The 115,343-nt window shown below is 57.0% G+C and carries 101 protein-coding genes and 6 tRNA genes (1 of these 107 running past the window's edge); 30 read left to right on the forward strand and 77 right to left on the reverse strand.

Features of this window, described 5'->3' with window-relative positions:
* Nucleotide 1 precedes the first annotated feature (1 nt).
* Nucleotides 2-74: transfer RNA gene (locus J4G14_00060), tRNA-Val, on the reverse strand.
* Nucleotides 75-141: 67 nt separating this feature from the next.
* Nucleotides 142-216: transfer RNA gene (locus J4G14_00065), tRNA-Met, on the reverse strand.
* Nucleotides 217-411: 195 nt separating this feature from the next.
* Here J4G14_00065 and J4G14_00070 point away from each other — a divergent pair.
* Entirely contained in the window at nucleotides 412-1,257 is an 846-nt protein-coding gene (locus tag J4G14_00070; GenBank protein MCE2456197.1) for an LLM class F420-dependent oxidoreductase, read from the forward strand.
* Here J4G14_00070 and J4G14_00075 read toward each other — a convergent pair.
* Nucleotides 1,254-2,291 (reverse strand): LLM class flavin-dependent oxidoreductase, encoded by a 1,038-nt coding sequence (locus J4G14_00075; GenBank protein ID MCE2456198.1) that lies wholly within the window; start codon nucleotides 2,289-2,291, stop codon nucleotides 1,254-1,256. The two genes, J4G14_00070 and J4G14_00075, sit on opposite strands and share 4 nt — an antisense overlap.
* Nucleotides 2,292-2,419: 128 nt before the next feature.
* Here J4G14_00075 and J4G14_00080 point away from each other — a divergent pair, with 128 nt between their 5' ends.
* From J4G14_00080 to J4G14_00090, 3 genes are all read left to right on the forward strand, one after another.
* A complete protein-coding gene (locus J4G14_00080) occupies nucleotides 2,420-3,802 on the forward strand; it encodes an aspartate aminotransferase family protein (protein MCE2456199.1) in 1,383 nt (460 codons plus the stop codon).
* Complete coding sequence (locus J4G14_00085; GenBank protein ID MCE2456200.1) at nucleotides 3,795-5,174, forward strand: aspartate aminotransferase family protein; 1,380 nt, start codon at nucleotides 3,795-3,797, stop codon at nucleotides 5,172-5,174. The genes J4G14_00080 and J4G14_00085 overlap by 8 nt, the downstream gene beginning before the upstream one ends.
* A gap of 216 nt (nucleotides 5,175-5,390) precedes the next feature.
* Entirely contained in the window at nucleotides 5,391-6,686 is a 1,296-nt protein-coding gene (locus tag J4G14_00090) for an adenylosuccinate synthase (GenBank protein ID MCE2456201.1), read from the forward strand.
* Between the two features lie 83 nt (nucleotides 6,687-6,769).
* Here the strand turns inward: J4G14_00090 and dapA are convergent, their stop codons facing one another.
* The 15 genes from dapA to J4G14_00165 form a co-directional block, all read right to left on the reverse strand.
* A complete protein-coding gene (dapA, locus tag J4G14_00095) occupies nucleotides 6,770-7,669 on the reverse strand; it encodes a 4-hydroxy-tetrahydrodipicolinate synthase (protein MCE2456202.1) in 900 nt (299 codons plus the stop codon).
* A 30-nt stretch (nucleotides 7,670-7,699) separates the two neighbouring features.
* Nucleotides 7,700-8,719, reverse strand: a complete 1,020-nt coding sequence (locus J4G14_00100; protein MCE2456203.1) for an aspartate-semialdehyde dehydrogenase — start codon at nucleotides 8,717-8,719, stop codon at nucleotides 7,700-7,702.
* A gap of 132 nt (nucleotides 8,720-8,851) precedes the next feature.
* Nucleotides 8,852-9,646, reverse strand: a complete 795-nt coding sequence (locus J4G14_00105) for a 4-hydroxy-tetrahydrodipicolinate reductase (protein MCE2456204.1) — start codon at nucleotides 9,644-9,646, stop codon at nucleotides 8,852-8,854.
* 76 nt (nucleotides 9,647-9,722) lie between these two features.
* Nucleotides 9,723-12,152: a polyribonucleotide nucleotidyltransferase gene (locus J4G14_00110; GenBank protein ID MCE2456205.1), complete on the reverse strand. Its 2,430-nt coding sequence runs from the start codon at nucleotides 12,150-12,152 to the stop codon at nucleotides 9,723-9,725.
* Nucleotides 12,153-12,227: 75 nt separating this feature from the next.
* Nucleotides 12,228-12,491, reverse strand: a complete 264-nt coding sequence (gene rpsO / locus J4G14_00115; protein MCE2456206.1) for a 30S ribosomal protein S15 — start codon at nucleotides 12,489-12,491, stop codon at nucleotides 12,228-12,230.
* Nucleotides 12,492-12,590: 99 nt separating this feature from the next.
* Complete coding sequence (locus J4G14_00120) at nucleotides 12,591-13,514, reverse strand: alpha/beta hydrolase (GenBank protein ID MCE2456207.1); 924 nt, start codon at nucleotides 13,512-13,514, stop codon at nucleotides 12,591-12,593.
* A 40-nt stretch (nucleotides 13,515-13,554) separates the two neighbouring features.
* Complete coding sequence (locus J4G14_00125) at nucleotides 13,555-14,970, reverse strand: amidase (GenBank protein ID MCE2456208.1); 1,416 nt, start codon at nucleotides 14,968-14,970, stop codon at nucleotides 13,555-13,557.
* A complete protein-coding gene (locus tag J4G14_00130) occupies nucleotides 14,967-15,170 on the reverse strand; it encodes a hypothetical protein (GenBank protein MCE2456209.1) in 204 nt (67 codons plus the stop codon). Before J4G14_00130 ends, J4G14_00125 begins: the two co-directional genes overlap by 4 nt.
* 84 nt (nucleotides 15,171-15,254) lie before the next feature.
* The gene (locus tag J4G14_00135; GenBank protein MCE2456210.1) at nucleotides 15,255-16,610 is read right to left on the reverse strand and encodes an MFS transporter; all 1,356 of its coding nucleotides are present in this window, start codon (nucleotides 16,608-16,610) and stop codon (nucleotides 15,255-15,257) included.
* A gap of 32 nt (nucleotides 16,611-16,642) precedes the next feature.
* On the reverse strand, nucleotides 16,643-16,864 hold the full coding sequence (locus J4G14_00140; protein ID MCE2456211.1) for a hypothetical protein: 222 nt from the start codon (nucleotides 16,862-16,864) through the stop codon (nucleotides 16,643-16,645).
* Between the two features lie 50 nt (nucleotides 16,865-16,914).
* On the reverse strand, nucleotides 16,915-18,759 hold the full coding sequence (gene glmS / locus J4G14_00145; protein MCE2456212.1) for a glutamine--fructose-6-phosphate transaminase (isomerizing): 1,845 nt from the start codon (nucleotides 18,757-18,759) through the stop codon (nucleotides 16,915-16,917).
* A 55-nt stretch (nucleotides 18,760-18,814) separates the two neighbouring features.
* Nucleotides 18,815-19,399 (reverse strand): 1-acyl-sn-glycerol-3-phosphate acyltransferase, encoded by a 585-nt coding sequence (locus J4G14_00150; GenBank protein MCE2456213.1) that lies wholly within the window; start codon nucleotides 19,397-19,399, stop codon nucleotides 18,815-18,817.
* Between the two features lie 95 nt (nucleotides 19,400-19,494).
* Entirely contained in the window at nucleotides 19,495-20,160 is a 666-nt protein-coding gene (locus J4G14_00155; GenBank protein MCE2456214.1) for a (d)CMP kinase, read from the reverse strand.
* Between the two features lie 85 nt (nucleotides 20,161-20,245).
* Nucleotides 20,246-21,601 carry a CoA transferase gene (locus J4G14_00160; protein MCE2456215.1) on the reverse strand — a complete coding sequence of 452 codons (1,356 nt, stop codon included), beginning with the start codon at nucleotides 21,599-21,601 and terminating at the stop codon, nucleotides 20,246-20,248.
* A 2-nt stretch (nucleotides 21,602-21,603) separates the two neighbouring features.
* Complete coding sequence (locus J4G14_00165) at nucleotides 21,604-22,803, reverse strand: CoA transferase (GenBank protein ID MCE2456216.1); 1,200 nt, start codon at nucleotides 22,801-22,803, stop codon at nucleotides 21,604-21,606.
* A 173-nt stretch (nucleotides 22,804-22,976) separates the two neighbouring features.
* Between J4G14_00165 and J4G14_00170 the strand changes: the two genes are divergently transcribed.
* The gene (locus tag J4G14_00170; protein ID MCE2456217.1) at nucleotides 22,977-23,951 is read left to right on the forward strand and encodes a 2-hydroxyacid dehydrogenase; all 975 of its coding nucleotides are present in this window, start codon (nucleotides 22,977-22,979) and stop codon (nucleotides 23,949-23,951) included.
* A gap of 56 nt (nucleotides 23,952-24,007) precedes the next feature.
* Here the strand turns inward: J4G14_00170 and J4G14_00175 are convergent, their stop codons facing one another.
* The 6 genes from J4G14_00175 to J4G14_00200 all read right to left on the reverse strand — a co-directional run bounded on the left by J4G14_00175 (nucleotide 24,008) and on the right by J4G14_00200 (nucleotide 29,460).
* Nucleotides 24,008-24,694, reverse strand: a complete 687-nt coding sequence (locus J4G14_00175; protein ID MCE2456218.1) for a histidinol phosphate phosphatase domain-containing protein — start codon at nucleotides 24,692-24,694, stop codon at nucleotides 24,008-24,010.
* A gap of 20 nt (nucleotides 24,695-24,714) precedes the next feature.
* Nucleotides 24,715-25,281, reverse strand: coding sequence for a thiamine pyrophosphate-binding protein (locus tag J4G14_00180; GenBank protein MCE2456219.1), 567 nt, complete (start codon nucleotides 25,279-25,281; stop codon nucleotides 24,715-24,717).
* Nucleotides 25,282-25,356: 75 nt separating this feature from the next.
* The gene (locus J4G14_00185) at nucleotides 25,357-25,923 is read right to left on the reverse strand and encodes a UbiX family flavin prenyltransferase (protein MCE2456220.1); all 567 of its coding nucleotides are present in this window, start codon (nucleotides 25,921-25,923) and stop codon (nucleotides 25,357-25,359) included.
* A gap of 53 nt (nucleotides 25,924-25,976) precedes the next feature.
* Nucleotides 25,977-26,813 (reverse strand): putative 4-hydroxybenzoate polyprenyltransferase, encoded by an 837-nt coding sequence (ubiA, locus tag J4G14_00190; protein MCE2456221.1) that lies wholly within the window; start codon nucleotides 26,811-26,813, stop codon nucleotides 25,977-25,979.
* Between the two features lie 41 nt (nucleotides 26,814-26,854).
* On the reverse strand, nucleotides 26,855-28,309 hold the full coding sequence (locus tag J4G14_00195) for a menaquinone biosynthesis decarboxylase (protein MCE2456222.1): 1,455 nt from the start codon (nucleotides 28,307-28,309) through the stop codon (nucleotides 26,855-26,857).
* A complete protein-coding gene (locus tag J4G14_00200) occupies nucleotides 28,309-29,460 on the reverse strand; it encodes a hypothetical protein (GenBank protein ID MCE2456223.1) in 1,152 nt (383 codons plus the stop codon). Before J4G14_00200 ends, J4G14_00195 begins: the two co-directional genes overlap by 1 nt.
* Nucleotides 29,461-29,624: 164 nt before the next feature.
* Here J4G14_00200 and J4G14_00205 point away from each other — a divergent pair, with 164 nt between their 5' ends.
* Nucleotides 29,625-30,857, forward strand: coding sequence for an NAD(P)/FAD-dependent oxidoreductase (locus J4G14_00205; GenBank protein MCE2456224.1), 1,233 nt, complete (start codon nucleotides 29,625-29,627; stop codon nucleotides 30,855-30,857).
* Between the two features lie 7 nt (nucleotides 30,858-30,864).
* Here J4G14_00205 and J4G14_00210 read toward each other — a convergent pair whose 3' ends face one another.
* Nucleotides 30,865-31,773 (reverse strand): hypothetical protein, encoded by a 909-nt coding sequence (locus J4G14_00210; GenBank protein MCE2456225.1) that lies wholly within the window; start codon nucleotides 31,771-31,773, stop codon nucleotides 30,865-30,867.
* A 177-nt stretch (nucleotides 31,774-31,950) separates the two neighbouring features.
* On the opposite strand from J4G14_00210, the gene J4G14_00215 reads away from it, so the two are divergent.
* A complete protein-coding gene (locus tag J4G14_00215) occupies nucleotides 31,951-32,277 on the forward strand; it encodes a zinc ribbon domain-containing protein (protein ID MCE2456226.1) in 327 nt (108 codons plus the stop codon).
* 3 nt (nucleotides 32,278-32,280) lie between these two features.
* Nucleotides 32,281-32,745, forward strand: coding sequence for a D-tyrosyl-tRNA(Tyr) deacylase (dtd, locus tag J4G14_00220; protein MCE2456227.1), 465 nt, complete (start codon nucleotides 32,281-32,283; stop codon nucleotides 32,743-32,745).
* A 13-nt stretch (nucleotides 32,746-32,758) separates the two neighbouring features.
* Here dtd and J4G14_00225 read toward each other — a convergent pair whose 3' ends face one another.
* Nucleotides 32,759-33,643 carry a CoA ester lyase gene (locus tag J4G14_00225; GenBank protein MCE2456228.1) on the reverse strand — a complete coding sequence of 295 codons (885 nt, stop codon included), beginning with the start codon at nucleotides 33,641-33,643 and terminating at the stop codon, nucleotides 32,759-32,761.
* A gap of 135 nt (nucleotides 33,644-33,778) precedes the next feature.
* Complete coding sequence (locus J4G14_00230) at nucleotides 33,779-34,720, reverse strand: alpha/beta hydrolase (protein MCE2456229.1); 942 nt, start codon at nucleotides 34,718-34,720, stop codon at nucleotides 33,779-33,781.
* Between the two features lie 155 nt (nucleotides 34,721-34,875).
* On the opposite strand from J4G14_00230, the gene secA reads away from it, so the two are divergent.
* The 3 genes from secA (at nucleotide 34,876) to J4G14_00245 (ending at nucleotide 40,022) form a co-directional block, all read left to right on the forward strand.
* A complete protein-coding gene (gene secA / locus J4G14_00235) occupies nucleotides 34,876-37,497 on the forward strand; it encodes a preprotein translocase subunit SecA (protein ID MCE2456230.1) in 2,622 nt (873 codons plus the stop codon).
* A 76-nt stretch (nucleotides 37,498-37,573) separates the two neighbouring features.
* A complete protein-coding gene (polX, locus tag J4G14_00240; protein MCE2456231.1) occupies nucleotides 37,574-39,340 on the forward strand; it encodes a DNA polymerase/3'-5' exonuclease PolX in 1,767 nt (588 codons plus the stop codon).
* 31 nt (nucleotides 39,341-39,371) lie between these two features.
* Nucleotides 39,372-40,022 (forward strand): hypothetical protein, encoded by a 651-nt coding sequence (locus J4G14_00245; GenBank protein ID MCE2456232.1) that lies wholly within the window; start codon nucleotides 39,372-39,374, stop codon nucleotides 40,020-40,022.
* A gap of 96 nt (nucleotides 40,023-40,118) precedes the next feature.
* Here the strand turns inward: J4G14_00245 and cofE are convergent, their stop codons facing one another.
* On the reverse strand, nucleotides 40,119-40,889 hold the full coding sequence (gene cofE, locus J4G14_00250) for a coenzyme F420-0:L-glutamate ligase (protein MCE2456233.1): 771 nt from the start codon (nucleotides 40,887-40,889) through the stop codon (nucleotides 40,119-40,121).
* 102 nt (nucleotides 40,890-40,991) lie between these two features.
* On the reverse strand, nucleotides 40,992-42,239 hold the full coding sequence (gene amrB, locus J4G14_00255; GenBank protein MCE2456234.1) for an AmmeMemoRadiSam system protein B: 1,248 nt from the start codon (nucleotides 42,237-42,239) through the stop codon (nucleotides 40,992-40,994).
* Nucleotides 42,240-42,561: 322 nt separating this feature from the next.
* On the opposite strand from amrB, the gene J4G14_00260 reads away from it, so the two are divergent.
* Both J4G14_00260 and J4G14_00265 read left to right on the forward strand, forming a co-directional pair.
* Complete coding sequence (locus J4G14_00260) at nucleotides 42,562-43,527, forward strand: ribose-phosphate pyrophosphokinase (GenBank protein ID MCE2456235.1); 966 nt, start codon at nucleotides 42,562-42,564, stop codon at nucleotides 43,525-43,527.
* A gap of 30 nt (nucleotides 43,528-43,557) precedes the next feature.
* Nucleotides 43,558-44,517, forward strand: coding sequence for an NYN domain-containing protein (locus tag J4G14_00265; GenBank protein ID MCE2456236.1), 960 nt, complete (start codon nucleotides 43,558-43,560; stop codon nucleotides 44,515-44,517).
* 52 nt (nucleotides 44,518-44,569) lie between these two features.
* On the opposite strand, the gene J4G14_00270 is transcribed toward J4G14_00265, so the two are convergent.
* The gene (locus J4G14_00270; protein MCE2456237.1) at nucleotides 44,570-45,907 is read right to left on the reverse strand and encodes an MFS transporter; all 1,338 of its coding nucleotides are present in this window, start codon (nucleotides 45,905-45,907) and stop codon (nucleotides 44,570-44,572) included.
* Between the two features lie 70 nt (nucleotides 45,908-45,977).
* On the opposite strand from J4G14_00270, the gene J4G14_00275 reads away from it, so the two are divergent.
* A complete protein-coding gene (locus tag J4G14_00275) occupies nucleotides 45,978-46,814 on the forward strand; it encodes a hypothetical protein (GenBank protein ID MCE2456238.1) in 837 nt (278 codons plus the stop codon).
* A gap of 1 nt (nucleotide 46,815) precedes the next feature.
* On the opposite strand, the gene J4G14_00280 is transcribed toward J4G14_00275, so the two are convergent.
* The 4 genes from J4G14_00280 to thiE form a co-directional block, all read right to left on the reverse strand.
* Nucleotides 46,816-46,901 (reverse strand) — tRNA-Leu (locus J4G14_00280).
* A gap of 153 nt (nucleotides 46,902-47,054) precedes the next feature.
* On the reverse strand, nucleotides 47,055-49,097 hold the full coding sequence (locus tag J4G14_00285) for a sodium-translocating pyrophosphatase (GenBank protein MCE2456239.1): 2,043 nt from the start codon (nucleotides 49,095-49,097) through the stop codon (nucleotides 47,055-47,057).
* A gap of 100 nt (nucleotides 49,098-49,197) precedes the next feature.
* Nucleotides 49,198-49,830: a haloacid dehalogenase gene (locus J4G14_00290; protein ID MCE2456240.1), complete on the reverse strand. Its 633-nt coding sequence runs from the start codon at nucleotides 49,828-49,830 to the stop codon at nucleotides 49,198-49,200.
* Between the two features lie 61 nt (nucleotides 49,831-49,891).
* Nucleotides 49,892-50,875 carry a thiamine phosphate synthase gene (thiE, locus tag J4G14_00295; GenBank protein MCE2456241.1) on the reverse strand — a complete coding sequence of 328 codons (984 nt, stop codon included), beginning with the start codon at nucleotides 50,873-50,875 and terminating at the stop codon, nucleotides 49,892-49,894.
* Nucleotides 50,876-51,001: 126 nt separating this feature from the next.
* Between thiE and J4G14_00300 the strand changes: the two genes are divergently transcribed.
* Nucleotides 51,002-52,066 (forward strand): 3-isopropylmalate dehydrogenase, encoded by a 1,065-nt coding sequence (locus J4G14_00300; GenBank protein MCE2456242.1) that lies wholly within the window; start codon nucleotides 51,002-51,004, stop codon nucleotides 52,064-52,066.
* A 25-nt stretch (nucleotides 52,067-52,091) separates the two neighbouring features.
* Nucleotides 52,092-53,498 carry an amidohydrolase family protein gene (locus J4G14_00305; GenBank protein ID MCE2456243.1) on the forward strand — a complete coding sequence of 469 codons (1,407 nt, stop codon included), beginning with the start codon at nucleotides 52,092-52,094 and terminating at the stop codon, nucleotides 53,496-53,498.
* 20 nt (nucleotides 53,499-53,518) lie between these two features.
* Here the strand turns inward: J4G14_00305 and J4G14_00310 are convergent, their stop codons facing one another.
* The 11 genes from J4G14_00310 to J4G14_00360 form a co-directional block, all read right to left on the reverse strand.
* Nucleotides 53,519-55,225 (reverse strand): dihydroxy-acid dehydratase, encoded by a 1,707-nt coding sequence (locus J4G14_00310; protein ID MCE2456244.1) that lies wholly within the window; start codon nucleotides 55,223-55,225, stop codon nucleotides 53,519-53,521.
* Nucleotides 55,226-55,232: 7 nt separating this feature from the next.
* Nucleotides 55,233-55,877: a hypothetical protein gene (locus J4G14_00315; GenBank protein ID MCE2456245.1), complete on the reverse strand. Its 645-nt coding sequence runs from the start codon at nucleotides 55,875-55,877 to the stop codon at nucleotides 55,233-55,235.
* Complete coding sequence (gene fdhF / locus J4G14_00320) at nucleotides 55,874-58,624, reverse strand: formate dehydrogenase subunit alpha (GenBank protein ID MCE2456246.1); 2,751 nt, start codon at nucleotides 58,622-58,624, stop codon at nucleotides 55,874-55,876. Before fdhF ends, J4G14_00315 begins: the two co-directional genes overlap by 4 nt.
* Nucleotides 58,621-60,186 carry an SLBB domain-containing protein gene (locus J4G14_00325; protein ID MCE2456247.1) on the reverse strand — a complete coding sequence of 522 codons (1,566 nt, stop codon included), beginning with the start codon at nucleotides 60,184-60,186 and terminating at the stop codon, nucleotides 58,621-58,623. Before J4G14_00325 ends, fdhF begins: the two co-directional genes overlap by 4 nt.
* A gap of 19 nt (nucleotides 60,187-60,205) precedes the next feature.
* Nucleotides 60,206-60,673, reverse strand: coding sequence for an NAD(P)H-dependent oxidoreductase subunit E (locus J4G14_00330; protein ID MCE2456248.1), 468 nt, complete (start codon nucleotides 60,671-60,673; stop codon nucleotides 60,206-60,208).
* Nucleotides 60,674-60,758: 85 nt separating this feature from the next.
* Nucleotides 60,759-62,615 carry an aldehyde ferredoxin oxidoreductase family protein gene (locus J4G14_00335; GenBank protein ID MCE2456249.1) on the reverse strand — a complete coding sequence of 619 codons (1,857 nt, stop codon included), beginning with the start codon at nucleotides 62,613-62,615 and terminating at the stop codon, nucleotides 60,759-60,761.
* Between the two features lie 3 nt (nucleotides 62,616-62,618).
* On the reverse strand, nucleotides 62,619-62,921 hold the full coding sequence (locus tag J4G14_00340; GenBank protein ID MCE2456250.1) for a MoaD/ThiS family protein: 303 nt from the start codon (nucleotides 62,919-62,921) through the stop codon (nucleotides 62,619-62,621).
* Nucleotides 62,918-63,535, reverse strand: a complete 618-nt coding sequence (locus J4G14_00345) for a molybdenum cofactor guanylyltransferase (protein MCE2456251.1) — start codon at nucleotides 63,533-63,535, stop codon at nucleotides 62,918-62,920. The genes J4G14_00340 and J4G14_00345 overlap by 4 nt, the downstream gene beginning before the upstream one ends.
* A 37-nt stretch (nucleotides 63,536-63,572) precedes the next feature.
* Complete coding sequence (locus J4G14_00350) at nucleotides 63,573-65,531, reverse strand: molybdopterin biosynthesis protein (protein ID MCE2456252.1); 1,959 nt, start codon at nucleotides 65,529-65,531, stop codon at nucleotides 63,573-63,575.
* Nucleotides 65,528-66,766, reverse strand: coding sequence for a molybdopterin molybdenumtransferase MoeA (locus tag J4G14_00355; protein ID MCE2456253.1), 1,239 nt, complete (start codon nucleotides 66,764-66,766; stop codon nucleotides 65,528-65,530). The genes J4G14_00350 and J4G14_00355 overlap by 4 nt, the downstream gene beginning before the upstream one ends.
* A 137-nt stretch (nucleotides 66,767-66,903) precedes the next feature.
* On the reverse strand, nucleotides 66,904-68,529 hold the full coding sequence (locus J4G14_00360) for a formate--tetrahydrofolate ligase (protein MCE2456254.1): 1,626 nt from the start codon (nucleotides 68,527-68,529) through the stop codon (nucleotides 66,904-66,906).
* Between the two features lie 149 nt (nucleotides 68,530-68,678).
* Here J4G14_00360 and J4G14_00365 point away from each other — a divergent pair, with 149 nt between their 5' ends.
* Both J4G14_00365 and J4G14_00370 read left to right on the forward strand, forming a co-directional pair.
* A complete protein-coding gene (locus J4G14_00365) occupies nucleotides 68,679-69,701 on the forward strand; it encodes a zinc-binding dehydrogenase (protein ID MCE2456255.1) in 1,023 nt (340 codons plus the stop codon).
* 63 nt (nucleotides 69,702-69,764) lie between these two features.
* Nucleotides 69,765-70,559: a hypothetical protein gene (locus J4G14_00370; GenBank protein ID MCE2456256.1), complete on the forward strand. Its 795-nt coding sequence runs from the start codon at nucleotides 69,765-69,767 to the stop codon at nucleotides 70,557-70,559.
* 75 nt (nucleotides 70,560-70,634) lie between these two features.
* On the opposite strand, the gene J4G14_00375 is transcribed toward J4G14_00370, so the two are convergent.
* Nucleotides 70,635-71,798, reverse strand: a complete 1,164-nt coding sequence (locus J4G14_00375; protein MCE2456257.1) for an MFS transporter — start codon at nucleotides 71,796-71,798, stop codon at nucleotides 70,635-70,637.
* A 483-nt stretch (nucleotides 71,799-72,281) separates the two neighbouring features.
* Between J4G14_00375 and aroC the strand changes: the two genes are divergently transcribed.
* Nucleotides 72,282-73,364 carry a chorismate synthase gene (aroC, locus tag J4G14_00380; protein ID MCE2456258.1) on the forward strand — a complete coding sequence of 361 codons (1,083 nt, stop codon included), beginning with the start codon at nucleotides 72,282-72,284 and terminating at the stop codon, nucleotides 73,362-73,364.
* Here aroC and J4G14_00385 read toward each other — a convergent pair.
* The 9 genes from J4G14_00385 to J4G14_00425 form a co-directional block, all read right to left on the reverse strand.
* Entirely contained in the window at nucleotides 73,361-74,152 is a 792-nt protein-coding gene (locus J4G14_00385) for an SDR family oxidoreductase (protein ID MCE2456259.1), read from the reverse strand. The genes aroC and J4G14_00385 overlap by 4 nt on opposite strands.
* Nucleotides 74,153-74,181: 29 nt before the next feature.
* Complete coding sequence (locus J4G14_00390) at nucleotides 74,182-75,552, reverse strand: (Fe-S)-binding protein (protein MCE2456260.1); 1,371 nt, start codon at nucleotides 75,550-75,552, stop codon at nucleotides 74,182-74,184.
* Complete coding sequence (locus J4G14_00395; protein MCE2456261.1) at nucleotides 75,552-76,865, reverse strand: FAD-binding oxidoreductase; 1,314 nt, start codon at nucleotides 76,863-76,865, stop codon at nucleotides 75,552-75,554. Before J4G14_00395 ends, J4G14_00390 begins: the two co-directional genes overlap by 1 nt.
* A complete protein-coding gene (locus J4G14_00400; GenBank protein MCE2456262.1) occupies nucleotides 76,862-78,298 on the reverse strand; it encodes an FAD-binding protein in 1,437 nt (478 codons plus the stop codon). Before J4G14_00400 ends, J4G14_00395 begins: the two co-directional genes overlap by 4 nt.
* 83 nt (nucleotides 78,299-78,381) lie before the next feature.
* Nucleotides 78,382-80,427: a thioredoxin domain-containing protein gene (locus J4G14_00405; protein ID MCE2456263.1), complete on the reverse strand. Its 2,046-nt coding sequence runs from the start codon at nucleotides 80,425-80,427 to the stop codon at nucleotides 78,382-78,384.
* Nucleotides 80,428-80,436: 9 nt separating this feature from the next.
* The gene (locus J4G14_00410) at nucleotides 80,437-81,921 is read right to left on the reverse strand and encodes a redoxin domain-containing protein (GenBank protein MCE2456264.1); all 1,485 of its coding nucleotides are present in this window, start codon (nucleotides 81,919-81,921) and stop codon (nucleotides 80,437-80,439) included.
* A 49-nt stretch (nucleotides 81,922-81,970) separates the two neighbouring features.
* A complete protein-coding gene (gene tenA, locus J4G14_00415) occupies nucleotides 81,971-82,645 on the reverse strand; it encodes a thiaminase II (GenBank protein MCE2456265.1) in 675 nt (224 codons plus the stop codon).
* 190 nt (nucleotides 82,646-82,835) lie between these two features.
* Nucleotides 82,836-82,909: transfer RNA gene (locus J4G14_00420), tRNA-Arg, on the reverse strand.
* A gap of 167 nt (nucleotides 82,910-83,076) precedes the next feature.
* Entirely contained in the window at nucleotides 83,077-83,559 is a 483-nt protein-coding gene (locus J4G14_00425; GenBank protein ID MCE2456266.1) for a hypothetical protein, read from the reverse strand.
* Between the two features lie 327 nt (nucleotides 83,560-83,886).
* Here J4G14_00425 and J4G14_00430 point away from each other — a divergent pair, with 327 nt between their 5' ends.
* On the forward strand, nucleotides 83,887-84,117 hold the full coding sequence (locus J4G14_00430) for a hypothetical protein (protein MCE2456267.1): 231 nt from the start codon (nucleotides 83,887-83,889) through the stop codon (nucleotides 84,115-84,117).
* 123 nt (nucleotides 84,118-84,240) lie between these two features.
* On the opposite strand, the gene smpB is transcribed toward J4G14_00430, so the two are convergent.
* Complete coding sequence (gene smpB / locus J4G14_00435; GenBank protein MCE2456268.1) at nucleotides 84,241-84,729, reverse strand: SsrA-binding protein SmpB; 489 nt, start codon at nucleotides 84,727-84,729, stop codon at nucleotides 84,241-84,243.
* A gap of 3 nt (nucleotides 84,730-84,732) precedes the next feature.
* On the reverse strand, nucleotides 84,733-85,989 hold the full coding sequence (locus J4G14_00440) for a S41 family peptidase (GenBank protein ID MCE2456269.1): 1,257 nt from the start codon (nucleotides 85,987-85,989) through the stop codon (nucleotides 84,733-84,735).
* A 556-nt stretch (nucleotides 85,990-86,545) separates the two neighbouring features.
* Between J4G14_00440 and J4G14_00445 the strand changes: the two genes are divergently transcribed.
* Nucleotides 86,546-87,571, forward strand: coding sequence for a hypothetical protein (locus tag J4G14_00445; GenBank protein ID MCE2456270.1), 1,026 nt, complete (start codon nucleotides 86,546-86,548; stop codon nucleotides 87,569-87,571).
* A gap of 134 nt (nucleotides 87,572-87,705) precedes the next feature.
* On the opposite strand, the gene hflX is transcribed toward J4G14_00445, so the two are convergent.
* The 9 genes from hflX to J4G14_00490 form a co-directional block, all read right to left on the reverse strand.
* A complete protein-coding gene (hflX, locus tag J4G14_00450; GenBank protein MCE2456271.1) occupies nucleotides 87,706-88,878 on the reverse strand; it encodes a GTPase HflX in 1,173 nt (390 codons plus the stop codon).
* A gap of 26 nt (nucleotides 88,879-88,904) precedes the next feature.
* Nucleotides 88,905-90,074 (reverse strand): LL-diaminopimelate aminotransferase, encoded by a 1,170-nt coding sequence (locus tag J4G14_00455; GenBank protein MCE2456272.1) that lies wholly within the window; start codon nucleotides 90,072-90,074, stop codon nucleotides 88,905-88,907.
* 424 nt (nucleotides 90,075-90,498) lie between these two features.
* Nucleotides 90,499-91,356, reverse strand: coding sequence for a diaminopimelate epimerase (locus J4G14_00460; protein MCE2456273.1), 858 nt, complete (start codon nucleotides 91,354-91,356; stop codon nucleotides 90,499-90,501).
* A gap of 36 nt (nucleotides 91,357-91,392) precedes the next feature.
* On the reverse strand, nucleotides 91,393-92,403 hold the full coding sequence (gene miaA, locus J4G14_00465; protein ID MCE2456274.1) for a tRNA (adenosine(37)-N6)-dimethylallyltransferase MiaA: 1,011 nt from the start codon (nucleotides 92,401-92,403) through the stop codon (nucleotides 91,393-91,395).
* Between the two features lie 93 nt (nucleotides 92,404-92,496).
* A complete protein-coding gene (gene tpiA / locus J4G14_00470; protein MCE2456275.1) occupies nucleotides 92,497-93,258 on the reverse strand; it encodes a triose-phosphate isomerase in 762 nt (253 codons plus the stop codon).
* A 116-nt stretch (nucleotides 93,259-93,374) separates the two neighbouring features.
* Nucleotides 93,375-94,580 (reverse strand): 2,3-bisphosphoglycerate-independent phosphoglycerate mutase, encoded by a 1,206-nt coding sequence (locus tag J4G14_00475; GenBank protein MCE2456276.1) that lies wholly within the window; start codon nucleotides 94,578-94,580, stop codon nucleotides 93,375-93,377.
* Between the two features lie 47 nt (nucleotides 94,581-94,627).
* A complete protein-coding gene (locus J4G14_00480; GenBank protein MCE2456277.1) occupies nucleotides 94,628-95,827 on the reverse strand; it encodes a phosphoglycerate kinase in 1,200 nt (399 codons plus the stop codon).
* A gap of 2 nt (nucleotides 95,828-95,829) precedes the next feature.
* Nucleotides 95,830-96,843, reverse strand: a complete 1,014-nt coding sequence (locus J4G14_00485) for a polyprenyl synthetase family protein (protein MCE2456278.1) — start codon at nucleotides 96,841-96,843, stop codon at nucleotides 95,830-95,832.
* A 95-nt stretch (nucleotides 96,844-96,938) separates the two neighbouring features.
* Nucleotides 96,939-97,544, reverse strand: a complete 606-nt coding sequence (locus J4G14_00490) for a threonylcarbamoyl-AMP synthase (GenBank protein MCE2456279.1) — start codon at nucleotides 97,542-97,544, stop codon at nucleotides 96,939-96,941.
* A gap of 188 nt (nucleotides 97,545-97,732) precedes the next feature.
* On the opposite strand from J4G14_00490, the gene guaA reads away from it, so the two are divergent.
* Genes guaA through purS form a run of 7 tightly spaced genes read left to right on the forward strand, consistent with a single transcriptional unit; the run spans nucleotide 97,733 to nucleotide 104,243 of the window.
* Nucleotides 97,733-99,337 (forward strand): glutamine-hydrolyzing GMP synthase, encoded by a 1,605-nt coding sequence (gene guaA, locus J4G14_00495; protein ID MCE2456280.1) that lies wholly within the window; start codon nucleotides 97,733-97,735, stop codon nucleotides 99,335-99,337.
* A 22-nt stretch (nucleotides 99,338-99,359) separates the two neighbouring features.
* Complete coding sequence (gene purD, locus J4G14_00500; protein ID MCE2456281.1) at nucleotides 99,360-100,616, forward strand: phosphoribosylamine--glycine ligase; 1,257 nt, start codon at nucleotides 99,360-99,362, stop codon at nucleotides 100,614-100,616.
* Nucleotides 100,617-100,625: 9 nt separating this feature from the next.
* On the forward strand, nucleotides 100,626-101,084 hold the full coding sequence (gene purE / locus J4G14_00505) for a 5-(carboxyamino)imidazole ribonucleotide mutase (protein MCE2456282.1): 459 nt from the start codon (nucleotides 100,626-100,628) through the stop codon (nucleotides 101,082-101,084).
* Between the two features lie 18 nt (nucleotides 101,085-101,102).
* On the forward strand, nucleotides 101,103-102,395 hold the full coding sequence (locus J4G14_00510; protein ID MCE2456283.1) for an adenylosuccinate lyase: 1,293 nt from the start codon (nucleotides 101,103-101,105) through the stop codon (nucleotides 102,393-102,395).
* 32 nt (nucleotides 102,396-102,427) lie between these two features.
* Nucleotides 102,428-103,303 (forward strand): phosphoribosylaminoimidazolesuccinocarboxamide synthase, encoded by an 876-nt coding sequence (locus J4G14_00515; GenBank protein ID MCE2456284.1) that lies wholly within the window; start codon nucleotides 102,428-102,430, stop codon nucleotides 103,301-103,303.
* 30 nt (nucleotides 103,304-103,333) lie between these two features.
* Entirely contained in the window at nucleotides 103,334-103,984 is a 651-nt protein-coding gene (locus J4G14_00520) for a DUF3105 domain-containing protein (protein ID MCE2456285.1), read from the forward strand.
* A gap of 4 nt (nucleotides 103,985-103,988) precedes the next feature.
* Complete coding sequence (gene purS / locus J4G14_00525) at nucleotides 103,989-104,243, forward strand: phosphoribosylformylglycinamidine synthase subunit PurS (protein ID MCE2456286.1); 255 nt, start codon at nucleotides 103,989-103,991, stop codon at nucleotides 104,241-104,243.
* A gap of 26 nt (nucleotides 104,244-104,269) precedes the next feature.
* Here purS and J4G14_00530 read toward each other — a convergent pair whose 3' ends face one another.
* From J4G14_00530 to J4G14_00555, 6 genes are read right to left on the reverse strand one after another with little or no spacing between them, the layout of a single operon-like run.
* Nucleotides 104,270-104,875 carry an imidazoleglycerol-phosphate dehydratase gene (locus J4G14_00530; protein ID MCE2456287.1) on the reverse strand — a complete coding sequence of 202 codons (606 nt, stop codon included), beginning with the start codon at nucleotides 104,873-104,875 and terminating at the stop codon, nucleotides 104,270-104,272.
* On the reverse strand, nucleotides 104,872-105,966 hold the full coding sequence (gene hisC, locus J4G14_00535) for a histidinol-phosphate transaminase (protein MCE2456288.1): 1,095 nt from the start codon (nucleotides 105,964-105,966) through the stop codon (nucleotides 104,872-104,874). Before hisC ends, J4G14_00530 begins: the two co-directional genes overlap by 4 nt.
* Before the next feature lie 30 nt (nucleotides 105,967-105,996).
* Entirely contained in the window at nucleotides 105,997-107,319 is a 1,323-nt protein-coding gene (gene hisD, locus J4G14_00540; protein MCE2456289.1) for a histidinol dehydrogenase, read from the reverse strand.
* Entirely contained in the window at nucleotides 107,316-108,062 is a 747-nt protein-coding gene (locus J4G14_00545) for a zinc dependent phospholipase C family protein (GenBank protein ID MCE2456290.1), read from the reverse strand. Before J4G14_00545 ends, hisD begins: the two co-directional genes overlap by 4 nt.
* Before the next feature lies 1 nt (nucleotide 108,063).
* Nucleotides 108,064-109,020, reverse strand: coding sequence for an ATP phosphoribosyltransferase (hisG, locus tag J4G14_00550; GenBank protein ID MCE2456291.1), 957 nt, complete (start codon nucleotides 109,018-109,020; stop codon nucleotides 108,064-108,066).
* A 41-nt stretch (nucleotides 109,021-109,061) separates the two neighbouring features.
* On the reverse strand, nucleotides 109,062-110,261 hold the full coding sequence (locus J4G14_00555) for an ATP phosphoribosyltransferase regulatory subunit (GenBank protein ID MCE2456292.1): 1,200 nt from the start codon (nucleotides 110,259-110,261) through the stop codon (nucleotides 109,062-109,064).
* Between the two features lie 253 nt (nucleotides 110,262-110,514).
* On the opposite strand from J4G14_00555, the gene J4G14_00560 reads away from it, so the two are divergent.
* The gene (locus tag J4G14_00560; GenBank protein MCE2456293.1) at nucleotides 110,515-111,384 is read left to right on the forward strand and encodes a DegV family protein; all 870 of its coding nucleotides are present in this window, start codon (nucleotides 110,515-110,517) and stop codon (nucleotides 111,382-111,384) included.
* Nucleotides 111,385-111,478: 94 nt separating this feature from the next.
* Here the strand turns inward: J4G14_00560 and J4G14_00565 are convergent.
* From J4G14_00565 to J4G14_00585, 5 genes are all read right to left on the reverse strand, one after another.
* Nucleotides 111,479-111,554 (reverse strand) — tRNA-Arg (locus J4G14_00565).
* Between the two features lie 34 nt (nucleotides 111,555-111,588).
* The gene (locus tag J4G14_00570) at nucleotides 111,589-112,719 is read right to left on the reverse strand and encodes an MBL fold metallo-hydrolase (protein MCE2456294.1); all 1,131 of its coding nucleotides are present in this window, start codon (nucleotides 112,717-112,719) and stop codon (nucleotides 111,589-111,591) included.
* A gap of 55 nt (nucleotides 112,720-112,774) precedes the next feature.
* Nucleotides 112,775-112,849, reverse strand: a tRNA-His gene (locus tag J4G14_00575).
* Nucleotides 112,850-112,893: 44 nt separating this feature from the next.
* Nucleotides 112,894-113,223 carry a winged helix-turn-helix transcriptional regulator gene (locus tag J4G14_00580; protein MCE2456295.1) on the reverse strand — a complete coding sequence of 110 codons (330 nt, stop codon included), beginning with the start codon at nucleotides 113,221-113,223 and terminating at the stop codon, nucleotides 112,894-112,896.
* A 61-nt stretch (nucleotides 113,224-113,284) separates the two neighbouring features.
* A complete protein-coding gene (locus J4G14_00585) occupies nucleotides 113,285-114,799 on the reverse strand; it encodes a leucyl aminopeptidase (GenBank protein MCE2456296.1) in 1,515 nt (504 codons plus the stop codon).
* Nucleotides 114,800-114,939: 140 nt separating this feature from the next.
* On the opposite strand from J4G14_00585, the gene J4G14_00590 reads away from it, so the two are divergent.
* A protein-coding gene (locus J4G14_00590) for an aspartate aminotransferase family protein (protein ID MCE2456297.1) crosses the window boundary here: on the forward strand, nucleotides 114,940-115,343 show its 5' end (the start). 877 nt of this gene lie beyond the right edge of the window; only the first 404 of its 1,281 coding nucleotides appear in the window; it begins with the start codon at nucleotides 114,940-114,942; its stop codon lies beyond the right edge, outside the window.

Consider the following 115,343-nt stretch of genomic DNA (forward strand, 5'->3'; position numbering starts at 1 on the left):
GTGGGCGATCGAGGATTTGAACCTCGGACCTCTCGCGTGTGAGGCGAGCGCTCTAACCACTGAGCTAATCGCCCAGATCAGCTCGGCGTTCAACTGTTAATGACCTGTCTTCCGCTGAAGGCGTCCTCGCCATCAACCGAGTGGTGGCAACGACAGGGTTCGAACCTGTGACCTAGCGCTTATGAAGCGCCCGCTCTACCACTGAGCTACGTTGCCACTCGGGTCACACCCTAGGGCAAGATGATAGAGTATCGCTGAAGAGAGTGTCAAACTAAATGGCACGTTTAGAATGCAGGGTTTATGCCTGAAAGTGACGGTCGGATTTGGCCGTTCTGGATGACTCAATCGGCGGCAGACTGAAAGCCACTCTGGCAATATAATGGGCCTCATCAAACTACGGGAGAAATCATCATGAACATCGGCATTTCAACATTCCCGACGGACTACTCGGTAGACATAGCGATCCTCGCCCGCAGGGCGGAGGAGATGGGCTTTGAGTCGTTGTGGGTGCCGGAACATCCCATCATTCCGGTGACAACTTCCAGCCCGTGGCCTGGCTCACCTGATGGCGTGATACCAAGGGTTTACGCAGACATCGTAGACCCGTTCGTCGCGCTTGCCAGGGCGTCGGCCGTGACGACCAACCTCAAGCTGGGCACTGGAATATGCCTTGTCCCGGAGCGCAACCCGCTTCTGCTGGCGAAGGAGGTCGCGACTCTGGACATGTACTCAGGAGGGCGCTTTCTGTTCGGCATAGGCGCCGGCTGGCTGAAGGAAGAGACGGAGATCATGGGAGGCGACTTTCCGCATAGGTGGACTCAAACACGCGAGGCCGTTCTGGCCATGAAGTCGCTGTGGATCGAGGTCGAGAGTGAGTACCACGGTGATTACTACGACTTCCCGCCCGTCTACTCCTTCCCGCGATCTGTGCAGCGTCCCCATCCACCCGTATTGCTCGGTGGCATGGCCAGAAACGTATTCAGAAGGATTGTGCAGTGGGGAGACGGCTGGATGCCCAACAGGGTCACTCCGGACGACATTAGCGAGGGAAGACAGACGCTGAACGAACTCGCTGCGGAGGCAGGTCGTGACCCTGGATCAATCTCAGTGTCCGTGTTCGGGCAGGCTGCTGATAAATCACTTCTTGGCGAGCTATTCGATGCGGGCGCTGATCGAGTCATGATCCGCGTCGAAACAGCCGATGAGGAGGCGACTAATGCTCAGCTCGATCAGATCGCTGAGGCCGTACTCTCCTAGTCAGCGAACCTGGGCATCACGTGCTGCCCGAACAGCTTGATGGACTTCTGTACCGCCTGTGTGTCCATCTCGCCCACGTTTAGCTTCAGCATCAGGTTGCGGACTCCCAGATCGCGTAATGAAGCAATCTGGTCTGCGACCTGGCCTGGAGTGCCTACGATGCATGCCTTCTCGAAGTCTTCCCCGGCTGGAAGCGGCTTGGTGGGGTCAAGCGGCGGAAAACCCTCCGGGTTGTAGATCTCCCGCGCCTCCCGGAAGTGCTTACGCTCTCTTCGGAAGCCTGGTTCGAAGAGCTCACGGGCCTCTTCGTAGGTCTCGGCAATAAATGCGTTCTTGGAGAACCAGCACTGATCGAGGGCAGACTCAACGTCCGTCTCGTCGAAGCCAGCTTCAGCCATCTCGCGCCCGAAAAGGTCTATTCGGGACCTGATCTCGTCGTCCTCCTGGACGCCGATGAGAACGGGTCGGCCAATTCGCGCCATTTCCCGAGTAGAGCGTTCGCTGATGCACGCTCGGACCAAAGGAGGATGCGGCTGTTGGAAGGGCTTAGGCCTGAGCATAGGGAACGACACGTCCCAATATCGACCCTTGTGACGAATATCCTCGCCAGTCCACGCCTCGACCATGAGCTCTTCAGCCTCTGTCAGCCTTTCTACTCCCTCCTCCATGGATATGCCAAAGCCGAGGTACTCGTAGGTGTTGAACGCAGATCCTCTACCTATACCCACGATGAGCCTGCCGTGGCTGAGGTTGTCCAGCAGGGCAGTTTGCGCGGCAAGACGAACAGGATGGTGGAATGCCATTTCCACGACCGCGAAGCCTATCTTGATGTTGCTGGTCCTGGAGGCGACAGCGGCCCCAAAGACCAAAGGGTCCACATAGGCACAGGCGCCGTCGAAGTGATGCTCAGTAAGCCAGGCTGCCTCGAATCCGAGAGAGTCCTGGAGCTCGATCTCGTCGAGAGTACTGTCAATTATCGAACTATCACTTTCGGGATCGTGACTTACCGGGAATATGAACGAACCGAACCGCATTGGCAACTCCAGGGAACTTTCTTCTGTTTTGGTCAGTATATATCAGCATGCAACCGTGAGTTGCCGTCAGGTATAACCCCATATACACTGGGCCCACTCGGTTCGGCCAATATCAGGGGAGTCTGAACATGACCCAGCAGCTAGACATCGATGAACTGAGAAACAAGTCCACCCGACACCTTTGGATGCACAACCGGGACTGGATAACTATGGCTGAAGAGGGCGAGCCGATGATCGCCGTCGAGGGAGAGGGAGTGCGGATCATCGATGCTGAGGGTCGGAGCTACATTGACGTCAATGGAGGATACAACTCCGTCAACGTTGGGTACGGGCGCCAGGAAATCGCCGACGCCGCCTACGAGCAGATGACGCAACTGTCCTATTTCCCATACGGCACTACGACCGAGCCGACCGCCCTACTAGCCCGGAAGCTTGCCCAGATGACACCCGGTAGTCTCAGCAGGGTCTTTCCAGTGTCTGGAGGTTCAGAGGCCAATGAGACGGCACTCAAGATCGCTCTGGCCTACCACCGGAGAAGGGGAGACTCGAGAAGATACAAGGTCATCAGCCGGATAGGCTCCTACCATGGGACCACAGCGGGTGTACTGTGGCTTGGTGGCACCCAGGAGACGCAGCGCGATGACTTCGAACCAGCGCGACCTGGAATGGTGTACGCGCCGCCACCCTCGGCCTATCACTCGCCCGTTTCGGGCGAGACGGACTCTGAGTGCGCTGTCCGGTGCGCTCAGGCGATCGAGGACCTGATCAAGTTCGAGGGGCCGGAGACCGTAGCAGCGGTGATTGCGGAGCCGGTGGCCATACCGCTCGGAGCAGTTGTGCCGGGTGACGAATACTGGCCAATGCTGAGAGAGATCTGCGACCGTTACGGAGTCCTGCTGATTGCTGACGAGGTCATCAACGGCTTTGGTCGAACTGGCAGAATGTTCGCGGTGGAACATTGGGGTGTCGTCCCGGACATCATGAGCGTCGCCAAAGGGGTCATCAGCTCCTACCTGCCGATGGCTGCGACAATCGCTACTGAAGAAGTCGCCGGCGTATTCGCTGGCGAGGAAGACTACCTGCGGCACGTGCTCACGGCCAGCGGGCATCCGGTATCCGCCGCGGCGTCCTTGAAGAACATAGAGATCATCGAAAGCGAAGGGATGGTCGAGAACTCGGCAGCCGTCGGAGCCTACTGCAAGGAGCAGCTTGAAGCCATGATGGGGGACCATCCGTCGATTGGCGACGTCAGAGGTCTGGGGCTGCTCATGGCGATAGAACTGGTAAAGGATAGGGAAACTAAGGCACCGTTCGATCCGTCCGACCGGGTAGCTGACCGACTCAATGAAAGCTTCAAGAAGAATGGACTCATTCTGAGGGTCGGCGGGCCTATCATTCACGTTGGACCCCCACTCTGCATTACGAAGGAAGAAGTGGATGAGATAGTCCACGCCATAGACCTCAGCCTTTGGGAGCTTGAGGGTGACCTTGGGATGGCTCAGTATGCCTGATAACACGACAACCACAATAAGCAGAGGGCCGGAAGCAAGACAGGCAGCGCTAGACCATCTCTGGATGCACAACCGGAGTTGGGCGACCGACGCAGAGTCGGGACGCCCGCCAATTATCACCAGCGGAAACGGCGTACACGTGACGGATGCCGAGGGCCGCGAGTGGATGGACGTCAATGGCGGGTACATGTGCGTAAACATCGGCTACGGGCGACACGAACTGGCCGACGCCATGCGTGAACAGATGTCCAAGCTGGTGTACTTCCCACAGGGATCAACAACGGAACCGCTGATCGAGCTAGCGTCCAAGTTGTCTGACATAACCCCTGGAAACCTGGACCGTTCATGGCCGGTCACAGGCGGATCAGAAGCGAACGAGACCGCCATCAAGATCGCAAGGGCGTATCATAGACGACGAGGAGAGGCAGGCAGGTACAAGATCATAAGCCGGGTCGGTTCCTATCACGGAGCCCTTGGCGCGACGATGTGGCTCGGTGGAGACGGCGGCAGGGAGGACTACGAGCCCGCATTCCCAGGCATGCTCTACGCTCCCCAGCCAGACTCGTACAACTCGCCGATTCCCGGAGAGACTGACTCCGAGGCCGCAGTGAGGTGCGCGCAGGCCATTGAGGACCTGATCAAGTTCCATGGGCCCTCGAGTGTCGCTGCCGTGATAGCTGAGCCAGTGTCTTCGTCGATGGGTGCCGCGGTACCTGGAGACGAGTACTGGCCACTGCTGAGGCAGATTTGTGATCGTTACGGGGTCATACTCATTGCGGACGAAGTTATTACCGGTTTCGGGCGCACGGGGACCATGTTCGCGATGGAGCACTGGAATGTCACTCCAGACATCATGACCATGGCCAAGGGGATAACGTCCAGCTATGTGCCACTCGCGAACGCGATCGTCACTGACGAAGTTGCCGACGTATTCGCAGGCTCCGACAACATCTTCAAGCAGGCGCTGACCTTTGGCGGCCACCCTGTCACTGCGGCAGTGGCCCTTAAGAACATAGAGATCATGGAGACAGAGGGCCTCGTAGACAACTCTGCCGAGATTGGGGCCCACATTTTAGGCCGTCTGGACGACTTGGCGGCCGAGCACCCAATGATTGGGAACGTAAGAGGGCGCGGGTTGCTGATAGGCGTGGAACTCGTCGCAGACCGCGACACGAAGACCAGGTTCCCCAAGGACGTACAGCTGGGGAATCGTCTCTCAGATGCGTTTGAGGCGGAGAGTCTGATCCTCAGATGCGGAGACGATAGGATCGGCATTGGCCCGTCGCTCTGTATCACTGAAACTGAAGCCGACGAGCTCGTCAATAGGCTAGACAGGGCAATCACCAAGGTTGAACGGGGTCTACCTAGCTAGCACTGGGATAGAGTGGATCGACTATTTGAGGGCGACCTGGTCTCGGGTCGTCCTCAAATATCTTCAATTGGCCTCTTTCGTTTGATATACTGAAGGTTGCGCGCGTCACAAGATAGCGCCATGTAGTGAATCCCCCTCACCGCTTTTTTCGTACTTGGGGATGCGACGCGCCTGAAAACCGAAGATCCAACGTGAGTGAAATAAAGAGGTTATGGGATGCCTGCGTATGCAGTTCTAGGCGCCCAGTGGGGCGATGAGGGAAAGGGCAAGATAGTCGACGTCCTTGCGCGGGACGCCCAGATCGTTGCCCGCTTCGCCGGCGGAAACAATGCCGGTCACACGGTCGTAAACGACCAAGGGAAGTTCAGCTTCCACCTCATCCCATGCGGAGTCTTCTGGCCGGATGCCCTGAACGTAATTGGGAACGGTGTCGTAGTAGACCCGGACGTGCTTCTCGAAGAGATCGATGACCTGAAGTCGAGGGGAATCGACATCAGTCACCGAATCGTCGTGAGCGAGCGAGCTCACCTCATAATGCCGTACCACGTAATTCTGGACGAGCTTGCCGAGATAGCAAGGGGAAGTTCCCGGATAGGAACAACTGGCAAGGGTATTGGCCCCGCGTACGCCGACAAGGCAGCTCGCACAGGTGTGCGTGCAGCGGACCTTCTCGATATTGAGGCGCTTATCCCCAGGCTCGAAGGCATTCTTAACTACACCAACGCGGTCATTACCAAGGTGTACGGTGGGGACGCCCTATCGTTCGAGGAAGTCTACGACAAGTGTCGTGACTGGAGTGTGAGACTTGCCCAGTACATCGGACCTGCTGAAAAGATAATCAACCAGGCGCTGGCGGCGGGTGAGAATGTACTCCTGGAAGGTGCGCAGGGAGTCCTTCTGGACCTCGACCACGGTACATACCCGTTTGTCACTTCCTCGAATCCTACAATCGGTGGAGCATCTGTCGGCCTCGGCGTGAGTCCTACACACATCGAAGGCATTACCGGCGTCTTCAAGGCATACACTACACGTGTCGGCACCGGACCCTTGCCTACGGAGCTAAATGACAATACCGGTGAGACTATCAGAGAACTGGCGCAGGAGTTCGGAACTACTACAGGCAGGCCCAGGAGGGTAGGCTGGTTCGACGCAGTCGCAGCCAAGTACAGCTCCCTGATCAACGGGTACACGTCTGCGGTACTTACTCGCCTGGATGTTCTCGATGGATTCGAGGCGGTCAGGATATGCACCCAGTACGTCAACGAAGATGGCGAGGTGACAGACGACTTCCCAGGGGGAGTCGCAGCACTCGAAAAGGCCCGTCCAATTTTTGAAGAGATGCCAGGCTGGGACCGTCCTACAGCGAGCGTGCGTCGATACGAGGACCTTCCCAAGGAGGCCCGGGACTACGTCGAGCGCATCCAGGAGTTAATTGGCTGCCCGATCGACGTAATCTCTACAGGGCCACATCGTGATGAGACTGTGATGGTCAGGCAGATGATGCACGTCTAGGCAGACGGGACAGTACAACAAGCAAAAGAGGGCGGGACCAGATCGGTCCCGCCCTCTTGGTTTCTGACGCGCGGTAGTTTCAGTTAGGAACCGTTCACCGGCAGGTCGATATCGTACTGGTCCATCAGCGGGTCGAACTTGCTGGTGAAGGCGTCATCTGCCTCCCACAGGGGCAGTCTGGGCTGGCCAATATCAAAGCCCGCTCGGTTGACCGCGTACTTTATCGGGATAGGGTTGGTGACCCAGAAGATCGCCTTGAACAGAGGCAGGAGCCGCCTGTGCTCCGCGGCGGCAGCTTCAATGTCGCCTTCCAGAATCCGTCCCATCATCTCCTTGATCTGGAGACCGACAATGTGGGCAGCCACGCTTACTATCCCGTAGCCGCCTGTACACATAATTGAGAATGTCTCATCGTCGTTACCGGACCAGACACGGAATCCGTCAGGTGCACCGTCTATGATCTGGGTAATCTGGACCGGGTCGCTTGAGGCCTCTTTCACGCCGACGATGTTCTCAATCTCGGCAAGTCTCAGCGTGGTGGCATGGTCCATGTTCAAGGAAGTTCGTGATGGTACGTTATACAGGATACCGGGTAGGGAAGTGGCTTCGGCGATAGCCTTGAAGTGCTGGTACAGGCCCTCCATGGTGGGCTTGTTGTAGGCTGGAACTGTCAGGAGAAGACCGTCAGCTCCAACCTTCTCGGCCTCGACGGACAGCTCAACTGACTTGCGGTGGTTGTTGTCCGTGGTACCCGCAATTACTGCGGCCTCGTCTCCGACCTCTTCCTTCACCTCGGCGAAGAGGCGAATTTTTTCGTCGTCGCTCATTGACGGCGATTCGCCGGTAGTGCCACCGATCACCAAGCCATCTGACCCAGAGTCCAGAAGTGCGCGGGCCAACTTGCGGGCCTTTGCATAGTCAATCTCTCCCTCTTCGTCGAAGGGAGTAACCATTGCTGTCAGCAGTCGTCCGATCTCAGCCATTTCCTACCTCCAGGACCTGCAAGTCCCACGTTACCTCAGCAGTAGGTCCCGAGCCATCATCTCCTCGGCAATTTGGATAGAGTTGAGGGCCGCGCCCTTTCTGAGGTTGTCGCACGATAGCCACATAGCTATGCCGTTGTCGAGGGCAAGGTCGGAGCGTATGCGTCCGACGAAGACATCGTCCTCGCCCTCAGCTTCGATGGGCATAGGATACACGTTCGCCTGAGGATCGTCCACCAATCGCAAACCGGGCGCACTCTGTAGGATCTCGCGCACCTCCCCAGGACTGATTGGGTCTTCGAATTCGATATTGACGGCCTCACTATGGCTGACCACAACGGGTACGCGCACACACGTTGCCGAGACCTTGATCTCAGGGGCATGCAGAATCTTGCGAGTCTCGTTCTGCATCTTCATTTCTTCGTTCGTGTAGCCGTTGTCCCAGAATGGCTCCACATGGGGCAGCACGTTGAACGCTATCGGATGGGGGTACACTTCCGCTGTTACTTCGTCACCGCCGACAGCTGCCCTAGACTGCACTCTGAGCTCCTCTGCAGCAGCAGCTCCGGTCCCGGTTACGGACTGGTAGGTCGACGCGACGACGCGCTTGACGGCGTTGTTCTCGTGGAGCGGCTTGAGTGCCATTACCAACGGTGTGGTCGTGCAATTAGGAATTGCAACGATGCCGCGATGAGAGTCCAGATCGCTCCCATTTACTTCCGGCACAACCAGCGGCACTTCAGGATCCATCCTGAATGCCGAGCTATCGTCGATGGCGACAGCACCGTTCTCTGCAGCCAGTGGAGCCAACTCCCTGCTCACTGCAGTGGATGCAGCAACGAATGCGAAATCGACCTCGCTCAGCAACTCGGGGGTCGCAAGCTCGACCTCGATCTCCTCGCCTCGCACCTTGAGCCTCTTGCCGACCGACCTCTCAGAAGCGCAGAGACGAATCGTCCCAGCTGGAAAGTTGCGCTCCTCGATGATCCTTAGAAAGACCTCACCGACAGCCCCGGTAGCGCCAACAATGGCAATGTTGCACTCGTTCAATTCTCACACCTCATGGGAACGTTTCTCGAAAATGGTAGCAATTCTACGAGGGGAAACGACAGGCTCTGCCACCTGCCATTGAGGCCATCACTCGTTCCTGTCATTCAGGTGTCCTGCAGGTTCCAGAAGAACCTAGGCGAGTCCCATAAGGTTTTCGAGACCTACTGTTAAGCCCTTGCGGTTGACCACTGCACGTATCGCCATAGTGACACCGGGCATGAAACTCTCCCGGCTGATGGAATCGTGCCTGATAGTGAGCGTCTGACCGAGTCCGCCAAACACAAGCTCGTGGTGGGCGACGCGACCCGGCATTCGGGCGCTGTGCACACTAATGCCTTCGAAGTCGCCTCCTCGGGGTCCTTCGATCAGCTCCTTTTCGGCGCGGACGTTAGTGAAGCCTCCGGACTTACCTTCAACAGCGGCTCGAGCAATTGCGAGGGCAGTGCCTGAAGGTGCGTCGATCTTGGCTTCGTGGTGTGTTTCAGTCAGATCGGCGTAGTCGAAGAATCGTCCAGCCTCTTTGGCGAGGTGAATCATGAGGACGGCGCCCATCGCGAAGTTTGGCGCAATGATGATACCGACACCGTGTTCGTTGGCGAGGCCATCGGCTTCCTGGTAGTTGTCCTCGCTCAGACCGGTGCTACCAACTACGACGTTCACACTGTGAGCAGTGGCAGCCCTCATTGCAGACATCGCCCCATCAGCAGTAGAGAAGTCGACTACAACATCGGCACCTGAAACTACTTGGGCGAGATCGTTCGAAATCGGAACCTGAGCGGACCCGTCGGGGAGAGAAATACTTCCAGGGTCTGCTACCTGGTCCGCTGCGCCAATCGGGGTCATGTCCTCTGCATTTGCGACCGCGTTTAGTACTTCCTGTCCCATCTTGCCGAGTGCGCCATGTACGACGACGTTTATGGTTGACATTCGACTCCTCCCTTGCATCCAGATACAGAAAGGACGGCCCACAGCGGGGCCGTCCATATTGACTCAGTAACTTAGGCTAGAAGCGGTCCCTGCGTGGCCTGCCTTCCCCTCTGTTACGATCACTATCGCGATCTCGGTCACGATCTCGGCCACCACCATATCCGCCACGGGACTGCGACCGGTAGCCTGACCTTCTTCCGTCATCGCGGTCTCTGTCGCGGTCACGGTCTCTGCCGCCGCCGCGAGGTCTGCCTCCATCGAAGTCTCTGTCCCTGTTTCGGGGACCTCGACCGGGGCCATTTCTCCTTGGGCCTCTATCACCTCTGTCGCCTCTATCACCACCGAATCCGCCGCCGCCGCGTCTCTGTCCGCCTCCACGTCCAGCCCGCTGTCTCTTCAGCGCGGCCTCAACTGGGTCCTCACCATCCTCGTCGGCATCGCTCAACAGAGCGCGTCGTGAGAGTCTGACTCGTCCAGTCTGATCTACATCAGTTACCAGCACGGTAACCTCGTCGCCCACTGTCACTTCGTCCTCGACCGTGGGAACCCGGTAGTTGGCGAGCTCGCTGATATGGACCATCCCGTCCTTGCCAGGCAGCAACTCTATGAATGCGCCGAAGTCCGTAGTCCGGACCACCTTGCCGGTGTATATCTCACCGATCTCGATTTCCTTGGTCAGGTCGCGGATCATCTGCTTCGCGCGTTCAGCAGCGTTTCCATCACTGGAGCCAATGATGATTGTTCCGTCGTCCTGGATGTCAACAGATGCTCCAGTTTCGTCCACGATTCCTCGAATGATCTTGCCGCCGGGTCCGATAACAGCGCCGATCTTGTCAACCGCTATCTGGATCGACTCCATCCTTGGCGCGTATTCGCTCATTTCGCTGCGGTACTCGGGAAGCGTGCTTTCGATCTGGTCTAGGATCTCGCCTCGGGCCTCCTTTGCCTGGTGGAGGGCGTCGTAGATCACATCGTAACTGATGCTCTTGACCTTCATGTCAAGCTGGATGGCCGTGATCCCGTTCTCGGTGCCAGCGACCTTGAAGTCCATGTCGCCCATGTGGTCTTCTTTGCCCTGGATGTCGGTGAGCGTGACGTACTGTCCGCCCTCTCCGGTTACCAGGCCAATGGAGATGCCGGCCACAGGAGTTTTGATGGGTACACCAGCGTCCATCAGGGCGAGTGTGCATGCACAAACAGTTGCCATAGAGGTGGAACCGTTGGAGCTAAGGCATTCGCCAACTAACCTGATGGTGTAGGGGAACTCCTCTTCGGACGGAAGTACAGCGGACATTGCCCGCTCAGCGAGAGCGCCGTGTCCGATCTCACGCCGACCTGTGGAGCGCATCGGCCTCGCCTCACCCGTCGAGAACGGCGGGAAGTTGTAGTGAAGCATAAATCGCTTCTCGTCTTCGGGACTCATGTTGTCAATCTTCTGAGCGTCTCCAACCGAGCCCAGTGTGCATACCCCGAGTACCTGGGTTTCACCCCTCGTGAATAGGCCGGTACCGTGAGTCCTTGGGAACAGACCGACTTCGCTCGACAGCGGCCGAATCTCTTTCAGGCCGCGACCGTCCGGACGTTCGCCAGTTTCCAGTACCCGGCGCTTGAAAGCAGCCTCGAAGGCCTCGTCAAAGGCGGTGGCGACCATCGACTGGTCATGCTCCTCGCCGTGCTTTTCAAAGACTGCAGCCTTGATCTCTGCCACTCGCGAGTCAGTTTCCTCACCGTCCAGTTTCAACGCTTCGGCCAGGTCGTTAGCAATCTCGTCGCCTACGGCCTGCGTAAGGTCATGGTCATACGAGCGGGGCACGTATTCCAGAGGGGGCTTCCCATAGGCCTTTGCGAGTTCTTCCTGAAGCTCAATTATCTCCAGGTTGACTTCCTGGGCGCGCTCGATGGCCTCGAGAACTAAATCCTCCGTGACCTCGTTGGCGCCGGCCTCCATCATAATTACGCCTGAGCGGGAACCAGCGACCATAAGGTCGAGTTGGCTCTCCTCAATCTGCTCGTATGACGGGTTGACGACGAATTCTCCATCGATATAGCCCATTCGAGTTGCTGAAATAGGCCCCTCAAATGGAATGTCCGAAATGGTGAGTGCCGTCGACGCGCCGATTATGGCGATCATGTCGTAGGGATTTGTTGTATCCGACGACAGCGGAGTAGCGATTATCTGGACCTCGTTGCGAAAGTCCTTGGGGAACAGTGGTCGGATTGGGCGATCAGTAAGTCTAGCGATCAGGATCGAATGGGTGGAGGGCCTCCCCTCGCGCTTGAAGAAGCTTCCAGGAATCTTCCCACGAGCGTAGAGTCGCTCTTCGACATCTACGGTCAACGGGAAGAAGTCTATGCCTTCTCTCGGATTTGCGGTCGTTGCTGTAACCAACAGCACATTGTCGTGGTACTTGACGAGTACTGAGCCGTTGGCTTTCTGGGCCAGCTTCCCGCACTCAAATGATAGAACTCCATCACCTAGTTTGAGATCAAAAAGGGTCGTCGTCATTTGGCGTAGCGCCTCCTAAAAGGGAAAAGCCCAAGGAAGAAGAAAAGCACCCTTCGCAGGGTGCTGTGAGGGGTATTAGCCTCTGAGGCCAAGCCTCGAAATAAGCGATCTATAGCGCGAAACGTCCTCGCGATTGAGGTATCGGAGTAGTCTACGCCGCCGGCCCACCATCTTGAGGAGCCCACGCCTGGTGGACTCGTCGTGTTTGTTCTCTCTCAGGTGTTCAGTAAGTCTGTTTATGCGGGCCGTTAACACCGCCACCTGTATATCGGTAGAGCCGGTGTCATCGTCGTTCGTTCTGTATTCAGCGACTATTGCCTGCTTTTCAGCCGCGTCCAATCCCGTCTCCTGGGTCCCTGTTTCTCTATTTCTTCTCTCTCTTCTTCGCGAGAGATTCTAGCACGCGGCGAAACTTGGCAGCAAATGTTCTACTGTCCGCTATCCATCGATCTCGCTGATGAACTCGGTAACGGCCCTTTCAAACCCTGAAGGGTTGTCGCCCATTACCAGGTGTCCTGCGTTCTCGACCGTTGCCATTCTGCCGTTGGGTATTCGCTTGTGCATTCCGTCGGCGGTGTCCAGCGCGATGATATCGCTCTGAGAGCCCCGCACAACAAGGGTAGGGCAGGCAAGACTCTCCATATAGCCCCAGAGCCGCTCCGTCATCTGCGGGTCGTGCTGGAAACGTCGACCGCCCGGCTGCCTGAATCGCTTGTCGTACTTCCAGGTCCACTTGCCGTTCGGGAGCTCCTTCAGGTTGTGGCGTATTGAGCCTCTAACCTGGACGGGGTCTCGGAGCGGATTGTAATTCAGCACTCGCTGGACGAAGTCTTCGATGGAGTCGAGCTCGTCATCCTGCTGCACAAAGTTACGAATCTTCTGGGAACCAGTCTGCATGTTTTGCGGGCCAGCGTCCACTACTACCAGAGCTCTAACCTCTCCTGGATGCGTCGCGGCGTAGGTGAACGAGTTTCGGCCACCCATAGATAGTCCCATTAGAACAAAGTCGCGCAGTCCAATTGCCGAAACAACGCCCGCTATGTCTGCCTGTTGTATCTCCGGGGAGTAGTCGCCAGACTCTGACCAGTCGCTGTCGCCGTGTCCGCGTTGGTCAAGCGCTACAACATGGTATCGATCGCAGAAGGCGAGCGCGACGAAGTCCCAGGAGTGGCAGGTCTGGGCAAAGCCGTGAAGCAAAAGCATGTCGGGCGCATCTGGATTACCCCAATCGAGATAGTGGAATCTCATACCGTTGGCTTCGACATATCGATCTTCTGGGACTGCCTCTCTCTCGAATGTCACACCCTGGGCGCGGGCTGCGTCGTGTAGCGACAGACCCTGACTTTGTGGAGTCGTTGTCACGTCCGTTTCCTCCGTCTTTTCGATTGTGTCAGTCTTGTGCTTATTGGATTGGTGGCCGTCGAGTGTGCCATTCTGTAGCCGATTCATAGGTGTGGGCCGCTCGAAGTACTACCGAGTCCTCCCACATTCTGCCGGCGAGCTGCATCCCGATGGGAATACCATCAGACGTGAATCCGCATGGCACCGAGACCGTCGGCTGTCCTGTCAAGTTGAATGCCCGGGTCAGCCTGGACATCAGAGACAGCGCGTTCTCCTGCCTTCCATTTACCTCGACGAATTCCTGATCGATGCCTGGCGCTCCGATAGCCGCTGTCGGAGCCATCAGCAGGTCGTAGGTTTCCATTGCGTCGGCGAGCTGTTCATTGTACGCAGCCCGTGCACGCTGGGCCTTGATGTAGTCGACTGCGGGAGTCATTGCACCGAGATAGAGACGTGCGCGCACGTCAGCACCAATGTCATCGGGGCAATCTCGAATGTGCGGGAACAGGGTCTCAGCCGCCTCCGTAACGAGTATCGCGCTAGAGATACCAAGACAGTGATTCAGCGCAGGGATCGAACAGCTCTCGACGACTGCACCCAACTCCGCCAGCACGCCTGCAGCCTGGCAAATTGCAGCAGACACTTCACTGTCAATAACGTCGTAGAAGAAGTCCTCAGGAATGCCTATCTTAAGGCCCGATATGCCATCACTTATCCCGTGCGTGAAGTCCATCGTCTTCGTTTGGGCAGAGGAGGGGTCCCGAGAATCATGGCCAGCGAGCGCGTTCATGACTATGGCCGCGTCATGGGCAGACCTGGTCATCGGTCCAACGGTGTCTAGGCTCCATGACAAAGGGTGAACGCCGTGCCTGGAGATACGACCGAACGTGGGCTTCATACCAACGATGCCACAGAGACCGGCAGGAATTCTTATGGAACCTCCGGTGTCGCTGCCCAGCGCAGCCATGCACTGTCCGGAAGAGACTGCTGAACCTGATCCACCACTTGAACCTCCCGTGATCCTCGTCACGTCCCATGGGTTGTGGGCAGGGCCGTCATGAGGGTTCACGCTCGTAGCACCCAGAGCAAATTCGTGCATCTGTAATTTGCCGAGGAGCACGGCGCCAGCCTCGTCAAACTTCTCAACAACCGCAGCGTCATACTCGGGCACGAAGTCCCTGAGAATCTTGGAGCCGATGGTCGTACGGATGTATCGGGTGTAGTAGAGGTCTTTCAGCCCAATTGGGATTCCGTGGAGTGGCCCACGGTATGTGCCGGAAGCAATCTCAATCTCGGCGGATTTCGCCTGTTCGAGGGCACGCTCAGCAAGGAGCGTGATGAAGGAGTTCAGTTGGGAATCCGTAGCCCCGATGCGGTCCAGGTGTGCCTGGGTAAGTTCGACCGGTGAGAGGCTGCCCGATTCTATGAGGCGAGCTGTCTCGCTAATCGTCCGATAGCACAGTTCGTCTCCGCTCATGTGATGTCCTTGGCAGCCTTAAAGGTGACTGCAGGCTCGTGGCCACCGGGGCAGATTTCGTCTGACCTGTCCAGGTCTTCAAGTCCTGACTTCAGACGCTCCAGAAGCGCGCTAGTGTCAACGACAGACAGGTCCAGCCCCAGCACACTGGCTTGCATCTCAAGGAAGTGGTCGGGCAATGTTCTGGAAGATGTCGACATGATTCTGGGTCTCCGGCCCGGTAGACGTAATTGCTCAGCCGAGGCCGCAATACTTACTACACTGAACGACTGTGTGTGTCAACTTCAGGATGCTGAACGAACTCGTTGGGGGTCAGATCCGTTCGACTGGATCTCCTGCTCGCTCTGCATGAGGATCGAACCTATGTTACGCACCTGGCGATTGATTAAAGCTGGACCGAGCGCGAACGCCGCGACCAGCCCTCCTCCGATCGCAATTGCGACAGGAACGCCGACGAAAGAGGCCAAGGCTCCAGCCTGCATTCCTCCGAGCGGCATGATGCTCCACGTCATCCCGTAGAAGCCCATCACACGACCGCGCATCCTGTCAGGTACCAGGAGTTGCAGAGAGCTCATGATCGAGATCATGTAAGTCGAACTCGAAGTGCCCATGATGAACATAAGGACCATCGCCAGAGGCAGAGAACCTACGAACCTTGATGTTAAAGCAAAAGCAATTATCGAGATCCCGAAGGCGAGTCCGCCACCGATTATCAGCAGCCCTTTCCTCTGGAAGTTAGCCGATGAGCTAAGAAGCAGGGTTACACCGAGGGCGCCCACACCGCCCACTGTCATGAGGAGACCCTGCCCATCGGCGCCAACTTTCAAGACGTCGACCGCAAACGCCGGCATCATGGTGATATATGCCATTCCGAAGAAGCTGTTAAAGAAAGTCATCGCAATCAGGAATGAGAAAATCGAACTTCCCGATATAAACCTGAGGCCTTCCCACAGTGCACCAAAAGCGCTTCCCGTGGACCCGATGTCGATCCTCGGTATTCGTAGTGTCAGAATGACGATTGCCATAATGACAAATCCCGCGCCAGCAACAAAGATCGCAGTCGCGGTTCCGATCAGGCCGATGATGATTCCTGCGATCATAGGGGCGACGATGCGCGTTCCCTGCCAGATCGCTGAGTTCAGGGCGACCGCACTCATAATGACGCGTCGATCAATCAGGTGGGGATAGAGTGCCTGACGCGCGGGCTGATCGAAGGCGTTGACCGCGCCGGCTGCGAATGCAAGAGCGATGATATGCCAGACTCTGACCACCTCGAACAGGGTCAGAAATGCAAGTGTGAATATGAGAGTGGCAGTGAGGATCTGCGTGTAGAAGATGAGCTTGCGCTTGTCCAGCCTGTCAGCAAACACGCCCCCGAACAGGTTCAGGGCGATCGAAGGCACCGCGCTGGCTACTGCAACGTAACCCAGATACAACGGCGACCCGGTCAACTCATAGGTAAGCCATCCCTGGGAGAACATGAGCATCTGGAACCCACATACCGATGCAAGCGTACCGAACCAGTACGAGCGATACTGCGGGTATTTCAGCGCCGGAGGTATTGAGAGCAGCCTTCTCCAGAGAGATATTGCCTCACCGTCGATCTCAGACGACTCCTGTGTGCTGACCCTATTGCTCACACCACACCCATCTCATCACCGCAACCTTGGACTCAGTCGAGGAGCGGAATCCTGCCCCAGGTCACTCCGTCGGGGTCTTCAGACAACTCCTTATCGCGGATCAACTCACGAATGGCGAGAAGAGTAGCGTTGACCTCATTGGTCACGTAGACCCAGTCCGGTTCCTCAGGGAACCAATATGGTGACGTGATCCGAACTACCTTACCCTCAGAGGCATTCAGGTAGATGCCGAATTTCTCTACGTGTTGCAGCACCTCAAGCTCCTTTGCCGCGCAACGGTAGCACAAGCCAACGTCACCGGCAATTACTCTACTGTAACTGTCTTTGCAAGGTTCCTAGGCTGGTCAATGTCGCAGCCTCTACGAACTCCTATGTGATACGCAATCAGTTGCATGGCGATGGACACCGGGAACGGATTGATGATTTCCGACACGTTAGGGATAGCTATCACGTCGTCCGCCAGCGCTGAGGTTTCTGTGTCGCCCTCCGACACTACAGCGATGATGTTTCCGCCGCGCGCCCTCACCTCGCTGATGTTGGACTGCATCTTGTCCCGCAAGGAATCAGAAGGGGCGATGGCAACCACGGGCATATCTTCATCGATCAGGGAAATAGGCCCGTGTTTCATCTCGCCCGCCGGATACCCTTCGGCGTGAATGTAACTGATCTCTTTCAGCTTTAGCGCACCTTCCATTGCCATTGGAAATCCGAAACCCCTTCCCAGGAAGAGGAAGTCCGACTGACGGCCATACTTACGGGCGATTTCCTTATAGACAGATTCATTGGTCAGCATTGCGCCAAGCATGTCCGGTAGGCGGGTGATCTCAGTCACGAGCGCCTCTCTCCGACCTTGTCCAATCTGACCTCTGCGGGTAGCGACGTCCAGCGCCAGCAGAAGTAGGGAGATGAGGGACGAAATAAACGTCTTGGACGCCGCCACTCCAGTCTCGAGTCCGGCACGAAGAAGCAGGGAGTGTTCAGCGATTCGAGTGGTCTGTGTGCCTGGATAGTTGCAGAGAGTGACCTGTGGGGCTCCGAGATCTCTCGCCAACTCCATGGCGGCCAAGGTGTCGACGGTCTCGCCTGACTGGCAGACTGAGACGACCAGCGTTCGCGAGTCCATTATGGGAGATCTATACCTGAACTCAGAGGAATTGTCATACTCAGATGGAATCCTCGCCAGTGACTCCATCCAGTGTCTTCCAATCATGGCAGCATGCAAGCTGGTGCCCATCCCCAGGAACACTACACGATCAATGGAGCCTATCAGTTCATCACTTAGACCGAGTTCGGCCAGGTCTACAGATTGGTCTTCGAATGAAACACGACCCCGCAGACCATTAACGATGGCTTCGGGCTGCTCGTGAATCTCCTTGTGCATAAAGTGGCTGAATGCGCCTTTAGCGGAAGACAGGGGATCATAGGGAATGCTAGTCGGAAGCTTGGTAATGGAGGTGCCGTCGACGCACCTGAAAGCCATCCCATCGGGGTTCAGGACAGCAATCTCCCCCGCGTTCAGGTAGTACACACTTCGGGTATGAGGGAGTAGGGCCGGAAGATCTGACGATAGGAAGACCCCCTCATCATTCTTGCCAACGACTATACCTCCGGCGTTGCCGAGTCTCAGGCCAACGATCTTGTCCGGGTCCCTCGTAGAGAAGGCTACAACTGCGCTGGCTCCCCTGATCTGTTGAGCCGCATCAGTAACGGCTTCTTCGAGGGAGAGTCCTTTCTCAATGCCGTCCTCGATCAAGTGGGGTATGCACTCTGAGTCGGTCTGGGACTCGAACACGTGACCGCCGCCTGCCAACTCTCGCTTGAGTTCCTGGTAGTTCTCGACGATCCCGTTGTGAACGACGACCACGTCGCCCTTGCAGTCACTATGTGGGTGGGCGTTTGTGTCCGAAGGAGCACCGTGAGTCGCCCATCTGGTGTGACCTATCCCGAGTCTTCCCTCAGGCATGTCACCATTTAGCGCAGTTTGCAGGTTGGAGAGCTTCCCCACACGCTTGCGAACGGATATGTTTCCGTCCGGTCCAACGACGGCGATTCCAGCGCTATCGTAGCCACGGTATTCCAGGGTACCCAATCCCTGAATCAAGAGCTCGGCCGCCTGGTGCCGGCCCGCATAGCCGATTATTCCGCACATAGATCAGCAGTCCAGGTTCTAGTGCTGGGCAGTGGTGCGTTCACATCAGTGCGAGTCAATGCGATGTCACCGCGGGACCACTTTTCTGTACCTGAGATCTCGAGTAGAATCCATGGTACGACTCGGGAAGCAGGTCGCAGACGCGGTGCATCATGTCAGTGGTCATGGAGCGCAGCAGTTCCCGGCTGGGACGACCTTCTATGTTGGGAAGTGAGAATGGCTGCCCGATGTTTACACGGATCTTGCCCGTAGGGTTGACGACTCTTAAGAAAGGCTGCATTCGCTCCGTGCCTGTAATCCCAACGGGAAGCACTGGGGCACCGGACTTCAGGATAAGAGAGACGGCGCCAGCCTTGGCTTCGTTGAGGCTTGCAGTCCGGCTGCGTGTTCCCTCCGGGAAGATTACAAGCGCTGCATCCTGCTGGAGCTGTCTCAGGGCCCACCGAAACGCCTTGGCATCTACTCCGACCCGGTCTATGGGAAACGCGCCATAGCTGCGCAAGTACCATCGGCCGACTGGGCCTACGGCTCTGAACAAATTGTCCTTGGCCAGGTAATTCAGACGTCTGGGGACACTGGCCCCGAGGAAAGATGGATCCAGGTTGCTCAGATGGTTTGCGATTACAATCAGCGGTCCCATTGGAGGAACATTCTCAGCGCCAGTGACTTTGTAGTCTGAGAACGTCCTCAGAGTACATCTCTGCAGGAAATTGCTGACGTAGTAAACGGCTTCCACTATCGTCGCTCGACCAATCTAACGATCTGCTCGACCACCTCGTCTAATGATAGACAATCGGTTTCCAGAATGAAAGCGTCGACGGCCGCGCTGAGGGGCGCCTCGACCCGTTCCGAGTCTATCCTGTCCCTTCTCACCGTGTCGGCCACTACCTGGTTAAAATCAACATCTGCACCAGAAGCTTGCATTTCTGCGTGTCTTCTAGTGGCCCGTGTTTGAACAGAAGCATCTAGATAAACCTTGGTGCGGGCATCTGTCAGCACAACAGTGCCTATGTCACGCCCCACCATTACAATAGGCCCGCTTTCAGCGATGAGTCTCTGGTGGGGAGTCAGCGCGCTCCTGACCCCCTTAACAGCAGAGACTGCCGAAACGTTGCGATCAATGTCTGTCGTCCTGAGATGATCGGTTACATCGACTTCATCGACAATCAGGCGGCCACCCATGTCGTCAGAAGACAACGTAACAGTCATAGATTCGGTCATCTTTGTGAGGCTGTGCTCGTCGTTCATATCAAGACCTGAATGGACAGCCTTCCACGTTGCGGCACGGTACATCAGTCCGGTGTCCAGAAAGGCATAGCCCAGTCGCTCTGCTACACGGGCACCAACTGATGTCTTGCCGGAGGCGACCGGCCCATCGATCGCGACTGCTTCGATCACCAAGTCCTATTGAGTCCCCTGATGCCCATTACCTGCCTGATTATATGTTCAGGAGTGGTCGCGGGCAAACTGATCCGGGCTGATCCTGTCAGCCCGTGTCAAACTTGCGCCTCACCTGGTCTTCGAAGTCCGGCTCCCATCTCACGATCCGGCCTTGCGACAGTTGGGTTTCGTTTGTTGTCTGTCGTGAGGCCCGTGGATTGGCAGGAGAGGTACCGATCACGCCCGCGCCGGTCATTTCTGCAATATTGGGGTCATTCAAACCCAGGAGACCGGAAAGCACCTCTTTGTTGTGTTCCCCAAGAGTTGGTGCAGCAGACCTGATAGTCCCAGGCGTCTCCCCAAACCTCCATGGCCTGCCTGCATAGGGCAGGGGAGGCATCCCAGTCGATTCCGCGTGTTCTACGACTTCGTAGAACCCCCGGGCGTTGAGGTGGTCGTTGAAAAGAAGCGCCTTGCCGTCCAGTACTTCCCCTGCTGGCACGCCGACGGCTTGAAGCCGGGCCTGAAGGTCGGCCGCAGCCCAGCCGACGGTAACATCAGAAACGAGGTCGTCCAGCAGGTCGTGATTCTTGAATCTTGAAAGACCGTCGGCGAAGCGAGAGTCGCCAACCCACTCGGGTCGCTCCAGCACCTCACAGAATGCAGCCCACTCGCCATCTGATCTGACACTAAGTGAAATCCAACTGTCGTCACCCTTGCACGGATAGGTCCCCTGCGGCGCGTATCTATCGTCGCGATTGCCGGAAGTCCCTGCCACACGGCCATTGAAGGAATAGTCCATCAGCGGCTCGGGAACTGTGGCGGTAAGAGTCTGGGTCTGGGAGACGTCAATGAGCTGGCCCTGGCCTGTGACGGCTCGATGCATAAGAGCTGCCATGATGGCGAACACTGTGTGCTCGCCTGCGGTGTAATCAGCGTAGGGTAGTTCCGGGATGGCGGGAGGTCCGTCTATGTACCCAGTTACGGCAGCAAGACCGCAAGCGGCCTCTGTCCCATAACCAATGGCGCCGAATCCGCTCCACGGCCCAGTGTAGCCATAGCCCGTGGACGAGACCATGATGATGTCGGGTTTGACCTCACGCAGATCGTCGTATTCCAGGCCAAAGTTCGAAATCACGCGAGGAGTGAAATTCTCGATGAACACATCACTAATGGCGATCAGATCGACTAGAGTCTCAATCCCAACGGACTGGGCCAGATCAAGCGTTAGGCTCCGCTTGCCCCTGTTTTGCTCGTAGAAGTTGACGGCCCGATTCCAGAATTCCCCAGAGCTGTCATTCTCGTAGAAGCTGGAAACTCGATACCCGTCCATGCGTGTGCAGGACTCGATGCGTATGACCTCGGCACCCATATCGCCAAGCATCTTGGCAGCGAATGGGACCGCAATAAGTTGACCCATTTCGACTATCCGCGCGCCCTCCAGGGCCCTTGTCGGTGCCATAGTCAGACCACCCCCGAGGCTACGAGCTGGCGCAGATCTTTGTGGGACATGGACAGTTCGTCGACGTAAACTTCGACGTTGTGCTGTCCAAGCGTGGGTGCCGGAGATTCAACCGACCATGGAGTGCGTGACATCCCTAGAGGCGCGCCTGGATATTCTGCCTTGCCTGCGACGGGATGGTCGACTTCGGTGAAGTATCCCCGATGCTGGAACTGGGGATTCTCGTACAGTTCGGATGCATCCAGGACCATCCCGTAGATCAGACCCCTTCGCTGGTTGGCCCTGTAGAACAGGTCTTCCTTGTCGTACTGTCTGAAGGCGTCTCGCAGTATTCTGTCGAGGTCGGTTGCGTGCTCTAGACGCCCTTCGGGGGTAGAGAAACGTTCGTCCGCGAGTTCATGGGAATCCAGGAAGTCCACGGTAGCATCCCAGTCGACCCCGCCAAAGGCAATCGGGACGATGTATCCGTCCCTGGTTTCCACAGGCGATCTGGGTAGCTCTCCTGCCTCACTCGGACGCCGCCACTTGATGGCGCCGGTGTAGGTGAAAGACGAGGTCGTGTCCCTGAGCCCTGTGGCGACGCACTCCTGGATAGAAATGTCGATCCACTGTCCAGTGCCCGTCATAGCCCGATGGTACATTCCAATCAGGGCCGCAGACGCAGCATCGGTGCCCGCCTTGAACTGGGCCTGGTTGAAGCCGTGCTTAAGCGGTTCCCGGTCGTTGTCGCCGAATATGTACTGGATACCGCTGAGGGCGTACTCTACGATGTCGGTCGCTTCGTAGTCCCTGTATGGCCCAGTCTGTCCGAAGTTCGAAATAGAGACCATTACCAGTGACGGGTTTGTCTCTCGAAGTGTCTCATAGGTGATTCCGAGGGCGGGCAGGGTCTTCGGACGGAAATTCTCCACAATCAAGTCCGACTCGTCAGCTAGTCGCCGAAGTAGCCGCCGTCCGGTTACGGATTTGAGATCGAGCGTAATTGAACGCTTGTTGGTGTTCAGGTAGAGGAACGTGAGGCTCTTGTCAGGGCGAGGATCATCACCAGCAAACGGCGGCATAGCCCGGGCTGGGTCGCCAGAGCCTGGGCGTTCAATCTTCGTGACACTCGCGCCGAAATCTGCAAGCAGCTTCGTGCAGTATGGACCTGCGATGTGATGGGTCAGGTCCAGGACCTTGATTCCCTCGAGGGCTCTAGCCAATGGCTGCTCCGACTCAATGTGATTTGGATTCCGCAGTTTCGAATTATACAGCGTCATTCTCTGGCAACAAGGTTCCCCCGCCTAGGTGCAAGTACGTTTGCCGATAAAAAATGGCACACGTATAATCGGGCTGCTTCAGCAAGCAACAGTCCCACATTGCAAAAGGAGAAGATATGGGAGCACAGGTAATCGTTTATGGACCGAGCGACGCTCTGGTGGCCGACTTCCAGAGAGTCGCCCCAGAAGGCGTCGAAGTAGGATGGGTTGATTCCAATCTTTCGCTCGACGAGCAGGCTGAACTGCTTCAAGATGCCCAGGTGGCAATCGTTGGGGGAGCTCCGGTGACGGTTGAAGTCGCCAGCCGAGCGCCGAACCTCAAGCTTGTCCAGACAGTCAGTGCCGGGACTGACACCCTGGACAAGACTGCTCTGGGTGAGATGGGCATCCGTGTCTCCAACAACGGTGGTGGAAACGCGGTCGCGGTCGCCGAGCACACAATCGCGCTGCTCGTCAACACGATTCGGAAGATGCAGCTTCAGTTCAACGCAGTAAAGGCAGGGGAGTGGGCTGGCGACATCCGGCAGGCCTGGTTTTCCCAGGCCAATGAAATCGAGGGAAAGACCGTAGGAATCGTAGGGCTGGGCAGAATCGGTTCACGCGTGGCGCGCAGACTGCAGGGATGGGACTGCGACATCATCTACTCTGATGTCGTGGATCCAGAGCCGGGCATCGAGGAAGAACTCAACCTGAGGCGGGTGTCGCTGGACGAATTGCTTCAGGAGTCGGACATCATCACGTTGCATGTGCCGCTGGGCCGTCCGACGTTCCACATGATCAGCGATCGGGAATTCGACCTCATGAAGCCAACTGTTGTATTCATAAACGCCTGTCGCGGTCCGGTCGTTGACGAGGCAGCCCTGATTCGCGCGCTTGAATCCGGAAAGATCGCACAAGCCGGTCTGGACGTGCTGGAAGAGGAGCCGACACCCGTCGACAACCCTCTGCTCAAGATGGACAACGTTCTGGTTACGCCCCACCTTGCGTCATTTACGCAGGAGTCAGGCGAAAAGAGCCGGACGTTTGCCGTGTATAACGCGGCTAGAATCCTGCGAGGAGAAGATCCTGAGTCAGTGGTTCTGCCCGACTAGCAGTCTCTTTGAGCTAACAGAGTGGGTGGGCAGCTTCCCATTGCCCACTCCGGACCCTAGCTTCTAGGAGCTGGGACTCTCTCCCTGCTCACGCCGACTCTCTCGAGAACATCCAGAGGCGCTGAGTCAAGCAAAGCCACAGCATCTTCCAGATCAAGCCCTGAACCTCGCGCAACTTTCATGGCGAAGTCGCGGCTCAGGAGATCTTCCGGCGCGTGAGCGTCGGAGTCCAGCACCAGCCTGGCACCGGCGGCACGGGCAGTCTTAACGACGTGACCGTTCGCCATACCGTGACCTTTTCGGCCGGATACCTCCAGGAATACGCCATTTGCCGCTGCTATCCGGGCCTCTTCAAGCGTAATCAGGCCTGGGTGTGCGAGGATATCAACCTCGCCACTTGAGACGGAGGCAAGGTTGGTGCCTTCGACGACGGGTTCTGTGATTGTCTCACCGTGGACGTTAATCATCACCGCGCCTAGACGTCTGCACTCGCGAGCAAGCCTGTCAATGTCTTCGCTTGGGGTGTGGGTTATCTCAACCCCGGGCATAGCTAGAATGTCCCAGCGGGAGTTGGCCATTTCACAGTCGGCGATCAGTGTCTTGAGGATGAACTCCATGTTCCCCGGACCAACGTGGTCCGTGATTGCCATCGCCCGATAGCCGGCATGAATCGCGCGCCTTATCAACTCAACAGGGGAAAGCACGCCATCGCTTAGGAAAGTGTGAGTGTGGAAGTCGAACATAGTCTGGTGGGTTCTCGTTTTTAGTCTTGCTGAAGCGTCCCGGCGAGTTCGCGCATCTTCGGTCCGGTCTTGCCCATGTAGAACGGGGGCGGAATCGGAGGATGGGTAACTTTCAGGCAGACGAAGATGGGACCCTTTTGCTCGAGAATCAGGGGCAGTTCGCTGGCAAGGTCTTCCAGGTCGCTGAACTCATACGTGCGTTCGAAACCAGCATCTCGGGCCATGGCGGCAAAGTCTAACTTTCCGGAGCCCGGAATCGGCTGACCGCCGGTGGTGAAGTACATCCCGTCCTCAAAGACGAAGTGAACCAGGTTGTCTGGAGCAGTTTCGGCGATCGTGACCAGGGCGCCAAGATTCATCAGAAGCCCACCATCACCATCGAGGCAGAGCACCTTCTTGTCTGGCTGCGCTAGTGCTATCCCGAGCGCGACTGATGAAGCCTTTCCCATGGCGCCAAAGATTGGGAGATCAAGGTCAGGCTTCTCGGTGACCGCCTCCCAGTACCGGTTGGGAGTCATGGTTCCAACGACAACAGCGTCGCCCCTCACATCGTTTATTGCCTTCGCCGCGTCATTGGAGGAGATCATATTAACGTTGCTCCTTGGATTTCGACTCTGGTTGGCAATTTTAGCCAGCGGGCCCGACCGAAACAACTGCCAACCTCAGTTAACCTCCCCCCGATACTGGAACTCTTCCGGCAGCTGGGCAGTAATCTTCAGTGCCAGAAGGGTTCGCTGAGCGGCGAATCTTGCCAAGTCTTCTACGGTCTGGTGCCGAAAGTAGAATGCCGGCTCAGGAGGGATAATCGCGGCTCCAAGTGAAGCCAGTTTTGTCAGGTTTTCGAGGTGGATCACGCTGAGCGGTGACTCTCTTGGAACGACGACAAGTGGTCTGCGCTCCTTGATGGTCACATCTGCTGCTCGCCGAATGAGATTGTCTGAAGACCCATAGGCGACTGCTGAAACAGTTGCCATGCTGCACGGCACGATCGTCATCCCTTGGACGGGAAATGTGCCACTTGCGATTGGAGCAGCCATCTCCTGGGGACCGTAGTAGTCGAACGACCCGGAGTCTGACCATCGCTCAAGAGCCGCACCGAACGACTCGTCCATCTCCTGTTTCCACACCATCCTTGCCGTACCTGTGGCAGACGCGATCACAGGTACACCTTCCGACAAGAGGGCATCGATAGTGTGCAGAGCCAGGATTGCACCGCTGGCGCCGGTCATCCCTACCACTACCGGCGGAGGACGGACATCCTGGGGGATACGGTGACCAGAATTCATCCTATGTACACAGCCCACACAGTGCCGACAAGCATCGTCGTCGAGACATATGCATTGATCCGCCCGAAGGCAACGCCGAGTCGGGACAGGTTGGACGGCGATACGAGGATGTACTTGTAAACAAGAAAGCCAGACGCGGCCACGCACGACAGGAAGTACGGCCACGAGAGCCCCATCCAGATTCCCAGTCCAACCAGACACAGGACGGCACAGACATCGAGCGTGCGCGCAATGAGGAACGCCCTGGGTACACCGAAGCGGGATGCAATTGAGTGAAGCCCATTCTGTCGATGGAATTCGACATCCTGAGTGTGGTAGATGATGTCAAAACTCCCGGCCCATAGTGCGACTGAAAGTGATATCAGCACAGGTTCCCAGGTCAGGCTGCCGGTCACTCCAATCCAGGCCGCGGACGGCGAGATCGCAAGTGCCCAACCTAGCAGTAGATTGGCCGCCCATGTAAAGCGTTTGGTGTAAGGGTACAGGATGAGATATGCGGCAGCCACAGGCGTCAACATCAGGGCCAGCGTGTTCAGCTGCGAGGCTGCAAATAGAACTACGAAAAGCGAGACCACTGCGAGCGCGGTCATCTCTTTTGCCTTCAGCTGCCCTTGTGGGATGTGACGCATGGACGCCCTCGGATTCAAGGCGTCTATGTGCCTGTCAATAACTCGATTCGCCGACATTCCGACGGTACGGGCGCTGACCATCGCAAGGGTTATCCAGCCGAAGGTTGCCCATCCCGGAAAACCGTCGGCAGCCAGCGTCATGCCGATATAAGCGAATGGCAGGGCGAAGATGCTCTCATGGAACTTGATCGCGTCCAGGTACATTGGCGCCCTGCGCCAGAGGGACGCAGTGGATGCTGCCGTGCTCAGAACCCATACTCCTGCCATCGACTGTCAACCAGACGCTTGATGTCGTCGCTCATTACGATGTCGGGAGGCCAGTCACGGCTCCTTCCCTCACCCGGAAACTTTGCAGTCGCGTCCACTCCGATCTTGCTGCCGAACTTCGGCGTAGGCGTTGCATGGTCCAGATCGTCGAGGGGTCCGTCCGCAAGTACAATGTCGGTTGCCGGATCTATGTTATTGGTGACTCTCCAGGCAACTTCGGACAAGTCCTGCACGTCGACGAAGTGGTCAACTACAACAATAGTCTTCACCAGCATCATCAAGCCAAGTCCCCACAGGGCGTGCATGACTTTGCGGGCGTGACCGGGGTACTCCTTACGAATCGACACGATGACCAGATTGTGGAATATGCCTTCTGCCGGCATGTTGACGTCGGCTATCTCTGGGAGCGCCATCTGCATGGCAGGCAGCATTGTGCGCTCGGCGGCCTTGCCCATGAAAAAGTCTTCAGTTGGGGGCCGACCGACCATAGTCGTGGGGTAGATTGGATCTCGGCGATGCGTCATCGCGGTGACGTGGAATACCGGGTATGGCTCAGGCGGGGAGTAGTATCCCGTGTGGTCCCCGAATGGGCCCTCGTCCCGCGTCTCCCCGGGCACAACGTAGCCCTCCAGGACATATTCGGCGTGCGCCGGCACCTCAAGATCCACTGTTTTGCACTTGACCAATTCAACCGGCTCGCCGCGAATGGCGCCGGAGGCCGCCAGTTCATCCATGTCGGGGGGCAGGGGCATAGAGCCCGTCCACATAGTAGTGGGGTCGGCGCCTAGCGCAACGGCTACTTCCAGTCGTTCTATGCCCTGTTCCTGCGCGCGCCTTTCGTGTCTCGTACCAACCTTGTGTGTCTGCCAGTGCATACCCGTGGTCTTCTTGTCGAACACCTGCATTCGATACGTGCCGACGTTTCTTCGACCTGACTCTGGGTCACGCGTGATCACAAGAGGCAGTGTGATATAAGGTCCTGCGTCGCCGGGCCAGCATGTGATGATCGGCATTTTGTATAGATCGACGTCGTCGCCTGTCAAAACCACTTCCTGGCAGGGAGCACGCCTGACAGTCCGGGGCTGAGTTTTCGCGAGTCCTACGATGTCTCCAAGTGCTCGCAGCCTACCTCCGATACCTGTAGGGGGGGCCTGCGCCATGCTGAGCAAGCTCCTGACGCGGTCCACCAGTTCATCGATGTGGTCCACGCCTAGAGCTAGCGCAACGCGCCTGTGGGTGCCAAAGACATTAATCAGAAGGGGAGTGCTGTGGCCTCGAACGTTAGTAAACAGCAGCGCAGGGCCACCACTCTTTACCATACGGTCGGTAATCTCGGTGACTTCCAACTCGGGATCGACTGCGGCGTCGATTCGCTTCAGCTCACCAGACTGTTCGAGGAGCTCAATGAATCCTCTAAGGTCTTTAAATGCCATTATGAATCGGACCGCTGGTCGGCCATTCTGATCTCGGTCGAAGAGATGTCCTCTCTAAACACCGACTCAGGAATCTCAGTGAACATGTCCGAAAGGTCTGCAGGGACATCGATGTCCCTAAGAGTTCCGAAGCCGTCATCCTTAATCCGACCAGCGACCAGGAACGAGCAACCTATAGATTTCATCTCCATGAAGGCGGATATCATGTTCGACCGGCTACCGTCGTAATACTTAGGGTCGACGAGGCGTACTAGCGTATCATAGCCGATGACGAATACACACCCGGGCAGTAAACGTGCCTTCTCGTAGAATGCCGGCGCTCGGGTAGCGATCACGCTGGCACGACATCTGAACTGATCTATCCGGCTCCTGACTTCAGATGGAGCAAGTTCAGGCTTGTCGACGTTGGTGACTGAGAGTTCGAAGACCACGGGCAGTCCCAACTGGTCAGCGGCCGCTGCAGCCAGCTGATCATGACCACCATGGCGGGGATTGAAAGAGCCAGAGATGATTCCACCCCTGAATGGAACGTCAGCTTTCTGTACGCCTTCAAGGTCGACCAGTACATGCCCAACGTGGCCCCTGGTCAAAGCTTCCAGCGGATCACTGAAATCAGTGCCCTCCGGAACAACGATTTCATCCTGAGTCAAACCCATATCGAGCTGATCGTTGAGACCCAGTGATGACGCTAGTGAGTTAAGAATCAGCCTGCTTACGACCCGGTCCTCCTGCTCTCTCGACCGCAGTCCTTTTACAAACGTTATGGACACGGTCTCCCAGCCAGTTGGTCCATATACGCAGACGTGACATCTGTGGTCGCCACGCTTAGGGCGATTTGTGGCGATAGTGGCGGTGCTGGCAACGCCAAGGACAGGAACATCAGTCTCACGCAGGGCCACGGCTCTTTGGTAAGCCGCTCTTGCGAGCGAAAGCGCCGCTCCGGAAGACACGTACTGGCTTGGCTCCTCACCGAGATAGTCAACAACGGCTGACGAAGCGTATGGGACCTGGATGTCCAGTATCGTGCCTGAGGCGCCTGCCACACTGAGTATGTCGTTAATGGCCTGCGACCCGGCTCCAGCTATCACCAGAGATGCCATGCCCTCAGCGCCATGGATAGACTCAATTAGCTTCTGTGAATCTGGCTCCATAAGTCTCCCTAGTCTGAGATTACTATAAGCCGAGTCGGTAGCAGACGCAATTGACTTTGCCCTGGGCACTTTTGCGTCGGCAGAACAGTCCAGCTTGTCCGGCACTGACGCCCTGCGCTAGTATTCGGGCGGCTTGCCCACGTACTTCTCAGCATGATGAATCCTTGAATCGAACCAAGCGCTTGTATGACGTTCTGATAATCGGTGCCGGACCGGCCGGAAACGTGGCGGCTCTCGAACTCGCCGAGGGCGGCGCACGCACAGCTGTGATCGACTACAGAGAGAGGATAGGGGACAAACTTTGTACGGGGGTGATTGGTCTCGAGTGTGCAAGGAAGTTCCCCGTGTCGAAGGGCCACATTCGACGTCAGGTCGATTCTGCGCTGGTTCACTCCCCGGCAGGTAGATGTTACAGGGTCAAGAAAAATGGGCCGCAGGCACTCATCGTTGACCGAGTTGCGTATGTCAGTGAAGTCGCCTCGAGAGCGACAGCCCAGGGTGTCGAATACTTCATCGGGTGCAGAGCAACTGCGATCGACAGGACCCGAAATGCAGTGCGAGTCTGGACGAGGCGCGGACCAATGGTCGAGTGCTTTGAGAGTCGACTACTGCTGATCGCCACAGGGTTTCGTTCACCCATTACCCGAATGGCCGGGCTATGTGACCTAAACGACCAGGACTTCATCTTCGGTCAGCAGGTTGAGGTTGCAACTAACGGTCAGAAAGACGTGGAAGTTTTCGTTGGCGGGGAAGGGGCTCCGGAATCAATAGGGTGGCTCGTGCCTACAACAAACTCACACGGGCTGATTGGCACTATTTCCCGCCAGAAGCAGGCAGTGTGCCTGGATGCCCTGGTCGCGAAGTTGAGGAACGAGGGAAGGATCGCAGCCAACGTTAACGGGGTCAGTCGTTGGGGTATCCCGGTCAGACCTCTAACCAGGACATACGGACCTCGCACAATGGTGTTGGGGGATGCTGCGGGATTCACGAAACCGACCACAGGCGGCGGGATCTACTACGGTATGATGTCCGGTCGAATAGCGGCTGAGACTGCGTTGGAAGTGCTGGACTTAGGTGGAGACCTCTCGGCCCAATCACTCAAGCAGTACGAGCGCCGATGGAAGCGCGAGTTCGGTCGTGAGATGGATGTCGGTTACTATGCCCGCAGACTGTTCGAGGCGATGAGCAACGAGCAGAAAGAAGAGATCATGAGTGTGTTCCTGTCAGAGGAAGTGCAAGCGGAGGTGATTGCCGCCGATGACTTCTCGTTCGACTGGCACAGTCGAGCGATCCTGGGCACTGTCAGTAATCGCAACATCGCAGGAATGATCGTCGGGCTTGGGCCAACGATAGCGCCACTCCTCACCCGGCTGATAAAGACCGCCACGAGCGGATGACCCTCAGCTATTCTTCGCGGAACAGCTCCGCAAGGATGCCCATTCGAACGTAGAGAGCGTTTTCGGCCTGTCTGTAGAAGGCCAGCCGCGGATCGCTGACGTTGATAACGAAGTCGCCGCTGCGCTGCATGGGATCCATGACCACCGTGTGCGGCTGTAGAGAGTCCATAAAGGCCTGGTCCACAACCAGCCTCCCGCGTCCTCTCGTCCTTAGCAACTCCATGTGAGCCGCCGTTCTCGGGCCATTGAGGTATATCGCGTCAACCTCCGCGAGCGACTCGAGACTGTCACTGCTATGGAACCTGACTCCTCGTTCTGAGCAGTAGGCAACAACGTCCGAGGGAACCTGACCGCTGAACGGCACCGAGACAACCTCTACTCCATCAAAAAGGGCCAGACCCTTCAACAGGGCAGCAACGTTCCGGTTTTCGAGACGCCCTACTATGGCAATTTTGCGACCATCGATCTCGCCAAGCTCTCGGTGGATGGTGTAGAGGTCTGCGAGGGCCTGAGTTGGATGATCATCGGCGCTGCCACCGTTTACCACGTGCATGGCATCCACGGATGCGGCTCGCTCGGTGACATTCGGGTCCCCACTTCGGACCACAACTACGTCCATCTTCAGGCTGGCAAGTATGCTGGTTATGTCATCGACGAACCTGGAGCTGTGGACGGGAAAGAACTGGGATGCATCTTCAGTATGGTATGCCTGACCTCCGAGTAACCCAACGGCCCTCTCGAACGAAGTTCGGGTAAGGAAACTGGGCTCGTAGAACAGGCAGTAGAGGGCCTTGCCCCTCATGGAGTCAGGAACGGAGTCAGGTTCCCTGAGTCGATCGCACAGTGGGAATAGGGTCTCTTCGACCCATTCCCTGGTGAGGTGAGTAGTCTTTGTGAGGTGTCTCAGCTGCGGCATCCTGTCTTATCGGACCTTCGCTTGAGCGTTCGAATTCAAGCTGAGATTGTACATGAGCGACCATAACAGAGGCCATTCGTGGTTTGACACTCGCAGCCCCCAATGCTAGATTTATCGAGGTGATTAGCAGTCCCAAAACAGGACTGCTAAGTATTCATAAAGACGGGAGGCGGGAACTTGCCCAGGTACGACTATCGTTGCACGGCCTGCGGCCACCAGTTCGAGTTAAGGCAGAGCTTTGACTCAGACCCAGTGGCAGACTGTCTCGAGTGCGGGTCGCCATCAAATCGCAAAATCCACGCACCTCCGGTCATCTTCAAGGGCAGCGGTTGGTACGTAACGGACTACGGCAAGGGTCGCGGCAACAACGGGATCAACTCGGAGCGATCGGAGGCGAAGTCGTCTGAAGGCGAGTCATCCGAGAGTGGCAAGTCTGAGAACTCGTCCAAGTCGAATGAGTCCAAGTCCGAAGCTAAGAGTGCATCAACAGCCAGCAACGAATAGCTTATGCGCGCGCTGATTCAGCGTGTTTCGCAGGCATCCGTCACAGTGGACGGGGAGGTCCTGGGTCAGATAGGCCCGGGACTCGTTGTTTTTGTGGGGATCTCTGAAACGGACGGTCAGAGCGAGATTGAGTTTATCGTTTCCAAGACCGTCAACCTTCGAATCTTTGCTGACGATCAGGGACGCTTCAATCACTCTGCCCTGGACGTGGATGCCCAACTACTCGTCGTAAGCCAGTTTACGCTTTACGGCGATACACGCAGGGGGAGAAGGCCAAGCTTCAGCCGCGCCGCTGCTCCAGAGGAGGCCGCTGGTCTCTTCGAGGACTCACTTCTCGCGTTTGGGGAGACCGGCCTGAAAGTGGAGACTGGACGATTTCAGGCGTACATGAACGTGATCATACACAACGATGGCCCAGTCACGATCATGATTGACTCTGACGACCTGAATCGCCCGCGTAGAGCGTAGGGCCAGAGCGGTACTAACACCCGCATTCCGCGAGGCCCATCGCCCTCGCCTTCTCGATAAGAGCCTGCGCTCTCTTCACAACCGGGACGTCGATGACCTTGCCATCCAATGAGGTTGAGCCGCGTCCCATCGCCGCCGCTTCCTCGAATGCTTCAATCTCTCTCTGGGCCTGAGAGATCTCCTCTTCTGATGGAGAATACACGTTGTTGATGATGTCCAGCTGCGCCGGATGTATGGCAAATCGCCCCTTGAAGCCTATCGCTTTGGACATCTCGGTGTTTGCCTTCAGTGCGATGACATCTCGAAAGGAGAAGAAGGGCGTGTCGAGCGCGAGTACGCCCGCTGCACGAGCGGCAACGGCAATCGCACCTCGCGCGTAGGCAAGTTCAGCATCCCCGTCGGTGCGTTTGATCTCCATATCGTTGGTGAAGTCTTCAGCGCCGAGGGCAACAGCCACAATTCTCTCTGAGGCTGTACAGATGTCGTACACCCTGACGATGGCTTCCGCGGACTCGATCCAGGGCACGAGCCGGGTGGCGCCCCGCTCGACCCCAGCGGCATCCTCCGCCCGGTCCAAAAGGCTTAATACTTCCGCCACTATCTCCGGGTTATCCATCTTGCCAACAGATACGCCAAAGATATGTGGGCCAACTACGGCTGAGAGGTCTTCCTCAAGAAGTCCAGTGTCCAGGGAATTGACCCGCGGTATCACAGAAACGCCCGTGGCGGCCAGTTCCGGTACGTACGATGCAGTCACGTTGCGGGCATTGGACTTCTCGTCCCAGGGGACGGAATCTTCCATGTCAGGCACAAAGGCGTCGGGCCTTAGTCCAATAGCGCGGTCGAGCATCCTCGGCGTGTTGCCCGGAACAAACAGCAGGCTTCTCAGAACAATCATATCGCCCCTAGTCCAATTTCATTCAGAACGTATTGCAATGATTTGACGTGACGGCAGCACCCAAGTGCAGAAGTACGCACCGGTCAATAGGCAGTTGACTTGCAGGTCCAGTTACTCTCCGAGGCCGCACCGACTCTATATGTGTGAGGAGATGAACTCGTTCATCCGCTGACGCGCTGACTGTCCCAGTTTGGTCGGATGTGCATCGAATCCATGAGGTCCCCCGGGATAGACGATGAGTTCGCCCTTGTTACCCGCGGCCATCCACCGCTGGTGCATGAACAGAGTGTCATCCAGCAGAGGGTCAAGGGTACCGACTGAGAAGAGGGCAGGGGGAAGGTCGTGAAGATCGGCGTACAGTGGCGAGACATCAGGGTCTTGACGCTTTTCGGCAGGCACGAAGTGATCGTAGAACCAGTCCATGATCGCTGTGCTCAGCACAAATGGTTCGTCGCCCCAACTTCGCTGTGATGGAGTCATGGCGAGATCGTAGACCCCGTAAACGAGATTTGCCGCCCTGAAGCCGGTGTAGCCGTGCCTGTCACGCATTCTCAGCAGTGTCGTTGCCGAGAGGTGACCTCCCGCAGACTCGCCGCCGATTACTATGTTGTCGACACCAAACTCGGACTTGGCGTTCTCAACTACCCATGCGGCAGCAGCCTCGCAGTCGTCTAGTGGCGCCGGATAAGGATGTTCAGGTGCAAGCCTGTAATCCACGCTGATCACCGCCGCTGAACATGTCTGGGCAATCTCCTCGTTTCGCGGGTCCTGCAGGTGCGCCCGCCCTAGTACCCATCCTCCTCCGTGTATGTGCAAGTAGACACCACGGGGATTGTCAGGGACGAACGTCCTGAGGGTTATCGGTCCGTGTGGGCCGGCGATCTCACGCTCCTGGGCCATTTCAGAGACTACCACCGGTCCGGCAGGTCCCCGGCCCTCCTCTCGGGCCGCCCTCGTCTCCTCGACGGGCACGTCCATGGCTGAAGGAGCCTGAGCGAGCAACGCTTTCAGATCGGCGTTGAATGCTGAAGTTTCCGGGTCTATTGCATCTGGTCTGAAAAGTGTGTGATCGACCATGTTTACACTCCTGGTAGGCTGCAGGTTAGGTTATCACAGGGCAGGGGACGACCGGACAGAGCCCCAAGTCGCAGAGTTCGGATATAATAGAACGGTGTCTTAACCGAATCAGGGCGCATGCTTACAGGCGCTGCGAGATGGGGGTGGTGACAGACATGTTCAAGTCAATTGCCAAGATATTCGGCGGCTCCGATGAGAAGGTGATCGCTAAGCTGCAACCCGAGGTCGACAAGATTAACGACCTCGAGGGAGAGTTCGAGCGCCTTACCGACGACGGGCTTAACGAAAAGACGGATGAATTCAGACAGCGCGTCGGCCGAGGGGAGGGCCTGGACTCGCTTCTTCCTGAAGCGTTCGCGGCAGTACGCGAAGCAGCGAAGCGGACCCTAGGTCAGCGCCACTACGACGTTCAGCTGGTAGGCGGGTTAGTTCTTCACCAGGGCAAGATCGCCGAGATGAGAACGGGTGAGGGCAAGACTCTCGTCGCCACTTTGCCTGCTTATCTCAACTCGCTCGGAGGAGAAGGTGTCCACGTTGTTACTGTCAACGACTACCTCGCCCGCCGCGACGCTCACTGGATGGGCGCGGTGTATTCCATGCTTGGAGTCACTGTAGGCGCGCTTCAGAACCAGAAGGCGCTGTTCTACGAGGCTGACTTCACCGAGGGTGAAAGAGGCTTCGAACACATGAGGCCTGCCTCCAGGCAGGAGGCATACCGGGCCGACATCACCTATGGGACCAACAACGAATTCGGGTTCGACTACCTCCGCGACAATATGGTCACATCCAATGAGGAGCGCGTTCAGCGTGAACTGGTGTTTGCAATCGTCGACGAGGTCGACAACATTCTCATCGACGAGGCCCGGACACCTCTGATCATCAGTGGTCCTGCGGATATGTCACAGCGGGATTATTCGAGATATGCTCGTGTAGCCCCAAGCTTGCGGATGGAAAAGGACTACACAATCGAAGAGAAGCATCGCGCTGTCTCGCTCACACAGGACGGTATCACCAAGCTCGAAGGCAGTCTGGGCATCACCAACCTGTACGGCCCGGAGAACTTCGGCGTCGTCCATCACATGGAAAATGCGCTTAAGGCTCAAGTCATCTTCCAGCGGGACCGCGACTACGTCGTCCAGGACCGAGAAGTAGTAATCGTCGACGAGTTCACCGGAAGGCTCATGACCGGACGCCGGTACTCTGACGGTCTGCACCAGGCGATTGAGGCCAAAGAAGGCGTGCGAATCAAGCCAGAGTCGATTACGTACGCGAACATAACCTTACAGAACTACTTCAGGCTGTACACGAAGCTCTCCGGGATGACCGGTACTGCCGCAACCGAGGCGGAAGAGTTCGACAAGATATACAAGCTCGATGTTGTCAGCATCCCCACCAATCGACCAATGGCCCGCGAGGATACAACCGATCTCGTGTACCGGGATCAGAAGGCTAAGTACACAGCAGTAGTTGCCGAGATTGAACGACGCCGCGAGGAGGGGCAGCCTGTCCTGGTCGGAACAACTGACATCGACAAGTCTGAACTCCTAAGTGAAATGCTGCGCCGGAAGGGCATTCCACATGAAGTACTAAATGCCAAGCAGCATGAGAGGGAAGCGACGATAGTATCCCAGGCGGGTGAGCCCGGAGCTGTCACGGTTGCCACGAACATGGCAGGCCGGGGTACGGACATTGTGCTGGGTGGAAGTCCTGACGCGAATGGGGCAGGTTCCCGAGACTGGGAGTCGAAGCACCAGACAGTCCTGAATGCTGGCGGGCTTCACATTATCGGCACCGAAAGACATGAAGCGCGTCGTATAGACAACCAGCTCAGGGGACGCGCGGGCAGGCAGGGAGATCCAGGGACCACGCAATTCTATGTCGCCCTTGACGATGAATTAATGCGTAGATTCGGCGGGGACCGAATCCGCTCAGTAATGGACTGGGCCGGACTTGAGGACGACGTCCCCATCGACAACGGGATGATCAACAAGTCGATCGAGAACGCGCAGGTCAAAGTCGAGGCCTACCACTTCGACATGCGCAAGCACCTCGTCGAGTACGACGACGTGGTCAACACTCACCGGGAGGTCATATATGGCGAGAGGGACAAGATTCTCTCCGGGGCAGACCTGAAGGCAAATATTCAGGACATGCTCGCAGACCAGATCAGTGAAATCGTCGCCGCCACTCTGGGTGACAGCCGTCCTGCTGACTGGGACATAGACCTGTTCATAGCTGAAGTGGGAACTGTGCTGCCGCCACCTGACGAGTTCTTCAATGATGACTACTTCGAGAAGAACGATGTCAATGCGGTAGAGTCCAAGCTTCTCGAACATGCGGAGAAGACCTATGAAGACATGGAAGAGGCGCTCACTCCCGAGATAATGCGCGACCTTGAGCGGTACCTGCTACTTCGATCAATCGATACGAACTGGGTACAGCACCTTACGACGATGGAGAACCTTCGACAGGGAATCGGGCTCCACGCCTACGGACAACGTGACCCGCTTGTCATGTACCGCAAGGAGGGTATGGACCAGTTCCAGCTCCTGCAGCAGAAGATCCAGAGTGACGTCGCGCACGCAATATTCAGGGCGCAGGTCACAATTGGGCAGCCGTTTGCCAACGGCAGCAACGGCCGCGTGAGAAGAAAGCGTCCTGCTCCACAGCCGATTAGAAGCGAAGCAGCAAGCGCCAAGGGCGGGCGCAAGGTAGGACGAAACCAGCCATGCCCGTGCGGTAGCGGAAAGAAGTACAAGCGATGCTGCGCGGCGTGATTTTGCTAGTCGCCATACCAAGTTGCTTCTATGACCCGCTGACGATCCATAACCCGAGGGAGTTTCCGGTCTAAAGATGACGAACTCCGAGATTGCAGAGAGGTTCGAGACCATCGTCAGCCTTCTCCAGATGAAAGAGGAGAAGGGATTTACGATCCGAGCGTACCAACGTGCGGCACGTACCATCGAGCGCCTTCCTCGAGACGTCGACGCTATGGTTCGAGAAGGTGAAGACCTGACCGAAATCCCCGGCATAGGTAAGGCGATCTCGGCAAAGATTTCAGAGTTGGCCGACACCGGCGAGATGAGCTACCTGGAACGTCTCAAGGCAGAATTTCCGGAGGGGATTCTCGATCTCGTAGAGATACCCGGGCTGGGTCCAAAGACAGTGGTGAGAGTCTGGAAAGAGCTGGACGTTACTTCAGTCGAGGCGCTGTCAGCGGCCATCGAGGACGGAAGGGTGGCATCTCTCCCCAGGATGGGGAAGAAGAGCGCCGAGAATATCCTCAGGGCAATCCAGTTTGCCAGGACAAAGGGAGACCGCACACCAATCTCAAGAGCCATGGATACGGCCCAACGAGTAAGGTCGCACATGGAGTCGACCTGCCCGGAGATATCCCAACTGGTCTTCTGCGGTAGCTTGAGAAGGTTCGAAGAGACGGTCGGGGACCTTGACCTCGTGTGCGTCACCGACGAGCCTCAGAGGGCTCTCGATGCGATGGTGGCGATGGACTCGGTAGAAGAAGTGCTAGGTCACGGAGAAAGCAAAGTTTCTGTCGTGCTGAACTCAGGCATCCAGATAGACCTCCGTGTTGCCGAGGCGCAAAACCTGGGTGCCATGCTGCAGTATTTCACTGGCAACCTGCATCACAATGTTCTGCTTCGAGAAGTCGCCACTGGTCTGCGATTTTCGCTCAACGAATACGGGCTTACCAATCTGGACACCGGAGAGCTAGAGACCTTCCGAGATGAAGAATCGCTCTACGCCAGACTCGGCCTCCAGTACATTCCTCCTGAATTACGGCAGGGAGGCTCAGAAGTTCGGGATGCCAGAAATGGGGCGCTTACCCACTTGGTGCAGGTTGCAGACATCAGGGGAGACCTGCACTCACACACGGACTGGAGCGATGGACGCGACACCATGGAGGAGATGATCCGTGCCGCCAAGGGCCGTGGCCTCGAATACATCGCAGTTACAGACCACTCAGTTGGACGTGGCATAGCAAACGGGTTAAGCATCGAACGACTCGAGAGACACGGAGAACGACTGAAGGAAGTCGCCGAGGCTGTCGGCGGCATTCGCGTTCTTCGCGGCACTGAAATGGACATCAGGGCGGACGGAACTCTCGACTACGCTGACGACGTACTGGAGAATCTGGACTGGGTCGTCGCATCCGTACACAGCGCGATGGCACAGGACTCGGAGACGATGACAAAGCGAATCATCTCTGCGATGAAGAACCCGCATGTCTCGGCGATTGGTCACCTTTCGACAAGGTTGATCGGAGAGCGTCGTCCTGTTGACGCGGACTACGAAGCAATCTTCAGAGCGGCCGCAGACACAGGAACGGCCCTGGAGATCAACGGCTCCCTGGAACGGCTCGACCTCAAGGACACCCACATTCGAAGGGCTAGGGAGCTTGGAGCTCCCCTGGTGATCGATACAGATGCCCACACCGTAGAGTCTCTGGGCAATCTGGAATTCGGCGCTCGACTGGCGAGACGGGCCTCGTGCGAACCACACCATATCGTAAACTGCATGGGCGCTGAACAGTTCTTTTCGTGGCTGAAACTGGACAAGTCAGCGCGAAGTAAGGCATTATCGGAGCATGGGCGAGTGTAATTCCAACACAGGGCCTGCTGAGGTGGAGGCAATGTCCCTCCTCAGGGAGAAACTCGAACAGGGTGAAAGTTGGCCAAAAGCCCTGCTCGAGGCAATGGCACTTTGGACTGCCCCTGAGGAGACATTCCTCGATACCAAGCTCGTTTACCTCATTGGCTCTGAAGCATTCGACTGGTTGGCGCTGGCAAATCGCCTGTCCTTCGAGGTCAGGGACCTCATCCCGGAAGAAGAGCTGGAGTCCCTTCTATTCGCCGGACGCTTTCCTTCTGACTTCGACGAGGCCGAGTTCAAGAGCATTCTCGGTTCGGACAAGTACAGTGCATACCTGAACTATTTCTATGGTGTCGAAGTGGAGATGGCCCTCCAGAACACGGTAGAGGGCGAAGTTGCCAAGCGCTTCTACGCAAGTGGTCGCCAGTACGCTGCCGATCACTCTGACGCGACATTCCAGAGAATCTATCGATCGTCCTACGACGACCTGCTGTCGTCATTCCGTGATGACCAGGACGTACCCAACAACCCGGTGGCGACACTTACTGAACTCAAGGAGTTCACGTACTGGTTGTTCAAACGCAGGTTGCGGGTGTCGGACAAGGCCAAACTTGCATCCGACACACATAAGGGCATCTCAGCGCTGGATTCCGCCGTCCACGTTCCAGAGGAGATCGGCGCGTTCGCCTAGCAGGCACCTGTACTATGGCTCCGACGGTCGATGTGTCACTCTGTGACCGGGGAGCCTTAACCGCTTCCTATGTTTGATTGAAGTCGACCTAACGGCTCACCTGAACATGTCGCGGGAGCGTTCTCGGACAAGTTGCTGGCTATTGCCCTCGGACTCGTCATACGGGTAGCCACGTACTATCGACACGGGAATGCCTATCGCCTTGAACTGTACCAGCTCAGCTGCGGCTGCAAGCTCATCCGCCACGGCGATGGTTGTGACGTGCATCTCACGTCCCTGTGCGTCCGGTAGTCCCCTGTAGTCCATCATGGGGTCCATTCCAGCCACACCTACTGCGAAGTTAACGTGGCCGTCACGCCAGGCCCGGCCGAACGTGTCGGAGATAATCACCGGAGTCTGAACACCTGAGGACCTGCGAATGTCCTCCATGATCCTCCGGGCCGATTCATCGGAATCGACGGGCAGCAGGCAGACTACGTCGTCCCCGGGGATATTGGACTGATCTATCCCAGCGTTTGCGCATACGAATCCGTGGTGCGTCTCGGAGATTATGACGCCGCGATCCGGGTCCATCCTGACAATTGACTTGCTCTCCTGAAGAACGAGCTCAATCAGCCTCGGGTCCCGGTCGGCAATTCTCGCGAATCCGACGGCGAATTCCGACGGCTCTACTGTAGACAACTTGACCAGACGGCCTTCGGCCTTAGACACGATCTTCTGGGTCACGACGACGATGTCGCCTGACTCCAGGGCTGTGCCCTGAGCTGCCGCTGCCTCGACAATGGTCTGGCCCAGCCTGTCGCCGGGCTGGACTTCAGGAATACCGTTTATGCCGAAGATGCTGACCGAATTAACTGACTGTTCCATTGTTCAAGCCACCATCGACCGGCGGAAATTCAGGCCGCCTGCCAAACTTGTCTCCCTGCCTGCCATACCAACGCATTCGTACCGGAAGGATATCAGGGCATATCACCTGTAGAGTAGGGCGCCGGCTATCGAAACAATCGAACCGTTCGACGCGTCCGCAGGGCACTGGTCGTATCCCATATGAATTCCGGTGGCCCCTGCAAGGAGCCTGAGCATAATGTAGATAGGAGGCAGGCCGCAGATCTTTCGCTTGTCGGTCTCGCTACGGGAGATTTCAAGAAACCTGCCTGCGTCCCCGGCGCAAATTGCTGATATAGATTGAGAGTCTTCTGACCTGATCTTGGCCTTCTCAAAGTCGTCGAGTGGATTGGGGTCGCCGAATGCAGGCCCGACGTGTGCCAGGTCACCCGCTGCGATGACCAGAGTACGGCGATCGGACATCACTTCCTTGAGTACTTCAATAGCAGCGGAAATGTGAAGGGTCTCGTCGGGACCCGCATCGCTGCTGGTGTACCCATGGAAGGACCCACAGAGGACGGGTACAAGGCTGACCTTCTGTCTGCGCATGAAGTGGTGCAGCCAGACTGCTGCCAGCTCGATGGAGTGCTCCTTCCGGTGGTGGAGTTCCTCATCGAAAGCCCCAGCGCCAATCGCGTCGGCAAGTCGATTCACGACGTCGGTATCGGTGTCGAGGGTCCCATATGGGGTCGAGTAGTTCTGGACCGTCGGCGTCAGCTGGCCCTGACCGCCATAGTGGTCGGTCCCCAGAACCACTACAGTCTCTACTTCAGAGAGGTCAGGCTCTATGTCCCGCCACAATTCGGCGTAAGTTGCATGGCCCCTGTTGTAGTCGATGTGTGGGCACAACATCCCGACCAGGTCGCCCTTGGGCCTGTCTACGGGAGCCCTTGAACTCACATTGGAGCACCAACGCTCGATAGCGTCCTCGAGTGCCTTCGCCGATGTTGGATACACGGCTCCGACGTGGGACGGCTCTCTCTGGTCTGCATCGCGATACACTTCAATGGCGCGCCTGCGGGCCCCGCGGAACCTGCCATTCCCAATCATGAGAGCTTGATCAAGCTGGTCGATCATCGACGCCGTCTCCTGGTCCGAAACGGTCAGGCCGAACCGCAGAGCAAGTGCAGACCGAATCTCAGGCAAGTTTCTCGTGCCGTCGAGGAGTGTCACGATAGGGGCAGCGACTTCCGGAATCATTACGGTCATGTCGGAAAGCGTGAGGTGGTCTCTAAGGTGCAGAAACCGTTGGCCCTGATGCTCAACCCACATCGGTTCAACGAGGCGCAATTCAGGCCTCTCGGGGATGTGTGAGTAGTCTTGGGAAGTCATGACCTTAGTGAATCCTGCGGCTGTCCTTCGTCCGGCCACGTCCAGAAGACTGGCCCCGGCACAAGCCGGGGTATCCTAACACAGCACGTGACATTCTCCCCAGTACTAGCGCGGAGTAGCACACTGCGCAATAGGAAGCGATGGACACAGGGTGATCCGCAGCTCAGCGGTCCTAAGGGCCAAGACCAGACATGAAGGTGAGTCGAAACCGAACGAAAATGAACTTAGAATGTCCCAATGAGTATTGAATCCGCCGCAAACCGCTATGCTACAATTCCATGGCTTCGCGATTCCGGGAATCACCGCGCAGGGAGAATATGCAATGCCGGTTGCTGAAGACCTCAAGGTGTTCACGGGCAACGCCCATCCCCAGTTGGCTCAGGATATCTGTTCCTACCTCGGTATCCAGCTTGGGAACATGGAAGTGTTCAAGTTCAAGAACGACAACACGTTCGTGAGGATACTTGAGAACGTGCGCGAGCGGGACGTCTTCATCGTCCAACCCTTCAGCGAACCAGTCAACGACCACATCATGGAACTGATGATCATGCTTGACGCGTTCAAGCGTGCGTCGGCCGGTCGTATAACTGCCGTACTTCCTTACTATGCTTATGGTAGAAGCGACAAGAAAGACCAGCCCAGGGTACCGATCACCGCTCGCCTGATCGCCTCGATGATTGAGGTTTCCGGCGCTGACAGGGTCCTGACGCTAGACCTCCACGCAGGCCAGATCCAGGGATTCTTCAGCATCCCGGTCGATGAACTGACAGCCATTCCCATGCTGGCTCGCCCGTTTGGTAATGGGAGGGACGTCGTCGTCGCGGCAACTGATGTCGGAGGGGCCAAGAGGGCGCGGGAAACCGCGGACATTCTCGGCGCCGATCTGGCGGTAGTTCAGAAGCGCAGACTCGGCAATTCCGAGCAAGTCGTAGCAGATCAGGTCATCGGTGAAGTTGCAGGCAAGAAAGCTATCATTGTCGATGACGAGATTACTACCGGGGGCACAGTTCTGGCTGCCGCGGACGCGCTTGTCCTGAACGGAGCCACCGAAGTATTCTGCGCCGTTACACATGGAGTACTCTGCGGCGAGGCCCCTACACTGATCCAGCAAAGCCCGATGCTCGAGCTCGCCGTTACGGATTCGCTTCCTATCGGACCAAACAAACTGGGGGACAAGACGCGGGTAATTTCGGTGGCATCCATACTGGGTGAGGCCATTCATCGGATACACAGCGGGCTCTCAGTGGGGGCGATGTTCGAAGGCGCCTTGCCTGCTGTCAGCTTGTGAACCCGTTCTCAATGCTGGTAGAATCGAGGCATGGAAGAAGAACAAATTATCGTCGAAACCAGCACCGGAATCTACGCCGACATTCAGAATCTGCAGGAAATGGCAAAGGAAGTCCTGCTCCTGCTGATCCATCGATGGCCCAGGCAACTTCCCAAGCCCACGCAGCTTAATCTCTACGTCAGAGCTGATCACGTACACCTTTGGCAGGTATGGGCGAGCGATGCATTCAGGGAACTCCATGTAACCGTCAAGGGTGTACAGCACTACAGCCTTGCAGCCACGAAGAATGCGGCAGATATGGCGATCGCAGTGGATGCGATCAGCGATTTCAACCACAGCCGCGTTAGCCACGTAGCAGTAGTCAGCGATGACAGCGACTTCATCTCCCTCTACGCGAAGCTGGCCGAAGAATTCGAGAAGGGCCAGCCAATCGATTCTGCCGAACTTGTGCCGTTCCTCTGGGTTCTGACTGACCGAGTGGACACCAAGTCTTCACTTCTGCAGGAGTTCTTCCCAGAGAGATACGTGCACGTCGTGGACAGATACGCCCCCTGGGATGACTACGAAGACGAGGACGATGAGCTAGAGCCTGAAGAGGGTGAGGCTGAAGAGGTCCAGGTGGATCAAGCCGTCGCCGACTCAGAAGCTGACGAAGATTCTGAGTCGCAAGAAGAAGAAAAGCCTTCCGAGAAACAGCGGCCAAGGGCCAGCGCCCAACGTGATGATCTGACTGTTACAGAACGCATCGCGTTGCAGCTAATTCGTGACATGCCAGTAGGGAAGTTCAAGAGCACCGACTGCCAGCAGATAATCCGCACCAACTTCCCGAGTCACCATCTAGCAGCCGCTGACGGGCCCGCATTCGGGATCATATTCAGGCGTGACCTTCTCCCTTACATGGAGAAGCGAGGGGTCAATGAACTTGGGAACCAGCGTCCCAGGCAGTACGAGATGACCCTCGAAGCCAAGAAGTCGCTCGCGAGGTACTAGGCAAGGGACTGGACTGAACCGTCAGTTACTGGGTTCCTTAGGCGTTCCCAGCCTATTCCTGCTCTCTCAGCCGTCCGGCGAATATCATGTAGGCCGCTGCGAGGGCAAGTCCCACAACACCCATCCCTGCGAGGGCAAACCTTACTGAGGTCACGCCCGCGAACCATCCCACCAGCAGGCTGGACCCAACGACGAACCCTTGACCAAGTCTCTGAAGGCTTGTGATGCGCCCCCTCAGCTCGTCAGGTGCGAGTGTCTGTGTGAGTGTGCCGTTTGTAGTCCTGAAGGCTGTCTGGCTGGCTGCGAACAGGGCAATTACAAATAGCGCTACCGGGAGCCAAGCAGCCTGAATCAGCACAAGGGCCAGAATCGAGCTGACAGCAGCCGTAATCAGGCAGAGCATTCCGCGCTTGATGAAGAATCCAAATGAGGCGATGGTTAGCGCCATCAAGAATCCGCCGAACCCGTTAATCGCCAGCATGTATCCGCCCACATCAGCTCCCCTCCCCAGTATCTCTGTTGTAAACAGGGGAAGCATGAACATCACAGGCTGGAGCACGACGTTGGGAACTACCGTCAGTGTTATCAGAAGGAAAAGCACCCGATTGCCTGACCAGATGTACCTGAAACCCTCGGCAAGGTCCTGCAGAAATCCAGTCGTTCCGGTACCGCCTCGGGAGCGGCGCGATTCGGTGTATGGGGTATGCATTGGCCAGTAGGCAAGTATCATTCCCACGTAAAGCAGCGACTCGATAGTAAAATTCCAGAAGAACCCAAAAGAGCTAACCAGAATTCCACCAACGAACGGGCCGATGGCCCTGGTGCCGGGTATCGTTAGCACGTTGGTGGCGTACGCATTACCGAGCATATGCCTTGGCACAGTGTTGGCAATCAGGGCCTGACGCATCGGTTGGGTGATCGACAGGAATGCACCACTCACTATGGCATATGCGAACACGTGCCAGACTTCCACGACATCGAAGGCGATGAGGCACGCGAAGCCGAAGGCGATGACGGCCATGACCGCCTGGAGCGCCATGATGAGCTTGCGCCTGTCGACCCGGTCGCCAAGCACGCCGCCAAGGGGACCGATGATCACTCCGGGCAGGGTGCTAATGCCGCCTATTCCGACGACCAGGAGTGCAGAGCCCTCCGTACCCTCAGTGAGATCACGGACCAGCCAACCCAGGGTCAGGAGCTGAAGCCAGTGAGCGGTGTTCGCGAAGAAGTTTCCTACCCAGATGAACCGATAATCGCGATAAGCGATCCAAGCGTCGAACGTCTGGGGTCTCGGTATCCATCGTAGTCCGGCTATTGATGTCCTCCGCGAGTGGGCTGACCGCCATGATACACGAAACAGGAACCCAGACCGTAGGGTGATACAATTCAGTCAAACGATCGAAGAAACGTGTTCATACTAGTCTGGAATGGGGAATCCTAGACTGGGAAGGAGCCGCCATATGTTTAGAAAGGATACCCAATGGCCGAACTTCAGCGAGCGCGACCTCGACTTCGTAGTCGAGAACGTGGCCCCGAATTCGGCTAACTCCGAACAACTCAAGATGCTCATCACGGAAGACGTTAAATTCCGTGCCGCGATGCTGGGAGATGTGGCCCTACTGGAGCGGGTACAGAATGACGACGAGATATTCCTGTACATCTCGCCCGCGCTGTTCTTCGAGATCCTTCTTCGCAACTCCCATCGCGCACTGGAGACTGCAGCGTACACGGAAGAGCGTGAAGGTCGGATGTCGATTCCGGTCTTCGACACCCCGGACGTCCTTGAGTTCATGGAGCGTCCTGGGGTGGTCGAATACCTGGCGTCGATGATGGCCTCTTTCACACGCATCAACAGCTACACGGTCCCTGTGCGTGTCCGCAGAGGCGTCCGTCGAAGAGTCCGATACAATGACATGGACGTGGACAGCCTTATCAGGTTCGCTGCAGACGCCGACCCAGAGCAGAAGTTCGGGTATTACAAGCGAATCGCCGACGTATGCCTATTCCTGTCCGGAGTCTTCCCTGATGGCGCGCAAAGCAGGGCAGGGAGCATGAGCAGTTCCGTTCTTCCACGGTCGTGGCGGATGCGGCGTACCCTCGAGGAGTATGAGCGGGAGGGCCGCACCTTCTACGGGCTGGCACAAGAGCACCCCGCGGCTCGGGCGTTGGAGCTGTCACAGGTCTTTGCGGCGCTCAGGCAGAACTTCAACGCGGCGAGGAAGCCTCTGACTTTCGTGGCCACTCGATTTCTGCACGCGAAGAAGCGTCAGTTGTTCGGCGTTGCCTCGGCAGGTTAGCTGGTGCCCAGGAAGGGACTCGAACCCCCACACCCATTCGGGTAGCGGATTTTAAGTCCGCCGCGTCTGCCATTTCGCCACCTGGGCATTCGCCAATTCTTTTGAAGTCTACACGAAGAATTAGATCTGCGTCGTGCATCCAGTGCGAGGCGCCGTGCCTACATTACGATAAGAGCCACCTTACTGGACTGCCCTGAGGGCAGGATAAGGTGGCTCAAATGTCTAAGTGTGAGTCGTGGTTCAGAGGAACAGAGGGGCAAAGACCAGGGCCACTATGCTCATCAGCTTGATGAGGATGTTCAGGGAGGGTCCGGAAGTATCCTTGAACGGGTCTCCGACAGTGTCTCCGACCACGGCCGCGGCGTGTGGGTCGGAACCCTTGCCGCCATGCGCACCAGCCTCGATGAACTTCTTCGCGTTGTCCCAAGCCCCGCCAGCGTTGGCCATCATGATGGCGAGAAGGAAGCCGGTCGCGATGGATCCGATCAGCATTCCGCCAAGAGCTTCCGCCCCGAGAATCAGTCCAATGGCAACCGGAGCAACTATGGCCAATACACCTGGAAGGACCATCTCTTTCATTGCGCCGCGAGTGCTTATGTCTACTGCACGCGTGTAGTCTGCGTCGGCAGTCCCTTCAAGTAGACCTGGTATATCCCGGAACTGACGCCTCACCTCTTCCACCATTGCGCTGGCAGCTCGACCAACGGCCTGCATGGTAAGCGCCGCGAACACGAATGGCAGAAGGGCTCCAATCAACAGGCCCATCAGGACATCAACCTCACGAAGGTCGAAGGCTTCGACGTTCGTGACCTCCGAGTAGGCTGCCATGAGGGCAAGCGCTGTCAGTACGGCAGAGCCTATTGCGAAGCCTTTACCAGTAGCAGCGGTGGTGTTACCCAGCGAGTCGAGGGCATCAGTTCTCTCACGGACCGAAGGGTCAAGTCCGGCCTGCTCAGCAATTCCCCCGGCGTTGTCGGCAACGGGTCCATAGGCATCTGTGGCGAGGGTAATACCGAGTGTAGAAAGCATACCTACAGCAGCCAGGGCAACTCCGTAAGTTCCGGCGAGATCATTGGCCAGCCACATTGCAATGACCACCACGACGGCCGGAATAAGAGTGCTAATCATTCCCAGGCCAATTCCTGAGATGATAACCGTTGCTGGACCGCTCAGTGCCTGATCTGAAATCTCCCTTGTGAACTTGTACTCGTAGCTTGTGTATACCTCCGAGGAGGTGCCTATGATCTGACCGGCGACCAGGCCGGTGAGCACCACCCAGAACAGCTTGAAGTCCATATCCAGGACCAGTAGCGCAGCTGCCGTACCAATCAGCACGAGAGCTCCCGCACCGAAGATTCCAAATCTCAGTGACCAGAGCAGGTTGCCCATACTCGCCCCGTCCTTGGTCCGCACAAGGAAGGTCCCTAAAATCGAAGCGATGATTCCGATTGCAGCGATAAGAAGAGGTAAGACTGCTAACTCGGAACTGAACTCATTGTCTGGCTGAGACATGCCAAGTGCGGCAACCCCAACACCTACAAGTGCTATCGTCGCAATAATCGAACCTGTGTAGCTCTCGAATAGGTCGGCACCCATGCCTGCAACGTCGCCCACGTTGTCGCCTACGTTGTCAGCAACCGTGGCAGGGTTGCGGGGGTCGTCCTCGTCCAGGCCCTGCTCAACCTTTCCTACCAGGTCGGCACCCACGTCTGCAGCCTTGGTGTAGATCCCGCCGCCAACCCTGGCAAACAGGGCGATGGATGAGGCTCCAAACCCGAATCCGGCTACCAGCGTGATGTCCTGAAATATCAGGTACACCACGGTAATGCCGATCAGGCCGATACCGACCACGCTGACGCCCATTACAGTGCCCGAGTTAAAGGCAACTCTAAGGGCGGGGTTCAGGCCGGTCTGGGCCTGCACGGTGGTTCGCGTGTTCGCACGAACCGCGATACTCATGCCAATGAATCCCGCGAGAGCAGAACCGAGGGCCCCTACCAGGTACGAGATTGCGGTACCTGGAATTGTTTCGCCGTCGCCTTCCACCTTATTGAGGACATCGAGGTCTATGAAGACCCAAAGAATGACGAAGACGATAACTACAAATACCGCGAGGAGCCTATACTCCCGCGACAGGAATGCCATTGCACCCTCACGGATGGCATTTCCGATAAACCTGACCTGTTCGCTGCCTGCATCAGACTGCATGACCTTCCAGGAGAGGTACGCGGCAAATGCCAGTGCAATGACACCTGCAACAATTGATAAGTACAGAATGTCCAATGGATGCCTCCACAAAAAAGCCCCCCCGGTAATAGGGGAGGCCTTGGTCAAATTAGGCGTTCATTTCGAGCCAAAAGCTAGCATAGCAGACGGAATACGGTCAAGACCGGGACGAATCCAGCTTCCTGTTCAGTTCCTCCAGTTGGGCCTCGAGGCTCCTCTGACGTAGGGCAACCGTTATGTCGCCGCGAGTCCGCTCGATTACTCCCCTCATGACATCAGTAGTCCTTCTGAGGCCTCGAGTAACACCGTCCGGGTAATCCAGCGTCACCAGAACTGAATAGACTTCATCCATAATCTCAAGGTAGGACTCACTCCTCGCGAACTCGTCGCCGCGAAGAAGATCGAGTACCAGGCGTCTCATCTCCCCGATCGCCTCGGCCAGTCCATTCATATAGACCGCTGCTCCCACATCCAGGTCAATCATCGTCGGAAGTTGAGAGCCTTCTGCAAATGCAAGAGTTGCGTGCGCCTCCACATACTCTTTGAGGGCGTCTTCTACGTAACCACCAAAATAGACGGCCGGATGATCCCGGCGTTCAGATTCTATCTCAGACCTGAGGACGGTCGCGCGTCCGATTAGATCACGGGCATCGCCGAAGTCACCCCTATGAGTTGCCCGGATGGAGTTGGCAGAGAAACGAATAATCTGCCGCGACAGCGTCAACGCCTGTTCTCTGGCCTCATGAGTTCCCCTAAGCAGCTGCTCAGCGTCTTCACCTGCAGTACGAATCGCCGCAATCAGTTCTTCTGACGATGCCCTTTTCGTAGATTCTGACACTTCCTGGGACCCGCTAACCTTTCGCCGACTCAAAGAGCTCTACCAGCTCTTCCGTGGCAACTCTAGGATCGTCGGCGAACGTGATTGCGCTTACCACGCACACAGATTCGGCGCCTGCCTTAGCAACATCCACGATGTTCGAGCTATTGATTCCGCCAATGGCGACAATGGGTTGTGTCACTGTCTCCCTGGCTCGCTTGATCATCTCAGGACCAAGGGCTGTGCGGCCTGACTTTCCCATCGTCGTGGTCGCGTAGATTGCTCCCACCGCAACATAGTCGACGGAGTCTTCCTGGGAACGCTGGAGCTCGTCCATGGTGCCGTTTGAGTTTCCAATCAGTTGATCAGGAAGCAGGATTCGTCGTGCCTCTGAGATGGGTAGGTCAGTTTGGCCGACATGAAGTATGTCAGCATTCGATGCCCGCGCCAGATCGGCGTGGTCGTTCATGACGAACAGGGCGTCGTGTTCTGCGCAGATCGCTTTCAGTTCCCTGGCCGTTTCGAGCATCGGGCCTTTGTCGTTCAGCTTGTCACGCAATTGAACGACCTTTGCGCCACCTTCCAGGGATTGGAACGCGACATCTGTCACTGGTCTCCGTCTGGTCGCCTCGGGATCGACAATTACGTAAATGCCCCTTAATGACTCAGACAACTGCAATCGGGCCTTGGCTGCAAGCGAATCGTGGGCATCGACAACAGAGTCCCTTGCTGCCGAAATCAGGGTCTGATCCAGCGGCATGTCTCCACTGGCTGTAAGTGATACCAGTGTGTCGAGAGCAGCCCTCATGGATTCGACAATCTCAAAGACTGGTTCCGATCCTGTTCCCACGGATGAATCCAAGTTCACTTCGGCCAGAGTATTCAAGCCGGGGCTGCCTAGTGCTTCACGTAAGGACACCAGGCCAGTGAGTGTGCCTGGCTCGACCTCAGGCTGTGCCTCCAGGAACAGAGCTCCCTGCAGCAAAGTATCTATCTGTGCCTGGACGAAGAGTTTCAATGCGGGCTCCGTAAGGTTGTCAGTTCTCCATTAGACGTCGGCGGGATTCTAACACACGGCTGGGGTGCAATCTGGCAGCGTGCGTCTTACAATACCTCCGCATCGCCATTAGAGGAGCGAAATCAATTGTCACACTACAAGGTAGCGGTCATCAGGGGTGATGGCATCGGAATTGAGGTAATCGAAGAGGGAATCAAGGTACTTGATGCCGTCGGGCAGGAGTACGGAATCAGTTGGACATGGAACGAGTATCCGTGGGGCAGCGAGTACTATAGGGAGCATGGCGTGGTCATGCCTTCGGATGGTCTGGATACACTTACCGAGTCTGACGTCATATTCCTCGGCGCGGTAGGACATCCCGACTTCCAAGACCACATAACTCTCGGGGGACTCCTGCTTCCCATTCGACGGTCATTCGACCAGTACGTGTGCGAGCGGCCCAGCGTGCTCTACGAGGGCATAGATTCACCCATCAAGGGCTATTCGGCTGGCGACATCGACATGGTAGTCGTACGTGAGAACACCGAGGGCGAGTACGCTGACGTCGGAGGGTTCCTGTATCCAGACTTCCCAGAAGAGGTTGGAATTCAGTCTGCTGTTTTCACCCGGAAGGGCTGCGAACGAATCATCAGACATGCGTTCGAGGTCGCTCGAAGGAGAAACAAGGCGAAGCACGTTACCTCGATCACGAAGTCAAACGCTCTCGGATACGGAATGTTGGTATGGGACAGGGCATTCGAGCGGGTCGCTGAAGACTATCCCGACATCGGGACGAACTCGCTGCTCGTGGACGCGGCCTGCATGGACTTCATACGAAGGCCAGAGTCATTCGACGTGGTGGTCGGGAGCAACCTGTTCGGAGACATCCTGACGGACATCGGGGCAATCATCACGGGTAGCATGGGGCTCGCCCCAAGTGGAAATATAGACCCGGACAGACGTTACCCCTCGATGTTCGAGCCGGTCCACGGTTCCGCCCCGGACATCACTGGGCAGGGGATCGCCAACCCACTCGCAACAATTCTGTCGGGAGCGATGATGCTAAGGCACCTGGGAGAGGATGCCGCGGCCGATTCGGTTGAAAAGGGGTCGCTAAACGTGGTCGCCCTGGGTGAGACAATAACGCCTGACCTGGGAGGAAACTCCAGCACACAGGACGTCGGCGACGCTGTCGTTTCGGCACTGACCTGAAATCAAAACCAGGAGGAGGAACGCCATGACGCTCATCAAGGGAGGAACGGCAGTCACACCATCAGGAGTTGGTGAGTTCGACATCTGGATTTCTGGCGAAACTATTCAGGCTGTCACGGAACCCGGTGCGATTCCAGCCGGCGACGAGCTGATCATAGATGCGACGGGCAAGTTGGTCGTTCCTGGAGGAATCGAACCTCACGCTCATATTGGGGGACCACGTCAGCCAGAACGCTCCGGGGCCGAACCAGTTTCCAAGGCCGCGGTTTGGGGTGGAACGACAACGGTTCTGGACTTCGCCACTCAAGTTCCCGGGCACGACCTGCGCCACGCACTTGGGGAAGCTGCGGAGAGGTGGGAAGGCAACGCCTACACTGATTACTCTTATCATCCTATCTTTACGAACGGAGCCACCAGGGCTCACATCAACCAGATACCTGAACTGATTGAAGAGGGATTCCCTAGCTTCAAGATATTTACCACGTCCATACGTCCGCCCAGCCCTCAGATGCAGAACAACAAGACCGACTTCGGTCGGCTTGCCATCATCATGGATAGGGTCACCGAGGGAGGCGGGATCCTGCTCGTCCACTCAGAGGACGACGATATGGTCCACTTCAACTACGACAACGCCCAGGAGGACGGTCTGTGGGACTGGTGGAATATGCACCATATCCACTCAAACCTGTCAGAGGACGTGTCCTTCCGACGTGTTCTCCGGCTCGCAACCAAGAAGAAGTGTCCTGTTTACTTCGTCCATGTGAGCGCCCAAGAAGGGGTGGAGGCCGTCGGTCAAGCCAGGATGCTGGGATTGCCGATTTACGGTGAGACCCTGCACAACTACGCCTGCTTCAATGCCGAGAACTACCGTGAAGATTACGGTATGAAGTACCACACGTATCCCTCACTTAAGCAAGAGGACGACAGAAGCTCACTTTGGCAGGGGTTGCTTGACGGCCGGCTGTCAACCGTTGCGACGGACCTGGTCTCGACCACCTGGGAGGAGAAGACCCGATTCAAGACTGTCGCGGATGTTACCGGCGGCCACAACGGCATCGAGACCCGCATGGGGATTGCCTACTCGGTCGGTGTTGCAGAGCTTGGCATGAGCCTTGAGCGATTCGTTGACATCACATCCACGAACGCCGCCAAGATCTTTGGAATGTACCCGAAGAAGGGAGCGATCGCGCCGGGGTCTGATGCCGACATCTGCATCATGGACACGACATGGGACAGGCCGTTGACACTAGACGACCTTCATCTCGAGGACTACTCCATATGGGAAGGCTGGCACGTCAAGGGCTGGCCGGAAACCGTGCTTCTCAGGGGCAACGTGATGATCGAGAACCGCAGCCTGAAAGGAAATCCCGACGTAGGGAACCTTCTGTCCCGCTCCATCCCTTCCGAGGTGCTGCAGAAGCCAATTTGCTAGGGGTCCAGAACCCGACCGCGCTAGTCAGCGGCTGCCAGAAGGAAGTCGAAGTCGCAGCCGCTGTCGGCCTGCATCACGTGCTGTGAATACATCGAAGTGTAGCCGCGCTTGTGGACTGGCCTGACAGGGGGTGACTCTGCAAGTCGCCGCTTGACTTCGCGATCTTCGACGAGAAGGTCCAAACTCCGACTGGGTACGTCGAGTTTGATACGGTCACCGTTCCTGACTGCGGCAAGCGGGCCTCCTGCAGCAGATTCTGGCGTGACGTGTACGACAACAGTCCCGAAAGCCGTGCCGCTCATCCTGGCATCGCTCAATCGCACCATGTCGCGAATTCCGGAGGCGAGGATCTTCTTTGGCAAAGGCAGGAACCCCCACTCGGGCATGCCAGGACCACCAATCGGCCCGCTTGAGCGCATCACCAGTACATCCTGGGGAGTGACGTCGAGGTCCGGATCGTCGATGCGGTCGAACAGGTCGTCGTGGTCCTCGAAGACTATGGCTCGGCCCTCGTGGGTCATCAGAGTCTCAGAGGCGGCAGTAGGCTTGATCAGAGCCCCGGTTGGTGCCAGAGAGCCTGTCAGGACTGCGAGGCCGCCTTCCGGGTTCATGGGATTGTCCAGGGTGCGAATCACATCCTGATCGTAGTTGATCGCATACTTGAAGTTCTGTTCGAGGGTCAGGCCAGTGGCCGTTATGGAGTCCGTGTGCAGGAGAGGAGAGATCTCCTTCAGCAGAGCGCCAACTCCGCCCGCGTTGTGGAAGTCTTCCATCAGGTAACGGCCTGACGGCTTCAGGTTCAACAGGAAAGGGGTTGTACGGGAAAGATCGTCGAAGAGGGTGCCAGGAAGATCGATTCCTAGTCTTCCTGCTATCGCCGTGAGGTGAATCACCGCGTTGGTGGAGCCTCCCATGGCGTGCAGGGTCCGAATGCCATTCTCGAACGCCTGCCTAGTCATAATGTGGGACGGCCGAATGTCCTTTCGCACCAGTTCAACTATCTGACGTCCGGCCAACTCTGAGAGTCGAAGCCTGCGGGAGTCGACCGCCGGAATGGCGCCGTTACCTGGGAGGGCGATCCCCATTGCCTCAGAAACAGAGGCCATCGTGGATGCAGTCCCCATCACCATGCAGTGTCCGGGACTACGGACGATGCAGGTCTGGAGTTCCGCCCAGTCATCCTCAGTGATCCTGCCAGCTCGGAGCTCTACCTCGTAGCGTCGGCAGTCGGTACAGGAGCCAAGTTCCTCGCCACGCCAGTTGGCCTTCAGCTGTGGACCTCCGGTGACCATAATGGACGGGATGTCCGCGCTGGCAGCGCCCATGAGCAGGGCAGGGGTCGTCTTGTCGCAGCCGCCGAGAAGTACAACGCCATCCAAGGGATTGGCCCGTATTGATTCTTCAACTTCCATGCTCATCAGGTTTCTGAACAGCATCGTCGTAGGGCGCATGTTGTACTCACCCAGCGACATAACAGGGAATTCCATGGGGAATCCGCCAGCCTGCCACACGCCGCGTTTCACAGCCTCGGCGAGAGTCCGCAGGTGCGCGTTGCAGTGGGTCAGTTCGCTCCACGAGTTGCAGATGCCGATAATCGGCCTGCCTTCGTACGCCTCCGGCCCGTACCCTTCTGCCATGAAAGCTGCACGACGCAGCCATCCATACAACTCGGGAGTATCGAACCACTCACTCGATCGCAGCTTGGAACCGTTTTCATGTTCGGCCATTTGGGACTTACTCTCCCTGTTGTGACTCCGGCTGTGGTGGCGAACGGAAGTAGTTGTCGAGCCATCTCTTGAGGGCGTCCAGGGACGGTGGCGCGACATAGAAGACCTGAACTTCGGTCGGGAACTGGACCTGATGGTCCTCGCGAATGAACAGCACGGCACAGTCGCCAACAGCGAGATCTTCTGTGATCCTGTCTGCGATTCTCTTGTACCTGGCCACAAGTGTCTCCTGGTAGCCCTCCAGGGAGGTCTGCAGGACTTTTTGACTGGCAGGCCCCATGGTAAGCACTCTCTGCCAGTCCGAGTGTTCTGCCACTAGCTCACCGTCCTCCAACTGCCGCATGGTGGCTGTGGACTGGCACATGGCGCGTACCAGTGTGCAGGCAGTTGGATTCAGGACCTCGAGATGCTGAAGACCTTCATCACCTTCAGCGCATACCATCTCGTGGTACACCTTCGACACCGAACCCAGAGTCCGCTCCAGGTTACCGATGGAGTCTCGCACCTCAGACCAGTACTTCTCGATAAGCTCCAGAGCTTCTTGGGGCAGTCCTGGCGCCGCAACGTAGTTGGGAACCAGAAACAGGTTCTTCTTGCCCTCGTATGAGCTCGCGCTTGGCCTGGGAATCTGGGAAAGGGGCTGCTGAGTCATCCGGTTGCCACGGGTTTGCGATTCGCTGTAACACCCCTGTCTTCGCCAACTGGGTCAACTCGCACGGCGCAGACTTTGTACTCAGGAATCCTGGAATTAGGGTCCAGCGCAGAGTTGGTTAGGAAATTGGCGGCGTGCTCCTGGAGCTTCACGAATGGAACGAAGATCTCGCCGATGCGCTGTCTCTCTGTGTAGACCGTCCGCGCCTCCAGATCGCCCCGGCGCGACCTGACTCGAATCCACTCGCCGTCGGCTATGCCGTACTTCTCGCCATCAGCGGGATTCATGCCTACTGTCAGTTCAGGAGAGCGAGCCAACAGATTGTCCGCGCGCCTAGTGATCGTGCCGCCATGCCAGTGGTAGAGGACCCTTCCCGTGTTCAGAATCAGCGGGAATCTTGCCGACGGTGTCTCGGCGGCAACAGGGCCCTGGTCAAATCCGACGAACTTCGCCCTTGGCCCCCGAGGGAAATCGGACTCATACAGGAAACGCGTGCCCGGATGATCTGGAGTGGGGCAGGGCCACTGAATTCCGCCCTCGTTTTCGAGGCGGTCATATGAGATGCCTGCGATGATCGGCATAAGCGTTGCCATCTCGTCGAATATCTCGGACGGGTGGCTGTAGTCGAACTCGTGCTCAAGCTCCAGGCCAAGCCTCGAACTCATGCGCAGGGCAACGTCTCTGATTATCTCCCAATCCGCTTTGCTCTCGCCGACGGGCTCGACTGCCTTTCGTACACGCTGGACTCTACGTTCGCTGTTTGTGAACGTGCCATCTTTCTCAGCGAAGGACGTAGCTGGCAGAACGACGTCAGCAATCTGCGCTGTTTCGTGCATGAAAATGTCCTGAACGACCAGGAAGTCCAGCTTCTTGAACATCTCTTCAGCGTGACTCAGGTCCGGCTCGCTCAGCAACGGGTTCTCACCTGTGACGTACATCGCCTTTATTCGACCGGTGTCCATTGCCGGGACCATCTCTGTAATGACGAGTCCGGGATCGGGAGGCAGAGGCTGGTTGCTCCAGGCAGCCTGGAACTTTTCAAGCGACTCCTCACCGATGGGCTGATAGCCTGGGAATGAGTTCGGTACGCAGCCAGAGTCCCCGCACCCCTGTACGTTGTTTTGGCCCCTGAGCGGCGAGATGCCGGAGCCCGGCCGACCAAGTTGACCTGCTACAAGGGCGAGGTTCAACAAGCCGTGCGCGTTCGCAGTCCCCATAGTATGCTGGGTTATGCCCATACCCCAGATAAGACACGAGCCACTGAATGGGGGACTCGCATAGATGCGGGCAGCCTCAGCTATGTCGTCTGCCGTCACCCCGGTTATCTTCTCAGCGTAGTCGAGGTCGTACTTTTGGGCGGTGCTCCACCACTCTTCGTAGCCTTCAGTCCGGTCAGTAACGAAGGTGGAATCAGCAAGTCCCTCGTCCACAATCACCTTGGCCATGGCATTGAGTAGAGCAACGTCGGTACCCGGGCGAGGCCTAAGCCAGAGGTCGGCGTAGTCGCACATATCGATGCGACGAGGGTTGATGATGATCAACTTCGCCCCACGTTCAACGACCGCACGCCTCATCCTAGAAGCAGCCACGGGGTGGTTGGAATTGGCATCCGAGCCAATTATGATCAGGCATCCGGCTTCCTCGTAGTCGATGTAGGAGTTAGATGTAGCTCCACTTCCCAGTGAGGTCAGCATGGCCTCTACCGATGGCGAGTGACACAGTCTTGTGCAGTGGTCGATGTGATTGCTGCCCATGACGAGTCGGGCAAACTTCTGCTGTATGAAACCGTCTTCGTTCGTTGCCTTTGCTGATGCGAGAGTTCCAAAGGAGTCTCCGCGGTATTCAGCCAGCCGTTCTACAACGTAGTCGAGCGCTTCGTCCCAATCGACTTCGACGAATTCGCCTTCTTTGCGAATGAGAGGCTTCTTGATGCGGTCCGGGTGGTTAACGAATGAGAACCCGAACCTGCCCTTCACGCAGAGCATCCCGAGCGACGACTGGTTGTCGGGGTCATCCAGGATTTCGATTATGTTGTCGTTGATGTCTACCTTGGCCTGGATGCCGCATCCCACACCGCAGTATGGGCACGTCGTCGTTACGGTCCGCGCCGTTTCAGGGGGATCATTCTTAACACGAATCGCACCAGTCGGGCAGGAGGCGAGGCAGGAGCCACACGTCGTGCAGACCGACTCGACGAGAGGGCGGTCCATGAAGGTGCCGATTCTGGCTTCGGTACCTCGTCCCAGAATGTCGATCGCCCCAATGAACTGGTGACCGTCCTGGCACGCCTGTGCGCAGCGTCCACACATAATGCATGAGTCCATCGCGATGTCGAAAACGGGGTTGGAAACGTCGACGGGCTGGCGAGGACGACCTTCCCACTGAGACACATCAAGTCCGTGATGCTTAGCAGCGATCGAAAGCTCTTTATGATTCCCGTTGGTGTTCTCATCCGAGTCTGGGAACATAGACATAGTGAGTTCTAGGACTCCGCGCCTGAGGTCACGCGCCCTGTCAGTCTCAGTTTCAACTACCATGCCTTCGACCGCAGGGACGGAACAAGACGCCGGGAATCCGCGCACTCCATCGATACCTACAAGGCAGGTCCTGCACGCGCCGATGGGCTTCATGTCAGGGTCCTTGCAGAGTTGCGAGATATAGGTACCCGATTGGTTAATTGCGTCCAAGACTGACGAGCCGTCGTTCACGGTGACATTGTTGCCATTGACTGAGAGTGTGACGCTCATCCATCAGCTCCTTGACGCTTGGGTAACCTGTCACCGAAGAAGTGCAGCCCGCTCAGTATAGGATTTCCGGCCGCCTGCCCCAATCCGCACAGAGAGCTATCGTTAACGAGTCTGGCCAAGTTCTCCAACTCGTCAGAAGAGGCTCCGTCCTGTACCACCGCATCCAGCAGCTCAACCATTCTCGGTGTGCCTTCGCGACATGGTGTGCACTTGCCGCACGACTCATCGGCATTATATTGCGCCAGGTTTCGAACGACTTCGAATACGTCCATCGAGTCATCGATTGCAATAACCCCACCAGCTCCAAGCATGACGCCAGCGTCATGCAGGAAGCCCGGCTTGATAGGTGTGTCAAGCATGTCGGGAGGGAACACACCACTGGAGGGACCACCTACTCCGATCGCGGTGAGTTTTCGGTCGTCCCGAATGCCACCGCCGATGTCGTAGATGACTTCCCGCAGCGTGGTACCTATCGGTACTTCGACGAGTCCCGGTCTTTTGACCGAACCACTCAAACTGATGATCTTCGTTCCCGAGTCGTCGCCGTCCCCGATGGAGGTGAACTCGTCAGTTTCATGACTCATTATGTACGGGACGTTGGCAAGCGTCTCCGCATTGTTTATCACGGTCGGCTGGCCCCAAAGTCCTGCTTCTGTTGGGAAGGGAGGGCGCAATCGCGGCTCGCGGCGATATCCTTCAACCGTGTTGAGCAGTGTCGTCTCGTCTCCGCAGACGTAACCGCCAGCACCACGTCGGATCTCTACCTGGACATCGAAACCTGACCCGAGGACGTCCCCTCCGATCAGGCCCAGTTCAGTTGCCTGTTCCACCGCCATGGTCATGCGCTGGCTGGAGAGATTGGCCTCGGCGTTGATGTAGAAGATGATCTGGTGGGAATCTATGGCATAGGCGGCAATCAACGCGCCTTCAACTATCCTGTGAGGGACGCCCTCCATGAGGTGCCGGTCCTTGAACAGACCTGGTTCGCCCTCCTCGCAGTTGACAACAACATACCTCGTTTCGGCCCTAGTATTTCGAGCGGCCTCCCACTTAATCCCAGCGGGGAAGTAGGCTCCACCCCTACCCCTCAGTCGGGAATCCTTCAGATGGTCGATGATAGATTCAGGCGTAGATTGGAGTGCTTCGGACCAAGCAGAGTAACCGCCATTAGCGAGGTAGTGTTCAATCGACTCAGCCTCGAGGCTGCCGCAATCGCTTAATGACACCCTTATCTGGCCTGATAGGAAGGACTCTACTTCAGTCTTGGAACTTCCCTTGGCTGAAGTCAGGTACGAAAAGTCCGCCGTTTCTGTCGTCAGATTTGGGTGATAGGAGCGACTGCCGTCTGGCTGGATGACCTCAACTGAAGGAGCTGCGAAGCAGACACCGTCGCATCCTGCCACGATCAATGTGGAATCGTCATCGACTTGGTGACGTATTGCACGCACGATTCCATCGGCGCCCGCTGACAGGCTGCAGTGGCCTACATGCGCCACCACCCTGGTCTTGCCTGCCACTCGACTTTCGAATCGCTCAGTGGCAGATCGAACCAGGGCGTTCATTCGACTCCGGATACTGTCGTTAACCACCCACAGCACCCCGTACAATCTCCAGTGCTGATTCCGAGTCAAGACGCCCGTGCCATTGCCCGTTGACCTCTATGGCTGGGGCCATTGCACACAAGAACCCGCATGGTACCTGTTCAAGAGTCAAGGTAACGGCACCTGAGGGAGCGTCAGGATGACCGTCAAGTTCGGAAGCGATGGCATCCAGAATCTGGATCGACCCTGCTGCTGCACAACTCAGGGCTCCACAAACTCTTACGACCGTGGAGTTGGGCTTTACGATTCGCAATTCTGTGTAAGAGGTCGCGGCCCCATACACTTCCGAAGAGGGAATTCCCAGGTGCCAGCCTACTACTTCCATCGCCCAGTCAGGCAAGTGGCCGAACTCGTGATGAAGATAGTGAAGGGCAGGCAGGAGTTGGCCGTGGTTTCGAGGAAACCGCTCACGCAACTCGCGTCGTAAAGAGTTTCGGTCGGTCGGCAACAGAGATACCCTAAGAATTCATCCCAAACATGAGCATCGAGATTCTAGCAGACTGAATCCGTACGTTGTGCATTCAGAGTGGCGGCTACTGACCAATAGCGCCAGCCGTCTCACGCGATATACGAAGATCTCCTATTTCGAGTTCGAGTAATTTACTGCTGGGAATAGTGCCGTCAGGATTCCATCCTCGGGCTAGATAGTAGGCTGACACCATCATCTGCAGATCTTCTTCGCACAGTCCGACCCCAGCCCCCACGCCATCTGGAAGAGGCTCAGTAAGTACGCGCTCGGGGAGGGTATCGTCTTCACGAGTCCAGCCCTCCCTGACGTTGAACTGCTTCTTCAGGTTGTTAATTCGCTCGCCGGCCTTCTTAAGCTCATCTGCCCGCACGTCCCAACCTGTGATCAGACTGAGAGAGTTCGCTGACTCTTCCCAGAAGTCGTCGAATGCCTTGCGGAGGAACTTGCACCAGATCAGGGAATCGAGCACTGCGGAGAAGTCTTCACCGTCGGCGGTGATCCTGCCTCTTGCGACATCGGCCTCCATGCGATTAACGCGGTTGGAAAAATCCGCCTCATACGCGGACGACCTATTGTGGCAGGCGCCCCTGGTGCTTACCGCAAGTGCCAGGGCCATCGTCTGAAGACTACGGGGCTCGTAGCCAGGCATCTCCAGGCCCTTAACGTGCATTGCCCAGGCCTCAGTGCCCTGACCAACGGTCTCGGAGGCGGTCTTCGATCCCTCAGCAAGGAGTCTGCCAAGATTGCCTGACTTTGTAGCTATCGCCTCCAGACATGGCAGAAGTGCGTCCGCGTTGCCGAATCTCAGATCAAGTCCATCAGTGTCATCAAGGGTCAGGATGCCACGTTCGAAGCACTCCATTGCCCAGGCGATCGTTCCACCTGCACTAATGGTGTCCATGCCCATTTCATCACAGTAGTGGGACGCGCGAATAATCGTTTCACGGTCACCGACGCCTACTAGTGGCCCCAATGCAAAGGCGCTCTCATATTCCATCCGACCGGTGGATTTGCCTGATCCGTCACCGACTGTAAGGATCTTCTCGCATCCTATGGTGCAGTTGGCGCAGTGAGCGTTCTTGACGAAGTGACCGCTGTACATGGCCTCGCCACTAACCTCATCAGTCATGTCGAACGTGGACTGCTGGAAGTTACGGGTAGGCAGCGTGCCAAGTCTGTCAAACACCGCAATGTTTGCCATAGTGCCGGTAGTGCGATACTTCTCGGTGGCTGGCCCAAGACTACGAGTTGAAAGGTCACGTCCGACCACATTGAGACTCGCAGCGTCGAACACAGGCGCCGGATTGCGGCCCCTGACGGCAATAGCCTTGAGGTTCTTTGACCCCATGACTGCTCCGGTTCCAGTGCGTCCCGCCTGTCTCCCGCCGTCATTGGCGATGCTCGCATAGCGAACGCCGTGCTCACCGGCTGGCCCTATGCACGCAACTCTGAATCGCCGCCCAAGGTCTTGCCTGATTTCCTTCTCGGTGTCGAGGGTGCTCATCCCCATCAAGTCCGATGCATCCTCGAAGCGGACATCGTCGTCCTCCAGCACGAGGATTGCAGGGTGGGAGCTAGCTCCCTTTACAACGAGTGCGTCAACCCCTGTGCGCTTCAGTTCTACTGCCAGGAAGCTGGAGCTGAGTGAGTCACCGATCAACCCGGTCAACGGCGACTTTGCGGCCACCGCGAATTTGCTTGAGGTGGTCAACCTGCTGCCGACAAGGGGGCTGCAGGCGAAAATCAGCGGGTTGTCAGGGCCCATCGGGTCTGCACTCGGAGGGCAGTGCGTGTACAGCAAGTAGCTGGCCAGTCCGGTCCCCCCTATGAATCGCCTGAGTTCCGACTCATCAAGAGGCTCACGGCTGGAGGTGCGTTCTGAGAGGTCGACTACGAGCACTCTGCCGTGATAGCCGTACACTTGCTAGCCTCCAGCCTGGCTGGAAAACACAAAGATTCTGTCTCCCTCTTCGGTTCGTAGAGGGGAACTCTCCAGGAACGAGTGACCATTAAGATTTGCGGTGTAGCTTGCCATGAGCCCAAGACCACTTTCGTCTACAACAACGCCCTTCAGGGATGGCGCCGAAGTGTAAAGGGCACCAGCCAAGTCTGACGAGGTCAACTCGGAAGGAAGCTGCAACGCGATCTCCTTACGTCCGCAGACAAGCCGGGCGTGACCGAATAGCTCGACCGTTACCGACACCGTTTCGCGGCTAGCTGCTTTCACGAGGCCGAGCCCTTGTTCGCAAGGCTAACGGCTGTCTCGAGATCTTCCTGCGTGTTGACATTGAAGAAGCTGAGTAGGTCCGGGTCGAGGCGACGTATCTCATCCTCAGGTACCAGCCTAACTCGAACTTCGCTGAAGAAAGACGAGATTTTCAGGTCATCGGCCTCGATGCGTTCCTCGATGGGTCTAATACAGACTCTCGAGTACAGAGCGTGCGTTGGTTCCGGCCTCCCCTCGATCACTGGCACTACTGCATCGCAGCCATCACGTAGAGATGCCAGGTACCGGTATAGTCGGGTGTTCACGAATGGCATATCGCAGGCGCAGAATGCCGACCACACAGTGGGGGACGTTAGAAGTCCCGTCACAATGCCGCCCAGCGAACCTTTGCCGGGATACCGGTCAACACTCGGATTGACTTCATCGGGAAGATCAAGCTCATGCACACGTTGGGGTTCATTGACAATCACGGAGACGGATTCGCCAACCTGGCCCATCCTGGCGATTACGCGACGAATAAGCGGCTCGCCTTGGAAGGGTTCGAGAGCTTTGTTGCGTCCGAGTCTACGGCTCATGCCGCCGGCGAGTATCACGGCCGTAAGGCTTGAGTGCATTTGTCCAGAGTCCTCCATTGACTCAGACTATCAGACGCTAGGAGTAGCCGCCACCAATGGTCATCTTGAGCACTCCCATGTTAGTCGCGTCATATCCCCCGAGAGCCTCGACTTCTCGTTGGAATTCGGGGTTGCGAGTCAGTTCCAGCACGGGGCTAAGGAGCTCAGAGGCGTAGTACTCGACTGGAATCACGAGGTCATACTCCTCGCTGAACAATGGGATGAAGTCCAGTCCCATGGCTCTGGCGGCCGGTAGAATGCCAAGACCAGCGTCCGCCTTCCCTCCGCTCACGGCCGCAGCAACGGCGAGGTGGGTGTACTCTTCGCGAATGTATCCTCGTACCTCGCCCGTGTCGATTCCCAACTTGCGAAGTTCGAAGTCCAAAAGGACACGGGTCCCGGAGCCTCTTTGTCTATTGACGAATCCGACATCAGATCTGGTTAGGTCTGATAGAGATGAGATACCCAGCGGATTGCCCGGTTTGACCATAAGGCCCTGCGTGCGTGCCACCAGATGTACGAGGGCCACCTCCCGGTTGGGAATGTATCTCTCTATAAACGAGACGTTATAGGCGCCGGTCTCCTCGTCCATTAGATGAGAACCTGCTATGTGCGCCTCGCCCCTGCGAATTGCCAGTAAGCCTCCCATGCTGCCAACGTTGCCGGACGTAAGTCCGGGCCCTCCAGAGGTCCCACTCAGATGGCTGGCAATCAGGTCCAGGACCATGTCGTGGCTGCCGATAGCAACAATGGTCCTGAGTACTTCCTCGATTGGTTTGAGGAGCTGGACCTGCACTTCTGATCCAGCCTCCAGGCCTTCGACAGATCGAGGAATGAGTGTGATGCCATCGGCCCGTACCAGCGAACTGATGACTCCTGCGCCACGCTGCACCGGCGTCGCGACCAGCCGGTCACCGACCTGACCTAGCCGCACCCTGAGAAACTCGTCCTCCCCCATAGGGGACTGGACTCGGCGGGTGACGATAGCGGTTGCGGTCTGCCTGGGGATAGTCTCGTATCCAAGCATAGACTCCACGATAGGTTGGACGAATAGCTCGCAGGCGATTGCCGCTGACACAGGATAGCCTGGTATTCCCAGAACGGCTTTGTCCTCAACGACTCCCAGCACAATAGGGTGTCCCGGCCTGATCGCAACCCCGTGAACGACAAGGTCTCCAAGCTCTTCAACCAGCCCGGCGGTATAGTCTTCGGCCCCTGCTGAAGAACCGGCGTTGACCAAAACGAGATCATGCTGCTTTGCGGCTGTGGAGATCGCGACTCGAAGCTTTTCGGGATCGTCGGAGACTGGTGGAATCCTGGTCGGCTCGGCGCCCCATTCGCTGAGCATCCCTCCAATTACCAGGGAGTTGAACTCCACGATGTCTCCTGGTTTTGGATCGGCGTCAATGTCAACCAGCTCTGTCCCTGTTGGGATGATCGCTACGCTCGGCTTCCGTCGAACTTCCACCTCGATCACACCCGCGGCTGCGCAAGCACCGAGGTCGGCAGGACGAAGTCTGTGATTCTCGGGGAGCAGCAGCTCGGAGGCGACGATGTCCTCTCCCATGGCCCTCACGTGATTGTAGGGGGGAACAGGGGACACTATACGGATGGTTGTGTCGTCTATCTCCTCGACGACCTCGATCATTATGACAGCGTCAAACCCATCGGGGACCGGCTCACCAGTGTCTATCCATCGCGCCTGATCGGGCAGGGAAAGTACGAACGGAGAGGTCTCCGTTGCCCCAGTTGTATCTCTCGACCTGACCGCCACGCCGTCCATGGCGGCGGAGTCGTAGTGAGGAGCCGATCGGGCTGCCCAGACTGGGGCCGCGGTTATCCGTCCCAGGGCATCCTGTATAGGGATAGTCTCTGACTTCGTGTGACCCAGAGCACCTGCCGCCTCCAGTGCCATGTGGAAACGAGTTCGGGCTTCGTCCAGTGGAACGTCCTGGAGGTAGTAACGTCTGCCGTGCCTGCCCCGGCCATGTGTCATGAAGGATAGATCCTGACGTCCACGGTCTCTCCCGCGTACAATCCGCCGGAATCCATAGGTATCTCAATGATTCCGTCAGACCTAATCAGCGTAAATATGAGGTTGGACTTCCCGAAGACCGGCGTTGCCGTACGGCGGCCGTCGAGTCTGGAAAGCGTCACAGGCACGTAGTCTTCACGCCCGGATTCGGAGGGCACATCCTGAATCAGGATAGCCGGTACTTCATGCAAGAGTTGCGCTTGCGTCTCGCCAGACAGGACGCGAATCGACGGGGCTACCAGCAGGTCAAAGACCACGAGGGCTGATACAGGATTTCCCGGCAGACCAAACAGAGGTTTGCCTTGTGCAACCCCGACGACAGTCGGCTTGCCGGGCTTGATTGAGATTCCGTGGAGCAGCACGCCTGGCTCCCCAAGCTGGTTGAACACGTCCGCTGTCATATCCCTCGTGCTCAGCGAACTTCCAGCAGAGAAAATTAAGACGTCGGCATCCGATAGCGTCCCGCGCGCGGCTTTCAACTGCGGCTCGTACTCATCACGCACTATTCCCGCTGAGATGTGTTTCGCCCCGCATTGGGCGGATCGAGCCGCGATGGTGTAGGTATTGATGTCGCGGATCTTTCCCTTTGGCGGGCGCACCGAAGGATGCGTAAGTTCGTCCCCTGTGGAGACAATCCCGACCACTGGTCGTCGATACACCGGCACACTAGTGATTCCGAGTGCCAACAGGCCGCCGATGTCCTGGGGTCTGACGCGATGCCCGGCCCTAAAAAGAGTCTCGCCGCATCTAATATCTTCAGCTACCTGGATGACGTTCTCACCGGGTGCAACGGGTCTGAGCACCTCTATGGAGACCTCATCAGCGGGCTGAGTGCGCTCGATCATGACCACCGCGTCTGCGCCGTCTGCCAGAGTACCGCCTGTGTATGCGACAGTAGCTTCCCCAATACCAATGCGCACATCAGACGACGCGCCAGTAGGGATATCGCCCACCACCTCGAATAGGGCAGGGAGACTCTCGGACGCCCCAAATGTGTCGCTAGCACGGACAGAATATCCGTCCATTGATGATCTGGGAAACGCGGGAAGGTCTTCCGATGAGCTTACATCACGAGCGATCACGCGCCCCAGTGAGTCCGCTGTTTCGACCGTCTCGATGTCAGCGACAGGAGCAAGATAGGGCAGCAGCTCGTCGAACGCCTGCCTGGGAGGACGAACATTGAAGAACTCTGGCACAGGCAACTCCTCCTAAGAGGAGTTTACCAGACGAGTCCTGAATGACCTCGCCACCTGCGGCGCTGCAAAAGGCGTAACAGGGCTAATCGCCAAGCCACGAGTCGGCCCTGTGACAGTTGCCTCGATTGACCTACGAACTACAGGCCCAGAATCGCCCCGTTTTCGTCCGCGTCGAGCTGGCGTGGCGACCCGGGCAGTCCCGGCATGGTGACGATGTTGCCCGCGATTGGGTAGATGAACCCAGCGCCGACTGAGGCTCGAACATCCGAGATCTGGAACACGTACCCGGACGGACGCCCCTTCAAATTGGCCCTATGCGATATCGACAGGTGGGTCTTCGCCATGCACACCGGCAGTTTGCCCCAACCTCTCTCCTGGAATTGTCGCAACTGCCGACCTGCAGCGAGCACATACGATACGCGGTCCGCGTTATATACACGCTTTGCAAGGGCAGTGACTTTGTCCCTCAGCGTATCGTCCATCTCGTAGGCGTAGCTGATTTCAGGATGTTCGTCGGCACTGGTCGCCTCTATGACGGCGTTGGCGAGGTTGATGCCTCCGGCACCGCCGTCCGCGAAGACCTTGCTCTCCACGGCTGCGAAGGCTCCTGCTTCTTCAGCACCTCTCTTCATGATGGCAGTCTCTTCAGGAGTGTCCGTAGGGAAGTGGTTGAGCGCGACGACTACCGGCAAGTTGAAAGAACGGATCATCCCGATAAGGTGTGTCAGGTTTGACATCCCCTCTTCAACGGCTTCCCTGTTGGGTACTTCCAGGTCCCGCACTCTTACTCCGCCGTGGTACTTAACGGCTCGAACGGAGGCTACGATGACGGCGGCGTGTGGCTCGAGACCGTTGAACCTTGCCTTAATGTGCATAAACTTCTCGAAGCCAAGGTCTGCTCCGAAGCCGGCCTCTGACAGCACGTAGTCCGCGTAACCGAGAGCAAGCCTATCGCCGACCACGGACGAGCACCCGTGGGCAATATTTCCGAAGGGGCCGGCATGAACTATCACGGGTTGGCCTTCAGTCGTCTGTACGATGTTTGGCTGGATTGCGTACCTCAGAAGGGCCATCATCGAGCCAACAGCCTCGACGTCGTCGGCAGTGACCGGATCTCCTTGGTTCGTGTATCCGACGACTATTCGACTGAGTCGAGCGCGGAGGTCTTCGAGATCCCGAGCCAGTGCCAGGATCGCCATGATCTCTGACGCGGTCACGATGTCAAAACCGCTCTCCCGAACCGGCGCGTTGTTCGACCCGCCAATGCCGGTCATGATCGAACGCAGGGCGCGGTCTTCGACGTCTGTGACCCGCCTCCATGTGATGCCCTCGGGCCTGAATCCTGGAACCCGGTCGCGCTGGGCTGCATTGTCGGTCAGAGCTGCGAGCAGATTGTGTGCCGAGCTAACGGCGTGAGCGTCGCCGGTGAAGTGAATGTTGACCTCGTCCTGGGGTTCGATCAGGCTCTTTCCTCCACCAGTGCCGCCTCCCTTGATGCCAAATATCGGCCCCAACGAAGGTTCCCTCAGGGTGGCCACAACGTTCTTACCAAGTCGGCCCATCGCCTGAGTCAGGCCGACGGTAGTGGTGGTCTTTCCTTCACCAGCCGGAGTCGGCGTAATGCCGGTCACTACGACCATCTTGCCACGCCGCCCATCTTCTCGGATTGCATCCAGAGGAATCTTCGCCTTGAAGTGTCCGTAAGGGATGATTGAGTCGCGGGCCAGTCCGAGATCCTCTGCGACATCTGCAATTGGGCGCATGAAGTTGCCTCCGGCGTTACTTGGTGCGATGGTGTGAACGGGTGGTCAGCTTGCGGAACCGCTTGCTAGAACGTTTGCCGAATTGTAGCATACGAACCTGCACGGTCAACTTGCCGAGCACGTGGAGCCAGCGCCTTGGAGTGAACGTAATGAAGGGGGCCGTATTCGCCGGCGACCGCACGGTCGAACTGAGAGATCTTCCCGAACCGGAGCCAGGGCAGGGAGAGGTTCTGCTCAAGATGATGGCGTCCGGGCTGTGCGGGAGTGACCTGCGCAGATACCGGACTCCTGCCGCCGAGCTGTCACCTCCATTCCACGTGGCCGGACACGAGCCGTGTGGAGTGGTAGCAGAGGTAGGACCAGGCGTGACCGAGGTCGAGGTGGGCGACAGGGTGATGATGCACCATTACACCGGCTGCAATTCCTGCTCGATGTGTCGGATCGGCTATACCCAGATGTGTCTTGTTCACCACGAGATCTATGGCTCTACCGCGGACGGCGGTCACCAGGACTTCTTACTCTGCCCGGCGTCCACGTGCGTTAGGATGCCAGATGAGCTGCCATTCGACCAGGGCGCCGCCGTCGCATGTGGGACGGGCACTGCATTTCACGCGATCAAGCGACTGGGACTCACGGGAGTCGATACAGTTGCGATCTTTGGCCAGGGACCCGTTGGCGCCAGCGCAACTTTGTTTGCCAAGTCGATGGGGGCACGAGTGATCGCCGTCGATGTCATTCCCGAGCGACTCGAGCTTTCCGCTGAATTAGGGGCGGACACTGTTGTTGACGCATCGCGTGACGACGCGGAAACGGTAATCAGGAGCCTGACCGCAGGCGAAGGTGCGGACGCTACCCTGGACGCGACCGGGATTCCTGACGTTCGTATCAACGCAGTCGACTCCGCACGGTACTGGGGTCGTGTCTGTTTCGTGGGTGAAGGTAACACGACGACATTTGACATAAGCGCGCAGATCATTCACAAGCAGTTGACAATCTACGGCTCCTGGACGTTCAGCCTGGCGGGCCTGGCTGAAGCGGCCGAGTTCGCTGTTAGCCGGGAAGTGCCGCTGGACAAGCTCATAACTCATAGATATTCGCTGGATCAGGCTGACGAAGCCTACACGCTGTTTGACACTGGAAGAACAGGCAAGCCCGTGTTCATGTGGGAGTAGCGAGTGGCACTTGCCATGAGCACGTATAATGTCGGTGGGTAACCCAACAGCAAGGAGGATGGAATGAAGGAACGAGGCGACACAATAATAGGGGACGGGGCAATCAAGTTCGGTATCGAGTACAGGGACCTGCTGAACGATCAGGGCGTTTGCATACACGTCTTGGGCGAAGTCAGTGAAGACGACGAGCACGAGTTGCTGAGGTTCGACTGCTTCGATCACGAGCCACACTACCACTACGGTCCGCAGAAGCGGAACCAGAGGCTCATGCTCGACAAGACAACTGCGGGCGACTCACTCGACTGGACACTCCAGCAGATCAAGGACCGGCTGCCCGAAATGATCGAGCGGGCCGAGTACCCTGAACTCGCAGAGGCTGCGAGGGAGGCCGATCTCGGTGGCGCGATTGCAGACCTTGAGTCGCAGTCGCGTGAGCTCTCTGTGTCGGGACGAAGGACCGTCATGCACGATCGAGGCGACGTGATCCTGGAAGCTGGCCCGGTGCGATTCGGCGTAGAGTTCCGACAGCTTGCAAACGACAGGGGCGTGGCGATCCACGTGATGGGCGATGTTGCTGGGGAAGAATATGAACTCCTGACGTTCGACTGCTTCGAGAGGGCGCCCCACTACCACTATGGTCCCAGGGCAAAGAACCAGCGTCTGTATCTCGACAGAACAACGGTGCCCGATCCGCTGGGATGGGCTCTCGACCTGTTCAAGGGTGGCAAGCTCGGCTCGATGCTCGAAAGAGCAGGGTACACGGACCACGCGGCGAGACTGAATCCTGCTCTCGTCCACAGCGCAGTGGCAGAGCTTGAATCTGTCTCAAGAGAGATGGAGACTGCGAACGCGCAGTAATCTGCTTGTAATATTCGGCGGTCAGTGAATCCAAGGGCTCTCTTCTGAGCCGACCATGGATTCGCTGGCCGCTGACTACTGGAACCCTCTGAGTTGCCTCTGGGTCAGCAACACGGCCGCAGCCACAGCAACTAGGAGTCCTCCCAGTATGGCAATCGCCAGCGGGCCGCCGAAGTAGTCTACCGCAAGGCCCGCCGGCAGCATTCCGAGTGGCATGAGTCCGAAGTTCATCATGAACACGCTCATGACTCGACCCCTGTACTGGTCTTCGACGACCTCCATGATTAGGCCCATGTTGATTGTCCTGCGTCCGGAGTCGCCAAGACCGACCAGCAGCATGATCACCGCGGCCGCATAGTAGAAGGGGAAAGCGGCGATCAGCAGCAGAGCGATGCCTGATGCGAATGCGCCTACGATCAGTAGCATACCCCGACGCCAGTTGCCGAGTGCCGCAATCACGAGCGAGCCAACAAGTGACCCGCCGCCCATGATCGCTACCAGCAGGCCCATGGAGTCCGGTCCTCTGCCGTAGATGTCCACGACGAATACAGGCAGAAGCATCCTGAACGGGGAGGCCAACAGTGTCGTAGCCAGGCCCATGACGAGCAACACCAGCACCATCTGGTTTCCCTTGATGTAGCTCAGTCCGGCAACAATGTCGCTCATCATCGCTCGCTTCTTGGCTGGGCCAGTAGGCTCCCTAGGAGTGATCATGGTGGTCATAATGACCGCCACTACGCTCAGACCAGTGATGACGAAGTATACGTTGGCTGGGCCGGCGAACGCGTAGAGGCCACCAGCGATGGCAGGAGCCAGAAGGGTCATGGCACTCATGCCTGCGGCGTTGATCGCCATCGCGTTTCCAATCTTGTCCTGACCGACAACCTGCGGAATGATCGCCTGGCGTGCGGGCATCATGAAGGACCAGATAGCGCCCTGAACCAGCGACGAAATCAGTAGATGGTACCAGCGGATCCAATCGTTGAAGATAGCCAGTCCGACAACAAGCGCAAGCAGCCCGACAACAAGCTGACCAATCTGTATCAGCCGTTTCCTGTCGAATCTGTCGGCAATCGCACCACCGAATAGGGCAAGCACGAGCATTGGCACCGCAGACCCTGCGCTAACTATACCCAGGAGTGATGCTGAGCCGGTGAGGTCGTACACCAAGTACCCGCGGGCGAGCATCTGCATCTGCATTCCACCCATCATCGCCATCATGCCCAGCCACAGGACCATGTAGTCCCGGCTCTTCAGTGAAGAGAATGTGTGACGCCATCCCCTCTGGGGCTGGACTTCCGTTCGAGGGGGAAGTTGTGAGCGTTGCCCGGCAGAATGAGGGATCTCCTGACCGCGTGAAGGCCCGTTGACGTTGACGGTGCCTGGGGAGGGGGCCGCTCCACGAGCTTTGTCTGAAGGAGCGGATGTAGAAGGGCCTTCGTCGTCAGAAGACGCAGGTGAATCAACTTTCATGAAAATAGTGTACTGACCAGTTCAAGTGCAGTTCAAGGGAGGGGGCGAAGTGGGCCCGGACTACGAGCCGCACTCGCCCGTGAAACACGGGAGGCACTCGCAGGTGTTCAATCCGGGCCCTTCTTTACTTCGTCTGAAGGCAGACATTCACCAGATGATAACATAACCAGGCTTGCGGACTCCTTTTGCAGTCGCCCTACTTAGTAAGAATTTGATCAAGATAGCCCACCCCAACCGGAGGGAAACTGAATGGCGAACACATTTGGTCACAGCTTTAGGATCACTACCTGGGGGGAGTCACATGGTCAAGCCGTCGGCGTGACCGTTGATGGATGTCCACCCAAGTTTCCAATCGACGAAGGCGACATCCAGAAGGAGCTTGATCGTCGGCGGCCAGGCCAGAGCGTGATCTCCACTCAGCGCAGGGAAGGGGACCAGGCCGAGATCGTGTCGGGTGTCTTCGATGGGCTGACACTTGGCACACCCATTCAGATCATCGTCTGGAACCGCGACGCGCGCAGCCGAGACTACGAAGAGATGCGTGTGAAGTACCGCCCGTCTCACGCAGACTACACGTACCAGGCGAAGTACGGCATCAGGAACTGGATGGGAGGAGGTCGCGCCAGCGCACGTGAGACCATAGGGCGAGTCGCGGGCGGCGCGATCGCCCGTAAGTACTTGGCCGAGGAATTTGGAATCGAGATAGTTGCCTACGTGAAGCGTGTGTGGCACCTGGAAGCGGAGGTAGATCCAGACTACGTGTCCGCCGAGGAAGTAGAGGCAAACATCGCACGATGCCCGGACGGCGATATGGCTATACGCATGATCGAGCGTATCCAGGAGGCCCGCAAGGACGGTGACTCACTGGGAGGCGTGGTTGAGTGCGTAGCCAGAAACGTGCCTCCGGGATTGGGAGAACCTGTTTTTGACAAATTGGAGGCCGACCTCGCAAGGTCTGTCCTGTCACTCCCTGCCTGCAAGGGGTTCGAGATCGGCTCTGGATTTGCGGGGACTTATCTCACCGGCTCTGAACACAACGACCCGTTCTACAGCGAAGCAGGGCGAATCCGGACCCGCACGAACAACTCTGGCGGGATCCAGGGTGGAATCTCCAATGGCGAAAACATCGTGATGCGGGCAGGATTCAAACCGACCGCGACGATCATGCGCGAACAGGAGACGGTCGACGTCTACGGGAACGAGACAACACTGATGGGCAGGGGACGGCACGATCCGTGTGTGCTTCCTCGCGCCGTCCCGATTGTGGAGTCTATGATGGCCCTGGTGCTTGCTGATCACACGCTCAGGCAAAGGGCCCAGGTCGGAGGTTAGACGACTGGAGAAGTTCCCCCGTCAATGTTGACGGCGATCCCGGTCAGATAGCTCGCCCGATCGGACGCCAGGAATGCGATGACATCGCCTGCCTCTTCACCTTCGCCTACACGGCCGATGGGCACTCGATCACCCATGTCGTCGTAGAATTGGTCGAGTGTCAGGTCCGGATTGCTCTCCTGCATTGCCTTGAACCTGGTCTCATGCTGACCGCTCTTGATCAGGCCAATACAGACGGTGTTGACGAGGATGTTGTCCTCGGCAAACTCCTTGGACATGGCCTTGGTCAGCGCTACACCGGCGGCCCTACTCACTGACGTGGGCACCGATGCCGCGCCTGGGGCCTTCGCTCCCAGATTGGTAACGTTGATTATCCGTCCGCCACCCTGCTCTCGCATGATCGGCACAGCAAGGCGAGAGGCCCTGATCGCGCCGTACAACTTCAGATCCAGGTCGTGCTGCCATGCTTCGTCAGATACACTCAGGAAAGGACCGCCCGCCGAAGTGCCCGCATTGTTAACAATGATATCGATGCGCCCGAATTCGGCCATCGTCTGATCGATCAACGCCTGGACCTGGTCAGCCTCCATGATGTCAGTGGGTATCGCGACGACGCGGTGTTCAGAGACGGCCCTGATCTCAGCAGCAGCCTCCTCGAGCACATCGGGCCTTCGTGCGGCAATTACGACATCGGCGCCCTCAGCGGCCATGCTCGCCGCCGCGGCCTTACCGATGCCCTCGCTTCCGCCGGTTACGATTGCTACCTTTCCATGTAGTCCAAGATCCATTTGTGTCCTCCTTGGGTAATGTTCAGTTCTTAAGGTTGCTTGTTCTCATTAGCAGTTGCTCTTGAAGGGGCGACTGCGGCGTTGTCTTCCAGTTGGTATGCCTCATCCAACAGGTCGGTGACGTATTTCACATCCGCACCTAATCCTCGATCATTTACACCATACTGGAGTTGCAGTAGACACCCCGGATTCGCGGTGGCCAGGACATCTGCACCTGTCGTCTCAAACGAGTCCATCTTAGAACCCAAGATCCGTAGTGAGAACTCGCGCTCGGTAATCGTGTAGGTCCCACCCGCCCCGCAGCAGCGTCCCGCGCCTGGAAGCTCGACGAATTCCACGCCTGGTATTGAGTTCAGTATCTGGCGGGGAGCCGACGTGATTCGCTGAGCGTTCCCAAGGTGGCACGAGTCCTGATACGTGACCCGGTAGTCGATCTCAGCCGTTGGCGGTGTGAAGGGCAGGTCCACGAGGAACTCATGGATGTCCTTCACCTTTCTTACAAACTCCGCCGCCTTGTCAGCGTAGCTTGGATCGTCTTTCAGCAGGTGGTCGTACTCCTTCATTCGAGACCCGCAGCCGGCCGACGGGATCACAACCGCGTCAACGCCTGCATCTGTGAAAACGTCGATGTTGCGTTTAGCCATGGACCTGGTTGTCTCGAGGTCGCCAACGTGCGAATGGATAGCCCCGCAGCAGCCCTGGCCTTCGGGCACTACCACTTCGCACCCATTCCTATTTAGCACCCTGACCACGGCCTCCATCTCGTTGCCGCTGAACAGTGGCATGACGCATCCGGAGAGCAGTGCAACCCTGGCCCTGACTTCACCAACAGGTGTCAGAGTCTGGCCCTCCGCCCTGAAGAAGCTGTCGGAAGCCGACGGCATCGACTGCTCCATGTCCGCCAGCGAGCGTGAGACAAGTCGCAGCAGCCCCGACTTTCTGACTAGTGACTGAATTCCAGTGCGCTGGTACACGCGGGCCATTCCAACGGTGAATTCAAGAAGGCCCTGGTTCGGAATGATGTGGTTGAGAGCAGCCCCTGCGGCGAGCCTGGGGAACAAGCCGACTTTTCGCTTACGCTCAACCTGCGCCATCGTTGCCTCGATGAGACTTCCGTAGGGCACCCCCGAAGGACAGGCCACCTCGCAAGCTCTGCACTGAATGCAGAGGTCCCAGTGTCTGACAACGGAATCGGTCATGCCAATCCGACCCTCGTTCACCGCCTTCATCAGCGCTATCCTGCCACGCGGCGACTCAGTCTCCAGGCCAGTCTCGAGATAGGTTGGGCACGCCTGCAGGCAGAAGCCACAGTGCACGCACTTGTACAGTTCGGACTCTTCAGGAGCGTCGGGCCCAGAAAAGAGCCACGAGGGATCGACAGTTGGTCTCGAGTCGACCATTAGAGCCCCCCTACAAATCGGCCGGGATTCATCGTGTTGTTCGGGTCGTACTGAGCTTTCAACCTGCGCATTACTCCGATGCCAGAAGGATGGCCGCCCCAGACGTCCACGAGATCTTTGAGGTCTGTGGGACACTTCTGAACGACAGCGGTGGCATTCAGTTCCGCACACTCCGTTCGAACCTGTTGAACGAGTCCGGCCAACTCACCCAGGTCTGGTGCAGTCTCATCACCAGACCAGTTCGCCTCCACAGTTCCAAATCCAGGCTGTGAGGTGATCGCTGCCTCAGAATTCGACGCTCGAAATCCTTCCAACAGGCTGTGTATCAACTCGACCTGGCTGGGCAGTGCATTGACCCTGATGTTTAGAACCGGAGCAGATCCAGGATCCCATCCAAAGTCTGCAAGTGAGCGCCACAAGCGACTCCCCCCCGAGCCCTCGGCCTTATCTGTATCAATCGCCAGGTATCTAGCGCATATGGCACTTACTTCGTCGAGCTGTCGATCCAGGGTCCGTGGTCTCCCGCCAAGCCTCACAGCAAGGTAGGTGCCAGGCCTCTCGTCTGCGGCTATAGCTTCCGACACTACGCGGTTGTACGTTGTTATTGCCAGTGGCGTTACGACGGAGTTGAAAATCTCCGATGCGCACTGAACTGCCCGATCTACCGTCTGAAACCTGGCGGTAATCGTACTCTCGTACATTGGCATTGGTGTCAACTTGAAGCTGGCCTCAAGGATAATTCCCAAGCTGCCCAGTCCACCAATGTGGAGACGGGCCATGTCGTAGCCGCTGACGTTCTTGACCACCTGGCCACCGCTTTTGGTTATCCGGCCATCAGGTTGAACAACCTTCATGCCGATTACGGTGTCCCTGAGATGACCGAACTGCCACCTGGTTGGACCACTTGCACCGGAAGCGAGCGTACCTCCCACCGTTGCTTTTCCAGGCAGAGGCGGATCGATAGCTAGAAACTGGCCCGCCTGCCCCAGCACTTCAGTAACAGTCTGCATCGTAGCGCCAGCCTGAAAAGTCGCAGTCATATCGCCAGAGTTGTGGGAGACAACCCTGTTTAGGGCAGTTGTGTCGACCACTATGCCGGAGCGCTGGGGTATATTTCCCAACGACATCTGCGTGCCGCCGCCCCAGGGAAAAGTAGCAACTCCATCGCGATCAGCTGAGGCAACTTCATCACAGAGGTGATCTACAGTCGATGGCCGGACTACTGAGACCGGGGCGACGCCGTCGATCATGTAGGAGGGCTGAAGACTGGAACTCTCGTTAACGGTGCTCACGGATCGGGTAGGACTGGTCAAATGTATGCGCCCGGACCGACACGCTGAATTGCGGCAGACTGCAGGAACTCCGCCGAGGTCGAACCAGTCGGGAAAATCTTTCCCGGGTTGAACAGGCTGTTTGTGGCAAATGCAGGCCTAAGTGCGGCCATTGCCTCCATATCGGCATCAGTAAACATCAGAGGCATGTATTCCTGCTTCTCCATTCCGATGCCATGTTCTCCCGAGAGCACTCCGCCAACTTCGACACAGAGCTCAAGAATCTCACCGCCGATCTTCAGCGCGTTTTCGGTGTCACCAGGCTTACGCTCGTCGAATAGCACGGAAGGGTGGAGGTTGCCGTCCCCGGCGTGCAGAAGATTCGCGATTGGATAACCAGTCCTCTCGGAGATACCCTTGATCCTCGAGAGTACCTCAACAAGGCGTGTCCTGGGCACCGTGCCATCTACCAGCAAGTAGTTAGGGGCCAGTCTCCCAAGAGCTCCGAGGACCCCTTTTCGGCCGGACCACAGCTTGTCTCGCTCCGCGTCCTCTGTGGCGGTCCTGATCTCAAGCGGGTCGTACAGGTTGCAGACCTCTTCAACCGCCGCTGCTTCTTCTTCTACCGCCTCATGCAGGCCGTCGACCTCGACAAGCAGCACCGCACCGGCGCCCTCCGGGTATCCAGCGTGTACTGCAGCCTCGGCCGCACTGATGCACAGATCGTCCATCATCTCGAGGGCGGCGGGCACAATGCCGGCACCGATGATGCCTGATACTGCGGCGCTCGCGTCATCGAGTTCCTTGAAGATGGCGAGTAAGGTCTTAACAGATTCTGGCTTCCTGAGCAGCCGGACAGCAACCTTGGTGACTATTGCCAGCGTGCCCTCTGATCCAATCAGGATTCCCCTGATGTCGAAGCCCACCGATTCCCTCTGCGTTCCGCCGACCCATTCGACGGTTCCGTCGGCATACACGACCTCTAGTCCAAGGACGTGGTTTGTAGTAACGCCATATGCCAGACAGTGGGGGCCGCCTGAGTTCTCAGCGACGTTTCCGCCGATGGTGCAGGCGCGCTGGCTGGACGGGTCAGGAGCGTAGTAGAGGCCGTATTGGGACACGTGCTCAGAGAGGTCCAGGTTGATGACCCCGGGTTCAACGACGGCCACGCGATTCTCGACATCAACTTCCAGTACGCGGGTCATACGGGTGAGAGGGAGGACTATACCCCCCTGCGCTGCCACCGCCCCTCCGCTCAGGCCGGTGCCGGCCCCACGAGCTACGATTGGAACATCGTGCTTAGCAGCCACCTTCACGCACCCAGAGACCTCTTCGGTCGAGTCGGGAAGCACCACTACCATTGGCAGTGCCTTGTCGACGGAGCCGTCATATTCGAAGACAATCAGGTCCTCAGGCTTGTAGATGACATAGTCGTCACCGACAACGGCCTGTAACTCTGAAATGATCGCTCGGATGTCCGTGGTCAACTCATTCGCTCCGGTTGCTAATGGTAGTTTATCCCCATTTCCGGCGCAACAGATTGGAGGTATCCAGGGACTTACCGCGCAAACTCCGCCATCATCGCGTCGGCATCGTTCGTTGGAAGCTGACAGGTGTAGTTCCGGCAAACATAGGCAGTCGGTTGACCATTTACGGTCGTCCTTCCTGAGAACACAGGCCACTCATCGGACCTGTTGGAGTCAGAGGTCATTGAGACTCTGACGGCACTTGGCTCGAACACAGACGCTAGCCGCCGCAACATCAGTGTAGCCTCGGTGTGATCTACATCAGTTACGACGACGGCTTCTTTAGAGTCGGCAAGGTAACTGTCCAGGGCACAGAGCCAGTGTCCTGCGCCAGTGGGGAACTGCTCCATAATTCCTCGCACGCCACGCAGCGACTGTCCCGCCATTGTCCTGAAGTCGGAGTTCCCGGTGATTGTCGCCAGGCGAATTAGGACATCAGTCATCATGGAATGCCCAGAGGGATGAGCATTGTCCGTCACATCGCGAGGCCTGACGATCAGGGCCTCCTGGTCTGAACCGGTGTCATAGAACTGTCCCCGCAGTGGGTCCCAGAACAGGTCGACAGCATTGCGGGCCAAGGTCTCGGCCTCGAGCAGCCACCGTGGGTCGCCGTCCGCGCTGTGCAGCACCAGCAGCCCATCGATCAAAGAAGCATAGTCGTCCAGGAATCCCCTCGAGCCGTTTTCGGAGTTGCTATCCGTTCTGCGTAAGCGGCCGGATTCAACCATTTCATCGAGCAGGTAGCTGGCGTTGGCGCGAGCGACCTCAAGGTAGTCATCCCTTTCGAACACGGCAGACGCCTCAGCGATCGCTGCCAGCATCAGGCCGTTCCATGACACGATTGTCTTCGTGTCAGTCATCGGCGGTACTCGCGAAGAGCGCGCTTCGAGAAGTCTATCGTTGGCCGAATCTAGAAGAGTTTCAAGTTCCCTGACCGACATAGAATGACGGGAAGCCACCTCCGCTGGAGGGGCCGGGACATTGAGTATGGACATGCCCTCGAAATTCCCCTCGTCTGTGACTCCGTAGTAGTCAGCGACTATCGCTGCATCGTCTGCTCCGAGAACTTGTACAAGGTGCTCGGGTCTCCATACAAAGAATTTGCCTTCCACACCTTCGCTGTCTGCGTCCTGTGCCGAGTAGAAGCCAACATCAGGTGATGTCATCTCGCGGACGACGTAGTCATTTACTCGCTCAGCAGTCCGACGGAATTCCTGGTTGCCCGTCAGCTGATAGGCATGAGTGTAGAGACGGGCGAGCAGCGCGTTGTCGTAAAGCATCTTCTCGAAGTGAGGGACGAGCCAGAATGCGTCGGTCGAGTATCTGTGGAATCCTCCACCAATCTGGTCGTGGATCCCGCCTGCCGCCATCTTGCTGAGGGTGTGTTCCACCATCTCGAGGGCTAGAGGAACACCCGACCTGGCGTAGAAGCGAAGGATGAACTCCAGGGTAGCTGGCTGGGGGAACTTTGGTTGAAGTCCGAATCCACCGGAACGATCGTCGAACTGGGTGAGGGCCGCTTCGAAAGCGGTGTTAAGAATGGACTCGGTTAGCGGCTCAACACCCGGATCAGGCGTATATGCCTGTCTGAGACGTTCCACTAGCTGTTTACCGCTCTGAAGGACGTCTGACTTACGTGACACGTAAGCCTCAGAGATCGTTTCCAGCACACGCACGAAGGATGGGAGCCCGCCTCTGTCTTCAGGAGGGAAGTAGGTCCCACCGTAGAATGGCTCGCCTTCCGTGGTCAGAAAGACTGTCATCGGCCATCCGCCGTGTCCGGTCAACGCCTGGATCGCCGTCATATAGACGGAATCAACGTCCGGCCTCTCTTCACGGTCGACCTTAATGTTGACGAACCATCGGTTCATCATGTCGGCGATCTGTTCGTTTTCGAACGACTCGCGCTCCATTACATGACACCAGTGGCAGGAAGAATATCCGACACTTAGCAGAACCGGAACGTCCCTCTGACGAGCAGCCTCGAAAGCTTCATCGCCCCAGGGGTACCAGTCCACTGGATTCTCCGCGTGCTGGAGGAGGTACGGACTGGTCTCTTTGGCCAATCGATTGGACATGTCGGAACCTTACAGACCAGTTATGTCAAGCGTTGAGACCTGGTTCGAGTCCATGTCCACAACCCTGATGGCGTGATTGTTAGTGTCGGCGATGTACATCTTCCCATCATGCACGCTGACGCCAGCGGGCTCGAAGAACGTAGCGTCACTGCCGGGGCCGTCGTCGTGACCGACTGAACCCGAACCGAACACCGACTGGCAAACTCCGGAAACTGGGTCAAGTCGTTTGATCTTATTGTTGTAGGTGTCGGCGATCCAGAGCGATCCTTCGTCCAGGTCGACACCGATAGGGTGCTGGAGCCTCACGTCTTTTCCTGCACCATCGACGTCTCCAAAGGTGAAAAGGTCGAGCCCCACTATAGAATTCACGCTGCCCATCGGGTCAATGGCAGCCGACCTGATTGAGCTGGTCTCGCTGTCGGCGAAATAGAGCGTCTGACCGTCGGTGGTGATGCCGCTCGGTTGGGCCAGCTCCGCCTGCGAGAGGGGACCATCAATGATACGCTCCCTGCCATTGCCAGCGTGGACAGATGTCTCCCTGGTGTTCAGGTCCAACTTCCATAGCTGGTGGAACCCGGCCATGGCAATGTAGAGGTAATTGCCAACCTTGGTAACGTCCCAAGGCGATTTGAGAGCAACGAAGCGCCCGTTTCCGCCAGCGTGGAATCCACGCGACTGCAAGCCGGTGCCGGCAAGCGTCCTCACTTCCAGGCTCTCAAGGTCAATCTGTCGAATGGAGTGATTCTTGGTGTCTGCTACGTATAGGTGAGGCCAGTCCAGTTCGCACCCCTGCGGATCGTAGAACCACGCCTCTTCTGCAGAGCCGTCTTTCAGTCCACGCTCGCCTCTTCCGAATGTCTGCCTGACATTACCATCCAGATCTGTCCAGACGACCCTGTTGTGGTTCGAGTCTGAGATGAACAGACCCTGCTCACTTGCAAGCACCTTGCCGGGAAACGACAACGGCCGTTCCCCTGCTTTTGCGCTCTCTAAGGCAAAGTCGAGAGGGCGTCTGTCAATCTCTCCTGCTTGATCGTACTCCTCGATCATTGTGGCCAACAGATTGTCGAGAGCCTCTATCGGGAACTCGCCTTCGTGCTTGCCTACGACCTTACCGTCGGGCCCTATGAACATAAACGTGGGCCACGCGCGAACGGCGTACTGTTGCCAGACCATGAAGTCGGCATCGTTTATCACCGGGTGTTCGATCTCGTATCTCAAGATCGCTCTGCGGACATTGTCGGAGGACTTCTCAGCGTTGAACTTGGCGGAGTGGACGCCAACTACCGCCAGCTCGCCTGCATACTTCTGCTCCAGTTTCCGCAACTGCGGAAATACGTGCATGCAGTTAATTCAACAGTAGGTCCAGAAGTCCAGTATCAGGATCTTGCCATTGAAGTCGGCAAGCTGTAGAGGTCGCTCTGTGTTCAGCCAGTCGAGGGTGGAGGGGAAGTCTGGGGCATTTACCGTGCCCGCGTATCTTCGTGGACTCATTTTTCTGCCCCTTTGATTTGTGCTGGATTCCGAACCGATCGCCTACCCATCAATGCGGGTCGGCGTCGACGGGCCACTGTTCGAGATTATACGCCATAGACCAGAACATGTGCTCATACTGTGCGCTGGTGAGGTAAGCTGCAGTCATCTGCTCCAGGAGGTCTGGACCAGCGGTCGCCGCCAGGTCGTCCAGATGTTCACTCCACGCGCGGGTGCTCTCTTTGAGCAGACCTTCTGAGTATGTTGAACGCCAGATCTTGAAAACCGGGTCGTCAGGCTCACTCAAAATCTTTCCAACCTCATGGTAGATGCGAGGGCAGGGGAGTAGTGCTGCGACGCCGCACGCCATCCCGCCGGCTCGCATGGAAACTTCCATGTGATTCTGATATGCGATATTGGTTGGAGCCGGGTGGCTGGCATCCACCTCGTCCGTTGACACACCCAGTGCGTCAAACAGCCTCCCATGCAGAGGTCGTTCAACGGGGGTGGTAACTCTATGCAGTAGCCTCCGCGCAGTATTCGTGTCCTGGGCTGCCGAGAGTGCCGCGGCTGCACAGCGACCGAACCCCGCCAGGTAATGGTAGTCCTGGACGATATAGTAGGAGAACTTCTCTATCGGCAGTGTGCCGGACTCCAGTTCGCGAAGGAACGGGTGCCGCATGATTGCTTGCCATGTCGGGGTCGCCAATTGCCAGAGGTGTTCACTGAATGACTGACTGCGCATAGGTTGCTCCGATGTGTCTCTTACCTTGAGTCTTGGGGGGCCTGCTAAGCTTCGGAAGATACCTGCACTACAATATCCATATCGCGATATGATCTCTCTTCCGTCAAAATTCGTGCATTTAATGGAACGATATGGCAGTCAATTCAGAATGTCAGCTATGACGAAGGCAGATCGAGAGAAGGTAGAGGAGCGTCCCTGGCAGGATTCGAACCCGCGACCCGCTGCTTAGAAGGCAGCCGCTCTATCCAACTGAGCTACAGGGACTCGAAGGTGTCCGATAAAAAGTGTAGCACAGCAGTTTGGGGCATGGCCAAAACTGCCCAAAACCTGTCCAGACCTCCTGGCCCTGCGGGTAGGGGAGTGTGACCTATTCACACTCTTGGGATGTGAGCTCTGATTCCTCGATCCATCAAGAGACCTACCTCTGCGGCTCAGTGGGTAGTCGATACCCAAACGATAGTTACCGGCGACAGCTTCAAAACTCTGATGTCCTTTACGGACATACCGGCTGGTTCAGCAGAGACAGTCACCTTTTGCTGCACCAATTTGCCGATTGGTGGACCAAGCGTCTTCGCCACCAACAGACCGAGGATTGCCCCTCGGACCATCGGCGCCAGTCCTCGTCCTCGCCCCGCCAGGTAGGCAGTGATCCCTCCAAGAACTGCCGAAATTACTATGTTAGTCCCGCAGTGAGAAGACACGGCAAGGTCAGAGTGGCCCTCTTCCAGGAGCTGCAACGCGTCGTGAACCGCACCTTCAACAGTCTCGGGAGTTGCCTTGGACCAGACAATGAAGCCCCCCGGGACTGAGTAACCACCGATTGGGGCCTCGGTACCTCTTTCTAGTAGAAGAGAGACCGTCGCATGCTCCAGTCCGTGATTTGTCCTTATTTCATTGATCAAGGGAATCGTCAATCGACCCACCTCCTGTGTAGTCGAAAGTAGCACAGGAGGACGATCCTGACCACCACGCATAATCCAGGATCCAGATCCTGGCAGTTATCCGCACATTCGTCTGCTTCCAGCTTCAACCCAGGTTGGGCTCTGTTCACATGATAGTTTACACAACAATAAATACCCGTGTTATCGCTAGTGCGTACATGTGTGAAACAATTTCGGGTAGTCTCGTTCGCTGTTTCACTGATGCAGAAAATAGCCGGAAAAGTATTGAAAAGTTGTTGACAGTTTGGGGAGGGCGGATTTAGCATAGTAGCAAGATCAAAAGACAGGGAGGATGTGCAGATGACGCGCAAGACCAAGAAGATGATCGCCGTAGAAGAGAAGTTCCACCAGCCGCTGGAGAAGATTCTTCCTGAGATGGTCACTGATCAGGGTCTGTCTTCAACGGCCGATCAGCTCGGCGTAAGCAAGGCTACCCTCGGGTACTGGCTGCTGAAGCTGGGCATCAACGTGAGGAGAGTCGCCCTGGCGCCAGGTGAGACGATTGAAATCAAGAGGGTAAGTCCGGTCTAGGGTTATCCCCCCAAACCAGGCCCTTACCATAGTGTGAAGCCGCTGACCTATTAGGCAGCGGCTTCTTAGTTTCTTGGAGAGTTGCTAGCTGTTAGCTGCAGGGACTGAGGCTCTCAGGGCAGATCAGTAACGGGACGACCCGATAGCCGCCCTGGCTTCGCGCTCCCGCTCCCGATCTGTCAACGCCCGGCGTTTGTCGTATCGTTTCTTGCCTCTTGCCAGAGCCAATTCGACTTTTGCCACGTGGTTCCTGAAGTAGAGCCTCGTAGGAACGAGAGTTAGCCCTCTCTGCTCTATCTGGCGGCTGAGGTCGTCAATCTGGGTACGATGCAGCAGGAGCTTACGAGGGCGCTTCGGATCATGGTTATTGCGGCTGGCCGGCGCGTACTCATCGATGTGAAGGTTGTGCAGCCACATTTGACCGTCGACTGGCCTCGCGTACGAATCGCTCAAGCTGACCTTGTTCCCACGAATCGACTTGATCTCAGTACCTTCGAGCACGAGGCCAGCCTCGACTGTGTCCAGAATGTCGTAATCGTATCGCGCCCGGCGATTGACAGTGACTGTCGACGAACTCCTCTTACCGTTTGTTGATGCGCCTCTCCTAGCCAACGCCTAAGCTCCTCCTGAAGTTGTGCCACCGACAATCTCTTCCATCACTTCGACAGCCTTCTCCAGCTGAATCGTCTCGGCTCGTTGGCGATCCCTAGAAGTTACCTCGTGGTCCGGCTCTATGCCGTTGCCTTCAATCAGGCGGCCTTCTGGTGTATACCACTTGGCAAAAGTCAGGTAGAGGCCCCCACCGTTTCCGAGCCGGTACAGCCTGTTTACGCTGCCCTTGCCAAAAGTCTTGTCCCCCACGATCTGAGCACGGTCATGGTCCTGCAGTGCGCCAACGACTATTTCTGATGCGCTTGCACTGCCTCGATTGGCAAGAATGACGAGGGGAATGTCCGCGAACTGCCCGGAGTTGCGAGCGCGATGATCGGTGCGACGACCTGCGCCATCGAGTTCGTACAGGATCAGGCCATCATCATCGATGAACATGCTGACGACTTCTACGACGCTTGATAGCAACCCGCCGGGGTTGTCTCGAACATCCAGAATCAGTCCTTCGACTCCGTTTGCCTGCTGCTCTTCGATTGCCTCGGCAAGATCCTCGGGTGTGTCGCTGTAGAAGGTAGTCAGCCTGATGTGTGCAAATCGGTCCTCGGGCCTATTGCGGACCAGAACGCTGTCTAACTCGATCCGGTTGCGTCTGACCACGAGCTCGACCTCTTCGATCTGGCCAAGGTGCCGAACCAGCAGCGTGACATCTGTACCACGCGGTCCGCGGATCTTGTTGACCGCTTCCAGCAAGCTCAGACCCTCGATGCTCTCGCCGTTCACCGCCAGGATCAGGTCGCCACTTCTTAATCCCGCCGCTTCTGCAGGGCTGCCATCCAGAGGGGCTACTATGAAGAGTTTCCCATCCGCGTTCATCTGGACATTGGCGCCGATTCCCTCGAACGATCCGTAGAGATCCTCGTTGTCTATCTGGAACGCCTCTGGAGGGACATAGTTGGTGTGAGCATCACCGAGTGCGGCGAGAAGACCTCGGATCGCTCCTTCATCAAACTCCTCGGATTCGAATCCGTCCCTGTCCACGTGCTGCTGGCTAATGAGATTCCAGACCTCCCATGCGGTAGCGAGGTCCTCGGGAACGGGATCCGGTATGTCGATGGGAACTGCCGGCAGGGCAGTGGGGAGGGCCATCGGATCGTATGGGACTACGGTCTGGGTTTCCGACGCTTCTTCGACGGCCACCGTCTCAGTCTCGACAGTGGAGGCCGACTCTGATGCGCAGGCTCCCAGGACGAGTACCGCAAACATGGCGAACAAAACCAGTGGCCATATTGAAGCCCTATGCGGATCTAGGTATCTATAGGTATAGAAGTGCGTGATATTCATGCTCCAATTCTATCACTTGGCGTTCACACCCCGTGCTGTATGTCGTCAGTACGGTTCGATAGTCTAAGTCATTTTGTGCGTGAGGTCTAAGTAGTGAGGGCCATTCGATGTTGCGAGCCACGCAGCAAGGCCTGCATCGGAACTGCCTTTCCACTACTGCTTATTACGTCCTGAGGCCAGAAATTGGACTGCGACAGTGCATATCCAGTGAAGGAACAGCCTCGAATTCTGAGCGGCATTTGTTTCAGAATATCCTGAATAAATGGGTTCTGATGTTGCAAGTCGCAGATTCGCGGACTACACTTGATCCGCATTAGCTTTAGTTGTTCTTATTCAGAATTAAGTCATTTTCTGAAATATTAGATGAAGAACTGCTCACAGCAGATGTACAGGCTCGAAGGCCAGCAGACTGCAAGACCAGATCATCGGGGTTAGGTCTTCCGAAACTGCATCAATTCAACCGCTTAAGAGGGGCTCCATGGCAAGGCGGACAAGACTCACCAGGCCGTATCCAGTCAGCACACTGGAAGAAGTAATTCCCATTGCTGAAACCATCCAGAACGCAAGCGGCGGACATCCGGTTCCAACTGAACTCCTAGCTGAATCCCTTGGGACTACTCTGAAAAGCAGCGCGTTCGTTCAGAGGTTGGGTTCTTCATCCAAATACGGAATTACCCTCGGCTCTCACACATCGGAGCAGATATCACTGACGCCTCTTGGCGAATCGCTGACCGCCCCTCGGGACACTGCAGAACGGTCGGACGCACTGAGGACTGCGGCTAGAGAGCCTGACATCTTCAGGAAATTCTACGACATTCATTCAGGGAAACCTCTTCCAGAGATCCCATATGCCTCAAATACGCTCGTTCGTGAAATGGGGGTCAACCAGGAGCTAACGGAAGAGTGCCTGAGGATCATCAGGGCGAACGGGCTGCTGGCGGGCATTGTCACAGAGCGGTCCGGTTCACTGGTAGTTGAAGGGCTTGACGTAGCCCCTGAGAATTATGGACCCGATGGCACCCAAGACACTGGAGAGTGTGAGTCAGACGCGTTTGAGGGACGCGAGAGAGGTGAAGCATCCTACGTTTTGGTCCTGTCCGTAGATGACGACCCTGTGGCACAGGAAATCGAGGGTCTGATCGGAACGCTCTCAATTCCCGTCAGAGCCGCGGAAATCGGGCTTCAGGTATCCCAGGTCATTTCGCCCGGGATTTCGACTAAATTGCGCTCGGCCCGAGGCTGCATACTTGTATGGCCCAGTCCTGAACTAACCGGAGGGGACCAGAAGGTCCTCACAAGAACGTGGATGACTCTCGGGGCTGCCAGCTTTCAGCTCGGGGACCGATTGGTGATCGTCGCAGATGTTCAGGACGGGTCCGAGTTGGCAATGATCACAGACGAAGCTGACATCACGGTCGTAGACCGGAGCGCGGACGGAAGTCTGTTTAGCGAGCTGATGTCGGCGATGGTGGGCACATCAATCATCCAGGTCTCAATGGGCTAACTCGGAGAACTAGAGATGTGTCTACGTTATGTCAAGTTGACGGTCGCACCCGATCTGGGACACGTTACTACTTTACATAACATTTATAGTGCGAACCAACTGCCCGGAGTGTCCTTACCCCTACCCCGACTCCGTCAGGCGCCCAGTGTCACGACACCCGCGTCGGCAGCGGTCAGCATATCGTCGACCTTCTCGAGCAGTTCGTCGACACCGTCACCGGTGAGCGCCGACACCCTTACGGAGTCCGCGGCGTCTGCAGACATCATTTCGACGTAGCGCACACCATCTGCCCCCCACCTGGACTCAACCTCCGATGAGATCAAGTCCGACTTGTTCAGAGCAGTGATAACTGGCACGTCCCTGAGTCCGAGCTCTTCCAGGATCGTCTCGACGACGCTGACCTGCTCAGGCGCGTTCTTGTGAGTGGAGTCCACAACGTGCACTATCAGCGAGGACTCTGCGATCTCCTCCAGCGTAGCCCGGAAAGATGCCACAAGTGATGTAGGCAACTTGTGTATGAAACCAACGGTGTCAGTCAGGAGCGCCGGCCGATCCGAGGGAAGCTGAATTCGGCGAGTTACCGGATCCAGAGTAGAGAACATCAGATTCTCGGCTCGGACACCAGCGCGGGTGATTCGATTCAGGAGCGTGCTCTTGCCGGCGTTTGTGTAGCCGACGAGTGAAACGACAGGAATCTGGTTCGACGACCTCTTCGACCTGTGGAGCTTACGGTGACGTCTAACGCCCTGAATTTCGGACTTCAGCTTCTGAAGCCGTCCACGGACAAGTCTTCGGTCTGTCTCAATCTGGGTCTCGCCTGGACCTCTCGTCCCAATGCCACCTCCGAGTCGCTCGAGGTGAGTCCACTGTCCTGCCAGTCGAGGTAGCAGATACTCGTGCTGGGCCAGCTCTACCTGGAGCCTTCCCTCGCGAGTTCTGGCCCTGGACGCGAACACGTCGAGAATCAACGCCGTTCTGTCGATAACCTTGCGCTCGCCGAGCTGATCTTCCAGGTTGCGCTGCTGGGTGGGAGACAGTTCGTCGTCACAGATGACGGTATCGACGTCAAGTTCGCTGCATGTATCGTAGAGTTCCTTGAGCTTCCCCTTACCCAGATACGTGTGCGACGGCCGATCCACCCGCTGCGTTAGCCGCGATACCACCGTTGCGCCTGCTGTTCGAGCGAGCTCAGCGAGCTCGTTCAGAGAATCCTGCGGATCGAGTAGAGAGCGCTTGCGCTTCGATGACACACTTACCAGTACTGCGCGCTCACGGCGCGGTCGAGTGGACTTTAGTTTCCTAGCTATGCTCTTCCTCCCTCGTCCTGCCGCTGCTAGTTACCGGACCCACGCCAGGTAGCGAGCCGCTTGAGGCCTTCCTCCATTTGATCGTCATCAATAGTAAGTGAGAACCTGACATATCCCTCACCGTACGAGCCGTACCCGGCTCCAGGTGTGACGACTATGTCACATTGATCGAGTAGCTGCTCGGCGAATTCGCCGCTTGAGGACCCTTCAGGGACGCGCGCCCACACGTAGAGGCTTGCCTTCGGCGGATCGAATTCAAGCCCAATGTCAGACAGCACCTGGATCACCCTGTCACGTCGACGCTGGTATACAGCGTTACGCTCATCGATCCAGTCATCCGTGGTGTTCAGGGCTTCTATTCCCATGTACTGGATGGCCTGCGGCACACCCGAATCCAGGTTCGACTTTACGATTAGAAGCGCGTTGATCATATCGGCGTTTCCGACCGCCATGCCCAGGCGCCATCCTGTCATATTGTATGTCTTGGAAAGAGAGTGGAATTCCATTCCAACGTCCATTGCCCCCTCAGCCTGCAGGAAGGACGGATGCCTGTATCCGTCGAAAGTCACATCCGTGTAGCAGGCATCGTGGAGTACCGCCAGATCGTATGACTTCGCGAACTCAACAACCTGACTGAAGTAGTCGAGGTCCGCCACTGCGCCCGTAGGGTTGTTCGGATAGTTGATCCACATTACTTTGGCTTGTCTAGCGACATCTTCCGGTATGGCATTTAAATCAGGAAGCCACCCGTTTTCTTCCTTCAGAGGGAGCCAGTGGCACTCGCCTCCTGCAAACCATGTACCGACCGAATAAACCGGGTACCCCGGGTCGGGGACCAGGGCAATGTCGCCAGGCTCGATGAAGCACAGAGCAGCGTGGCCGATGCCTTCCTTGGCCCCAATCAGGGAGATCACCTCAGAGTCCGGGTCAAGAGAGATACCAAATCGTCTCTGATACCAATCTGCCGTGGCCTTCTTGAACTCAGGCAGGCCGTCCGACTCAGGGTACCGGTGATTGGGCAGGTCCCCCGCAGTATCGCGCAGGACATCAATTACTGGGCCTGGCGTCTCGAGATCGGGGTCTCCAATCCCAAACGATATGACCTCGATGCCTTCCTGTCTCTTTTGGGCGATCTTCCTGCTGATCTCGACGAACAGGTATGGGGGGATCTTTTCTACACGACTCGCAAATCTCAATTTCGACTCCTGGGACTCCGTAGCTGTAGGTACATGTTAAGGCAACAGTGACAGGTGGTAAAGCATTAGCCGAACCTCGGGGAGAACGGGTGGAACAGAGTCGAACGCGCACCAGTCGAGAGCATGGATTAGCTCACATTGAACACATCCGAGGATGTCTAACACCATAACTGCTGGCGTTCTGGAGTTCGCCTAGATCTAGAAAGCAAACTAAAACGACAAAGGGCTATCAAATGGCCGAACCTTAAGTTTATGGCAGGCAATGATTCGCCCTCAAGCTTAATCAGGTTCATATTCTCGGAGTTTGGCCGCCTGGCACCGGCCCTTGCGGGCCTTGAAGCTGACGCTCACATTCAAACTGGGCAAAACTGGATCAGAAAACACCTTGACCTATTCACAACGAAAACAAGGGAGGGCAATACACCTAAGCTGGCCACTCTCCTTCGAACACGCGGCTAACAGGCCCTTCCATGATTACTTCGCCGTCACCAGGCCAGAATATCTTCAATTCGCCACCCGGCAGCTCTACGGTCACTTCGTCATCTACCAGGCCATGGAGACGGGCTGCAACGACTACTGCACAGGCTCCGGTGCCACACGCCAACGTGATCCCCGACCCTCGCTCCCACACACGGACCCTGATTCGGCCACGATCAAGAACATTGACAATCTCAAAGTTCACGCCCTCTGGAAACATCTGGTGGCGCTCCACCTTCGGCCCAATTTCAGTCAGTGGAAAATCTTCAACTGGGTCTTTGAGAAACACGACGGCGTGCGGATTTCCCATTGATACACAGTTCAGTAGAAGGCTGTACTCGTCGACAGACAGAGGGAAGTCCAGGACAGGACCACCTTCGCCTGGGGCAGTGACAGGGACTTCTGCAGCACGCAACCTGGGAGCCCCCATACTGACCGAAGCATGCGTCATCTGGCCTTCCGACCAGATCGGGCGCACATTGAGCACTCCAGAAGCGGTCTCGATATGAAACGCATTCTTATCCGATAACAGGGCATTACTTTCTAAACCGAAACGCACAAGACATCGGATTCCATTGCCACACATCATTCCCTCAGACCCATCAGCGTTGAACATCTGCATCCTGGCATCGCCCACCTCAGACTCTCTGAGCAAAATGAGACCGTCGGAGCCGATTCCGAAGTGGCGGTCGCTAACCTGCCGCGCTACTTCAGACCAATCACGACCTTGAGTCCCAATTACGGACTGACGTGCGTCTACATAGATGTAGTCATTACCTGCACCATGCATCTTAACGAATCTCATAGCGTCTCCTCTGTTCTAATTTAGATAAAGTGTTGTTTATGCCTTATGTGGGGATTCCTCGAAGGCAGCGCGGACGAAGTCAACCGCTCTATCAATTCCTGCCCAGTTGAACCAGGTTATCCTCTCATCTGAGGCCTTGAACCAATTGGACTGCTGACGTATGTACCGATGCGTCCGGAACTTTGCCCGCTGGACTGCCAGCTGCAGATCAGTCTCGTTCAGGAGGTGGTCAGCCAATTCACTGTAGCCAATGCCACTCATAGCAGGCAATTCAGGACCGTATCCGGATTCCAACAGCCACTGAACCTCGTCCATGAATCCATTCTTCATCATCTGGTCAAACCTTCGGTCGGCGCGGGCGTGGAGTTCGGCGCGCTCGCCCGAGATTCCGACTACTGTGGCCTCGAACGACGGCCTTGCCTGCACGGGTTTCTCCCCCCATCGGTGGCCGGACCTTGCCCGTTCAATCGCCCTGATAACCCTCCGTGGGTTCCTCTTGTCTACAGATTCCCATGCAGCAAGATCCTGACTGCGGAGCTCGTCAAGAATGAGTTCGAGGCCATTGGTCAACAGGTCATCTTCAAGTCGTGCACGCAGTTCGGGATCGGGCGCTATACGTGGAACCTTCCATCCTTCGAGGACGGCCATAACATATTGCCCGGTTCCACCAACGAGAATTGGAACATTATTATTGCTTTTAGCGATTCTGTTTGCTAGTTTTACGCGGCAAATGTATTCACTAAGACTGAACTCGTCTGAAGGGTCGATGATATCGACAAGGTGATGTTGCACTAGTTTTTGGTCTTCAGGAGAAGGTTTGGCCGTACCGATATCCATGTAACGATAGACTTGGCGGCTGTCGGCCCCAATGATTTCTACTGGGATAAACTGAGCTAGCCTCATCGCTAACTCAGTCTTGCCGGCCGCGGTTGGTCCAACGATGGCAATCAGCCGGTCCGGAACGTCAGGGTCACGATCATCGGGCGTCACAGACGAAAATGGCGCATACTCACGCTCCACGCCCGAATCTCGGCGCTCCTCAGGCATCTCACACCCCTACCCTACAATGACGCCTGTCGTGCATCATTGCGTCGTGTGAGCTTGGATAGAACGGGTAGTCGCCCCACTCCAGCCCAACCTCTATCCATTCACCCGAGACGCTGCTGTCACAATATCTGCGAAAGACCCCGCCTCGAGACTTGCGCCGCCGACAAGTGCACCATCGATGTCGGCCTGTTGCACAAACTCAGCAATGTTGCCGGAATTTACGCTCCCTCCATAGAGGCAGGGCACTTGGTCAGCCGCTGCCCCGAAACGCCCTCTCAGTGCACTACGCAGTGCTGATGCGATGTGCTGAGCCACTTCAGGGGTGGCTGCCTGGCCCGTGCCTATCGCCCATACGGGTTCATATGCAACGAGGACACTTGAAATGTCGGTCACGTCGGACAGTCCACTGAGGAGCTGTGTAGTCACGAACGACTCCGCATGTCCTGCGCCAGCGCTCCGAACGTCAGAAGGCTCGCCGACGCAGAGAATTGGTCGCAGGCCCGCTCTCTCGGCTGCCGCAACCTTCTGACTGATGAATTCGTCCGATTCATCGAAGAGGGCTCTTCGCTCCGAGTGTCCAACGATAGCGTAACTTGCGAACTCACGGGCCATTTCAGCCGAGATCTCCCCGGTGTAGGCCCCCTGGGGGTCGGAGTGGATATTCTGAACGCCTATGGCGACTTCGGAGCCATCAAGGACTCGTTTTACGCTCTCCAACGCTATTGAAGGTGGACACACGACCACCGTGGCATCGGCAGAGTCAGCGACATTGAGTCTGATATCCGACGCAAGCTGTTCGGCCTCGGAGGGCGTCGTGTTCATCTTCCAGTTTCCGACGATGGTGATCGCGCGCATGATTGAAGTCTCGTTTCGTGAATAGAAGATCCTCGGCAGGACAGAGGAAGAACCGGACTGGGCGTTCAAGTGCTCGGATGCATCAGATATAGCATGGATTACGAGTCGCCGCTAACTCAAGCGCCGAACTTTTTTAGCTTACCAGCATGGGCGAGAAGCTGAAGCATCAGAGAAGTGGCTGGCTGAGTGCCAAGTGGCCCGGCGGCACAGGCCCTTTCGTTGAATGCTCCTGACCCGACACCGGTGGTCAGTTCAGAATTGATCAACATTGGTACAGGATGCCAACTGTGCGCGGCCATTATTGCTGGTGTCGAGTGGTCCCCAGCTATGGCAAGGACGTCAGGACCCATTTCCAAAAGTCTGTGGATCCTGCTGTCCAGATACTCGATCGCCCCGACTTTGGCCTCGAAGTCGCCGTCTTCTCCGGCGGCGTCGGTAGACTTGTAGTGAATGAACGCGAAGTCATGCTGTTCGAGGTGCCCGGCTAGCGTGTCTAGTTCAGCGTCAAAGTCCAGTCCCGTGGGAATGACATCCATTCCAACCAGTCTAGCCAGACCCCTGTACATGGGATACGCAGCAATCGCAGACGGGCTCAGGCAATAGCTTGCACCGAACTCGGGCCAGGCTGGGATCTTCGAGAACCCACGCATCAGGATCATATTTGCAGTCTGCCTGGAACCGAGGATGTCTCGAGCAGCTTCGATAAACTGACCTGCAACCTCTGCGGTAGCGACCGAAACCTGGTCCCTGCCTAACGGTTCAAGCGGACTGACCCCAGTTCGCTGAGGATCAGTGTCACCCACGTCCTCGCCCAGCTCATGCCCACTGAACACAACCACGAACCTGTAGTCCTGCACAGGCTCCACCCATATTTCCACCCCATCGATCGTGATCGAAGCGAGTTGCTCCACCAAAGGCTCCGATTCGGCAGATGGTATGCGGCCCGCCCTGCGGTCAGTCAGTCGTCCATGGTCATCTACCGTGCAGAAATTGCACCTTACAGCAACGTCGTCAATCCCTAACTCGATCCCTATGCCCAGGGCTTCGAGCACTCCCCGACCAATCACGTACTTTAGGGGATCGTATCCGAAGAGTGCGAGATGGCCGGGTCCACTGCCTGGGGTAATGCCCGGACCCACAGGTACGGTCATGCCACACGCGCTTCTGCGAGCCAGGTCATCCAGATTAGGAGTGCGAGCTTCCTGCAATTCGGACTTACCAGTCTCAGGACGGGCAAGGCCTCCGAGCCCATCGACCACCAAAAGAACGATCTTGCTCTCGGTGGGACTGACCAGTTCGCTCAGATACGGATGATCGATCATTGAGGCAGGTGTCCCACAAGCATGTCAGTACGTTTGCCTAACCAGTCCTACTTTGAGCTGCTGTCAAGTGCCGCGATTCCGGGCAGCTCCTTGCCTTCAAGAAACTCCAGTGTGGCACCCCCGCCAGTGGACACGTGTGAGTAGCTGTCGACAAGGTTGAGGGATGTGACCGCGTCGGAAGTAGAACCGCCCCCGATCACGGTATAGGCCGCTTGTGTGGCCGAAATTGCCTTGGCGACTCCAACAGTACCTTGGGCAAATTCCTCCCACTCGAAGACGCCCATTGGCCCATTCCACACTGTGGTACGCGCCTCAGCTAGACGTCTAGCATACAGTTCGACAGTCTTGGGACCAACATCGAGAATGATGTGGCCGGGCGGAATTTCACACGGCTCACACGTCCGTGATTCTGCATCCTCAGCGAATCGATCTGCCGCAACCACGTCAACGGGTATAACGACCTCGTACCCACTTCGCTGAGCGTTATCCAGAATTCCTTCTGCAAGGGAGCGCTCTTCATCGTCGACGCTCAAGTTGATCGTGCCCTGAGAAGCAGCGGAAAGGAACGATGCAACCATACCTCCACCAATCAAGAACAGATCGGCCTTGTCGGAGAGATTACGGATCAGCGGCAGCTTGTCCATGACCTTGGCCCCGCCAACTACCACAGCATAAGGAAATTCCGGGCTCTCGGTAACCCTGTTCAGCGCCTGGATCTCTCTCTCCATCAGCAGGCCGGCTGCCGATGGCAGATAGTGGGCGACGCCGTAGGTCGAGGCGTGTTCACGATGCGCAGCGCCAAACCCGTCGTTCACATAGAAGTCAGCCAGTCTGGCAAGTTGTTCGCTGAAAACTGCGTCATTCGCCTCTTCGCCTACGTGAAAGCGAAGGTTCTCCAGCAATGCCACGTCCCCGTTCGACATCCCCTTAATCGTGGACGCAGGCTCCGGGCCAATGCAATCACTCACAAAGGCGATCCCATCGCGGAGTATCTCAGAGAGCCGTCGAGCAATTGGAGCCAGTGTCAGCTCCTCGATTCTCTGGCCTCCTGGGCGTCCCAGATGGGAACAGAGGATCACTTTGCATCCAACGGCCTTCAGGTGCTGGATGGTCTCCACAGAGGCGGTGATCCTACTGTCATCTGAAATGTCCCCAGTGCCGGGTTCAAAGGGGACGTTGTAGTCCACCCTGACCAGTACAGAAGCTCCTCGGAACAGGGGGAGTTCTCGCATGCTTCTCTTCGCCAGCGTCATGAGATTCCAGCCGCTGTCCGTGCAATTAGCTCAAGGGCTTCTCTACGGGACTCGTCCCGAAGCGCGTTCGCCAGCCTGTCCCCAGATTCACTCAACTGAGCGTCGATCTGAGATCGAGCCTGTTCTGTTCCTCCGATGTTGTCAACCAGGGTTGCCAGACCTTTTGCATCTGATGGGTCAAGGACCCGCTTAAAGTAGTAGTCACCAAGTTGCCTTCTCTGCTGGGGAGTTGCCTCCTCAAACGCCCAGACGACGGGATAGAGCTTTCGTTTGTTCATCAGGTCGTCAGAAGGGACGCCGTCGATTTCAAGTGCGCTGGAAATCTGTTGGAGGTCCTCAGCAATCTGTGCGGCGACACCTAGACTTCGTCCCCATTCAACTGCCGGGTTTCTGTCGTCAGGACTCGTTCCGCATATCAGAGAACCGAATTCAGTGGCGCATGCGAAGAGGGATCCTGTCTTCAATGTCGCCATCTTCAGATAAGAATCAGAAGACAAATCCAGCCGTTCTTGGAACTCCAACTCCATGAACCTGCCTTCACAGGTCGCCAGGCTGGCCCTATCAAGGACACGGATGGCTTCAAACACAGACTCGGGGCCGAAACCTCTCTCCTTCATGCCCAGGAGGGCCATTCTCGCCAGGGCATGCATTCCATCGCCAGCGTTGATAGCCTGAGCTGGGCCCCACTTCCACCAGACGGTATCTCGTCCATCCCGCTCTATTCGACCACTCTGGACGTCATCATGAATATCGCAGAAATTCTGGACCAGTTCGATGGCGGCAGCGGCGGGCAGTGCGTCCTCGACGTTGCCGCCTAGAGCTGCACAGGTGCCCAGGCAGAGTGAACCCAGTCTCCGGAGAGGGGAACCCTGATCAAACCCGGGGTCTGCACTCCAGCCCAACTGGTGCCCCATCATCGAATACAGGGGCAGGTCTCGAGTGGCTACAACGCGCCTCAGCTCGCTGTCTACGAGGTCGCTGTATTCCTCAAGCTGGGAACTGGACGCCAATGGAGCAACTACCGAGCAGGTCTGGATTAGGGCGGACGAAGCGGGTGCTGATGTTCTCTCAATGCCCTCACGCCTGCGCGACGATTCTACATGCCCTAAGCTGAGCCTGTCACTTGTTCAATTGCCGCTCTTGGTACCGCGCCTTCGCGCAGTATTCTTGGAGGGCTAACAGAAGCATCCACGACCGTAGAGGGTCTCGAAGGCGGCAACTCACCGCCGTCGAACACCATATCCAGGCTGTGCCCAAGCTGTTCGAGGACCGACTTCGCAGACGAGAGCGCATCTGTTCCGCTGATGTTTGCGGACGTCGCCGTGATTGGAGCCCCCAGGGCCGAGACTAACTCACGGGGAACGGGATGGTCGGCGATTCGTAGGCCCACCGTGTCCAGCCCTCCAGATACAACTGAAGGAATGATGTCGGCCTTAGGCACGACAATGGTCATCTGTCCCGGCCAGAATGCCCGTGCAAGTTCTATTGCTTCGTCTGGGATTTCCCTGCCGTACCTGTACAGATCTTCTACCTGCCCAATCAAGACCGGAATCGGACTAGTATCTTCCCTTCCCTTTAGATCGAACACTTTATCGACCGCTTTCTCATAAAGCGCATTGGCGGCAACACCATAGACAGTGTCAGTCGGAATACCTACCACGCCGCCATTTCGGAGGATATCTATAGCTTGTTTGAGTGACGTTGAAAGCATTTGTAGATGTGCCGCCTGAGGCCCGAACGGGACAAGAATAGTCGTGAAAGTGATCGCAATTCAGCATGCATTTGCTTGACCCTAATGTAACACAGGTGCTAGCCTGAAATTTGCTCGGAGCCATGTCTTAACCCCGCCCTGAATCGTAAATTGGTACCCCTACTTCCAATAGTAAAATGGGTGCGTTGATGTACTCCAAGGATGCCCCTGGCGCCAGTCAGCGGCACTCGGACACACCCGCTGAAGTGTCTGCGTCCAGCGAGTCCATTGTGATAGTGGACTTCGGATCGCAGTACTCTCGCCTGATAGCCCGCAGGGTGCGGGAGGCGAATGTCTACTGCGAACTCATTCCACACACTGCACCTTGGGAGACGGTTGAGCCCCTGAGCCCGAAGGGCGTTATCCTCTCCGGTGGGCCCGCCAGTGTCTACGAGACCGGTGCTCCACTCGCTCCAGATTGGGTCTATGACTCTGGCCTCCCTGTACTTGGCATCTGCTACGGGATGCAGGCCATGGTCCACCAGCTCGGCGGTCGAGTTGCACCAGGAACTCACCGTGAATACGGGTATGCCGAACTTCAGATCATTGCCGCAGGGGAACCACTATTTGCGGGTGTCTCGATCTCGCCACAGGTATGGATGAGCCATGGCGACAACATCACCGAGATGCCAGAGGGCTTCAGAGCTCTGGCAAATACGGACAACTCGCCAATTGCCGCCCTTGGAGACGGGGCTGGACGACTAGGACTCCAATTCCACCCTGAAGTTGTGCACACTCCAGAGGGAATCAAGCTCATTCACAACTTCCTGTACGGAGTATGCGGATGTACTGGATCATGGAACGCCGGTAACTTCGTCGCCGAATCAGTGGCGGCCATCAGGAGCCAGGTAGGTGATGGAAAGGTCATCTGCGCCCTCTCTGGAGGTGTAGATTCGGCAGTGGCAGCGTCGCTCGTACATGCCGCCGTTGGAGAGCAATTGACGTGCGTCTTCGTCAACAACGGGCTGCTCCGTCACGGTGAACCCGAGCGGGTCAGAGACACCTTCGAGAGCTACATGGAAATGAACCTGGCCCACGTTGACGCCACCGAGCGTTTCCTGGGCGCACTCAGGGGCGTTACAGACCCGGAAACCAAACGAAAGATAATAGGTGAGGAGTTCATCAACGTCTTCGAAGTGGAAGCTTCGAGGCTCGGCCAAGTTGACTTCCTCGCCCAAGGTACGCTCTATCCTGACGTTATTGAGAGCTACGTTCCCGGAGACGACGTATCCGCCAAGATAAAGTCTCACCACAACGTCGGGGGCCTTCCTGAACACATGCGAATGGACCTTGTGGAGCCTCTGAGGTTCCTGTTCAAGGACGAGGTCAGGCAGGTTGGACTCGAACTTGGCTTGCCTGAGCAGGTAGTCAACAGACAACCCTTCCCAGGCCCGGGTCTAGCGATCCGCATTGTTGGCGAAGTAACCCACGACGCTTTGGATACGTTGCGGGACGCCGACCGGATCGTCATGGAAGAGGTCGAACGCAGCGGACTCTACAACGAACTGTGGCAAAGTTTTGCAGTTCTGACCGACTCGAGATCTGTTGGCGTCACCGGAGACTTCAGGACTTATGGCAACGTGATCGCCATACGAGCAGTCAGCAGTGATGACGCCATGACCGCTGACTGGGCCCGGATACCGCACGATGTGCTGGCCCGAATGTCCAGCCGCATCTCAAACGAAGTGCCGGGCGTAAACAGGGTCGTTTACGACATTACAAGCAAGCCGCCGGGCACAATCGAGTGGGAATGATTCGCCGACTCGGAGCTTCCTGGTGAGAGTACTCATCGTGGGAGGCGGGGCGCGTGAGCATGCCTTGACCTGGAAGGCGGCCAGCAGCCATCACTCTCCTGAGCTGTTCATCGCTCCGGGAAATGCCGGCACTGCGGAGCTTGGGCAGAACATCGATATCGACGCCGAGGACATTGACGGCCTGCTGGGTTTTGCCCGAGCGGAAACTGTAGACCTCACCATTGTCGGTCCAGAAGTGCCGCTTGCTGAGGGTCTGGTTGACCGTTTCGTTGAGCACTCCCTGCCGATCTTTGGCCCGACGAGAGCGGCGGCCCGAATCGAGTCCAGCAAAGCCTTTGCCAAAGAAGTTATGAGTGCCGCAGCGGTACCCACGGCGAAAGCAAGTGTTTTCACAGACTACGAATCGGCCGTTGTTCACATCAGCACACTTGCGCCTCCATACGTCGTCAAGGCAGACGGACTGGCTGCCGGAAAGGGTGTGGTCATGGCCCACGATCAGGAGTCGGCTCGCGAAGCAGCACATTCCATGTTTGTCGACCGGTCATTTGGGGCGGCTGGCAGCACCGTGCTGATCGAGGAGTGGATGCAAGGCCAGGAGATCAGTGTCTTCGCATTCCTGGACAGCGAATACGTGTCAGAGGTCGCTGTCGCCTGTGACTACAAGCGCATCTTCGACAACGATCTCGGACCCAACACCGGGGGGATGGGCAGTTATAGTCCCCCACCCTTCTGGGACTCTGAGTTAGAAGCCAGGGTAAGGTCAGAGATCGTGGAGCCGGTGGCAAGGCAGTTGTCCGAAATGGGCTGTCCCTTCCGTGGCATCCTGTACGCCGGGGTCATGATCACTGACGAGGGTCCGAGAGTGTTCGAGTTCAACTGCCGTATGGGTGACCCTGAAGCGCAGGTTGTCATTCCAAGGCTGAAGTCCGATCTGTTAGACATTGCACTTGCAACGGTTGAAGGGCGTCTGTCACAGTTTAAGGTCGAATGGGCCACCGATTCCTGGGTTGGCGTCGTAATGGCGTCTGATGGATATCCAGGATCGTATGAGACCGGTCATGAGATAACTGGAATTCCGGAGACTTCGGACGACTTCATAGTGTTTCATGCAGGCACACGTATCGAAAATGAGAAGACCGTCACGTCAGGTGGTCGAGTGCTTACTGCAGCGGCACGAGGCACAGACATATCTGACGCCCGACTTCGGGCGTATGACCTGGCTGGCGAAATAGAGTTTGCAAACTCATACTATCGAACTGACATTGCTGCATCTATCTGAGGAGGAATCATGGCGCTCGTAGGCGTTCTTATGGGAAGCAGTTCCGACCGGCCCGCAATGGAGCCGACAGTAGAAGTCCTGAACCAACTTGGTGTCGAGCATGAAGTCGAGGTGATGTCCGCCCATCGCACCCCGGACAGGGTACGAGAGTACGGGATCACGGCAAGGGAACGTGGCATTGAGGTAATTATAGCCGGAGCCGGCGGTTCCGCAGGCCTTCCAGGTGTCCTCGCTTCCTGGACTACACTGCCCATAATTGGAGTCCCGATACCCTCCAGCGATCTCAAGGGTATCGACGCGCTGTATGCGATCGCACAGATGCCTCCTGGCATCCCGGTGGCGTGTGTCGCCGTCGGATCGTGGGGTGCACGAAACGCCGCATTCCTGGCTGCACAGATACTGGGTGGGAAGCACGAAAACATCCAAAAGGCCTATGATGACTACCGAGAGTCACTCAGAAGCCGCTAACAGGCACGGGAACCCAAGATGATCGAACGATACGCCCGACCTCGAATGAAGCAGGTCTGGTCAGACGAAAGCAAGTACGATAAGTGGCTTCAGGTCGAGCTTGCAGTGTGCGAGGCATGGACTGCCGCAGGTGTAATACCTGAAGAAGACATGCGTAAGCTCCGCAAGTCGGAATACGACATTGACCGGCTGAACGAGATACTTCGAGTCACCAAGCACGACATGACAGCATTTCTGGGCTCGGTCACGGAAGGACTTGGCCCGGAGGGACGCTGGCTACACCTTGGACTGACTACCAGTGATGTCTGGGACACAGCTACCAGTCTCCAGCTCGTGGCTGCAGCAGACGCCCTCGAAGATGAGATCGAGCGCTGCATAGAGGCGCTCGGAACCCGCGCCGTCGAGCACAAGAACACACTTATGATGGGGCGCACTCACGGAGTGCATGCGGAGCCGGTTACCCTGGGACTGAAACTCGCCCTCTGGTGGGACGAGATGCGCCGGAACCGGTCCCGCCTTCGCCACGCCAGGAAGGACATCGCGGTTGGCAAGATCTCTGGACCTGTGGGAACTCACGCGACCGTGCCGCCCGACGTAGAAGCCAGAGTCTGCAAGGAGCTCGGCATTGACGTGGCTCCTGTTTCCAACCAGGTTGTCCAGCGTGACCGCCACGCAGCGTTCATCACTACACTGGCCGTAATCGCCGCCTCGCTCGAGAAATTCGCCACTGAGGTCAGAGGTCTCCAGCGTACTGAGATTCGAGAGCTGGAAGAGCCATTCTCTGAAGGACAGACGGGCTCGTCATCGATGCCACACAAGCGAAATCCAGAGCTGAGCGAGAGGGTGTGCGGCCTGGCAAGGTTGATCCGCGGTCACTCAGTTACTGCCCTTGAAAACGTAGCTCTTTGGGGAGAGCGTGACATAAGCCACTCCTCCGCGGAGAGGCTTATCCTTCCAGACTCGTGCATGGCGCTGGACTACATTCTGGATCTGTTCACAGGTGTCGTAGCTGGTATGCGCGTCTATCCAGAGCGCATGATTCAAAATATCGAGATGACGAGGGGACTCCTCTTCTCCCAGAGGCTCATGCTCACACTTATCGAAAAGGGTGTCAGCAGGGACGACGCCTACAAGGTCATGCAGACCAACTCCTCCCGAACGTGGGACGAAGACCATGACTTCAGAGAGTTGGTTCGAAGTGATCCCACGGTGACGATGTATATGAGCCAGGCAGACCTGGACGACACCTTCGATTACGGCTACTACGTCCGATTCGTCGACGACGTGTTCGACAGAATCGGACTCAACTAAGCTGTCAGTTGACCAAGGAGGTCACAGACCAAATGACCGCAATCACGGAGACTACTCTTCCGAATCTGCTCTATAGAGGCAAGGTTAGAGACACATATCCGATCGACGACGATACGCTACTGATGGTGGCAACCGATCGAATATCGGCCTTCGACGTGGTGCTACCCACAGGCATTCCCGACAAAGGCGCAGTGCTCAACCAGATATCCGCATTCTGGTTCGACAAGACATCACACATCGTGCCTAACCACCTCATTGCAATGGCGGCCGATCGTTCGGACCTGGACGTGCCTGATGATGTGGCCAAGCGTGCCATGGTCGTCAAGAAGGCTGACCGGATCGACGTCGAGTGCGTCGTTCGCGGCTTCATAACCGGCTCAGCGTGGTCCGAGTACAGGCGCACTGGAACGGTGCAGGGCAAGCCAATGCAGGAGGGTCTCCGCGAGGGAGATCCCTTCCCCGAAGTGCTGTTCACTCCCACCACCAAGGCCGAAGTGGGACACGATGAGAACATGAGCTTCGAAGAGGTCGTAGACATGGTCGGCCAGGAGATGGCTGAACGCCTGCGCGACACCACTATCGAGGTCTACGAGTTCGCCCGGGACTTTGCAAGACAGCAGGGCATAATTATCGCGGACACCAAGTTGGAGTTCGGCACCATCGACGGTGAGTTGATACTCATCGATGAGCTCCTGACCCCGGACTCGAGCAGGTTCTGGGATGCCGAGGGATATGAGCCGGGCAAGTCACAGCCAAACTACGATAAGCAGTTCGTTAGGGACTGGCTGGACGACGCCGGATGGGACCATGAGCCACCAGCACCCGAGCTACCTGAAGACGTGGTTGCGCGGACAACCGAGCGATATGCTGAAGCGTTCAAGAAACTGACAGGGCAAGACCTCCAGTAGTAGAAGTAAAGCGCGGAGTCGAACTACACAATGGCAACAGCATCCGGGGGACGGAGTTCTAGTACGAGGCTAACGCCTACTCAGGCACGCCGTGCAAGACGCGCGCGCAGGCAGCGTCGGCGGCGAGTCTACATTTGGCTGGGAGGCGTCGCGGTCGCGCTCGTGGCCTCTACACTGGTCCTGTCGATCATTCTGCCTGGACTTCCTCTAGGGGAGCTGTTCCAGGGAGGAACGCCTGATGGACCGGGGGTCCGAATGGCAGACCAGGGGGCTACCCACGTGAGTCCTGGGGAGGACCACCCTGAGTACAATTCGATACCACCTACTTCGGGCTGGCACTATGACCTTCCGCTGGCACCGGCACGTTGGGGAATCTACGATGAACCAATCGAGCCTGAAGTGCTTCTCCACAACCTGGAGCACGGGTACATAAACGTTCACTACAACTGCCCCGACGGATGCCCTGAACTTGTTGGCCAGCTAACCGGGCTTGTACAGGAAGGCATCGATCGCGGCGGCAAGCTAATTATGAGTCCGTACCCCGATATGGAGAGTCGGATTTCCATAACTGCGTGGACGTTCCTGGACCAGTTTGATGAATTTGACGAAGACAGGATTCGGGAATTCGTCAACGCGCACGAAAGTTCGCCCAACGCTCCTGAGTACCGGCTGCCTCGGTAGCTCGATGTTTCTGGCGAAGATCTACGTCACTCTCAAGCCCGGTGTAAACGACCCTCAGGGACTCACCATCAGAGGCGGTCTGCACCAGTTGGGATTCGACTCGGTCGCCGACGTGCGGGCCGGCAAGTACATGGAGGTCAGGCTCGATGAGCAGGACCGCGCGGAAGCCGGCCTCCGAGTTACGGAGATGTGCGACCAACTCCTCGCGAATCCCATCATCGAGGAATTCAGGTTCGAGCTGGAAGCCGCCGAGGACTAGTCTCCCTGCAAGTCTGCAAGCACGCCCTACGAAGAAATAGTCCCCTTGGTGCTGGGCACCTGTCCTGCATGGCGGGGATCGAGTTCCAGGGCGGTTCTGAGCGACCTGGCCAGGCTCTTGAAGATGGCCTCGGCTTTGTGGTGGTTGTTGACCCCGGAGACGATCCTGACGTGCAGGTTGAACCGCCCTTCTCTCGCAAGAGACTCCAGGAAGTGCCTTATGAGGTCTCCTGAAAGACCACCCATGTCGCTGTCACCGATTTCGGCATCGATAACCGAGTAGCCGCGACCTCCGAAGTCGACCGCAGTGAAAGCCAGCGTCTCGTCCAGAGGCATGAACGTGTGGGCAGCCCGCCTGATTCCGGCACCCTCTCCTACAGCATCGGCGAGGGCCCTGCCGAGAACGATTCCGACGTCTTCAACGAGGTGGTGGAGCCCGACTTCGGTATCACCGTCGGCGGACACGGTAAGGTCGATTAGCCCGTGCCTCGAAAGCTGAGCCAGAAGATGCTCGAACATGCCGTTTGGCACATGTAACTGGTAATCGCCTGCCCCGTCGATGTTCAATTCAATGGAGATCTGAGTCTCCGCAGTGTCCCTACTTAGTTGCCCGACACGATCTCCAGACGTCACTGGGAAGTCTCCCGGACGGCGTTCAGGAAGGCCGTGTTCTCATCGGGGGTACCAATTGCCACCCTGAAGCAGTCGGTCAGTCTGTCGGACCCGAAGTTGCGCACGAAGATGCCCTTGTCAGCCAGTTGGCTGACCATGTCCCCGGCTTTCTCTGGTCCGTCAAGCTGACAGAGTATGTAATTGCCCTGTGAGGGCCACGGCTTGACCCCATCGATTTCTTCGAGTGCACTGAACATCTCTTCGCGGTCGTCCACTATCGACTTAACATTGCCCAACAGGTACTCACTGTCTTCAAGCGAGGCTAGAGCGGCTGCTTCAGCAGCTACGTTCACGTTGTATGGCGACTTGATGTCGATAATGTGATTCACAAGGGCATCGTCCATGATGCCGTAGCCGATGCGCAGGCCAGCCAGACCAGCCCACTTGCTCATCGTGCGTAGCACGACGAGGTTATCGTACTCCTGGATTAGATCTGCCGCCGTTTCTCCGCTGAACTCATAGTATGCCTCGTCGACTACTACTACGAGTCCCGTGTCCAGCAGCGCCCTTACCTGCGCTTCCGATGCCATGTTGCCCGTGGGATTGTTCGGCGAGCTTATGAATATGATCTTAGTGGTGTCGTCGATAGCGTCCCGTACGGCCTGTAGATCGATCTCGAAAAGCTCGTCTCTCTGGATCAACCTCAGTTCACCACCAGCAACCCTCGCACAGAATGCGTACATGGCAAATGTCGGCTCGCAGTCCAGAATGACGTCACCGGGCTCGATGAACAACCTGAACAGTAGGTCGATCAGCTCGTCGCTGCCTGCGCCAGCGATAATGTTCGCTTCATCAAATCCTGTGTAATCTGAGAGAGCCGCTCGCAGCCTGCGCTGGAAGGGATCAGGGTAAATGTGAAGATCAGCGTTGTAGACCGCCTCGGCAGCTTTTGGAGACGGGCCATATGGGTTTTCGTTCCCGTTCAACTTGACGATTGACTCCGGTGATATTCCTGCGCGCTCCGCCAGGACCTCGGGCGGATCTACGGGTTGGTAGGTCTGGACGGAAGTCAGGTGGGACCTGATCAACCCTTCTATTTTCTTTCCTGGCACTGCTGTCTCCTCTCGACTCTCCACTGTTTCTTATCTGAGTTCACGTCTGATTTCAGCGGCCTCTGCGTGCGCAGTGAGCCCTTCGGCCCGAGCCATGACTGCAGCCGCGTCAGATAAGGCGATTGATTCCTCGTCGTCCAGTGCAATTATCGGCGTAGTCTTCAGGAATGTGTGCACTCCGATGCCAGAGTTGAACCTCGCAGTGCCGGACGTAGGCATCACGTGACTGGGTCCGGCAACGTAGTCGCCAAGTACTTCATGTGAGAAGTCTCCAATGAACAGCGCACCCGCGTTCCTGACAGCTCCCACCCACTTCCAGGGCTCCTCAACGCTCAGGCACATGTGCTCGGGCGCGAACCAGTTCGCAACTTCCAAGGCGTCCGCCAGGTCAGGGATTACGGCAATGCAACCCTGCCCTTCTACCGAAGCGCGGGCTACTGAACCGCGTTCCAGTCGTTCGAGCCTGGAATCCACTTCCCGGCTTACGTCATCAGCAAAAGCCTCCGACGTGCATAGGAGAACTGGACGTGCCATCGGATCGTGCTCCGCCTGCGCAAGCAGATCGGCCGCGCATAGGGTCGGGTTGGCCGTGTGGTCAGCCAATATAAGCGTCTCTGTCGGACCGTACAGTCCATCGATTCCAACGTCGCCGTAAACGAGCTTCTTGGCAAGGGTGACAAACACGTTCCCCGGTCCACATACCATGTCAACAGACGGCACTGTCTCGGTCCCGTACGCCATCGCTGCTACTGCCTGCGCGCCTCCAATTGTGAAGACCCTGTCGACTCCAGCGATCCTGGCTGCCGCCAGTACAGTTGGATCCGAAAGGCCGTTCCGGCTAGCCGGGGAGCACAGGATAATCTCACTCACACCGGCGACCCTCGCAGGGATGGCTGTCATGAGCACCGTCGAGGGCAGCGGGACGCTGCCGCCCGGTACATAGACACCGACCGACTCGCACGCCCTTGAAATACTGCCGTAACCGGCAGCGAAGTCCATCCAGTCACGCGGCTTTGAGGCTTCGTGAAAGCGTCTGACTCTCTCGGCGGCATGCGAAAAGGCTTCCAGTACCCGAGGGTCAACACAGTCGGATGCGGCGTCCAGATCGGTGGCGCTGACCTCAAGAGCTTCGTTGTCGGCGCCATCCAATGCGAGATTCAATGCGCGTACCGCATGATCCCCCTTACTTCGCACATCGTCGATGATCCTTGAAACCGTGTCCAGAGGGGATAGTCGCTCGCCGAAGACGCGTTCAGTTGTGTCCAGGAATGAGTCGGGAACCGATGCGAGATCGAGACGGCGACCTACTGACAGCGCGTCCCGAGCAGCTTCTACACCGTGGACAACTTTCACGACAGGTAGCTCCTGAGTCCGTCGGTCAACGTGTCGACGGCTTCAGCAGTGAACTCATCCACGCGTGACCTGGGAACCGAGTCATAGAGGGTATTCAGCCATCCATCAACCGAATCGAGGAAGGCATCCGCATGTTCGTATGCCGGGTGCTCCTCATTTCCGGCCGCTATCCGGCGTGCCATGAAACGAAGCCGATCCCACGAGAATCCGCCGTCAACGACCCTGTAGACCCACTCCTCCCACTGCTGGAGGTCTTCCGGGGGGAGAAATCTCACGTTGACGTTCGCCAATTCGACTTCCGCACCAGCAATCGCCTCTCTGGCATCGTCCCAGACACGCCGGTCGAAATCGAGCTGGAGGGCCCGATCCAACACCTTCGCCAGCTCCACATCTTCAAAGACCCCGTCCACGCCAAAATAGGGCCTGAACATACGAACTATGTAGGACTCGTCCGCCAACAGATGAGTGATGTAACCAGCCATGAATGCACGTGTGGGACCGTCATGCTCTGCGGCATTCATTAGCTCGGGATATGCGGCGAACATCGTCTCGACGCCCGTGCCAATTGTCTCGAAGTCCAATTCCACAAAGTGGTACTCAGATCGAGCCCTCTTGGTCAGCGCCCTGATGTCAGGTGCCGTTGCTCCAAGGCAGAAGTATCCCCAGAACGCCTCGATGTCAGGATGTTTGATCTGTGATGCTGCCGAGGAGGCAAGCTGGATGTGAGCCGGGAGGTTGGGCATGCTACACGGCTTGAACGAGTCTCGAATATGAGGTCGACTCAGACTGAAACACGTAGCTTGGTTTATCCACTGTTACGCTGGTGCCGCCTATCTCACGGATCGTGTCGACCGCGGAGAGGAGCCGGCTCTCTTCGATGATTACAGTGACGGCAAACCATCCAGTGCCATCAGGGGCATACACCTTCGAGATCGTGGGGCCCTGAAGTCCTGAGATATCAGAATGGCGCAGGACGTACTCGGCCACTTCCTCGGCCGTCTCGCCCTTCATGTTGGCGGTAATCCTAACGACAGTTCTTGCTCCCAGGTTAGCCTCCATCATCTCCAACAGGAGCCGGGCAGCTGCAAGCTGCGCGGTGTCACGGACGGGGTCCATCTTCCTGGAAATGACACAGGCGTCAGATGATATCGCAGTCCCGCCTTCTATCTGTTTCAGGCGGTTTTCCCGGATAGTCGAGCCGGTCTCGGTAATGTCGCCAATGATATCGGCAAAACCCATGGCGGGAGCAGCCTCCAGGGTACCGCTGGACTGGACCAGGCTGAAGTAGTTAACCCCGTGGGCCAGAAGGTGCCGCTGTATCAGTCGAGGGTATTTTGTTGCGACCCTCAGGTCCTGGCCCATGTCCCGAAACTCTTCTGAAACTTCAGCCAGGTCGGACATCGACGTTACATCTACCCAGGCATCAGGTACGGCCATGACCAGATTGCTTCTACCGAAGCCAAGTCCGTCAACGACTACCCTGCTGTCCCCGTCCTCTCTTCGCGTCTCGAGGAACTGGTCTTTACCTACTATTCCGAGGTCTACGGCACCATCATCGACCTTTGCAGTTATATCTGAGCCACGCTGGAACATAACCGTGACCCCTGGAACAGATCTCACCTCGGCGATGTAACGGCGACTGTTAGCCCTCGAAACGGAAAGCCCGCACGCACGCATGAACGACATGCAAGGATCGTGCAATGCTCCACTACTTGGCAGGCCCAATCTGAGCGTTGCACTACTCACGCCGAAGCTCCCACGGACCCTGCCTGGGCAACCAGCACCAGTTCGTCCAGATTCAGCGCGAACCCGCACGCCGGAGTGTTCGGGCCGCCGAATGCTCTAACGAGGTCATCGTACCTGCCGCCGCCGCCGAGCGATGCCTCCACTCCATCGACCTTCGACGTGTACTCGAACACGATCCCCGTGTAGTAGGCCCTCCCTCTTACAAACGAGAGGTCCAATTCGACTGTTACATCATCCCCTATTCGTGAGACGGAACCGAACGCCGAACTCAGTTCGTCCACAGCCGACAGAGATGCCCCACTTGACTCCATCACCGCTGCAATCGATTCAAGGGGGTCGGAGACAGTAGTGGGCGAATTCAAAAGGGCCGAGACATTGGTCAATGCTGACCTGAAGTCGGACTCGGGAACGGCTTTTCGCATCCTGTTGGCGAGTCTCACCATTATCTGTTCCCGGCTTCTCCTGCCCGTGGGTCCGGGCAGCGAACGACCCAATGCCTCTAAGGCCGGAATTGCGTCGTCCCTTGCCGGCAGGTCAAGGTGCTCAGAGTCAGAACGAAACACCAGACCTGCAGCAGCGGCCTGGTCTGTAAGCCTCTCAATGCCAGCCTCGCCATCCTCAATTGCATCCAAATTGGCAAGGATGAACATCTGGAGCGGCTCAGCAAGGCCCTGGGACCTCACGAGCTCTCTCACCAGACCAATGTGGCCCAGTCTGACCGAGTAATTCGAGATCCCGGATTCGTGCAGGCACTGCGCAGCGCTTTCGAGGATTTCTGAGTCTCCCACGTGGGCCGGTGTCCCAATTAACTCTGCTCCGCACTGCGTGAACTGGCGATTACGCCCTCCCCGTGCCCCTCCATACCTGAAGACAGGCCCTACGTACTGGAACTTGTGGTTGCCCGGCTCATGACCGATGTTCTCGACGAACCATCGGATCACCGAAGGAGTAAACTCCGGACGGAGACTGACGGCTATGCCGCCCGGGTCAGAAAAGGTGTACAGGCTTTCCGCGATCTCTCCCCCAGACTTTCGTACGAACAGGTCCGTCTGCTCGAGGAGCGGTGTGTCGAGGGGCAGGAAGCTGTGGTCGTTCAGCACCGAGAAGATGCCATCTGCTATGCGCCGGTTCACTTCGTAGTTCTGCGGTCCATGGTCCCGCATTCGACGCAGCTTGGCGATCTGGTTGTTCTCCACTGGGGAGCCCCTCCTGTCGGCTGAATTCTACATCAGCGCCAGAGACCCATTCAATCATGGTGCTGCATTGACGACATACTTTCGCCACTAGATAATCAGGGAGCTTACCCACTCATAGACCAGATCCCATACACGGTAATATCGTGCTCTTGACGCCTTTCCAGAGACCCCTATCAGACACCACATGGATCGCTAAGCTTAACTCAGCTTGGCGCCTACCGTTGGGCATACGAGACCCAGAGCTTAAGATATCGTGAGCCGCGGAGATTCCGAGCGCAGAGTCGCGATCGTCGTCGACAGCGCCGCAACCGTCCCAGATGGCTTTCTGAGTGACCCTCTCACCTTCTCGGTGCCGATGCTAATTCACGTTGGCGACAGGACATACCGGGACGGAGTGGACCTCGACGCGTCTGACTTCTATGAGATGCAGCGACAGTATGTGGGGCGGACGAGTACATCTGCGCCAACTCCCGGGGACTTCCTAGCTGCTTTTGGAGAGGCTGGTGAGGTAGCCGATTCCATACTGTGCATCACTGTTTCCAAGAGCTTCAGTTCAAGCCTGGACTCGGCTGAGGCTGCCAGTCGCCAATTCCGGGCCCACAGGCCGGGATTCGATCTGCGAGTTATAGACTCGCTTACCGCTGTCGGCGCGCAGGGCCTGATCGCATGGCAGTCACTGAAGACCGCTGAAACCGGCGCTGGTCTGGATGACGTTTACAATGCGGCATCCGATATCCGACAGCGAGTTCGTCTGCTGGCATACGTGGACACCCTGTACTACCTGTGGAAAGGAGGCCGAGTTCCGGGTCTGGCCCACCTGGCAACATCACTTCTGCAGCTCAAGCCGATCTTCGAGCTTGAGATGTCGAACATCACCCAGGTCGCACGGCCCAGGACAGCAGCTCACGCCGCATCCAAGGTGGTTACTCTTATGAAGGACAGAGTTTGCGAAGGCCCGCTTCATGCCATGGTCATGCACATACAGGCGCCTGAGCAGGCTGATTCACTATCGTCGCTGATTGCTACTGAATTCGAGTGCTTTGAGCTGTTTGTGGCCGAATTTACGCCAGTGATGGGGGCACACATTGGCCCCGGAATGGTGGGCGTGGCGTTCTGGAGCTAATGCGCCTGCATTAAGGGGCGTGCGTAGCTGCGGGGTGAAGTGACGGAGACAGACCGTGGCTCACTTGGCCTGGTGCCGGGAGCGTGTAGAGGGGTGGCACGCCCGGCAGGATTCGAACCCGCGACACCTGGTTCCGAAGACCAGTGCTCTATCCACTGAGCTACGGGCGCTTGAAGGGGACGCCTCGGACTGCTAAGTCCATACTCAGTTTACCAAGTCGCGAACGAAATCGCGAAATTCCTCTGACCCTGTATGCCGGAGTTTTGCCTCTTCGGTGAACTCCACATCGCCAAAGTCCTGCAGGAGCTCAACATGGGCTACCACCTCGGACATTGCCATGAACAGGTTGCCGCCTGAGAGTTTACGGCTTTCGAATACACCCCTGGTTACATCTTCGAGGCCAGTGGGCCGATCGTCCAGGTGTCGGACGATCTGGGACATTCTGTCGCCGTGGTGGGTAATGACTTCCCTCGCTCTGATAACGGAGACGAAATTAAACTTGCCTCTGTTGAAAAGACGATGCGCAGGAAGCACTGCCCTGGTCTCCCCCAAATCGTAGATGGTTTTCAGGGAGCGCATGTACACTTCCAGGCCGTAAGCGCTGGCTGGATTGCTAAACGCAGACGGAATCTCCCGCATTACGTGATCAGAGTAGCCAGCCTTGGTGGTCGGGTGAGGCGTAATCTCGGGTAGAACATGGTCCCCTGTGAACACCACCCCATCAAGTGTCAGGCACAGCTCATCTGGAGAGTGACCCGGAGCGTAGATCACATTCAGATCTCCGATCGAATCCCCGTCTCCCACTTCATGGTGCACGGTGAGGCCCTTCCGGGCTTCGACGTATCTTCTGTTCCTGGCAGCATATGACTCGCTACGTCGGTCACTGTTGCCGGAAACCACTCGGTTCATTTCCGCGTGCAAAGGAGACGACGAGCGGTCTTGAACTTCCCAAGGACTGAATGGAATAAGAGCAGCGTACATCGTATGCGCATGCAGCTTTGCAGCTGCTGCGTCAACGAGCTCAGCGGTTGAGCCATCGTGGTCGGAGTGGCCGTGTGTGACGATTACACGATCAATGTCACTGACTGACAGCCCTGCGACACGCAGGCCGTCCTCCACTTCTGGGAATGAGCCTTGTGCGCCGGGGTCAATCAGGGTGGTGCCATCGTCTTCATACACATAGCACCACGTGGGACCGGTCCTCGAGGGCCAGTCCTGAGGTACGCCAATGGCGTGAATTACGTGCCCGTTCTGCGTAACGATGCGCAGAACCATCCTGTTGCCTTGCGGGTCACCTACGCGAAGAGTATCCACGGAGGCGAATAGACCAGACATCAGGCGGCTCTCCTAGCGTGCAGCGGCGTCAAAGGTGCTGTGAGGAAGTGAAGAGTGGGGTGAGCGAAGGGATTCGAACCCTCGATCTCCAGGGCCACAACCTGGCGCCTTACCGCTTGGCCACGCCCACCCACCGGCCCCTGAATGTGGTCAACGAAACAGAGTTCAATCGGGCTAGGCGGCCCCGTTTTCCTCGGGCAACTCCATGATCTCGTGAAGATCCCTGCTAGTCAGGGCCTCCAGAAGTTCTGAGACGATGATGTCTTTCTTGGTATGGTGACGCAGAGGCAGGTTCGGATCGACGCTGTAGACATTACGGCGTCCAGACTTGCGACGAGTGATGTAACCGGCCTCTTCCAGGTCGGATATAATTTTGTGGGTGGTTCTTTCCGTAACCCCGATACTGAGTGCAATCTCTCGTGCTGTACTCGTCGAGTTATGAGAGATGTAGCTAAGCACCAATCCGTGGTTCGTAATGAAGGTCCACCGTGAGGTTTTGTTCATGGCAATGGGCCTCCACGAGAGTTACATCAAAGCCTAGCACAGAAATGCTAAGCCATTCAATTTAACAATCCAGATCCGCATCTGCGAGGGTTGAGGCTAGCTCCACCAGGGTACGTACAGGCACTCCGGTCGAGCCCTTGGGGTTGATGCCTTTGGCCGTCGTAGTCCTGGTTGTCGCTGCGATGTCGAGGTGAGCCCACTTGGAGTCGCCTGCGAACTCACCAATGATCAGCGCACCGGTTATCGCGCCGGCTCCCCTGCCGCCTGTGTTCCTGATGTCAGCAATGTCACTCCGGTACTCCTCAGAATATGACGAGAATGTGGGAAGCTGCCACATTCTCTCGCCAACCCCGTTACCTGCCCCGACTACAGTGTCGACCCACTCCTGGTCGTTTCCGAAAACGCCAGTAGCGCCATTTCCGAGCGCCACGCCGACCGCACCGGTAAGTGTTGCGACATCGACGATTCTGGTCAATCCGTTTTCGACTGCGTAGCAGAGGGCATCAGCTAGTACCAGTCGACCCTCGGCGTCAGTGTTGCCAATCTCGATTGTCTTGCCGTTCATGGCCCGCACGACGTCACCAGGACGTTGCGCACGGCGGCCCGGCATGTTCTCTGTAGCTGGCACTATTCCCCATACATTGATCCTGGGCTTCAGGGCACCGATGGCCTTCATGGCTCCGATAACACATGCACCGCCGGACATGTCGCTCTTCATCGTGAGCATTCCCTCGGCAGACTTGAGGTCCAGCCCTCCGCTGTCGAATGTAATGCCCTTTCCGAGCAATCCAAGGTTGTTGTCCCGGTTGTCAGGATCGCCTTCGTACCTGATCACTATAAACTTCGGCGGCTCTTCCGTCCCCTGTGCGACGCCTGCGAACGACCCCATTCCAAGGGCTTCAATGTCGGCTCGATCCAGAACCGTCAGGTCCATTCCTCCCTCTCTGGACACATCCAGAGCGATCTCTGCCATCCTCGTTGGCGTCATGTGGTTGGCGGGCTCGTTGCCCATCTCTCTGGCCAGATTCACTGCACTGGCGATTACTGTGCCTCGTTTCGCACAGTGGGATATCTCATCAAGCTTCGTCTGATCGAATTCGACAATATTCACGGCGCTGATCGACGAGTCATTGCTGTTGGACTTGTATTTCTCGAATGAATAGAGTCCCAGGGTAGTGCCCTCAGCTGCGGCCTGTGCGCACTCACCTGCACCCAGGCCACCAATGCCAGCGCCATGGAGGATGGTCGAATAGCTCTCCACACCTTTGGAGGACAGTAGTCGTGCAGTCTCGGCGTGGACGCCCCTGGCGATGTCGGAGGTGAAATCTGACGACTTACCAAGTCCTGCCACGACAACACGCTTGGCTGGTAGCCTTCCCAAAGAGTAGATGAGCGTGCTCTCACCTCGCTTCCCAGTTATGTCGCCCTCGCTGATCAGGTCGGTGATGGCTCCGCCCAGTGCGGAGTCAACTGCTCCTGTCGCGCCTCCAGGCTGCGACACGCCTTCGAACAGGTTTACGACTATTGCAGCGTCTTCGCGCTCAGCGATGTTCCCTTGAATTACATTTATGTCCATGATGATCCTCCGTTTGGGGTAATCGTCAGTCATTATATGGCAAGAAACCATAAGTGACTTAGGGCTCTGCTATAATCGCCCAGATTTCTAACTGTCAGGATGGCCCTAGCTGCACTCGGAACTTACCCAGGAGACTACCCATGCCCAGCCCTCAGTCAGACTACGAACGGCAACTGGTCGCAAGAGCTCACAGAGTACTCCCAGGCGGAAACCTCGGCAACGTTAGTCAAGACATAGTAATCGCGAGGGGCGAAGGTAGCCGCATATGGGACTCCAGCGGCAACGAGTTTATCGACTACCTGCTCGGGTCAGGCCCAATGTTAATTGGACACAGTCATCCCGAGGTGATTGAAGTCGTCCGCGAGCAGTTGGCGAACGGGACTACATTCTTCGCAAACAACGAGCATGCTATAGAACTCGCCGAAGAGATCGTCAACGCAGTTCCTTGCGCTGAGAAGGTCAGATTCAGCTCCACTGGCACCGAAGCGACCCTATATGCGATGAGAGCTGCAAGGGCTTACAGAGCCAAGGACAAGATTCTCAA

This window comes from Dehalococcoidia bacterium (assembly GCA_021295915.1).
Classification (GTDB): domain Bacteria; phylum Chloroflexota; class Dehalococcoidia; order Lucifugimonadales; family UBA1123; genus VXRN01.

Bases quoted from the DNA above. Each gene is read 5' to 3' on its own strand.
- purS (MCE2456286.1), top strand. From the start codon at position 103,989: ATGTTTCTGGCGAAGATCTACGTCACTCTCAAGCCCGGTGTAAACGAC.
- J4G14_00230 (MCE2456229.1), bottom strand. From the start codon at position 34,720: ATGGTCGATCACACACTTTTCAGACCAGATGCAATAGACCCGGAAACT.
- J4G14_00375 (MCE2456257.1), bottom strand. From the start codon at position 71,798: ATGGTCCTGTGGCTGGGCATGATGGCGATGATGGGTGGAATGCAGATG.
- J4G14_00305 (MCE2456243.1), top strand. From the start codon at position 52,092: ATGACGCTCATCAAGGGAGGAACGGCAGTCACACCATCAGGAGTTGGT.
- J4G14_00080 (MCE2456199.1), top strand. From the start codon at position 2,420: ATGACCCAGCAGCTAGACATCGATGAACTGAGAAACAAGTCCACCCGA.
- J4G14_00090 (MCE2456201.1), top strand. From the start codon at position 5,391: ATGCCTGCGTATGCAGTTCTAGGCGCCCAGTGGGGCGATGAGGGAAAG.
- J4G14_00460 (MCE2456273.1), bottom strand. From the start codon at position 91,356: ATGAGATTCGTTAAGATGCATGGTGCAGGTAATGACTACATCTATGTA.
- J4G14_00325 (MCE2456247.1), bottom strand. From the start codon at position 60,186: ATGAACGCCCTGGTTCGATCTGCCACTGAGCGATTCGAAAGTCGAGTG.
- J4G14_00370 (MCE2456256.1), top strand. From the start codon at position 69,765: ATGAAGGAACGAGGCGACACAATAATAGGGGACGGGGCAATCAAGTTC.
- J4G14_00105 (MCE2456204.1), bottom strand. From the start codon at position 9,646: ATGTCAACCATAAACGTCGTCGTACATGGCGCACTCGGCAAGATGGGA.
- J4G14_00315 (MCE2456245.1), bottom strand. From the start codon at position 55,877: ATGACTCAGCAGCCCCTTTCCCAGATTCCCAGGCCAAGCGCGAGCTCA.
- J4G14_00310 (MCE2456244.1), bottom strand. From the start codon at position 55,225: ATGGCCGAACATGAAAACGGTTCCAAGCTGCGATCGAGTGAGTGGTTC.
- J4G14_00260 (MCE2456235.1), top strand. From the start codon at position 42,562: ATGCCGGTTGCTGAAGACCTCAAGGTGTTCACGGGCAACGCCCATCCC.
- J4G14_00545 (MCE2456290.1), bottom strand. From the start codon at position 108,062: ATGCCCAACCTCCCGGCTCACATCCAGCTTGCCTCCTCGGCAGCATCA.
- J4G14_00430 (MCE2456267.1), top strand. From the start codon at position 83,887: ATGACGCGCAAGACCAAGAAGATGATCGCCGTAGAAGAGAAGTTCCAC.
- J4G14_00225 (MCE2456228.1), bottom strand. From the start codon at position 33,643: ATGATTGTTCTGAGAAGCCTGCTGTTTGTTCCGGGCAACACGCCGAGG.
- glmS (MCE2456212.1), bottom strand. From the start codon at position 18,759: ATGTGCGGAATAATCGGCTATGCGGGCCGGCACCAGGCGGCCGAGCTC.
- J4G14_00265 (MCE2456236.1), top strand. From the start codon at position 43,558: ATGGAAGAAGAACAAATTATCGTCGAAACCAGCACCGGAATCTACGCC.
- J4G14_00200 (MCE2456223.1), bottom strand. From the start codon at position 29,460: ATGGAGCCAGATTCACAGAAGCTAATTGAGTCTATCCATGGCGCTGAG.
- J4G14_00195 (MCE2456222.1), bottom strand. From the start codon at position 28,309: ATGGCATTTAAAGACCTTAGAGGATTCATTGAGCTCCTCGAACAGTCT.
- secA (MCE2456230.1), top strand. From the start codon at position 34,876: ATGTTCAAGTCAATTGCCAAGATATTCGGCGGCTCCGATGAGAAGGTG.
- cofE (MCE2456233.1), bottom strand. From the start codon at position 40,889: ATGGAACAGTCAGTTAATTCGGTCAGCATCTTCGGCATAAACGGTATT.
- dtd (MCE2456227.1), top strand. From the start codon at position 32,281: ATGCGCGCGCTGATTCAGCGTGTTTCGCAGGCATCCGTCACAGTGGAC.
- dapA (MCE2456202.1), bottom strand. From the start codon at position 7,669: ATGGCTGAGATCGGACGACTGCTGACAGCAATGGTTACTCCCTTCGAC.
- J4G14_00210 (MCE2456225.1), bottom strand. From the start codon at position 31,773: ATGCCGCAGCTGAGACACCTCACAAAGACTACTCACCTCACCAGGGAA.
- J4G14_00070 (MCE2456197.1), top strand. From the start codon at position 412: ATGAACATCGGCATTTCAACATTCCCGACGGACTACTCGGTAGACATA.
- J4G14_00365 (MCE2456255.1), top strand. From the start codon at position 68,679: ATGAAGGGGGCCGTATTCGCCGGCGACCGCACGGTCGAACTGAGAGAT.
- guaA (MCE2456280.1), top strand. From the start codon at position 97,733: ATGTACTCCAAGGATGCCCCTGGCGCCAGTCAGCGGCACTCGGACACA.
- ubiA (MCE2456221.1), bottom strand. From the start codon at position 26,813: ATGTACCTGGACGCGATCAAGTTCCATGAGAGCATCTTCGCCCTGCCA.
- J4G14_00175 (MCE2456218.1), bottom strand. From the start codon at position 24,694: ATGTTCGACTTCCACACTCACACTTTCCTAAGCGATGGCGTGCTTTCC.
- J4G14_00580 (MCE2456295.1), bottom strand. From the start codon at position 113,223: ATGAACAAAACCTCACGGTGGACCTTCATTACGAACCACGGATTGGTG.
- J4G14_00570 (MCE2456294.1), bottom strand. From the start codon at position 112,719: ATGTCTGGTCTATTCGCCTCCGTGGATACTCTTCGCGTAGGTGACCCG.
- J4G14_00475 (MCE2456276.1), bottom strand. From the start codon at position 94,580: ATGATCGATCATCCGTATCTGAGCGAACTGGTCAGTCCCACCGAGAGC.
- J4G14_00345 (MCE2456251.1), bottom strand. From the start codon at position 63,535: ATGCACTCAAGCCTTACGGCCGTGATACTCGCCGGCGGCATGAGCCGT.
- J4G14_00520 (MCE2456285.1), top strand. From the start codon at position 103,334: ATGGCAACAGCATCCGGGGGACGGAGTTCTAGTACGAGGCTAACGCCT.
- polX (MCE2456231.1), top strand. From the start codon at position 37,574: ATGACGAACTCCGAGATTGCAGAGAGGTTCGAGACCATCGTCAGCCTT.
- J4G14_00360 (MCE2456254.1), bottom strand. From the start codon at position 68,529: ATGCGCCCAATTGCAGATGTCGCAGAGGATCTCGGACTGGCCCGCGAC.
- J4G14_00085 (MCE2456200.1), top strand. From the start codon at position 3,795: ATGCCTGATAACACGACAACCACAATAAGCAGAGGGCCGGAAGCAAGA.
- J4G14_00585 (MCE2456296.1), bottom strand. From the start codon at position 114,799: ATGGACATAAATGTAATTCAAGGGAACATCGCTGAGCGCGAAGACGCT.
- J4G14_00160 (MCE2456215.1), bottom strand. From the start codon at position 21,601: ATGGCACCGACAAGGGCCCTGGAGGGCGCGCGGATAGTCGAAATGGGT.
- tpiA (MCE2456275.1), bottom strand. From the start codon at position 93,258: ATGCGCGCGATCACCATCGTCGGAAACTGGAAGATGAACACGACGCCC.
- J4G14_00130 (MCE2456209.1), bottom strand. From the start codon at position 15,170: ATGTCGACATCTTCCAGAACATTGCCCGACCACTTCCTTGAGATGCAA.
- J4G14_00390 (MCE2456260.1), bottom strand. From the start codon at position 75,552: ATGGTCGACTCGAGACCAACTGTCGATCCCTCGTGGCTCTTTTCTGGG.
- J4G14_00515 (MCE2456284.1), top strand. From the start codon at position 102,428: ATGACCGCAATCACGGAGACTACTCTTCCGAATCTGCTCTATAGAGGC.
- J4G14_00170 (MCE2456217.1), top strand. From the start codon at position 22,977: ATGGGAGCACAGGTAATCGTTTATGGACCGAGCGACGCTCTGGTGGCC.
- J4G14_00245 (MCE2456232.1), top strand. From the start codon at position 39,372: ATGTCCCTCCTCAGGGAGAAACTCGAACAGGGTGAAAGTTGGCCAAAA.
- miaA (MCE2456274.1), bottom strand. From the start codon at position 92,403: ATGCCTGAGGAGCGCCGAGATTCGGGCGTGGAGCGTGAGTATGCGCCA.
- J4G14_00075 (MCE2456198.1), bottom strand. From the start codon at position 2,291: ATGCGGTTCGGTTCGTTCATATTCCCGGTAAGTCACGATCCCGAAAGT.
- amrB (MCE2456234.1), bottom strand. From the start codon at position 42,239: ATGACTTCCCAAGACTACTCACACATCCCCGAGAGGCCTGAATTGCGC.
- J4G14_00110 (MCE2456205.1), bottom strand. From the start codon at position 12,152: ATGACGACGACCCTTTTTGATCTCAAACTAGGTGATGGAGTTCTATCA.
- J4G14_00385 (MCE2456259.1), bottom strand. From the start codon at position 74,152: ATGGATCTTGGACTACATGGAAAGGTAGCAATCGTAACCGGCGGAAGC.
- tenA (MCE2456265.1), bottom strand. From the start codon at position 82,645: ATGCGCAGTCAGTCATTCAGTGAACACCTCTGGCAATTGGCGACCCCG.
- J4G14_00490 (MCE2456279.1), bottom strand. From the start codon at position 97,544: ATGCTTTCAACGTCACTCAAACAAGCTATAGATATCCTCCGAAATGGC.
- J4G14_00350 (MCE2456252.1), bottom strand. From the start codon at position 65,531: ATGACACATGGCCGGGGCAGGCACGGCAGACGTTACTACCTCCAGGAC.
- J4G14_00440 (MCE2456269.1), bottom strand. From the start codon at position 85,989: ATGTTTGCGGTACTCGTCCTGGGAGCCTGCGCATCAGAGTCGGCCTCC.
- J4G14_00445 (MCE2456270.1), top strand. From the start codon at position 86,546: ATGGCAAGGCGGACAAGACTCACCAGGCCGTATCCAGTCAGCACACTG.
- fdhF (MCE2456246.1), bottom strand. From the start codon at position 58,624: ATGAGCGTCACACTCTCAGTCAATGGCAACAATGTCACCGTGAACGAC.
- J4G14_00275 (MCE2456238.1), top strand. From the start codon at position 45,978: ATGTTTAGAAAGGATACCCAATGGCCGAACTTCAGCGAGCGCGACCTC.
- J4G14_00405 (MCE2456263.1), bottom strand. From the start codon at position 80,427: ATGTCCAATCGATTGGCCAAAGAGACCAGTCCGTACCTCCTCCAGCAC.
- purE (MCE2456282.1), top strand. From the start codon at position 100,626: ATGGCGCTCGTAGGCGTTCTTATGGGAAGCAGTTCCGACCGGCCCGCA.
- J4G14_00510 (MCE2456283.1), top strand. From the start codon at position 101,103: ATGATCGAACGATACGCCCGACCTCGAATGAAGCAGGTCTGGTCAGAC.
- aroC (MCE2456258.1), top strand. From the start codon at position 72,282: ATGGCGAACACATTTGGTCACAGCTTTAGGATCACTACCTGGGGGGAG.
- J4G14_00150 (MCE2456213.1), bottom strand. From the start codon at position 19,399: ATGGGACCGCTGATTGTAATCGCAAACCATCTGAGCAACCTGGATCCA.
- J4G14_00180 (MCE2456219.1), bottom strand. From the start codon at position 25,281: ATGATCTCCTCCAATGACGCGGCGAAGGCAATAAACGATGTGAGGGGC.
- J4G14_00125 (MCE2456208.1), bottom strand. From the start codon at position 14,970: ATGAGCGGAGACGAACTGTGCTATCGGACGATTAGCGAGACAGCTCGC.
- J4G14_00185 (MCE2456220.1), bottom strand. From the start codon at position 25,923: ATGACCGGCGCCAGCGGTGCAATCCTGGCTCTGCACACTATCGATGCC.